The organism is Geobacter sp. DSM 9736 (assembly GCF_900187405.1).
In the GTDB taxonomy this organism is placed as follows: domain Bacteria; phylum Desulfobacterota; class Desulfuromonadia; order Geobacterales; family Geobacteraceae; genus DSM-9736.
On sequence record NZ_LT896716.1, the window covers coordinates 3771169 to 3886511 of the forward strand.

95 protein-coding genes and 1 tRNA gene (2 of these 96 only partly in view) are annotated in these 115343 nt (G+C 56.7%); 47 read left to right on the forward strand and 49 right to left on the reverse strand.

Annotation, left to right across the window (positions count from 1 at the left end):
• The 19 genes from CFB04_RS16930 to CFB04_RS17020 all read right to left on the reverse strand — a co-directional run.
• Positions 1 to 622 carry the start of a sugar transferase gene (locus CFB04_RS16930; protein ID WP_088536491.1) on the reverse strand. The gene continues 791 nt to the left of window position 1, outside the view, so only the first 622 of its 1413 coding nucleotides appear in the window; the start codon lies at positions 620 to 622; its stop codon lies off the left edge, out of view.
• A 69-nt stretch (positions 623 to 691) separates the two neighbouring features.
• Positions 692 to 1804 (reverse strand): glycosyltransferase family 4 protein, encoded by a 1113-nt coding sequence (locus CFB04_RS16935; RefSeq protein ID WP_088536492.1) that lies wholly within the window; start codon positions 1802 to 1804, stop codon positions 692 to 694.
• Positions 1805 to 1826: 22 nt separating this feature from the next.
• Positions 1827 to 3002, reverse strand: coding sequence for a glycosyltransferase family 4 protein (locus CFB04_RS16940; RefSeq protein ID WP_088536493.1), 1176 nt, complete (start codon positions 3000 to 3002; stop codon positions 1827 to 1829).
• Between the two features lie 15 nt (positions 3003 to 3017).
• Positions 3018 to 3770 carry a methyltransferase domain-containing protein gene (locus tag CFB04_RS16945; protein ID WP_088536494.1) on the reverse strand — a complete coding sequence of 251 codons (753 nt, stop codon included), beginning with the start codon at positions 3768 to 3770 and terminating at the stop codon, positions 3018 to 3020.
• Complete coding sequence (locus CFB04_RS16950) at positions 3767 to 4900, reverse strand: glycosyltransferase family 2 protein (RefSeq protein WP_088536495.1); 1134 nt, start codon at positions 4898 to 4900, stop codon at positions 3767 to 3769. The genes CFB04_RS16945 and CFB04_RS16950 overlap by 4 nt, the downstream gene beginning before the upstream one ends.
• A gap of 122 nt (positions 4901 to 5022) precedes the next feature.
• Positions 5023 to 6333 carry an O-antigen ligase gene (locus CFB04_RS16955; RefSeq protein WP_088536496.1) on the reverse strand — a complete coding sequence of 437 codons (1311 nt, stop codon included), beginning with the start codon at positions 6331 to 6333 and terminating at the stop codon, positions 5023 to 5025.
• Positions 6330 to 6992 carry a bifunctional 2-polyprenyl-6-hydroxyphenol methylase/3-demethylubiquinol 3-O-methyltransferase UbiG gene (locus CFB04_RS16960; protein ID WP_088536497.1) on the reverse strand — a complete coding sequence of 221 codons (663 nt, stop codon included), beginning with the start codon at positions 6990 to 6992 and terminating at the stop codon, positions 6330 to 6332. The genes CFB04_RS16955 and CFB04_RS16960 overlap by 4 nt, the downstream gene beginning before the upstream one ends.
• Entirely contained in the window at positions 6985 to 8535 is a 1551-nt protein-coding gene (locus CFB04_RS16965) for a flippase (RefSeq protein WP_088536498.1), read from the reverse strand. The genes CFB04_RS16960 and CFB04_RS16965 overlap by 8 nt, the downstream gene beginning before the upstream one ends.
• Before the next feature lie 21 nt (positions 8536 to 8556).
• Positions 8557 to 9744 (reverse strand): GumC family protein, encoded by a 1188-nt coding sequence (locus CFB04_RS16970; RefSeq protein WP_157698823.1) that lies wholly within the window; start codon positions 9742 to 9744, stop codon positions 8557 to 8559.
• 241 nt (positions 9745 to 9985) lie between these two features.
• The gene (locus tag CFB04_RS16975; RefSeq protein ID WP_088536500.1) at positions 9986 to 12106 is read right to left on the reverse strand and encodes an SLBB domain-containing protein; all 2121 of its coding nucleotides are present in this window, start codon (positions 12104 to 12106) and stop codon (positions 9986 to 9988) included.
• A gap of 251 nt (positions 12107 to 12357) precedes the next feature.
• Positions 12358 to 13584 carry a hypothetical protein gene (locus tag CFB04_RS16980; protein WP_172825526.1) on the reverse strand — a complete coding sequence of 409 codons (1227 nt, stop codon included), beginning with the start codon at positions 13582 to 13584 and terminating at the stop codon, positions 12358 to 12360.
• 31 nt (positions 13585 to 13615) lie between these two features.
• Positions 13616 to 16402, reverse strand: a complete 2787-nt coding sequence (locus CFB04_RS16985) for an Ig-like domain-containing protein (protein ID WP_172825527.1) — start codon at positions 16400 to 16402, stop codon at positions 13616 to 13618.
• Positions 16403 to 16480: 78 nt separating this feature from the next.
• Positions 16481 to 19279 carry an Ig-like domain-containing protein gene (locus tag CFB04_RS16990; protein ID WP_172825528.1) on the reverse strand — a complete coding sequence of 933 codons (2799 nt, stop codon included), beginning with the start codon at positions 19277 to 19279 and terminating at the stop codon, positions 16481 to 16483.
• 78 nt (positions 19280 to 19357) lie between these two features.
• Positions 19358 to 21424 carry a S8 family serine peptidase gene (locus CFB04_RS16995; RefSeq protein WP_088536504.1) on the reverse strand — a complete coding sequence of 689 codons (2067 nt, stop codon included), beginning with the start codon at positions 21422 to 21424 and terminating at the stop codon, positions 19358 to 19360.
• Between the two features lie 30 nt (positions 21425 to 21454).
• The gene (locus CFB04_RS17000; RefSeq protein ID WP_088536505.1) at positions 21455 to 21907 is read right to left on the reverse strand and encodes a hypothetical protein; all 453 of its coding nucleotides are present in this window, start codon (positions 21905 to 21907) and stop codon (positions 21455 to 21457) included.
• A 212-nt stretch (positions 21908 to 22119) separates the two neighbouring features.
• Positions 22120 to 23853: a hypothetical protein gene (locus tag CFB04_RS17005; RefSeq protein WP_088536506.1), complete on the reverse strand. Its 1734-nt coding sequence runs from the start codon at positions 23851 to 23853 to the stop codon at positions 22120 to 22122.
• Positions 23854 to 23956: 103 nt separating this feature from the next.
• Positions 23957 to 25312, reverse strand: coding sequence for a multicopper oxidase domain-containing protein (locus CFB04_RS17010; protein WP_088536507.1), 1356 nt, complete (start codon positions 25310 to 25312; stop codon positions 23957 to 23959).
• A gap of 153 nt (positions 25313 to 25465) precedes the next feature.
• Complete coding sequence (locus tag CFB04_RS17015) at positions 25466 to 26641, reverse strand: multicopper oxidase domain-containing protein (protein WP_088536508.1); 1176 nt, start codon at positions 26639 to 26641, stop codon at positions 25466 to 25468.
• Positions 26642 to 26727: 86 nt separating this feature from the next.
• Positions 26728 to 32271 (reverse strand): SdrD B-like domain-containing protein, encoded by a 5544-nt coding sequence (locus CFB04_RS17020; RefSeq protein WP_088536509.1) that lies wholly within the window; start codon positions 32269 to 32271, stop codon positions 26728 to 26730.
• 384 nt (positions 32272 to 32655) lie between these two features.
• Between CFB04_RS17020 and CFB04_RS17025 the strand changes: the two genes are divergently transcribed.
• From CFB04_RS17025 to CFB04_RS18365, 3 genes are all read left to right on the forward strand, one after another.
• Complete coding sequence (locus CFB04_RS17025) at positions 32656 to 33030, forward strand: FKBP-type peptidyl-prolyl cis-trans isomerase N-terminal domain-containing protein (protein WP_231934258.1); 375 nt, start codon at positions 32656 to 32658, stop codon at positions 33028 to 33030.
• An 80-nt stretch (positions 33031 to 33110) separates the two neighbouring features.
• Positions 33111 to 33344, forward strand: a complete 234-nt coding sequence (locus CFB04_RS17030) for a hypothetical protein (RefSeq protein ID WP_088536511.1) — start codon at positions 33111 to 33113, stop codon at positions 33342 to 33344.
• Between the two features lie 34 nt (positions 33345 to 33378).
• Positions 33379 to 37473 (forward strand): multicopper oxidase domain-containing protein, encoded by a 4095-nt coding sequence (locus CFB04_RS18365; protein WP_088536512.1) that lies wholly within the window; start codon positions 33379 to 33381, stop codon positions 37471 to 37473.
• 173 nt (positions 37474 to 37646) lie between these two features.
• On the opposite strand, the gene CFB04_RS17040 is transcribed toward CFB04_RS18365, so the two are convergent.
• On the reverse strand, positions 37647 to 38006 hold the full coding sequence (locus CFB04_RS17040) for a translation initiation factor Sui1 (protein ID WP_088536513.1): 360 nt from the start codon (positions 38004 to 38006) through the stop codon (positions 37647 to 37649).
• Between the two features lie 242 nt (positions 38007 to 38248).
• Here CFB04_RS17040 and CFB04_RS17045 point away from each other — a divergent pair, with 242 nt between their 5' ends.
• Entirely contained in the window at positions 38249 to 39874 is a 1626-nt protein-coding gene (locus CFB04_RS17045) for an NADP-dependent glyceraldehyde-3-phosphate dehydrogenase (RefSeq protein ID WP_088536514.1), read from the forward strand.
• A gap of 445 nt (positions 39875 to 40319) precedes the next feature.
• On the opposite strand, the gene CFB04_RS17050 is transcribed toward CFB04_RS17045, so the two are convergent.
• On the reverse strand, positions 40320 to 40595 hold the full coding sequence (locus CFB04_RS17050) for an acylphosphatase (RefSeq protein WP_088536899.1): 276 nt from the start codon (positions 40593 to 40595) through the stop codon (positions 40320 to 40322).
• A 118-nt stretch (positions 40596 to 40713) separates the two neighbouring features.
• Entirely contained in the window at positions 40714 to 42720 is a 2007-nt protein-coding gene (gene ligA, locus CFB04_RS17055) for an NAD-dependent DNA ligase LigA (RefSeq protein ID WP_088536515.1), read from the reverse strand.
• Positions 42721 to 43040: 320 nt separating this feature from the next.
• Here ligA and CFB04_RS17060 point away from each other — a divergent pair, with 320 nt between their 5' ends.
• The 6 genes from CFB04_RS17060 to CFB04_RS17085 all read left to right on the forward strand — a co-directional run bounded on the left by CFB04_RS17060 (position 43041) and on the right by CFB04_RS17085 (position 50415).
• The gene (locus tag CFB04_RS17060) at positions 43041 to 45074 is read left to right on the forward strand and encodes an ATP-dependent helicase (protein WP_088536516.1); all 2034 of its coding nucleotides are present in this window, start codon (positions 43041 to 43043) and stop codon (positions 45072 to 45074) included.
• Positions 45075 to 45138: 64 nt separating this feature from the next.
• Positions 45139 to 45468, forward strand: coding sequence for a nucleotidyltransferase domain-containing protein (locus tag CFB04_RS17065; RefSeq protein WP_088536517.1), 330 nt, complete (start codon positions 45139 to 45141; stop codon positions 45466 to 45468).
• Positions 45469 to 45513: 45 nt separating this feature from the next.
• Positions 45514 to 45843: a HEPN domain-containing protein gene (locus CFB04_RS17070; protein ID WP_088536518.1), complete on the forward strand. Its 330-nt coding sequence runs from the start codon at positions 45514 to 45516 to the stop codon at positions 45841 to 45843.
• Between the two features lie 579 nt (positions 45844 to 46422).
• On the forward strand, positions 46423 to 46587 hold the full coding sequence (locus tag CFB04_RS18370; RefSeq protein ID WP_231934260.1) for a hypothetical protein: 165 nt from the start codon (positions 46423 to 46425) through the stop codon (positions 46585 to 46587).
• 306 nt (positions 46588 to 46893) lie between these two features.
• Positions 46894 to 47760, forward strand: a complete 867-nt coding sequence (locus tag CFB04_RS17080; RefSeq protein ID WP_157698824.1) for a hypothetical protein — start codon at positions 46894 to 46896, stop codon at positions 47758 to 47760.
• 162 nt (positions 47761 to 47922) lie between these two features.
• Positions 47923 to 50415, forward strand: a complete 2493-nt coding sequence (locus tag CFB04_RS17085) for a DUF4062 domain-containing protein (protein ID WP_157698825.1) — start codon at positions 47923 to 47925, stop codon at positions 50413 to 50415.
• A gap of 356 nt (positions 50416 to 50771) precedes the next feature.
• Here the strand turns inward: CFB04_RS17085 and CFB04_RS17090 are convergent, their stop codons facing one another.
• Positions 50772 to 52109, reverse strand: coding sequence for a DEAD/DEAH box helicase (locus tag CFB04_RS17090; protein WP_088536521.1), 1338 nt, complete (start codon positions 52107 to 52109; stop codon positions 50772 to 50774).
• A 160-nt stretch (positions 52110 to 52269) separates the two neighbouring features.
• Here CFB04_RS17090 and trmB point away from each other — a divergent pair, with 160 nt between their 5' ends.
• The 6 genes from trmB (at position 52270) to CFB04_RS17125 (ending at position 58660) form a co-directional block, all read left to right on the forward strand.
• Entirely contained in the window at positions 52270 to 52890 is a 621-nt protein-coding gene (gene trmB / locus CFB04_RS17095; RefSeq protein WP_088536522.1) for a tRNA (guanosine(46)-N7)-methyltransferase TrmB, read from the forward strand.
• Between the two features lie 547 nt (positions 52891 to 53437).
• On the forward strand, positions 53438 to 54661 hold the full coding sequence (truD, locus tag CFB04_RS17105) for a tRNA pseudouridine(13) synthase TruD (RefSeq protein ID WP_088536524.1): 1224 nt from the start codon (positions 53438 to 53440) through the stop codon (positions 54659 to 54661).
• A 35-nt stretch (positions 54662 to 54696) separates the two neighbouring features.
• A complete protein-coding gene (locus CFB04_RS17110) occupies positions 54697 to 55020 on the forward strand; it encodes a DUF4212 domain-containing protein (RefSeq protein ID WP_088536525.1) in 324 nt (107 codons plus the stop codon).
• On the forward strand, positions 55013 to 56542 hold the full coding sequence (locus tag CFB04_RS17115) for a VC_2705 family sodium/solute symporter (RefSeq protein WP_088536526.1): 1530 nt from the start codon (positions 55013 to 55015) through the stop codon (positions 56540 to 56542). Before CFB04_RS17110 ends, CFB04_RS17115 begins: the two co-directional genes overlap by 8 nt.
• Positions 56543 to 56605: 63 nt before the next feature.
• Positions 56606 to 57817, forward strand: a complete 1212-nt coding sequence (locus tag CFB04_RS17120; RefSeq protein WP_088536527.1) for a putative nucleotidyltransferase substrate binding domain-containing protein — start codon at positions 56606 to 56608, stop codon at positions 57815 to 57817.
• A gap of 3 nt (positions 57818 to 57820) precedes the next feature.
• On the forward strand, positions 57821 to 58660 hold the full coding sequence (locus tag CFB04_RS17125; RefSeq protein ID WP_088536528.1) for a sugar phosphate isomerase/epimerase: 840 nt from the start codon (positions 57821 to 57823) through the stop codon (positions 58658 to 58660).
• Here CFB04_RS17125 and CFB04_RS17130 read toward each other — a convergent pair.
• Positions 58642 to 59097 carry a universal stress protein gene (locus CFB04_RS17130; RefSeq protein ID WP_088536529.1) on the reverse strand — a complete coding sequence of 152 codons (456 nt, stop codon included), beginning with the start codon at positions 59095 to 59097 and terminating at the stop codon, positions 58642 to 58644. The two genes, CFB04_RS17125 and CFB04_RS17130, sit on opposite strands and share 19 nt — an antisense overlap.
• Before the next feature lie 336 nt (positions 59098 to 59433).
• Between CFB04_RS17130 and CFB04_RS17135 the strand changes: the two genes are divergently transcribed.
• Positions 59434 to 60216, forward strand: coding sequence for an IclR family transcriptional regulator (locus CFB04_RS17135; protein WP_088536530.1), 783 nt, complete (start codon positions 59434 to 59436; stop codon positions 60214 to 60216).
• Positions 60217 to 60290: 74 nt separating this feature from the next.
• Here the strand turns inward: CFB04_RS17135 and coaE are convergent, their stop codons facing one another.
• The 3 genes from coaE to CFB04_RS17150 form a co-directional block, all read right to left on the reverse strand.
• The gene (gene coaE, locus CFB04_RS17140; protein WP_088536531.1) at positions 60291 to 60893 is read right to left on the reverse strand and encodes a dephospho-CoA kinase; all 603 of its coding nucleotides are present in this window, start codon (positions 60891 to 60893) and stop codon (positions 60291 to 60293) included.
• Positions 60894 to 60948: 55 nt separating this feature from the next.
• Positions 60949 to 62526, reverse strand: a complete 1578-nt coding sequence (locus CFB04_RS17145) for a FapA family protein (protein ID WP_088536532.1) — start codon at positions 62524 to 62526, stop codon at positions 60949 to 60951.
• 108 nt (positions 62527 to 62634) lie between these two features.
• Positions 62635 to 63768: an aminopeptidase gene (locus CFB04_RS17150; protein ID WP_088536533.1), complete on the reverse strand. Its 1134-nt coding sequence runs from the start codon at positions 63766 to 63768 to the stop codon at positions 62635 to 62637.
• A 226-nt stretch (positions 63769 to 63994) separates the two neighbouring features.
• On the opposite strand from CFB04_RS17150, the gene CFB04_RS17155 reads away from it, so the two are divergent.
• Complete coding sequence (locus CFB04_RS17155) at positions 63995 to 66094, forward strand: FAD-dependent oxidoreductase (protein WP_088536534.1); 2100 nt, start codon at positions 63995 to 63997, stop codon at positions 66092 to 66094.
• A 98-nt stretch (positions 66095 to 66192) separates the two neighbouring features.
• Positions 66193 to 68673 carry a molybdopterin-dependent oxidoreductase gene (locus tag CFB04_RS17160; RefSeq protein ID WP_088536535.1) on the forward strand — a complete coding sequence of 827 codons (2481 nt, stop codon included), beginning with the start codon at positions 66193 to 66195 and terminating at the stop codon, positions 68671 to 68673.
• A 59-nt stretch (positions 68674 to 68732) separates the two neighbouring features.
• Here CFB04_RS17160 and CFB04_RS17165 read toward each other — a convergent pair whose 3' ends face one another.
• On the reverse strand, positions 68733 to 69041 hold the full coding sequence (locus CFB04_RS17165) for an MTH1187 family thiamine-binding protein (protein WP_088536536.1): 309 nt from the start codon (positions 69039 to 69041) through the stop codon (positions 68733 to 68735).
• Between the two features lie 158 nt (positions 69042 to 69199).
• Between CFB04_RS17165 and CFB04_RS17170 the strand changes: the two genes are divergently transcribed.
• The 5 genes from CFB04_RS17170 to CFB04_RS17195 all read left to right on the forward strand — a co-directional run bounded on the left by CFB04_RS17170 (position 69200) and on the right by CFB04_RS17195 (position 73203).
• Positions 69200 to 69394 carry a GSU3473 family protein gene (locus CFB04_RS17170; protein WP_088536537.1) on the forward strand — a complete coding sequence of 65 codons (195 nt, stop codon included), beginning with the start codon at positions 69200 to 69202 and terminating at the stop codon, positions 69392 to 69394.
• 94 nt (positions 69395 to 69488) lie between these two features.
• Positions 69489 to 69923, forward strand: a complete 435-nt coding sequence (locus CFB04_RS17175; RefSeq protein WP_088536538.1) for a response regulator transcription factor — start codon at positions 69489 to 69491, stop codon at positions 69921 to 69923.
• A gap of 105 nt (positions 69924 to 70028) precedes the next feature.
• Positions 70029 to 70553, forward strand: coding sequence for an Hsp20/alpha crystallin family protein (locus CFB04_RS17180; protein WP_088536539.1), 525 nt, complete (start codon positions 70029 to 70031; stop codon positions 70551 to 70553).
• A gap of 1000 nt (positions 70554 to 71553) precedes the next feature.
• On the forward strand, positions 71554 to 72165 hold the full coding sequence (locus CFB04_RS17190) for a CAP domain-containing protein (protein ID WP_088536541.1): 612 nt from the start codon (positions 71554 to 71556) through the stop codon (positions 72163 to 72165).
• A gap of 93 nt (positions 72166 to 72258) precedes the next feature.
• On the forward strand, positions 72259 to 73203 hold the full coding sequence (locus tag CFB04_RS17195; protein ID WP_088536542.1) for a YihY/virulence factor BrkB family protein: 945 nt from the start codon (positions 72259 to 72261) through the stop codon (positions 73201 to 73203).
• Positions 73204 to 73212: 9 nt separating this feature from the next.
• On the opposite strand, the gene CFB04_RS17200 is transcribed toward CFB04_RS17195, so the two are convergent.
• The 3 genes from CFB04_RS17200 to CFB04_RS17210 form a co-directional block, all read right to left on the reverse strand.
• Positions 73213 to 74853 (reverse strand): aspartate:alanine exchanger family transporter, encoded by a 1641-nt coding sequence (locus tag CFB04_RS17200; RefSeq protein ID WP_088536543.1) that lies wholly within the window; start codon positions 74851 to 74853, stop codon positions 73213 to 73215.
• A gap of 144 nt (positions 74854 to 74997) precedes the next feature.
• Entirely contained in the window at positions 74998 to 75603 is a 606-nt protein-coding gene (locus tag CFB04_RS17205; RefSeq protein WP_088536544.1) for an outer membrane protein, read from the reverse strand.
• A gap of 80 nt (positions 75604 to 75683) precedes the next feature.
• Positions 75684 to 76037: a BON domain-containing protein gene (locus CFB04_RS17210; protein WP_088536545.1), complete on the reverse strand. Its 354-nt coding sequence runs from the start codon at positions 76035 to 76037 to the stop codon at positions 75684 to 75686.
• A 375-nt stretch (positions 76038 to 76412) separates the two neighbouring features.
• Between CFB04_RS17210 and CFB04_RS17970 the strand changes: the two genes are divergently transcribed.
• Positions 76413 to 76619 (forward strand): hypothetical protein, encoded by a 207-nt coding sequence (locus CFB04_RS17970; protein WP_157698826.1) that lies wholly within the window; start codon positions 76413 to 76415, stop codon positions 76617 to 76619.
• Positions 76620 to 76692: 73 nt separating this feature from the next.
• On the opposite strand, the gene CFB04_RS17215 is transcribed toward CFB04_RS17970, so the two are convergent.
• The 9 genes from CFB04_RS17215 to CFB04_RS17255 form a co-directional block, all read right to left on the reverse strand.
• Complete coding sequence (locus tag CFB04_RS17215) at positions 76693 to 78375, reverse strand: DUF6600 domain-containing protein (RefSeq protein ID WP_088536546.1); 1683 nt, start codon at positions 78373 to 78375, stop codon at positions 76693 to 76695.
• 127 nt (positions 78376 to 78502) lie between these two features.
• A complete protein-coding gene (mltG, locus tag CFB04_RS17220) occupies positions 78503 to 79519 on the reverse strand; it encodes an endolytic transglycosylase MltG (RefSeq protein WP_088536547.1) in 1017 nt (338 codons plus the stop codon).
• A gap of 3 nt (positions 79520 to 79522) precedes the next feature.
• Positions 79523 to 80110: a glycerol-3-phosphate 1-O-acyltransferase PlsY gene (gene plsY, locus CFB04_RS17225; protein WP_088536548.1), complete on the reverse strand. Its 588-nt coding sequence runs from the start codon at positions 80108 to 80110 to the stop codon at positions 79523 to 79525.
• 36 nt (positions 80111 to 80146) lie between these two features.
• The gene (locus tag CFB04_RS17230; RefSeq protein ID WP_088536549.1) at positions 80147 to 80584 is read right to left on the reverse strand and encodes a MauE/DoxX family redox-associated membrane protein; all 438 of its coding nucleotides are present in this window, start codon (positions 80582 to 80584) and stop codon (positions 80147 to 80149) included.
• The gene (locus CFB04_RS17235) at positions 80581 to 81087 is read right to left on the reverse strand and encodes a rhodanese-like domain-containing protein (protein ID WP_088536550.1); all 507 of its coding nucleotides are present in this window, start codon (positions 81085 to 81087) and stop codon (positions 80581 to 80583) included. The genes CFB04_RS17230 and CFB04_RS17235 overlap by 4 nt, the downstream gene beginning before the upstream one ends.
• Before the next feature lies 1 nt (position 81088).
• The gene (locus CFB04_RS17240; protein ID WP_088536551.1) at positions 81089 to 83473 is read right to left on the reverse strand and encodes a heavy metal translocating P-type ATPase; all 2385 of its coding nucleotides are present in this window, start codon (positions 83471 to 83473) and stop codon (positions 81089 to 81091) included.
• Positions 83470 to 84516, reverse strand: a complete 1047-nt coding sequence (locus CFB04_RS17245) for an AI-2E family transporter (protein WP_088536552.1) — start codon at positions 84514 to 84516, stop codon at positions 83470 to 83472. The genes CFB04_RS17240 and CFB04_RS17245 overlap by 4 nt, the downstream gene beginning before the upstream one ends.
• A gap of 2 nt (positions 84517 to 84518) precedes the next feature.
• Positions 84519 to 85517 carry an AI-2E family transporter gene (locus CFB04_RS17250; RefSeq protein ID WP_231934262.1) on the reverse strand — a complete coding sequence of 333 codons (999 nt, stop codon included), beginning with the start codon at positions 85515 to 85517 and terminating at the stop codon, positions 84519 to 84521.
• A gap of 38 nt (positions 85518 to 85555) precedes the next feature.
• Positions 85556 to 86059, reverse strand: a complete 504-nt coding sequence (locus tag CFB04_RS17255; RefSeq protein WP_369833142.1) for a UPF0158 family protein — start codon at positions 86057 to 86059, stop codon at positions 85556 to 85558.
• Here CFB04_RS17255 and CFB04_RS17260 point away from each other — a divergent pair.
• The gene (locus CFB04_RS17260; protein WP_088536555.1) at positions 86043 to 86765 is read left to right on the forward strand and encodes a UDP-2,3-diacylglucosamine diphosphatase; all 723 of its coding nucleotides are present in this window, start codon (positions 86043 to 86045) and stop codon (positions 86763 to 86765) included. The genes CFB04_RS17255 and CFB04_RS17260 overlap by 17 nt on opposite strands.
• A 272-nt stretch (positions 86766 to 87037) precedes the next feature.
• Here CFB04_RS17260 and CFB04_RS17270 read toward each other — a convergent pair whose 3' ends face one another.
• The 8 genes from CFB04_RS17270 to CFB04_RS17305 form a co-directional block, all read right to left on the reverse strand.
• Positions 87038 to 88354, reverse strand: coding sequence for a penicillin-binding transpeptidase domain-containing protein (locus tag CFB04_RS17270; protein ID WP_088536557.1), 1317 nt, complete (start codon positions 88352 to 88354; stop codon positions 87038 to 87040).
• A gap of 40 nt (positions 88355 to 88394) precedes the next feature.
• Positions 88395 to 89708 (reverse strand): YhjD/YihY/BrkB family envelope integrity protein, encoded by a 1314-nt coding sequence (locus CFB04_RS17275; protein WP_231934271.1) that lies wholly within the window; start codon positions 89706 to 89708, stop codon positions 88395 to 88397.
• A 152-nt stretch (positions 89709 to 89860) separates the two neighbouring features.
• Positions 89861 to 90172 (reverse strand): YtxH domain-containing protein, encoded by a 312-nt coding sequence (locus CFB04_RS17280; protein ID WP_088536559.1) that lies wholly within the window; start codon positions 90170 to 90172, stop codon positions 89861 to 89863.
• Between the two features lies 1 nt (position 90173).
• A complete protein-coding gene (locus tag CFB04_RS17285) occupies positions 90174 to 90566 on the reverse strand; it encodes a DUF948 domain-containing protein (RefSeq protein WP_088536560.1) in 393 nt (130 codons plus the stop codon).
• 50 nt (positions 90567 to 90616) lie between these two features.
• On the reverse strand, positions 90617 to 91450 hold the full coding sequence (locus CFB04_RS17290; RefSeq protein WP_088536561.1) for a molybdopterin-synthase adenylyltransferase MoeB: 834 nt from the start codon (positions 91448 to 91450) through the stop codon (positions 90617 to 90619).
• A gap of 118 nt (positions 91451 to 91568) precedes the next feature.
• Complete coding sequence (gene rpoH / locus CFB04_RS17295; RefSeq protein WP_088536562.1) at positions 91569 to 92423, reverse strand: RNA polymerase sigma factor RpoH; 855 nt, start codon at positions 92421 to 92423, stop codon at positions 91569 to 91571.
• A 110-nt stretch (positions 92424 to 92533) separates the two neighbouring features.
• Positions 92534 to 93001 (reverse strand): hypothetical protein, encoded by a 468-nt coding sequence (locus CFB04_RS17300; protein WP_088536563.1) that lies wholly within the window; start codon positions 92999 to 93001, stop codon positions 92534 to 92536.
• A gap of 114 nt (positions 93002 to 93115) precedes the next feature.
• The gene (locus tag CFB04_RS17305; RefSeq protein WP_088536900.1) at positions 93116 to 93763 is read right to left on the reverse strand and encodes a response regulator; all 648 of its coding nucleotides are present in this window, start codon (positions 93761 to 93763) and stop codon (positions 93116 to 93118) included.
• Between the two features lie 101 nt (positions 93764 to 93864).
• Here CFB04_RS17305 and CFB04_RS17310 point away from each other — a divergent pair, with 101 nt between their 5' ends.
• The 15 genes from CFB04_RS17310 to sppA all read left to right on the forward strand — a co-directional run bounded on the left by CFB04_RS17310 (position 93865) and on the right by sppA (position 106889).
• Positions 93865 to 94473, forward strand: coding sequence for a hypothetical protein (locus CFB04_RS17310; protein ID WP_157698827.1), 609 nt, complete (start codon positions 93865 to 93867; stop codon positions 94471 to 94473).
• A 114-nt stretch (positions 94474 to 94587) separates the two neighbouring features.
• Positions 94588 to 95661 carry a branched-chain amino acid aminotransferase gene (locus CFB04_RS17315; protein WP_088536565.1) on the forward strand — a complete coding sequence of 358 codons (1074 nt, stop codon included), beginning with the start codon at positions 94588 to 94590 and terminating at the stop codon, positions 95659 to 95661.
• A gap of 908 nt (positions 95662 to 96569) precedes the next feature.
• A complete protein-coding gene (clpB, locus tag CFB04_RS17330; protein WP_088536568.1) occupies positions 96570 to 99161 on the forward strand; it encodes an ATP-dependent chaperone ClpB in 2592 nt (863 codons plus the stop codon).
• Between the two features lie 135 nt (positions 99162 to 99296).
• The gene (locus CFB04_RS17335) at positions 99297 to 99833 is read left to right on the forward strand and encodes a hypothetical protein (RefSeq protein ID WP_088536569.1); all 537 of its coding nucleotides are present in this window, start codon (positions 99297 to 99299) and stop codon (positions 99831 to 99833) included.
• Between the two features lie 45 nt (positions 99834 to 99878).
• A complete protein-coding gene (locus CFB04_RS17340; protein ID WP_088536570.1) occupies positions 99879 to 100259 on the forward strand; it encodes a hypothetical protein in 381 nt (126 codons plus the stop codon).
• Between the two features lie 46 nt (positions 100260 to 100305).
• The gene (gene ispE, locus CFB04_RS17345) at positions 100306 to 101148 is read left to right on the forward strand and encodes a 4-(cytidine 5'-diphospho)-2-C-methyl-D-erythritol kinase (protein ID WP_088536571.1); all 843 of its coding nucleotides are present in this window, start codon (positions 100306 to 100308) and stop codon (positions 101146 to 101148) included.
• A gap of 54 nt (positions 101149 to 101202) precedes the next feature.
• Positions 101203 to 101277: transfer RNA gene (locus CFB04_RS17350), tRNA-Gln, on the forward strand.
• 92 nt (positions 101278 to 101369) lie between these two features.
• Complete coding sequence (locus CFB04_RS17355) at positions 101370 to 102314, forward strand: ribose-phosphate pyrophosphokinase (protein WP_088536901.1); 945 nt, start codon at positions 101370 to 101372, stop codon at positions 102312 to 102314.
• 43 nt (positions 102315 to 102357) lie between these two features.
• Complete coding sequence (locus tag CFB04_RS17360; protein WP_088536572.1) at positions 102358 to 102945, forward strand: 50S ribosomal protein L25; 588 nt, start codon at positions 102358 to 102360, stop codon at positions 102943 to 102945.
• A gap of 18 nt (positions 102946 to 102963) precedes the next feature.
• Complete coding sequence (gene pth, locus CFB04_RS17365) at positions 102964 to 103542, forward strand: aminoacyl-tRNA hydrolase (protein WP_088536573.1); 579 nt, start codon at positions 102964 to 102966, stop codon at positions 103540 to 103542.
• Between the two features lie 148 nt (positions 103543 to 103690).
• Positions 103691 to 104068: a 30S ribosomal protein S6 gene (gene rpsF, locus CFB04_RS17370; protein ID WP_088536574.1), complete on the forward strand. Its 378-nt coding sequence runs from the start codon at positions 103691 to 103693 to the stop codon at positions 104066 to 104068.
• A gap of 21 nt (positions 104069 to 104089) precedes the next feature.
• The gene (gene rpsR, locus CFB04_RS17375) at positions 104090 to 104365 is read left to right on the forward strand and encodes a 30S ribosomal protein S18 (RefSeq protein ID WP_088536575.1); all 276 of its coding nucleotides are present in this window, start codon (positions 104090 to 104092) and stop codon (positions 104363 to 104365) included.
• Positions 104366 to 104378: 13 nt separating this feature from the next.
• Positions 104379 to 105314 carry a YybS family protein gene (locus CFB04_RS17380; protein WP_088536576.1) on the forward strand — a complete coding sequence of 312 codons (936 nt, stop codon included), beginning with the start codon at positions 104379 to 104381 and terminating at the stop codon, positions 105312 to 105314.
• A 28-nt stretch (positions 105315 to 105342) separates the two neighbouring features.
• Entirely contained in the window at positions 105343 to 105789 is a 447-nt protein-coding gene (rplI, locus tag CFB04_RS17385) for a 50S ribosomal protein L9 (protein WP_088536577.1), read from the forward strand.
• Positions 105790 to 105923: 134 nt separating this feature from the next.
• On the forward strand, positions 105924 to 106889 hold the full coding sequence (gene sppA, locus CFB04_RS17390; protein WP_088536578.1) for a signal peptide peptidase SppA: 966 nt from the start codon (positions 105924 to 105926) through the stop codon (positions 106887 to 106889).
• A 49-nt stretch (positions 106890 to 106938) separates the two neighbouring features.
• Here the strand turns inward: sppA and mutM are convergent, their stop codons facing one another.
• On the reverse strand, positions 106939 to 107751 hold the full coding sequence (mutM, locus tag CFB04_RS17395; protein WP_088536579.1) for a bifunctional DNA-formamidopyrimidine glycosylase/DNA-(apurinic or apyrimidinic site) lyase: 813 nt from the start codon (positions 107749 to 107751) through the stop codon (positions 106939 to 106941).
• Between the two features lie 325 nt (positions 107752 to 108076).
• Here mutM and glyQ point away from each other — a divergent pair, with 325 nt between their 5' ends.
• The 6 genes from glyQ to CFB04_RS17425 form a co-directional block, all read left to right on the forward strand.
• Complete coding sequence (glyQ, locus tag CFB04_RS17400; protein WP_088536580.1) at positions 108077 to 108955, forward strand: glycine--tRNA ligase subunit alpha; 879 nt, start codon at positions 108077 to 108079, stop codon at positions 108953 to 108955.
• A 1-nt stretch (position 108956) separates the two neighbouring features.
• A complete protein-coding gene (gene glyS, locus CFB04_RS17405) occupies positions 108957 to 111020 on the forward strand; it encodes a glycine--tRNA ligase subunit beta (RefSeq protein WP_088536581.1) in 2064 nt (687 codons plus the stop codon).
• A 149-nt stretch (positions 111021 to 111169) separates the two neighbouring features.
• On the forward strand, positions 111170 to 113827 hold the full coding sequence (gene ppdK, locus CFB04_RS17410; RefSeq protein WP_088536582.1) for a pyruvate, phosphate dikinase: 2658 nt from the start codon (positions 111170 to 111172) through the stop codon (positions 113825 to 113827).
• Positions 113828 to 113989: 162 nt separating this feature from the next.
• The gene (locus tag CFB04_RS17415; RefSeq protein ID WP_088536902.1) at positions 113990 to 114190 is read left to right on the forward strand and encodes a cold-shock protein; all 201 of its coding nucleotides are present in this window, start codon (positions 113990 to 113992) and stop codon (positions 114188 to 114190) included.
• 63 nt (positions 114191 to 114253) lie between these two features.
• Positions 114254 to 114478: a tol-pal system YbgF family protein gene (locus CFB04_RS17420; RefSeq protein ID WP_088536583.1), complete on the forward strand. Its 225-nt coding sequence runs from the start codon at positions 114254 to 114256 to the stop codon at positions 114476 to 114478.
• A gap of 9 nt (positions 114479 to 114487) precedes the next feature.
• Positions 114488 to 115343: the 5' portion of a radical SAM protein gene (locus CFB04_RS17425; protein WP_088536584.1), read on the forward strand. The gene runs 26 nt beyond the window's last position; the window shows 856 of its 882 coding nt (coding positions 1-856); its start codon is at positions 114488 to 114490; its stop codon lies off the right edge, out of view.

Here is a 115343-nt window from a genome sequence, read left to right on the forward strand (position 1 = left end):
CCTCGTCGACAGGGTGCTTCTTGCAGATGTCGATGAGGCTGCTCAACGTGCCCAGCAAGGGGTAGCCGTGCTTTTTATCCGGGTAGGGGCCGTCCTGGGGCTGCACGAGGCCCAGTATGCAGATGCCCCAATCGTGGTGGGCCTCCATGAGCTTGATGAAATGCTGTGCCCCCTGCTGGGTCCCCACCAGGACGATGTTGCGGAAGTTGTATCCGCGGCGGCGTATGAATTTCAGGCTGATGCGGGTGGCGAGTTGCACCCCTCCGAGGATCAGGTAGGAGAAGAGTATCGTGAGGCCGAAGAGACTCCTGCTGAAGTCGCGCGGTTGCAGCAGGAAAATAAGAGAGGAGGTGATCACCGCACCTGCGGCATGCACCTTCCCCAGATCCAGGAGAAGCCGTGGCATGGTCGACATGCGCTGAGAGCTGAAAAAGCCGAAGTAGTGAAGCAGTACGAGCCAGACGGGCAGAATGACCAGCAGCACCCAGAGGTAATCGTACACGTCGAGCACCCCACTCTGCAGCGAGCGCAGCCGGTATGCGAGGAAGAACGCGCACACGAGGGAGCAGAGGTTGACGACCACATGGAGACTATTTATCAGCTTCTCTTGCTCTTTCAGCATCTTTTCTTCCCTCCAGCCATTACACACCAGATCAAAAGACGTGCGCTGATTTCGCCGCGGGAGTCTCTGCTAGCCTGCCAGCGCCATTTCGTAGCCTTCCAGAGTTCGTTCGACGGCTTTATCCCACACCAGATTGCGGGAAATGTGGTTCATCAGTCCGCTGCAGGCCGGAGCCTCATAGGCGGCCTTTATTGCGGCGCTAATGGAATCAACCGAATCGGGTTCGCAGTAGAATGCGCGGTCGCCGAAATATTCCCGCGTGTCCCCCTTGTCGGTAATGACGAGATTGCAGCCCATTGCGCCCGCTTCCAGCGAGGAAAGTCCGGTCGTCTCCATCCAGCTAGGCAGGACATGCACCCGTGCCGCCCGGTAGAACCGGGGCAGGCGGCTGTGCTCCACCTCCCCCAGGATATGGACGTTCGCTCCCGCCTCTTTCCTGACCTGCTCCACGTAATACGCATGGTTGGGGGCCGGCTTGCCGATAAGGACCAGCTGCCACGGCAGCTGCTTCATCGCCCGCACCAGGTTCAGCTGGTTCTTCAACTCCTCTATTCTCGCCACGCATAGAACGCATCCCCGGTACTTCACCATGTCGGCGGGAACCAGCGTTGCCGGCCCTGGAGCGAATAGTTCCCTGTCCACTGCGTTCGGCACGATGATATGCTTCTTGGCCGATGCTGCCGGAAAATCCTCGATCACTCGGGCTCTTTCCGAGGATGAGTTGGGGAGGAGGACGTCGGTCATGGCCAGTATCTGCCGCTGCAGCGACCGGTAGCCCCGCAGGAGAAGCGTAGCCGTCCCCTTGTTCATCTCGCCGTTCCTTACCGCGCGGGCGGCAACTTTCAGGTATTCCATCTGCCCCGGTGCAAGCACCTTCATCAGCAGACCTCCAAGTCCCCGTCGCGCCTTCTTTTCGTACTCGGCGTACGAGACGTAGATGGTGGAGAGCACCGCTTTCTTCCCCTGCCTTTTTGCGTTGAGCGCCTGGAGGTAGACCTCCTGGGGGCGGGTGAGATTGAACAGGTGTACGACGTCGTATCGGGAGACATCGGGCTCCAGCTCCGTGGAAATGTCCACCCCGACTCCCGAACGCTCAAGGTATTCCCGCGTCTTCAGGATCTGGATGGTATCCCCTCCGGGTACGGAGAAAAGCGTCTTGCGTGACTGGAACAGTACCTTCATGGCTGCACCCCGTTTAGTGGTTCTACCAGCAGGCCGCCTGCCGGATTTCGGCGGAAAGAATTTCCGCGAAGAGAACGCCGACATCCAGGGCCCAGGAATCCCAGTTCAGGCGTCTTTCGAAGAGGTCGCGGCTCGACCGGCGAAGGGCTTCGTACCGATCGCGGCTGCCGTACAGGTCCATGATCGCGTCTGCATACCTGTCTCCTCGGGCTGTGAAGGGGAGCATGACGCCATTTTTGTTATTGCAGACAAGGCTGGAAATGCCGCCGGTGTCGGTTGTGACCACCGGCACGCCGAAGCCGTTCGCTTCGCAGATGACTACGGGGGTACAGTCGTACCGGGTCGGCAGCAGGAGAAAGTCGGTTTCACGGAAGAGATCGACCAGCGCTTTCATCTGCTCCGGGTCATCTTTGCTCAGGAAGGGAATCACCCTCATCCTGTCGTGAGAGACTCCGGCCGGAGGGGTGCAGCCACAAACCGTGAGCTCGGCATCGACCCCCCGCTCGACTAGACGCGCCACCGTTTCCAGTGCGATCTCCCCCCCTTTCCTGTGCCAGTCCACCGCCAGGAAGAGCAGGCGTAACCTGTCGGATCTCCCGCGATTCTGGAGATCGTCTCGTGGCGGGATCGACTCCAGGTTGGCGCCGAATGGAACCACTCTGACCTTTTCCCGAGGGATTCCGTAATCTTCCACCGCTGACCGCGCCGCCCACTCGGAGGAGAAGAGCGCCATGCGGGAGCGGTGCAGCGCCGCCTGCTCGATCGCGTTCCCCTGCCGGGCCGACACGCCCAGGAGCCCGGAGAATTCCGGGTAATAATTGCGGAGCAGGGCGAAGGTCGCATCGGAGGCGTAGACGATGGGGATGCGGGTGTCGAGAAAGGCCAGTGCGGAGGATGCCGCCGGCGCGAAGATCAGGTCGAAGTCCTTCCCCTGGAGGCGGCTCTCGAAGAACCGGGCGCACCTTCTCGCATAGGCTTCGACGTGGGAATAGTCGTAGCGCTTCCCGATGACCCGGACGGCGCGGTTCAGAAGCTTTCCTCCCAACTGCCCGACCTTCGCGGGCCCCAGGGGGGTCACGCTCCCGCAATGTTCCCGGAGCGCGCGGTACATGGAATACGTCGTTCCCGACCATGTCTTCTTGCTCAGCGGGTCCTGGGGTGAGAGAAACGCTATCCTGAGTCGATCCATGCCGATCATGTTCTTCTCCGAACGCTATCCTGAAAATGTTGCAAGGAGGGACATTACGCCCCGCTTGACGCGGCGGGGCAATGCCGTGAGCGCGGGGTGGAAAGGCGCGGAGCTTTGCTCCTTGGCGAGGAGGTACTGCTTCGGGTGTACCAGGGAGAGCTGGTTGTTTCTCGTCAGTTCCAGCTTCCGGCGCAGGCCGGGGTACCGGTCGAGGAGGTCGCGCCGGACGAACATCAGGATGTTCTGGGCGTACCACCATTCCACCCTGTCGTTATGCCAGACCTCGCTTCTGATGCAGTCAATGACCGCATATCCCCTTTCTGCGAAGAAGGCTGTCCAGTATTCGGGCCACTGCTCGTTCACGTGATGCGTGCCCCCCTGCCCCGGAATGGCCGCGGAGAAGAGAACCACAGGTCCCAGCGCGGCGAGGGCATCCACGAACGCACCGGCCCGCTCGGAGGGGATATGCTCCGCGACTTCCAGCGACATGACCAGATCGAATTCCCTGCCGGCAGGAAGGGGCCTGCCGAGGTCGGCCGAAGTGAAACGCTCGGCCGGGATGAGCAGCATGTCCCGGTCTACCCACGGTCCGTCCACACCATGTATATCTTCTATGGAGTGATCCCGGAAAACCGACAGCCACGCTCCGGTCCCGCAGCCGACATCTATCACGCTTTTCGGTCCGACCAGGTCGATGACCAGCGGAACGATTTCCCGTGCCGACATCCGGGACCTTTCCCGCTGGTGAACGTAAAATCGACGGTTATAGCGATTCATGTAAACCTCACTGCCGCCGAGGCGGCGGTTGGTGGAATCCGGCGGGGTTTGCCGGTGGGAATGAACGATCCCAGGGCTGCTGCCGCCAGGCGGCGCGCCTGCTGCCAGTAAGCGGCTTCCGGGGAGCTTGCTGCGTTACCCCGCCTGGCAAAGACGCTGGATAAACCGATCCACCCGATTGCGAAACAGGAGCGCAGAAGGTATGCCGCCGCAACGGTGGCCAGACCCGCGGGGGAGAAGTGCTTCCGGTAATAGGTGAACTGGCTTTCCAGGTGGTAGGCCTTCATGGGGGTGGAGGTTTTGCCGACGCTGCCGCCGAAGGCATGCACCACTTCCGCCTGCGGCACATAGTAGCGGTCCCAGCCGCGAACCTTCATCCTCAGGCACCAGTCCGTCTCCTCCATGTAGAGGAAGTACCGCTCGTCGAGCATGCCTACCTCCGCCACCGCTTCCGTACGCACCATCAGGCAGGCTCCGGAAGGCCAGTCGACCTGCAGTGGCTCCCGTATCTTCCTGTCGGGTACGACGTTGGAGCGTTTCACCCCCTTCAGCCACTTTGACGGAAGTAGCCGGTACAGCGGAAAGAGGGCTGCCAGCGTGCGTGGAACAGCGGGGAAGTGCCCGTAAGACTGCTGCGGGTCGCCGCCGGGGTAGAGCAGCCTGCCGCCGCATGCGCCGGCACGGGGCGTTCGTTCCATGAATTCGATCATCGCCGGGAGAGCGTCCGGTGAGCTGATGAAGGCATCATTGTTCAGGAGGAGGATGTACTTGGCGCCCCATGCGCGTGCGTACCTGATACCGATGTTGTTTCCCCCTGCGAAACCGAGGTTCGCCCCCGTCTCGATCACTGCAAGGCTTCCCGTGCCGGCGGCGTTCAATGCTCGTTCCCCCAGGGGTGAGCCCCCCTGCTCGGCAGTCTCCCTGTCGTATGAAACGAGAGTGACTGGTGCCGTCTTCCGCCCGGGTGCAGCCCATTCCCGTATCCGCGTCACCGAATCGTTCCGTGAGCCGTTGTCGACGACGATAGTCCGGCAGCAGGGGATGGGTACCCGCAAGATCGATTCGAGGCAGGTGAGAGTATCTTCCCACCCGTTCCAGTTCACTATGACGATAGCCACTCTGGGATTCATAGGTGTACCGCACTATTTATTAAATTTTGTAAATTAGAATACCACCGGCAGGAGGGTTTGCAAGGCGATAATGAAATTTTTTTCATTACGCAGGTGTGAGGGTGCAGTGGGATTGTGGAGTTTCAGTTCGCCCGGAGAACCGATCCCTTTTCGTGCAGCAGCGACTCCGCATGCCCCAGAAGCATCCCCAGGAGAAGGGTGCCGGGGAATATCCATCCCTTGTTGAAGAGCCCCGAGATGACGAGGGTCGCCTGCAGCATGAAGAGCGTGAGCGCAATGATGAGGTAGCCGCATGCCCGTGCCTGCCGCGGTTGAAGGCGCAGGATGGCCGCACCCCGCCGGATTGAGAGGAACATGTAGGCAAGGTAGGCGGCTACGCCTGCCAAACCGGCCTTGACCAGCAGGTAGAGGTAACCGTTGTGGAGGATCGGAATGGAATCGAATTCCTCCTCCATCAGGACCATGGTGAGCCCCAGGTCGATACCGGTCCCGAAACCTTTGCCGACCAGATGCGTCCACGCACCCCCCTCCGCATACGTCTGGAGCGCCCTGTAGCTTTCGAATCCGCGCCAGTTCCGGTGTATGTCCGAGTCATCCTCGTAGTCGGCTACCCGAAGCTCGGCCAGCGAGTTCGTGATTTTTTCGGAGAAGGTCGCTTCGCTGCCGGGCTCGGCCCTCTCATCGCTCAGGGGGGAGGCCATTAGGGCTATGAGTATCGCCCCTGCGACAGCCGCTGCTTTCATCATCTGCTTCAGATACGACAGCCCGACGAGCACAAGCAGGAACGTAAGGAGAGCGATCCAGAGGGTTCTGGAAAAGGCGAGGGTGACCGAGGCGAGGCAGAGCCCACCGCAGAGCCACGATGGAATCCTGTTCTGCACTAGGCCCAGGCCGTAGCGCCAATCGGCAAGCAGAACTCCGAGTCCGAGAGCCGGGAGCAGGTAGCCTACGCCTGCCTCAGTCCGTATTTCGATTACCGAACTGCTGAGGAGCATCGGGTCGACGGCGAACCGGCAAAGATGGATGAAGGCGACGACGACGCCAGCGGCAAGAAATATGCGGAGGATGCCGGTGAGGCCCTCCATCTTCCGCGCCGCGAGAAAGGCAACCCACAGGGTCATGGCGGCGTTCCCCACGTACCAGAGGTCCTTCGCCACGTCGCGGGCCGCATTCCCCGGAGCGTCCAGCAGGCCCGCCAGCAGGAGGAGCAGGAACGGCATCATTCCCGGAAAACGATGTAGTTCTCCCTCTCCGAAGGGGTCTGCGATCAGGAGGAGGAAGAGAAGGAGCATTACGGCGGAGATGATCTCCGCAGGCAGAAAGCAGGAGCCGATCAGGAGCGACAGCAGGAGTAGCTCCGGCATCCGGGTGGGGACGACCCTGCAGCACTGCACGGGCTCCAGCGCCGGTTGCGTTCCGGTGGCCGGTGTCATCGCCGCTCCGGTTTCCGGGCGACCATCAGATACTCCCCTTCCAGGAACTCGGAGAGCGCACCGAGAGTCAGCCTGTTCAGCAGCACCCGCTTCCCTTTCCCGAGAAGCTCCAGATTCGATATCGTCCGAAGCACATCCAGGCCGTTTTGCTCGAACAGGTCGAGCATGTCCCGCTTGCAGAAGAACCGGAGGTGGGTCCTGTCCATGATCCCCGCACTGTCGTATCGGAAGTTACCCTTCAGAACGATCTTCAGGACCGTCTTTATCTCCCGCACGTTGGGAATGCTCGCGATGAGGCAACCTCCGGGCTTCAGCCAGGCCGCGAGCCTGCGGACCATCCTCCACGGGTCTACCAGGTGTTCCAGCACATCACCGCAAAGGATCACGTCGAAGTAATCCTCCCGGAAGGGGAGATCCAGCCTCTCCACATCGCCGATGATGAACTGGTCCATGTCCGGGTGGCGCTGGCAGCTCTTCTCCAGGGGAACCAGCTCCACCCCCACTATCTCGTCCGCAAGCCCAAGCGCCTTTGCCTGAAGAAGGGTTACGCCTGTCCCTGCGCCGATTTCCAGGATCTTCTTCTTGTCTCCGGGAGGGATAACCCCCAGCATGTCCATCCGGCAGTGGGTAAAGTAATCCTCTTTTTTCATGTCATACATGGGAAACCACCTCGTTTGCCCGGCATTCGGTCTCAATGTTTCCAGGTTCGTTGCCCGGGTCCTTCCCGGAGCTGAGTCGCGGAATTAGGCGGATGCAAAGCAGGGCATGGATTGAACAACAACATGCCAGGAGCACGAATTTGGGCAGGAGGCCATTAAGCATGCCTGCTCCGGCCCAGGCCGAAAGGAGGAAGAGAGCGCACCATACTGCGAGATTGGCGATGGAAGCGGCATGGACTGCATGGCCTGGAAGGATGCGCCTGCAGATCTGCAGTAGAATGATTGTGTCGGCGGCTGCACGGATCAGCCACGCCAGGGCGGCTCCCGTAATGCCCAGGTATGTCACGCTGCCCCAGAGGAGGATGAGGTAGAAGGGAAGCTCCGCCAGATGCAGTTTAGCGGTGATGTCGGGTCGCCCCCATGCCTGTATCGCCGCATATGGAGCCTGGGCCACTCCGTTCAGCAGGATGCCGAGTGCGAGCAGCTGCACCGCGGCGGTGCTTTTCGCTGCGAATTCCCCCCCGAGCCAGAAATCAAGGGCCGGCTCGGCGAAGAGCAGCAGCATGATCGCCGGGGGAGTCATGATCGCTATCAGATACGCCACCGAGCGCTGGTAAAGGTGGGCGAACCTCCGGTGATCAACGGCGGCATAACCTGCCAGGCTCGGAAAGATGACTCCCAGAAGGCTCGCCGGCAGTATCAGCTGTTTCGTCACCACATCGTAGGGTGTGGAGTAGTAGGCAACGGCACTCATGGTAAGCAGGCCGCCCACGATGAAACGGTCCAGGTAGGTCATCAGGGGTCCCACGACAGAGGAGACGGTGAGCCAGCTTCCGTAGCCGGCCAGCTGAACGAAGGAGCGAGCCTGAGGCCTGGTGGGCCGTCCCATTGCCGGCAGTGCCCACCGGCATGCAAGGAACGTCGCCATCAGGTCAAGGGCTCGCATGAGTAGCAGGGCCGCTGCAATGTGCGCGAGGCTGTGGGAGAACTTGAGGACGACGACGGGAGCTACGATGGTTCCCACACCGACGGGTATCTTGATGGCGTTCATGATGCCGAAGCGCCGGTGCGCCTCCAGGATTCCACGGGCGCCGGTGGAGGCGAGGAGAAGAGGGATCGACAGGGCGAGTATGTTGAAAGCGGCAACGGTTTCCCCCCGCAGTGGGAGGGGGATATGAAGGAGGTGTTCCACGAGGGCCGGGTTGAGGAGGGCCAGGGCACCCCCCCCCAGCAGGCCGAAGGAGGTGAGGGTGGCCAGGGAGGTCCAGGCCGTTACCCGCAACTGCTCCGTTTCCCGCTGAGCAAGCTGCTCCGCGACCAGTTTAGTGGTTGCCCGGCCTATGCCCAGGTCGAACAGCCCGAAATACCCGATAACTATCCAGATGAGGGAGAGCACGCCGAAACGTTCGGTCCCCAGCTCCCTGATCAGGTGCGGCACCGCCACTACAGCGGCCATCAGGGGCAGAATGCTGCCGAGGAGATTCAGGAGCGTGTTCCGTGCCAGCATCGGGGAGCGATATTTTTCGGCAGATTTCGATTCCATGGTGGTCCGATTGAGTCAGTTTTAGTTCGTGATGGTCTCGCGCCGCCGAAATGTCGCATACCGCTTCAGCGTCTCCAGCCGTGCGCGGGCTGCAGGATCTTTCACCATGCGCTCACGCGATTCCATGAGAAAGCTGGCCAGGATGCCGGCGAATGCGCCGGCAAGTGCCGCGGCGGCAACGGTCTTTGCTCTTTTGGGTCGGGCTCTCTTTTCGGGCTCAAGTGCCTTGTCGATTACCTGTATGGGTGCGCCCGACCTGGACTCGTCCATCTTCGCCACCTCGTACTGCTTGGCGAGAAGCTCGAATAGGGTCTCGGAGTATTTCAGGTCCCGCATCTTCCTGATGTAGCCCGTTCCCGCAGCCGGCACGTTTCCCGAGGAGAGGAGCACCGCATGGTTTCCACCCGCCTTCCCCTCCAGCCTTCCCAGTTGTTCCTTCATCCCCCTGAGCTCTTCCTCGGTCTTCTGCAGGTCGGGGTTCTGGGGCATCGAGTATGTTTTGAGCACCTTCAGCTGGACCTGCTTCGAGGCGATTTCCGCCCGCAGCTTTGCGACGGCCTCGATGATCGCCTTCGCCTGTTCCTTCATCTCGATGGCGCCGGTCTGTTCCTGAAAGCCCTTCATGGCTTCTTCCGACCTGACCATCGCCTCCTTGGCATCCTTCAGTTTCTCCTCGAAGAAGAGCCGCCGCTGGGAAGCCTCGGTGAGTGCAAGCTCCTGGTTGAGATGTTTCAGCTCCTCCACGAAAGCGTTCGCCATGCGTGCAGCCCGTTTCGGGTCCCTGTCCTCCACGCCTATGGTGATTACGCCGCTCTTGCGTTCACCGGCCACCTGCAGCGAAGCCTGGAGCCGCTTGCGGGCGTCCTCCCGGTAAGCCACCTCGTAGACCTCAACCAACTGGAACCGGTCCACAATACGGTCCAGGACGGTGCGGCTCTGAAGCAGGCCCACGTACAGGTCGTTCATGCTCTTTTTACCGAGAAGCGCGCCGGAGAGGGCTCCGCCCCCGAGCTGGCTCAGAAGCTGTGCCGATGCAGCCGAATTGTCGGTGTCGGGTGGAAGTATTCGCGTTTTCGCCACGTAAACGGGGGGCAATAGAAAGACCACCAGCGCGGCAGCGGCGGTAATGGAAAGGGCAACCCCTGCAACGAGACGTTTCCATTTGAAGACGACAATCAGGTAGTCGAGCAGAGTAGGTTTTTCGGACAAGACAATCCTCCGTTTTTTTCTGCGGTTTCGCCCAGATCTATATTTCAGGCGGTCTTTGAAAAATCTCGCGTAGCATGGGTTGCTCACACAGCCAGACCGTAGCAACGCACAGAGGTGGCGGCGCCAGATTCGCGATGATTCCGTCGTCGGCGACGAAGAAGGCCCGCAGGCGTAGCAGCGCTACGTCGAGGAGCCTGAGGAGAAGCCGGCGGCGGAAGGGCGCGAATACGGCGTCGCCTTGTCAAAAGAGCGCGATTACCACGCCTGTGGCCACCGCAATCTGAAACAGTATCTGGGTGATGTCCTTCACGTTGCGCATCCAGGCAACACGTTCGATCTTTTCCGGGACCACTATGGTGTCGCCGGAACCGACCCCGTTCCCCGGCCTGAAGAAGCTGCCGCACGCCTTGACCGCGGTGCCGTCGGCCTGCAGGATGTAGACGTTGTCTTCGTCGGCATTGGGTGCATATCCTCCGGCAAGATCTATGTAGTGCCGATAGCCCTCAGCAGGGTCGTGAACGAAGGCGCTCTGGTTGAATACCGAACCTATGACCTGTACGGTATTGGGATCTGCGGGAATGAAGATCGCGTCACCCTGTTCCAGTTCGATATCGTGGGAGGTTCCCCGGATGAGCGCCGGCTCCCTCATGTTCAGCGCGATCCTCCCCTTGGCCCTGGCAGACTTGAGCTGGTTCACAAAATGCCGCTTCTGCTCCATCTCGATCTGGACCATACGCGCCTCGTCCGGGGAGGAGGCGGTTGCGGCCTGTGCTGTCCCTGCCGAAATCAAGTCCCGCTCCAGTCGCTCGACCATTTCGTCTATCTGCTTCTGCTGAAGCTCCCGGACCTTCTCCCGGGTGAACACCGCTCCCCGCACATGGGCCCGCTCGGTGAATCCGCCGGCACGCTCCAGAACGGAGGAGAGCCGCTCCCCTTTCTTCAGTGTATAGGTCCCGGGGAACCTCACCTCGCCGCCTATGGTTACGGTGCGGTTGCCGCTCCATTCCGGGATCGGCCGCACGAAGAGCGTGTCGTCCCTCTGAAGGAGCAGGTTGCTCTCTTTCTCACCCTTGGCGGCCCGGTCCAGATCTATCACCAGAAGGTCCGTCCTTGGCCCATCCTGTGTTACCGTGACCCTCGCCAGCTCCGCCTGCTTGGAGGCGAAGTAGCGAAGTCCCCCGGCCAGTGCGATGACATCCTGGACCCTTGTCGTTTCAGGGTTCACCGCATATTCGCCCGGATATGCCACCGCGCCGGAGACGTTGATGGTGTGCGGAGCGTCCACGACGGGGAAGATACGCGCCATGTCCCCGTCCTGCAGGAGGAAATTCTTCTCCCTGCTGGTCTCGATGTCGATGAGATCCCCTTCGAACAGGGTCCTGAACTGTCGATCCTGCACCCGCTGCATCTGGACGCGCCCCTTGAAAGCGTTTCCGGTGAGGCCTCCGGCCATCCGGATCAGATCGAGGAGCCTGGTTTCCCCCTTCAGCTCGTAGATAGCGGGCGTTTTCACATTGCCTGCGATGCCGACGAGGGGGCCGATGGGCGGGATGAAGATCACGTCCTCGGGCATGAGCCTGATGTCCCGGGTTTTGTCCCCGTTCAGCAGAAAGTCGTAGAGGTCGAAGGTGACGACCGTCTGACCGTTCCGCTTCACCTGGATGTTCCGCATGGAGCCGGTCCGGGAGGGGCCGCCCCCTTCCAGGAGGCCGTTGATGATGGTGGAGAGGGAAGAGACGGTGTAGGCGCCGGGGCGCTCGGCTTTGCCGACCAGATAGATCCGCATGCTCCGGAGCGATCCCATGCTCACGTTCATCTCGAAGCCGGTGTAGTACTTGGAGAACTTTTTGTGCAGGACCTCCTTCAGTTCCCTGAAGGTGAGGCCGGTAACACCGAAAACTCCCGCCTTCGGAAGGCTGATATTGCCGTCGTTATCCACCACGACGTTCCAGCTCCCTTCGATCTTCCCCCATATCTCGATCTTGATGGCGTCGCCCGGACCGATCACATAGTCCGGCCCAACGGGTACATGCTGGCCTGGGGCGAAAGAAGAGGGTGCCTTGTCGAAGAGATCGTATCCGAACTGCTTCAGGGCGTCAGGCGCGGCTGACGGGGATTTCCTGTGGTCTTCGGCTGCCGGTTTTTCTTCTGCTCCGGGAGCTTGAACGGCGGCTGGTTTCATCTGGGGAGAAGCCGGCTGCTGGATCGAGGAGGGCAAGCGGTCCGGCCTGTGCTGAGACGCCTCCGGCTGCTGCGCCGGTCCTCCAAACGGTAGAGGCGCTTCCTGCCCGCGGACGGGTATCGAGAAGGTTGCAAGGAGGACGAGGGATACGAGGAAATACCACAAGCACTTCTGTTTCATGTGACCTCTTTCGACTACGATCCGTCCCCCCCCGGCTGACCGGGGCCTCCATCGGACGGACCAGCACTGCAGTCAATTCATTAAATGTGAAGATAAACTATCGCCAGGTGGGTTTTAACTATACTACGCTAATTATAAAAATCTAGTATAGCGCGAAAAATTTATCCAGGGAGGGGGGAAGGCTTGTAGCGGGTCAGGTTGGTGTTGGGCGGCTGCCCTGATCGAAGCAGCCGCCCGGATGTATGTGAAGATTAATTTACCAGCTTCCTAACGGGCAGATCCCCTGGTATGCCGAAACCAGGTACTACCGCGGCACTAGTCATATTCCGGGGCGTCCAGAGTATGGCGATCTCCCCATTGGTACCGGCTACCTGTCCGGAGGCGTTTATGGCTGCTGCTGTTGTGCTCCCCCCGAAAAGGGATGGAAGATACGACATCGTTCCCTCTTTCCAGATGAAAGCACGCAAGGGCGCAGTCGTACGGGGAATGAAGAGATCGCCGACGATGGTGCCACTGTTGTTCATGTCCTCAGTTGTGCTGGCTGTATAATTGTCGAGGGTGCCGAGATAGGTCGTAATACCATTCTGCCATTGATATGCATATGGACCTCCCGGATCAGCGTAGTTGCCCGCGGTCTGCCCGAGTGCGTTAAATGCCGTGGGACAATTGGCGTCACCCCCTGGTCGGTCAGCAGCGTCGTAAGTGTCGATCCACAGGCCGTTTTTCAGCACGTAGCCGTGCCTCACGCGGGGGAAGGGTTGATGGCCGCATCCTGCGACGTCTCCCTGCTCGTTGATTAAAACATCGATCCAGTATCCCCAAGCATCGGAGTTGAAGAAGTTGGGCACATAGCCCAGGTCGGTAATCCGATTGTTCTGCCAGAGGAAGATGCGGCTCCCGCCGGTGCTGGTGCTGGTGCTGATGCCTGCTATCCGGCCTGAGTTGTTGATGTCGTAGGCGCTGCTGACACTGTGTCCTGCGAGCGTGCCCAAGTCTGCCATTACTCCGTTCTTCCAGAGGAAAGCGTGTTTCACGCCGGCGGCAGTCTCACTCTCTCCGACCACTTCTCCCGAGTCGTTCAAGGCGCGGGCCGAAGCCGTGCGGCCGCCGAGTGTTCCCAGATCGGTCAATACGCCGTTGTCCCAGATATAGGAGCGCCCTTCCTGAGTACCGATTACCTGGTCGGCGTTGTTTATCGCGACGATATCGAATATTCCCATGTCGGTCATCATGCCGTTCCTCCATAAGAATGCATGCATTTCCTCGGCTGCAGTGCCGCTCTGGCCTGCCACAGTACCGGCATCGTTCATGGCGACCGCTTCACTCCACGAGCCGCCGAGAGTGCCGAGGCCGGTAACGCTGAAGAGATCTGCGGTGTAGGCGTCCGGCGCCAACAACGAGGTAAAGAGGCATATCAATAGAGATAATCTCAACCGCTCCGCCATTGGCTCCACCTCCACGGAAGTTTTGACTCCCATCACCGCATCAGGTCTTAGTAAGTATATCCAATTACCAGTCTCCCGTAACCGGCACATCGCCCGGAATTCCGAATCCGGATACAACCGCGTCCACGCCGTCATCCCATGCTCCGTTACCGTTTGTATCCAGGAACCATGTATTGCCGCGGATAACGCCGATCTTGGTGGCTCCGCTGCCGTTCCAGTCGCCGGTCACCGGCACGTCGTCCGGGTTCCCGAAGGTGTAGGCTGCATCGATGCCGTCGTCCCAGGTGCCGTTTCTGTTCATGTCCAGATACCACGTGTTCCCCCGCACTACGCCGATCCTGGTTATGCCGCTCCCGGTCCAGTCGCCGGTTATCGGTTTGTCGCCTGGAATGCCGAAGGAATATGAGGCGTCTCCTTCATCCCATCCCCCATTGCCGTTCATGTCCAGATGCCACGCGCCGTTCCTGAAGACGCCGATCTTTGTGGCCGATCCGCCGTTCCATTTTCCGGTGACGGGGATGTCGGTGGGGATACCGAAGGAGTAGGCGGCATCGATGCCGTCGTCCCATGCGCCGTTGCCGTTGATGTCCAGGTACCACGCGCCGCTGCGGAAGACGCCGATTTGGGTGCCGGCGCCGGTCCAGCTTCCTACGACGGGGATGTCGCCCGGGATCCCGAACGAGGCGGTTGCGTCGGCTTCAGATTCCCACGCTCCACTGCCGTTTTTGTCGAGGAACCACTGGCCCTCTCTGAAAACGCCCACTTGTGCAGCTTGCTGGGGCCGCTGCGGTGTCCACAGCACTGCCCTCTCTCCGTCGGTGCCCGCTATCTGCCCGGAAGCGTTGATGTCTACTGCCTGACAATACCCCCCGAAAAGTGAGGGCAGATAAGAGATGGCGCCCTCTTTCCAGATGAATGCACGAGACTCTGGAACAATCCAAAGTTGTTGCTGAACCGACGTGGGGTCAACATGCCCACCGTAGCCCAACCACAATGCTCCGATGATTTCTCCGGCATTGTTCATACCCGTAACCGCGCCCACTGTATTGGGGGCGATGGTGCCGAGATAAGTCGTCGTTCCGTTATCCCACAGGAAGGGATACGTATTCGTATTATCAGTGTAGTTGCCTCCTACCTGCCCCAGATTATTGAAAGCTGTGAGGCAATTACCCCTTCCATATATTGTGTTCGAGTGGGTGTTGACCCACTGACCGTCTTTCAGGACATAAGTATGCTTCTCATACGCCCCGTAGGGCAATTCGCCGCATGCGGCGATATCCCCGTTCTCGTTTATGAATGCGCTGGTCCACCTGCCCCCCACCGGCGAAGAAATGTCGGGCACTTTCCCCAGGTCTGACATAATGTCATTCGTCCAAAGGAATATGCGGCGCGAATTGGATATACCTATGATCTGACCCGAGTTATTGATGCCGTAAGCTCCGCTGACTGTATCTCCATCGAGTGCCCCAAGGTCAGTCATGACCCCTTTGGACCAGAGAAAGGCATGTATGAGGCCCGTCTCCGTGTCACTCTCGCCGACCACCGCACCGGAATCGTTGATGGCACGAGCGGTGGCTGTTAGCCCGCCCAGTGTGCCGAGATCGGTCAGCGTCCCCTTTTCCCAAAAGTAGGAGCGGCCCCCCCTTGTTCCGATGACCTGTCCGACCTCGTTGACCGCCACTACGTCGAAGGCCCCCATGTCGGTCATGACGCCATTTTTCCAGAAGAAGGCGTGATTCTCATTTGTGGCTGTTTTGCTCTGGCCAACTACAACTCCATTATCGTTGTTGGCAACCGCCAAACTCGTGTCCCCACCGAGGGTCCCAAGTTCTGTGACGGAATAGGCGAGACTTACATGGTCGAAGAGGGCCGTGGAGAGGGCGGCATCATCGTGGCTGGTCACCGCGAGTCCTATGTAGACGGTGCTCGCCATGGCAAGGGTGTCGCTTCCCACCAGGACCCAGTTGACCCCGTCTGCCGAAGCATAGCCGCTGATGCTGTTTCCGCTTCGTACGAGCCTTACCCAGTGGGGCGCCTCGACGTACGGTCCGGAAGTGTAGATAGAGGGGGCGCCGGCGGCAAGGCGCCGCTGAAAGATCGCTGTCGAATAACCGGGCTTGATCTCCATCATTGCATTGGCTGAATCGGCCGCCAGGGTCTCGCGTATCATGACACCTGCCTTGGCGTACTCGTGTGTCGTATTCTGTAGCGATGCCACACGCGCGGTGATCTGGCCATCTCCCGTGAGCGTCTGGTAGACGTAACGGAATTCATCCGCGGTTTCCCAGATATCGGCACCCGATCCTTTTATGGTATAGGTGCCTCCGGCGAAAGCGGCGCTCCCCGGCATGCCGACGGAGCCGATGTCGCCTGATTGCCACGGGGGAGGCAGCAAGTTGAAGGTGATGGGGCTGGAGGTGGCGGCCCTGCCGGCCGAGTCGGTGGCTCTGGCGGTGAGCGTGTAGCTTCCTTCGGTAATGTATGGTTGGAAGGTATAGGTGAGGGTGCTGGATGTGCTGGTGGTGAGGAGCGTAGTGCCGTGGTACAGCTCCACCCTGGTAATGGCGGTTCCCGGTTCCGTTGTTGCGGTTGCTGTGACTATCGGAGCGGCGGGAGCGGTGAAAGTCGCGCCATCGATGGGCCTGGTGATGGTTACCATTAGAGGCCCTGAGGGTTCTGCATGGACGGCAGGAGTGCCGAGGAGCAGGTTCAGTAGCAGCAGGATCACCAGCACGGTTACGTGTCGGAGCCTCGACTTGCCGACTCCTGACCCGGACCAGGGGAAGGGCCCTCTGCCGTGAGGATGTTTCTTTACCTTCGGTTCACCACATGTTCCAGCAACTGGGTTCATCTCTCCACCTCCTGAAGGTTTTGACGTGCCCATCCTGTTTCACATCATGGTGCGCTCTCTTCTTTTAATCAGGCTGCCTCACCACGCTCCTGTCACCGGTACATCACCGTGAATGCCGAAGCCGGTGACAACCGCATCCGCCCCTTCATCCCAGAAGCCATTCCCGTTCATGTCGAGGAACCAGGTGCCGCCGCGGATAACGCCGATCTTGGTGGTTCCGCCGCCGTTCCAGTCGCCGGTCACCGGCACGTCATCCGGGTTGCCGAAGGAGTAGGCTGCATCGATGCCGTCGTCCCAGGTGCCGTTTCCATTCATGTCCAGATACCACGTGTTCCCCCGCACTACGCCGATCCTGGTTGTGCCGGTCCCGGTCCAGTCGCCGGTTATCGGTTTGTCGCCTGGAATGCCGAAGGAATATGAGGCGTCTCCTTCATCCCATCCCCCATTGCCGTTCATGTCCAGATGCCACGCGCCGTTCCTGAAGACGCCGATCTTTGTGGCCGATCCGCCGTTCCATTTTCCGGTGACGGGGATGTCGGTGGGGATACCGAAGGAGTAGGCGGCATCGATGCCGTCGTCCCATGCGCCGTTGCCGTTGATGTCCAGGTACCACGCGCCGCTGCGGAAGACGCCGATTTGGGTGCTAGCGCCGGTCCAGTTACCGGTGACGGGAATGTCGGAGGGGTTTCCGAACGAGGCGGTGGCATCGGATTCGGATTCCCACGTTCCACTGCGGTTCTTGTCGAGGAACCACTCGCCCTCCCTGAAAACGCCCACGTGGGCAGCTTGCTGGGGCCGCTGCGGTGTCCACAGCACTGCCCTCTCTCCGTCGGTTCCCGCTATCTGTCCGGAAGCGTTGATGTCTATTGCATGATAATACCCCCCGAAAAGTGAGGGCAGATAAGAGATGGCGCCCTCTTTCCAGATGAATGCCCGAGACGTTAGAGAAATCCAAGGTTGTTGCCGAATCGACGTGGGGTCAACATGTCCACCGTAGCCCAACGACAATGCTCCGATAATTTCTCCGGCATTGTTCATACCCGTAACCGCGCCCACCGTATTGGGGGCGATGGTGCCCAGATAGGTCGTCGTTCCGTTGTCCCACAGGAAGGGATAGGTATTCGTAACATCAGTGTAGTTGCCTCCTACCTGCCCCAGATTATTGAAGGCTGTGAGGCAATTACCCCTTCCACTTATTGTATCGCTATGGGTGTCGACCCACTGCCCCCCCCTCAGGACATAAGTACGCTCATGGTAAGGAAACGGCCATTTGCCGCACCCGGCGACATCCCCTCTCTCATTTATGAACACGCTGGTCCAATAGGGGTAAGGTAATGATTGGTGTGGAACGCGTCCCAAATCGGTCATCAAACCGTTAGCCCAGAGAAAAGAGCGATGTCCGTAGAGTGTATTGCTGTACGTTGTTGATGTACCTACGACCTGACCGGAATTGTTTATGTCGTAAGCTCCGCTGGCTGTATCTCCATCGAGTGTCTCAAGGTCAGTCATGACCCCTTTCGTCCAGAGAAAGGCATGTATCAGGCCCGTCTCCGTTTCACTCTCACCGACCACCGCCCCGGAGTCGTTGATGGCACGAGCGGTAGCCGTGGGACCGCCCAGGGTGCCGAGATCGGACAGCGCCCCCTTTTCCCAGAAGTAGGAGCGGCCCCCCCTTGTTCCGATCACCTGCCCCGCCTCGTTGACCGCCACCACGTCGAAGGCCCCCATGTCGGTCATGACTCCGTCCTTCCAGAAGAAGGCATGATTCTCACCCGTGGCTGTGTCGCTCTGCCCTACCACGATCCCTGCGTCGTTGAGGGCGACGGCTGAACTCTTGTTGCCGCCGAGGGTGCCCAGTTCGGTGACGGCATAGGCGAGACTTACGTGGTCGAAGAGTGCCGTGGAGAGGGCGGTGTTGTCGTGGCTGGTCACCGCAAGGCCGATGTAGACGGTGCTCGCCATGGTAAGGGTGTCGCTTCCCACCAGGACCCAGTTGACCCCGTCTGCCGATGCATAGCCGCTGATGGTGTTTCCGCTTCGTACGAGCCTGACCCAGTGGGGCGCCTCGACGTATGGTCCGGAGGTGTAGATAGAGGGGGCGCCGGCGGCAAGCCGCCGCTGAAAGATCGCTGTCGAATAACCTGGCTTGATCTCCATCATAGCGTTGGCTGAATCGGCCGCCAGGGTCTCGCGTATCATGACCCCAGCCTTGGCGTACTCATGTGTCGTATTCTGCAGCGATGCCACTCGTGCGGTAATCTGGCCGTCTCCCGTGAGCGTCTGGTAGACGTAGCGAAATTCATCGGCGGTTCCCCAGATATCCGCTCCCGACCCTTTGACGGTATGGGTGCCGCCGGCGAAAGCGGCGCTCCCCGGCATGCCGACGGAGCCGATGTCGCCCGACTGCCACGGGGGAGGCAGGATGTTAAAGGTGACGGGACTGGAGGTAGCGACCCTTCCGGCCGAATCGGTGGCTTTGGCCGTGAGGGTGTAGCTTTCACTGATGTATGGCTCAAAGGTATAATTAAGTGTGCTGGATGTGCTGATGGTGACGAGCTTCGTGCCGTGGTAAAGCTCCACCCTGGTTATGGCGGTTCCCGGTTCCGTTGTTGCGGTTGCGGTGACTATCGGAGCGGCGGGAGCGGTGAAAGTCGCGCCATCGATGGGCCTGGTGATGGTTACCGTTAGAGGCCCTGATGGTTCTGCATGGACGGGAGGAGTGCCGAGGAGCAGGTTCAGTAGCAGCAGGATCACCAGCACGGTCACGTGGCGGAGCCACGACTTGCCGACTCCTGACCCCGACCAGGGGAAGGGCCCTCTGCCGTGAGGATGCTTCTTTACCTTCGGTTCACCACATGTTCCAGCAACTGGGTTCATCTCTCCACCTCCTGAAGGTTTTGACGTGCCCATCCTGTTTCACATCATGGTGCGCTCTCTTCTTTTAATCAGGCTGCCTCACCACGCTCCTGTCACCGGTACATCACCGTGAATGCCGAAGCCGGTGACAACCGCACCCGCCCCTTCATCCCAGAAGCCATTCCCGTTCATGTCGAGGAACCAGGTGCCGCCGCGGATAACGCCGATCTTGGTGGTTCCGCCGCCGTTCCAGTCGCCGGTCACCGGCACGTCATCCGGGTTGCCGAAGGTGTAGGCTGCATCGATGCCGTCGTCCCAGCTGCCGTTTCCATTCATGTCCAGAAACCAGGTGTTGCCACGCACGACGCCGATTCTGGTCGTGCCGGTCCCGGTCCAGTCGCCGGTTACGGGCTTGTCGCCGGGGATGCCGAAATAACGGGAGGCATCCTGAATGTCCCACGTGCCGTTGCCGTTCATGTCCAGGTACCACGCGCCGTTCCTGAAGACACCGATCTTTGTGGCCGATCCGCCGTTCCATTTTCCGGTGACGGGGATGTCGGTGGGGATACCGAAGGAGTAGGCGTCGTCGATGCCGTCCTCCCACGCGCCGTTGCCGTTCATGTCGAGGTACCAGGCGCCGCTTCGGAAGACGCCGATCTGTGTGCCGGCGCCGGTCCAGCTTCCGGCGACGGGAATGTCTCCAGGGTTTCCGAACGAGAAGGATGAGTCAGCTCCGGCGTCCCATGTACGGGTTCCGTTCAGGTCAAGATGCCATCGACCTCCCCGGAAAACCCCGATCCGGTCGTTGGCGCGCAATCGGTTGTAGGCGGCGGGGACGTTCAGGCTACCGTATCCGTAGGCATTGTCGGGGCCGAAGACGCCGACATCGCCGGCGGAATCTCGAAAAGCGGCTTCTATCACTGATGCGTCGAGATCGGGAAACGCCTGAATGAGGAGAGCCATGGCTCCTGCGGCATGTGGGGCGGCGAAGGATGTGCCGGAAACGGTGGCGTAGGCTCCGGGTATGCCGAAGTCAAGGTCTGTGGTGAGGATGTCCACTCCCGGTGCGACGACCACCGGCGAAATGCCGCCGCCGCATGCAGACGGGCCCCGGCTGCTGAAGCTCGCGACCGTGCCGGTGCTGTCGACGGCTCCGACCGAGAAGGCGGAGGAATAATCGGCGGGGCTGACGATGGTTGATGGAAATGGTCCGTCATTGCCCGCGGCGAAGGTCATGGCGATTCCGGCTGCCTTCAGGATTTCTATGTCCGGATGAAACTCCGTAATGCAGCCGTAGGTGTTTTCGATCCCCCAGGAGTTGTTGACCACATCGGGAGCATCGTCGGTGTCTGGGTTGCCGTCCGGGTCGAGCAGCCATTGGAAACCGCGATGCACGGAGCTGTAGGAGGCGGCGCCGGCGTCGTTGAAGATCTTGACAGCTATCCACCTGGCGCCGGGAGCGACGCCGATGGAGCTTCCTCCCGCGTCTCCCCCCACCATGATCCCCATGGTCTTTGTCCCATGGCCGTCCCGATCGGCGGGGGAGTCGTGCTCCTGGTTCGGGTCGAACCAGCTGTTGGTGCCGCCGCGCCATCTGTCCCGCAAGTCCGGATGTGATGCATCCACCCCCGAATCCATGTTGGCAACTACGACACCCTCGCCGGTATAGCCGAGATTCCACAGTTCGGGCGCTCCGACCGCCGCGATGTTCCATTCGGGAGATGCGGGATTGCTGTAGACCGTCTTCGGCATGGGGATCGAGGCATCGAGGATTATGCTTTCCACCTGGGGGAGCTGTGCGAGTTCCTGAATTAACTGGGCATTCGCGGTGAGTGCGACTCCGTTGACGAGCCAGAGTGGGCGGACCTTTCTTATCTTCTTCTTGTCCAGGAAGTTCCGTATCTCTCGCTGAGATGCGTCCGCAACCCTCCTGAGAGCTCTGATGATCTTCGACCGGCGTGTACGCTTGTCTCGGTCACGGATGCTGTCTACCCGGGCCTTCCCCGTTGCCCTGACGATGATGGGAAATTCATGCTGCGATCCGGTTTCCATGACCTCCACGACCCGGGGGTCCAGATTGCCCGCTCCGGCAGGGCCGACTCCCGCCATGCAGAAGAGAATGACGAGGGGAAAGAATATTGGGTAGCGCTTTATCCTTCTCTTCACAACATTCTCCCCCCGGAAGTGTTGCGGCGGCTACTGCACGGTGATGTTCTCCGCCCTGAAGTCGCCGATGACCACCGAGACCTTGTTCCCCTTCTTCACGTAGCCTCCGGGGTTGGCGAACATGACGAAATAGTTGCGTTCTGGTTGGGGAGGGCGGGTGCTTCGCAGGGCGCCGACCTTCGGGGGCTCCGGAACGGCGAAGACGGCGCCGGTGGCCTCATCCACGAGGTAGGGTTTAAGCTTCCTGTCGAAGAGGGGCTTCGCTTTCTCCGGGTCGAGCACCCGGTAGCGGAAGTCGAGCATGTAGCCCCCCGCCGACTGCTTGAGGCTCAGCACTTTTACTCCCCACTTTTCCTCGATGGATGATTCCTGCCGTGAGAGATCCGAGGAGGGAGGGGGGGCGGGTCGCGTCGTGGCGCAGCCCGTTGCCGAAGCGATGCATAATGCGAAGATGGAAATGGAAACGAACGATCTGTAAAACATTCTTCAACCTCTCCTTGTCATGGCGGCAGAGGCGCGCGCTGAGCACGCGCCTCTGCCGGTTCGTTCAGGTCCAGGCGTTGAAAAGCCAGGTTGTTCAAAAACAGTCAGATCGTCGCACCCGCAGGAGCGACCGCGGAGGCATAGCAGCGCTACGCCGCACAAGGGAGCGACGAGACGGGGCGAGATGGCCGTTTTTCAATAACCTGTCCCAGCTACCAGCGGCCGGCTACAGGAACGTCCGTCGGTATGCCGAATTCGGGAAACACGCCGTCGATCCCATCGTCCCAGGCGCCATTGCCGTTCAGGTCGAGAAACCAGGTGCTGCCGCGCACGACCCCGATCCTGGTGACGCCGGTGCCGGTCCAGTCGCCAGTGACGGGTTTGTCTGACGGAATGCCAAAGGAATAGACGCCATCGACTCCCTCATCCCAATAACCATTGCCGTTCAGGTCGAGAAACCAGGTATTCCCGCGGATTACGCCGATGTAGGTAGTTCCGCTGCCGGTCCAGTCGCCGGTAACCGGTTTATCGCCCGGATTACCGAACTGGGTGATAAAATCCGTTCCATCCTCCCAGATTCCGTTGCCGTTCGTATCGAGAAGCCATTGTCCGGAGCGAAACACCCCTATCCTTGCCGTTCCTGCTCCGGTCCAGTCCCCGGCGACGGGAATGTCTCCTGTAGTCCCGAACGTATAGGCTGCATCGATTCCGGGGTCCCATTGCCTGTTACCGTTCACGTCAAGAAACCATTGATTTCCTCCCCGAACGATGCCGACTTTTTTGGTTCCGCTGCCGTTCCAGTCCCCGATGACTGGCTGGTCTCCTGTCAGACCGAACCAGAAACCGGTATCGCCTGCATCCCAAGCCCCGTTGCCGTTCACGTCAATGAACCACTCGCCGTTGCGGAATACGCCTATGGACTCGGCCGATTCCGGGGGCACAACGAGAGAGGCGATCAACCCGCCGGGATAACTTGCCCCGTTTGTCAATGAGAGCTTGCGGTCATACAGCGGATAGGTTCCGTAACGGGAGGATGTCATGAGAGCATCGCTGGTTTTTGCCGGAGGGAGAAGCACCGAATAACCTTTTCGGACATGGCCGTACGGACTGCCGTCCTCGGCGATTACCGACAGGTTAAGCCCCTGTACGAGCGGCACGTGTGTCTTGAGGCCAGCGTTCAGGAATCGCAACAGGGTCGTCTGACCTGGAATCCCAGCCGGTATCGGCGCATTCCCCGGATACGGCTGACCGTTTATCAAAAAATATTTCGGTTCATAGTCGATAGTACTGGTAATGCCCGCTGGTGGCTCCGTGCCGTATGTGCCGGCGGCTACGTGTCCGTGAAGCACCGGATCGATTTCGCTGAATACCAGGAGTGCTTCGGCATCAAAGGCACTGGCCGGCCCGTAGGCTTGGCCGGCCGCGGCGTTTTTGATGACAGCGCCGTACAGTCCCATCTGAACCTGGACGGCCGGATGTGTGCCACTTTGGTAGAGGTAGGTGCCGGGCCTGAGACTGGGCCATGAATAGGTGTTGGTCGTACTGTTATCGGGTGGTGTCTCTGTAGTAAAGGACTTCACCCGTTGACGGCCTTCCCCGTCGGTAAACTTTACGGGAGCCATCGTGGCTCTTTGCCCGGGAATCACTATGGAAACAGGCTCGACCAAAGGCCCGGTCAATGCGTTCCTCAGATGAACCGTGAGGGCGGCATCGGTCGGCGGCACGGACAGCACCGGCCCCGGAGACGTTGGAGCGCCGCAACTGCTGTAGGTGCCGTCGGTGCACTGGGCGAAGCCCCACATGGTAACAACCGAGCTGTCCGGCATGGTCTTGGTGAATGTCTGCGCCCGTAACCAGTACTCGGCGCCAATTGAAATCCCGCTTGATCCCAGCAAGGCGGCCACTCCCAAAAGGAAAGCCGGGACGGTCTTTTTCAGAGTGTTCATTGTCATTCCTCCTCACATTGGCACTTTGTCGCCCACTTTCAGGGACGGCGACGAATGGCTGTTTTCCAATGATTTGAAACCAAGGTTGTTTTTTCAACAACCGCTAGTGCCCCATTAACATTACCCCTGGAGCCTCCACCACCATCATCGTCATCAGCCCGCCGGGAAAGATGTCGTTGTTGGTAATTTCCTTTTCCGCATGGGAATGCAACATGAAGAAAAAGCCGCCGTTCGGATTGAACCCACCCTGCCCCGGAGGGAGAGCGCCAAGCGCGCCGAGGAACGGGCTGCCGCCCCAGTGCTGGCCGAAGGTCAGTTCCTTTACATCCGGAAGTTCCACAGGGAAAGGTTTTCCATGATCGGGGCAGTACTCATGGGTGGCATCGTCGAAATTGTCGCCGTCCGTATCGTTGCATGTGGCGTCATGGCAGTGCATCGCCATCGCCATGCCGTCGGCCATGCCGTCGTTATCGGCATCCGTACAGTTGGTGTTGATCGGGCCATAGACGTCCCACCCCAGCTTCTCGCCCGTCCAGGTGAAGATTGCATCGGCAGTCTGTCCGGGTACCACGGTAGTGGTGAAAGCCCACTCGGCAAGATCAGCTCCTGCACCTGTCGAGAGAAGCCGCCCGTCTCTTGCGATGACCCTGTGGTGATTACCGTGGGTATGAAGGGGATGCAGGTCCCGTCCCGCTCCGATCATCCGCATCAGAGCCTTCTCGCCGGGGTGCGTCATCGGCATGCAGTTGTACGGCTGATGAGGCAGCAGCGGGTCGTAAGCCATGCTCATCGTATCCGGCGACGTACGGCCGTTGATGAACCAGTACACTGGAAAAAAAGTCGAGGTGTCGACCTCGGCCATTCTCCCGGCGGCAACCATTTCGTGGATCCGGGGATCCATTTCGGTAAGGAGGAACAAGTATTCCTGGTCATAAGCGCTGCTCGGGTCGTTGTAGGCAATCCTGTTCATGTGCTCGTCGAACCCGGTGGGCCGCACGATCAACGCGCCGACCAGCCCCATCTCGATCTGAAGGTCCGAATTGGTTCCACTGTAATAGGTATAGGTTCCTGCTTCGGAAGCGGTAAACCGATACGTCACCTTTCCCCCTCCGGCGGCAGCCTCACGGGTAAGGACGCCGGGAACGCCACCCGATGCCACTACGCCGCTTTGACCGGGGAAGACGGCGGAGACGGGAACGGACAGGGTGTTGGTCAGAGTGACCGTTACCGTATCACCCTGATTCACAATCAAGGTCGGTCCGGGATATTGCATGAGGCCATCGCCGTTGGCGTAGCCCCACATCAGATAATTGCCCCCTTCGCCGGTGCTGATGTAGCCGGACTTGGCGGTAAGATTGAATGTGGGCCCGGTTATCCCGTCGACGGTGGCCAGTGCGGGAAAGCAGGCGCACAGAACCACCAGGGCGGATAGCAGTAATATGTGCATAATTTTTTTCATAGTTACCCCCTAAAAAGTGCTCTGCCAAAAGGTTGTTCAAAAACATTCAGATCGTCGCACCCGCAGGAGTGCACGCGGAGGCGTAGCAGCGCTACGCCGCACAAGCAAACGACGAAGACGGCGGCGAGATCGACCGTTTTTTCAACAACCGCCTTAGAGAAGTTCGATTTCCGTCATCATTCCGCCATAATCCTCCTCATTGTTGCTCAGATTATGGATGTCGGTGGCGTACAGGAAGTATGTCCCCGGTGCGATCCCTGCTGTATCGAGAATGACGTCGCAAGCCTGACCTCCGCCAAGGGTGACGGAATTGGTCGTGTAGGAAAGATTCTCGCCGGCCGTGCTGCGCAAAATACGCGCGTCTTTACCGACGACCTTCATCGGAATACCAAGAACGGACAAGGTATAGAAATCAACCGTCGCCAGGCTGGAGAGGCGCAGCAGTATCTTCTGGCCCCGCACCGCGGTTATTTTCGACGAAACCCTCTGCGAAACCTTGCCGCCGTTTTCCGCAGGCGCAGGCAGCGGGGCCGGGTTTACCGTGTCAGGGTACCCACGGCCGTTCAGCATGGGATAATTGTCTTTCATCATGGCGAACGGAAGCGGCTGAACGGCGATGTGCTTGTCATGGAAATTGGAATCGAAACCATGGATCTGGATGGGAAAGTCTACGTCGTAGCAGGTTGAGCCGTCTCCGTCGTTATAGGCATACTTACGTGAGGCGCACCCGCCGACCAATGTGCCGTCCTGCAGCGGCGTAACGTACAGGTTGCCCAGCATACCCATCTGCATGTGCTCGGTTGCTTCCACGTGACAGTGATACAGGTAGGTGCCCGGTTCAGGGGCGCGGTAATAGTAGGTCAGGCTGGACCCCATATTGATGGCTATGGAGCCCATCGGTTCGCCGTCGAATACGGGAGCCGCGTTGGCAAAACCGTGCCAGTGGACCGTATGTGGATCGAACAGGTCCGGACGCATCATCATCCCCACATTGGTAAGCGTCAGGTAGACAATGTTCCCCTCCCGGACCTTGATTGTAGGCGCGGGAAATTCCCCAGCCAGCATGCCATGCATCATGACCATGTCTTCCGGCAATCCGGTAACGTTCGAGAAACCGAACATGTACTGTGGATGTCCGTCCGCCATGGTTATGAAACCGTCCCCCGCCGCCAGATGGATGCAATCCGTATTGGGAGGCCGTACCTCGGACCCGGTCCACTGGGCGTCTCCGTTGGTATCCCCCGGGCACTGGACTTTGACCGATGCATGGGACACGGAGTAGAGCAGCATGGATATGAAAAGAAATATGTTGATGACCTTGAATCGCATAAGGCACCTCTTTCGTTATAGTAAGGACCGCTATGCCAGGATGACGCAGGCGACCGACTGACCGGCCGCTTGCGCCTGATTAATCACTACCACTTGCCCGTAACGGGAAGGTCTCCCGGGATACCGAATCCGGATATCGTCTGGTCGGTTCCGTCCCACCCGCCGTTGCCGTTCATGTCCAGGAACCAGGTGCCGCCGCCACGGACGACGCCAATCTTGCTTATGCCGTTTCCGGTCCAGTCGCCGGTAACCGGCACGTCACCCGGAATACCGAATGAATATGCCGCATCGATGCTGTTATCCCAGACGCCGTTGCCGTTCATGTCGAGGAACCATGTGTTGCCGCGGACAACGCCGATCTTCGTCGTACCGTTGCCGGTCCAGTCTCCGGTGATCGGCTTGTCGCTCGGAATGCCAAAAGAGTAAACAGCATCTACACCCTGGTCCCAGGCTCCGTTGCCGTTCATGTCGAGGAACCAGGTATTGCCGCGGACAACGCCGATCTTCGTCGTGCCGCCGCCGTTCCAATCGCCGGTCACCGGCCTGTCGCCGGCAACGCCGAAGGAGAAGGTGCTGTCGGTACCTGCATCGAGGAAGCCGTTATTGTTGCTGTCCAGGTACCAGGTGCCGTTCCTGAAGACTCCGGCCTTGAAGGTCCCGCTGCCGGTCCAGTCCCCGGAAACGGGCTGGTCGCCCGGCATGCCGAAGACAAAGGTTCTGTCGCCGGCGTCCCAGGTACCGTTCTTGTTCTGATCGAGGAACCATTCTGCGTTACGGACCGCACCGATTCCCGTAACCGGGCCGGCAGGTACCGTAGCCGTGTACATCTCGTCGGCACCTATGTCGGGTCCCGCTCCATTCGGGCGATTTTCTCCGTCGTAATCCGTTGCCGGCGCCGCTGCGGCGCTAGCCGCGTCAACGGCGGAGGATGCAGCCCTGATATGGTAGTCTCCCGCCGTCTCGGTCAGTGGCGTGAAACGGACCGTGATGGCATTGCCCCCTTCGTCGATGACGGCGGCAATAACTATCTGGTTGAAATAACTGTTGACGAATGCCGGGTTGCCGGCGGTGTTACCGTTACCCGTGTAGTTTGCGCCATCGCCAGGGGTGAGGCTGGTAAGCAGGCAGTTGCTCGGATTCAAAAAAGTCGGGACACCCGTAACGCTGAGGTCCCACACCGGCATGGCCGGGTTCGGCAGCAGGCCGCCGACGCCATTGTTGGTGGTGTAGAAGGAGCGGTTGTTACGCACGATGTTGTTAACCAGCACGGGATCCGAGAATGTCTGGCCGCTGGCCGCAGCGATACCGGTCGCCCCGGTGCTGTGGGCATTGGAGACTATTCCCGCCCCTTGCGGGGTCGAGGTCGTAGCTCCCGCCCCGAATGCGTTTGCCGCCGTCGCCGTGCTGTCGTTGTCGGCGATCGTGTTGTTGACGATCCGTACCCTTGCCGCATCCTGCAGGCCAATGCCGCCTGCTGCGAATCCGGCCACATTGTTGACGATCATGTTGTTTTCGATGATAAGCTGATACCAGGCTGCCGGGTTGCCGGGCGCTGCGAGTACATCCTGCCCGTTCACCGCAAAGGCTCTGATGCCGCCCCCTGTACCGACGCCCGCCAGGTTGCCCTGGATCAGGTTTGAACGAATGGCGACGTTGCCGGCCCCGGCCGACGCTGCGCCCGGAACCTGCTCACCGCCGACAAATATGCCGGCGCCTTCGCCAAATGCCGCGCCACCGAAGGCGACCTCGTTGAACGTGATCCTGTTGTCGGCGATGAGGCCGTTGTTGCTGAGACCCGTGTGGGCAACGCCGCCGCCGTTGAAGCGCGAAAAGTTGCCGCTGATGAGGTTGTCCGTTACGGCATACCCGGTTGAACCGGAATAGATGGCAATACCGCCGCCACCCTGAACGCCGCCGTTCTTGGTTATTTCGTTGTTGCGAATGGTGATGTTCGGGTTGTTCGAAACTCGCTGGGGCATGCCGATGGCGATGCCGCCGCCGAAATTCCCCTGGTTGCCCGTCAACCTGTTATTGCTGATGGTCAGCCCGGTTACGTTGTCATCCACGTAGATGCCGCCACCCATAATGGCGCCGAAAACCTTGAAGCCGTCGATAAGAGTGGGATTGCTGAAGCCGGGAGCGGTCCCCAACACCATTATTCCCGGAGCTTCATTGGCCAGGAAGGGGTCGGTCCCCAGGATGCTCAGGATCTTGTCATGCCATGCGCTGAGCTTGTTGGCCGGAGATGGATTTGCGTAAATGATGGTCGAACCGGCTCCGCTCCCCTGAAGCTTGACGTTTTTGTACAGAATGACGTTCTCGCTGTACGTGCCGGGAGGTACGATGATCAGATCGCCGCTTGCAGCCGTATCCACCGTGTTCTGGATTGCATTGGGCGAACCCGGGACGACTTGTCTCACGCCGGTACAGCTGGCCACAACATGAAGTGTCACCCCTATCTCAGTGGCATTCCCGTTATCACCACGGACAACGATGAGCGTTCCGGTCGCAAGGCCTGCGGGGACCGTGGCGCTGATGGAGGCATCACTCCAGGCGGTAACCGGAAGCGGCACACCGTTCAGGGTCACCGAGCCCTGTACCGAGCCGAAACCGTAATCCCTGGTAACCGTTGCTGGACTGCCCGGAATGTTCGGATCGAAGTCGGGATTCGGCACTGCAGTCAATCCCAACGACGTGATGGTGATGTTGCGCGTGCTGCCGCAGACTACTGGGCCGGTGAGAGATCCGGTCACACTGGCTATGACGGGAACCAGCGTGGCAGGCTCGACATCTGGTCCTGCCTGCGGGAAACCGGTAAAGGAAGCAACCGGGACGAGAGGCGTATCCAGGTACGTAGTCTTCCCTGACCAGTAATCGAAGGTCCACGGAGTGACGCTGTAGCGGGGATCGTAGAACGGGTCGATGGTGCCGTCCGGCATGATCGGGTGATTGAGTACGGCGGTGATCATGTTAGGAGACATGCCGGCGGGAATTGCCGCGTTCGCCGTGAATGTCGAGGGTAGCAGCGCGTTGTAGGAACCCCACTCGTCCGTATAGACACGCGCCACTTCGTTACCCTGCCAATCCTGCATAGATACGGGAAGCCACGCAGGAGACGTTTTCTCGCCGAAAACCGGGCTGCCGGCATTGAATTCTGCCGCCAGGTCATTATTGCAGAAACCGACCACACGGGCAGCTTTGGGCACCTCGGTAAACATGAAGAAATCGGCAGCAGTATTCTGTGTCGGCTGAACGGTTACCTGCTTCATGGAGCAGAGCGGTGTCACCGACCCGGCAAGGGGAGGATCGATCGCAACCTGCTGGTCGAACAGGGTAAGCCAGTTGGGAACGACATGGTCAAACCCGGTATTTTCAATCGTGCCGACGCAGACGGCCGGGAGTAACAGCTGGCTCGGCCGGAACTCGTCGCCAAAATCAACGTTCTTGTCTTCCTCTTTTACGGTCTCGTATCCGGACGGTGTGACCGCTTCCACAATATACGTCCCCGGGTCAAGTGCACCGCCTGCCGGTGATCCGAAAGCGTAACCGCCATCGAACACACCAGGACGCACCTGGTTCCAGGTTCCATAGTTGTCGTAGCAGGGCTGCACGCCCGCTATCGGCGGCAGATCCTGAACGCAACCGGTCGGTTTGTTGTCGTCCCAGCTGTCGGTGGTAGCCAGTTCGATGGCGTCTCCCAGACTGAAATTGGTGCCGTCACCGCTGCGAACTACGTCTTCAGGGCCTTTCGGGGCGGTATTGTCGGACCAGCCGAAAGGATAGTTGTCCACATCACATAGCTGCACTCCTGCTACGCCGTTCAGGTCATCTATGATCCCATTGGCATCGGTGTCCCTGTAGAGACAGACCTGGACCCTGGGGATGCCGGGGCACCAGGGCTCACCTGCTGCCATCCGGGGGTCATTTTCGGCACGGGTCACATCATAGAACACGATGCCGCTGATACCGCCGTTCTCGTTCAGCTGGTAGTTGACCTTGCCCCAATCGATGACATTGGTCTGGTTGAGAAACAGGTGCATCGCCTGGGTCAGAACCGGTCCCGTTTCCGTGCGCGACAGATCGTTGCCCGTATTCGGGTTTACCATAACCTGGGGCTGAGGATTCAGGGCTCCGAAAGACGGAACTATCCAGCCGCTTGCAGGAGGAATCTGCCCGCCGTAATCAACCGCAGCAGTCATGCCGGTCGGCTTGAACCGCAGATAATCGACCTCGGCAACAAGCCATTTGAAAAAGGGAAAAACCTCTTCGAGGGAATATTCACCTCCCGGAACCGTCGTCGTAGCCTGGTACACCGAGCCGTCCCTGAACCGGAGGTTAACTGCCTGATTCGCTATTCCCTGCTCTCCTTCATCACGGAACCCGTTCTGATTCACATCGAAAAATACTGATCCCTTCAAAGTTCCGAACCACCGGAACGACATCACGTTGCCGAGGTCGATCGTGCCAGCGCCAGCCGGAACGGTGACGGTGTTGAAGCCGAACAGGGCATCGAGAGGCCGGTCCCACGTCACGAGCTGGTAAGTTCCCGGAGGAACGTTCTCGATGGTGAAATTGCTCTCTCCGTCACAGGGCACGGCTATCAACCCTTTGTTGACGGCAGCGAGATTGTTTAGACCGACCCAGCAACCCGATACCGGCGGCCCCTCGAAAAACCCCTGATTCGTCGGAGGGCGACCGAAGTGATTGAAAATGTTGCGCCCCTTGATCGTCGCCCCTCCCGGGCCTTGTCCGGCCCATGGGAGCTCCTCCGGCTTTACGAATCCGATGAACACGTGATTGAAGCCGGTGCCGAACCCCTCGATGAAAAGGGGTGGTTCATTCGCCTTAACCCATGCGTCGATGCCTGGGGTCCCTTCGATGGTGGAGGTCTGGGTCCACCCCGCAGCGTCCCCCGGTGGCACAGCCCTGATGCCGTACTTGCCGGGAACAAGATTTTTGATGAAGGCCTGACCATTGGCATCGGTGAGAATGACGCCGGTTCCCATTACATCCACACTGGAGCAATCGCTGGCGCTATAGGTTGTCCCGAGGGGATTGCCGCACGCATCCTGGGACATCTGCCCGCCAAGGTCGAAAATCTTGATTGAAGCGCCTGCAATCCCTTCTTCTCCCGCATCGGGGGTGTTGTTGATCGGGTTATGGTCCTTGAATATGAAGATGGAGACCTGGGCGGTCGGCAGAGGGTTCTGGTGGACTTTGACCGTAACTGCCGAGGCACCTGCTCCAACCATTGTCCCGCTTATGCTGAAGCCGGCGTCAGGGAGGACAGAGAGGAAGTAGCGCTTATTTGAGTCAGGCACGGTTATGCTTGTGCTTCCTCCGGCTGCATTCCCCTTGGCGACGACTGGAGCATGGCTGTTATGGATGTCGAGGCCGATGCTGTCTCCCACCCGTACGCCCGGAGGCGACTGGTTAGTGTTATCCTCTTCCAGCAGCCATCTGAAGCCGCTTACGGGGAGATTGCAGTTGTTGGCGGAGTCGCAACCGACCACATTCACCGTGAAGGCGTAGAGGTCGGTCTGTAGAGCGAGCCCCGCCAACAGCGTTACGCAGGTTGCAAAGAACCGGCGAAATCTGCTTCGAGAAGCCCTGCAGGTGTTTCTTCTCATGTTCTCCTCCTTCCTGAAATGACGAACCTGTGCTGCCGGTCATTCACCACTCGCTTTGCGGTAAATAATTAGTTTTTGCCAATTATAGACATGGTTGAGCCGGTGTCAAAGACACGAAATTCTTTTTTTTTCTAATTATAAAGAAGCTGCTTCCTGCGCGCATTTCCAGTGATACATTCATCATTTTCTGGAGAATTTCGGAGACCGCTCTCTCCCAGTCGGAATCAGCAATGTCTGCAACTGCAGTCCAGCCAACATTTTTTACTGTTTTCCCAAAAATAAATTTTGTACTGGAATTGACAGCAAGGTCCGTACTGCTAGAATTCATTAATTAAATTTTACGGGTTTGGTCAATATTGCATGAGCAGACGAGGGGGAGCTTTAATGATGATGTTCGGCAGGGTGAAAACGTTTTCAGCACTGTTCATGGCGATAGTGTTTCAGGCCGCTTCCGGTTCGGCTGAAGAGGCTGGTCCCCTGAAGACTGAACGGGATCGGGTGAATTATGCAATCGGGGTCAATTTCGTGGGAAACATGAAGCGGCAGGGAGTCACCATCGACATCGACCTGGTGATGCTCGGCATGAGGGACGCTGCCGCGGGGGGAAAACTCCTGCTGTCGGATGAAATGATACGCAAAGGGGTCGAGCAGTACCATGCGGCAGTGAGGCAGAAACGTACGCAGGTGGTTACAAGGGAAGCGGAGGATAACAGGGGGAAGAGGGGGGACATGGCGAGCGGGGAAAGACCGGCTCGGTAGGGCTGACCAGACGCCGGCCTTCGATTTGGAATTCCGGGCGATCAGGTGATCGTCAAGGACATACAAGAGAGGAGGAGGGTATGAAAAGGATGGGTGTAGTGGCGGCAGGGGGGATTCTGTCCATTTTTCTGGCTGCAACGGTGTATGCCGCTCCGAAAATTTCACACGGCAGCTCGCAGGCCGGTCAGGAGTCTGCTGGAAAAAGGGCCATGGCCGCCAAGCGTGAGCGGGAGAAGAAGGTCCAGGAAGTAAAGAAACGGGCGTTTGCCGCGAGACAGCAGGCACTGGGCGTGAGCAGCGGAGCCGGGAACTGAAGAAGACTTGAGTCAAATATTCCAAGGAGGAACTATGTACGGGCGAAATCTGTTGAAGAAGATGTTCCTGCTGACGACCGCCGTCCTTTCCTGTGGAACCGGCGCCGCCTTGGCAGCGACTCCGGTGCCGAATCCGGGAGGCACGCCTGATTACTTCGCCACACCGAACTGGGCGAACAGCCCTCCCCTCAGAAAATTCGTGGATACCCTTCCGGGGCTCGGGGTGGCAAATGCAAACAACCTGGGTCAGTACATGCCGGTTGCGATCCCTGACAGGAGCACGTATCCGGGGTCGGATTATTACGAGATCGAGATCGGCGAATACAATGAGAAGATGCATTCCGACCTCCCGCCGACCAGGCTTCGGGGATACCGTCAGACAAACACCAACAATGCATCAGTCAGGCAGTTCCGGTATCTGGGCCCCCTGATCATCGCCCGCAAGGACCGGCCGGTGCGCATCAAGTTCACCAACAGTCTTCCGACCGGTTCGGGTGGAGATCTCTTCGTCCCGACAGATACAACCGTTATGGGTTCGGGTGGGTTCGTGATCGATTATGATCCCGCGACGAAGCTCCCCATCCCCGAGATTTCAGGGATGTTCTCACAGAACCGCGCCACTCTACATCTCCATGGGGGGCACTCTCCCTGGATCAGCGATGGTACGCCGCATCAGTGGATTACTCCGAAGGGGGAAGATACCCCTTATCCGAAAGGGGTCAGTGTCGGATATGTGCCCGATATGTGGTTCGATGCGAACGGGAATACGATAACCTCATGCGCCGGGCAGACTACCTGTGCCGTTCCGGGAGCGACCAACAATCCGGGCCCGGGAGCGCAAACCTACTACTGGAGCAATCAGCAGAGTTCGCGGCTCATGTTCTACCACGATCATTCCTGGGGAATCACGCGCCTCAACGTCTATGTGGGTGAGGCTGCGGGTTTTCTGCTTACTGACGACACCGAGCAGAGCCTGCTCTCAGCCGGGCTCATTCCAGCAGACCAGATTCCGCTCATCATCCAGGACAAGACCTATGTGGACGAGACAACCCTTCCGGAGACCGATCCCACGTGGAATTGGGGTACCCAGCCGGGCTATGCCGTTACCGGCGATCTCTGGTGGCCCCATGTCTACATGCCTGCCCAGAACCCCTTCAATCCCAACATGAGCGGGATGAATGACTTCGGCCGGTGGCATTACGGCCCCTGGTTCTTTCCACCGACCCCTATTTGCGGGTCGAATCCCAATGCCGTAGTTCCCTATTGCATCACTCATGGGCCGGTGCCGAATCCCCTCTACGACCCAAATTGCGACCCGGCAACCGCCTCCAACGGGTTCTGCCAGCCCCCCGAGATGCCTGGTACCCCCAATCCCTCCTGGGGAGCTGAAGCATTTCTGGATACGATGATAGTCAATGGGACCGCGTATCCCTCAGTCACCGTCAGTCCGAAGGCATACCGCCTGCGGGTACTGAACGCCGCCCACGACCGGTTCCTCAATCTTCAGATATACAAGGCGAGCCCGATTGTAAGCAGCGTCACGCTTACCAACGGGGGGAGCGGCTACACCTCGGCTCCGACGGTCAGCATCACCGGTGGTGGCGGCAGGGGTGCTACCGCGGTGGCAACAGTGGACCTGACTCCCGGCAGCCCCACATTCGGTCGGGTCACCGGTATCGATGTCACCAGCGTAGGAAGCGGCTATACCTCGAACCCGACGGTCAGCATCACCGGTGGCGGCGGCAGCGGTGCTTCTGCCACGGCAGCCATTTATACCGCACCGACGGAAGTAGGAATGGTTCCGGCTGCTCCAACTTCGGGGTTCCCAGAGCTCTGGCCGACCGACGGCAGGGAAGGGGGAGTGCCCGATCCTGCCACGAGGGGCCCCGCCATGATCCAGATCGGGACGGAAGGCGGCTTCCTGCCCAAGCCCGTACTTCTCCCCAACCAGCCGGTCCAGTGGAATACAGATCCTACGATGTTCAACGTCGGCAACGTGCTCCAGCAGTCGGAGGGGGGCGGCACGCTCTTCCTCGGTCCGGCGGAGCGGGCGGACATCATAGTAGACTTCTCACAGTACGCCGGCCAGACTCTAATTCTCTACAATGACGCACCTACGGCGTTTCCCGCCCTAGACCCGCACTACGACTACTATACGGGCGCCCCCGACCGCCGCGACATCGGCGGGTATGGTCCGATTCCTCCCGGGGTAGGTCCTAACATCCGGACCGTCATGCAGATAAGGGTAAGCGGAAGCGGGGGAGCCGCCCCGGTCGACGGCTACAGCCCGGCTACACTGGCCGCGCTGAACAGCGCATTTGCCTCGACATCCACCAGCCCCGGTGTATTCGCATCCGGACAGGATCCGATCATCGTCGGCCAGACCGCCTACAACTCCACTTACAACACCACGTTCCCTTCCACCTGGCCCAACTGGGGTATCTCGCGGATCTCGGATACTGCCCTGAGCTTCAGGCAGCCCGATGGAACCCTCGTGAGCAATTTCCCGATGCTGACCAAGGCAATTCACGACGAAATGGGGGCGACCTTCGACGACTTCGGAAGGATGAGTGCCAAGCTTGGGCTCGAAGTACCATTCGTGAACGCGGCAAATCAGAACTTCATCCTCCAGAACTATGTCGATCCCCCCACTGAACTCGTCAAACCGGGCGAGTTCCAGATCTGGAAGATTACGCACAACGGCGTTGATACTCACCCCATCCACTTCCATCTCTTCGAGGTCCAACTGCTCAACCGCGTCGGATGGGATGGATTCATGAGATTGCCCGACCCGAACGAACTGGGGTGGAAGGAGACGATCAGGATTGCACCGCTGGAAGATACCATTGTCGCACTCCGGCCCAAGCCGGCGGAAGTCCCCTTCAAGCTGCCCAACAGCATTCGTCCGCTGAATCCTTCGGCTCCTCTCGGCTCAATGATGGGCTTCTCCCAGATCAACATCACCGATGGAGGCGCCCTGACCCCACCGGCCACTAACCAGATGACCAACTTCGGGTGGGAGTTCGTCTGGCACTGCCATATTCTGAGCCATGAAGAGAACGACATGATGCGGTCGCTTGCGCTGGCGATAGCTCCCGATGCGCCTTCGAACCTTGCCGCCATCATGTCCGGAGATCCGCTGCGGTCAAATCTGAGGTGGACGGACAATTCCAAGAATGAAACCCACTGGACAGTTCAGAGAGCACCTTCAACAGTCGGCCCCTGGACCACTATCGCCGTCGTGCCGTCTGCTACGGGAGCGACGACGGGGGGCATTGCGGCATACGCCGATACCACGATAGCCCCGGCTACCGGCTATTACTACCGGGTTATCGCCTCCAACATCGTCGGAAGCACCATCACCAGCTACTCCACTACCACTGCCGATTCGGCACCCAGCAACATCGCAGCCGCCGGACCACCGATCTCCGGTATCGGCGTCTTCCGCAGCGGCACCTGGCATCTCGACCTGAACAAGAACGGTTCCTGGGATGCGACCGACAGAACCTTCCTGTTCGGTGCCGCGGGTGACAGGCCTGTCACCGGAGATTGGAGCGGTGACGGTGCGTTCAAGGCCGGCTTCTTCCGTGCGGGCATCTGGACCCTGGATGCGAACAACAGCGGGATCTTCGATCAGGGAGACAGGACGTTCAGCTTCGGGATTGCAGGGGACAAGCCCGTAACAGGGGACTGGAACGGCACCGGAACGACGAAAGTCGGTACCGTACGCGGCAATACGTGGTTCCTCGACATGAACGGCAACGGTACGTGGGATGCCGGCGATGCCACATATTCTTTCGGTATACCGACAGACATTCCGGTGACCGGAGACTGGACCGGCAGCGGTACGACAAAAATCGGTGCCGTACGGGGCAATACGTGGTTCCTCGACATGAACGGCAACGGTACGTGGGATGCCGGTGATGCTACTTACTCTTTCGGCATACCGACAGATATTCCCGTGACCGGAGACTGGACCGGCACCGGACGGACCAGAATCGGCGTCGTTCGCGGCGGCTCCACCTGGTACCTGGATATTAACGGCAACGGTGCCTGGGATAACAGCACCGATGCGGTGGTATCGGGTTTCGGTATCTCCGGAGATATTCCGGTGACCGGGGTCTGGTAGCGTTGCATTGCCGCGCCTCCAAGAGCGCGGCTTGATTTGATGTGCGGCGAATGTATCGCCGCTGATGGGAGGTAATGAGGCAATTGCGAGCGGGGAGGGGCAAGGTTCCTCCCCGCTTCTTCTTTGAAGCACGACCATACTGGTGGAGTGAATTTAAAAAAGAAGATGTCGACTTATCCGCCGGCCGCCTTCACCCGAAATCCCCTTTTTTCGAGATCCGCCAGAAGAGTGTCCCGATGGTCCCCCTGGATTTCGATCACCCCGTCCTTGACTGTACCCCCCGTGCCGCAGCGGCGCTTGAGCTCGGTGCAGAGGGATCGCAGGTCGTCAGCGCTACCGGGAACTCCCGAGATGACTATGACCGTCTTTCCTCCGCGGCCGCTCTTCTCCCGCCGCACCCGCACGATGCCGTCCCCCCCCTCGGTGACTGATTTCTTACGACAGATGCACGAAGCAGTGGGCTTGCCGCAGCCAGTGCAGATCCTCCCATGTTCGGATGAGTAGACCAAACGTGAGTCGTCCTTTTTTGCCATGACATCGTTCCTTTGCTTGTGATTCTGTGCCGGTGCGGCTGGCGGCGACATGCCTTTCGGCCGCATTGACAGCCCGTTGCGGAGTGTTATCATTTATCTGCGCTAATGCCGGCCCTTAAGTCGGAATGCAGAAGGGGCTGGAACGTGCGTCGCATCGTGAAAACGGCCCTGCGCCAGCCGCGGGGCTTCTTTTCGCGGTGCGAGCCCCCGCCCTTCCTCATATTCATCCTGTGGAGAACACCATGTCGAGAGCATCGTCGATTCATGAAATCTTCCCCGCCGAGGCGGACATTCCCGCAGAAGCCAGGCTTTCTTCGCCGGTGTCACTTACCGAGTACCTCATCAACGGCGAGCTCCTTGTCTGGAACGGGCAGCTGGAGGAGGTGTACTCGCCGGTCTGCGTGAAGCGAGCGAGCGGACCTTCGCGGCAGCTGATCGGCGCGTTCCCCCTGATGACGGAGAAGAAGGCGCTGGAGGCTCTGGATGCGGCGGTGGCGGCCTACGACAGCGGCAGGGGACGGTGGCCGACGATGGCGGTGAAGGACCGGATCGCCTGCGTCCAGACATTCGCCTACGAGATGAAGAAGCAGCGGCAGGAGGTGGTGCGGCTCCTCATGTGGGAGATCGGCAAGCCCCTGCGGGAAGCGGAGAAGGAGTTCGACCGGACGGTAGCCTACATTGAAGATACCATCGATGCGGTGAAGGATCTCGACCGGGTTTCCTCCCGCTTCGTGATCGAGCAGGGGATCATCGGCCAGATCCGCCGTGCGCCGCTGGGCGTGGCACTATGCATGGGGCCGTTCAACTATCCCCTCAACGAGATGTTCACCACCCTCATTCCCGCGCTCATCATGGGTAACACCGTGCTCATGAAACCGCCGCGCCACGGCGTGCTTCTGTTTCAGCCGCTCCTGCCGGCATTCCGGGAGGCCTTCCCGCCGGGAGTCATCAATACCGTGTTCGGAGCCGGGAGGACCGTCGCCCCCCCGCTCATGGAGTCGGGGAGGATCGACGTCGTCGCGTTCATCGGGAGCAGCAGGGCCATCGGCCCCCTGCAGAAGGCCCACCCGAAACTGCACCGGCTGAGGTCGGTACTGGGGCTTGAAGCGAAAAATCCCGCCATTGTCCTTCCCGATGCCGATCTGAAGCTCGCGGTGGAAGAGTGCGTAACCGGGACCCTCTCCTTTAACGGCCAGCGCTGCACCGCGCTCAAGATACTCTTCGTGCACCGGAAGGTGGTGGAGGAGTTCCTCGGCCTCTTCGTCAGGGCGCTGGACACACTGCCCTGCGGGATGCCGTGGGAGCCGGGGGTGGTCGTCACGCCGCTTCCGGAAGCGGGGAAGCCCGAGTACCTGTCCCGGCTCGTGGAGGATGCAAGGCGCCACGGCGCGAAGGTCATGAACGAAGGGGGAGGGAGCGTCAACGCCACCTTCTTCTACCCCGCCCTAGTCTATCCAGTGAACGATCAGATGAAGCTTTGGACCGAGGAGCAGTTCGGGCCGGTGATCCCGGTGGTCCCCTTTGATGACGTGGAGATGCCCATCCGCTACATCGTGGAGTCGGACTACGGGCAGCAGGTTAGCATCTTCGGGAGGGACCCGGACAGCCTCGCCCACCTCATCGACCCCCTGGTGAACCAGGTGAGCAGAGTCAACATCAACAGCCAGTGCCAGCGGGGCCCCGACATCTTCCCATTTACCGGCCGGAAGGATTCGGCCGTGGGCACCCTCTCCGTCACCGATGCACTGCGGGCATTCTCGATCCGGACGCTTGTGGCGGCCAAGGAGACCGAGCTCAACAAGGAGCTGATTACGGCCATTGTCAGGGAGAGGCAGTCGAACTTCCTGTCCACCGACTTTATATTGTAACGGTCGCTGAAAAACGGCCATCTCGTCGCCGTCCTCGAAAGCCCCTTTGTGCGGCGTAGCGCAGCTACGCCTCCGCGGGGGCTTTCTGCGGGTGCGACGATCTGACCATTTTTGAGCAACCTCAGGTCTTTCCGGAGACTCAGACAGTTCATAAGAACCTGTCTTCCGCCGCCGGCTCCTCCTCCTGCTCCTCGACCTAGCGCTGTTTATGCCCCAGAGGGTACTACGCCTGTGGGCCATCGTCGTCGCCGACGACGGAATCATCGCGAATCTGACGCCGCTGAATCCGGACTTTAGGCCTCAAGCGTATTAAGTTCAACTCAGGTTGTTCAAAAGCAGTCAGATCGTCGCACCCGCAGGAGCGACCGCGGAGGCGTAGCGGCGCTACGCCGCACAAGGAAGCGACGAGGACGGGGGCGAGATGACTGCTTTTCAACAACCTCCTCTAGTGCCGCACCTCGAAGCCGACGAGTTCGCCAGTATACCTCTCATCCTCCACCTGCACTTCGTCCACCCGGGCTGCCGGTGGGCCGGTGCGGCACCAGTCGATGAGTGACCTTACCGCTTCCTCCTCACCTTCGAAGCACCCCTGTACGCTCCCGTCCGGGAGGTTTTTCACCCACCCCTGAACGCCGAGCCGGTCGGCGGTGTACCGGGTGTAGTAGCGGAAGCTCACTCCCTGGACCTGTCCCCGAATAGTAATCATGGTGCGGATCTTCATTTTTTCACCCCCCACGAAATAATTTGCCACAGAGGCCCGGAGACGCAGAGGAAGGGGAAAGAAACGTATCATTCAGTCTTGCATGACATGTCACTGCATTCTCTGCGGTAGCTACCCTCTACTTCAGCATCTCCAAAAATTCCTCCTCCGTCAGCACCTTCACCCCCAGCTCCCGCGCCTTCTCCAGCTTGCTCCCCGCCTCCTCGCCGGCAACCACGAAGTCGGTCTTGCGGGAGACGGAACCGGCCGCGTGCCCCCCTTCTCCTTCCACAAGCTTTTTAGCCTCTTCGCGGGTGAAGCGGGTCAGGGCGCCGGTAAAGACGAAGGTCTTTCCGGTGAAGCGGCCGCCGACCCGTTTCTCCTCTACCGAAGGGGATACGCCGGCTGCGAAGAGGCGCCGGATTACCTCAAGGTTCTGCTCGTTGTCGAAGAAGGTCCTGATGCTGGTTGCCACCTGGGGACCGATCTCGCGGACAGACAGGAGTTCTTCTTCCGTTGCCCGCTCCAGGTGTTCGATGCTGCCGAAGGACCCCGCGAGAAGCTTTGCCGTGTGCTCTCCTACGTGCCGGATGCCGAGAGCGTAGATGAATCGGGCGAGTTCACGCTTCTTGCTGCTCTCGATGGCGTTGAGAAGATTCTCCGCCAGTTTGTCCCCCATCCGCTCGAAGAGCATGAATTGGTCTTTCACGAGGTAGTAGAGGTCCGCTACATTCTTTACGAGGCCCAGGCGCAGGAGCTGTTCGATGTATTTTATCCCCAAACCTTCGATGTCCATGGCGCGGCGTGAGGCGAAATGGATGATGGTCTCGCGGATCTGGGCGGGGCAGGAGAGCCCCAGGCAGCGCACAGCCACTTCCTCTGGTATTCGTACAATCTCGGAGCCGCATTCGGGGCAGGTAGAGGGAACAGGAAGCGGACGCTCAGCCCCCGTCCGCTTCTCGGGGAGGACTTTCACCACTGCCGGAATCACGTCCCCGGCCCGCTCGATGAGCACCGTGTCGCCGATCCGGATATCCTTCCGTTCCATCTCGTCCCAGTTGTGGAGGGTGGCTCGTGAAACAGTGACCCCTGAGACCTCCACCGGCCGCAGCAGCGCCGTGGGGGTAAGGACCCCAGTCCGGCCCACCTGCGTTATGATATCCTCTACGACGGTCACCGCCTGGCGCGGGGGGAATTTCCACGCTATTGCCCATTTCGGAGAGCGGCTTTTCACCCCCAGTTCCCGCTGGAGATGGAGGGAATCCACCTTTACTACGACACCGTCGATCTCGTACGGCAGAGAATCCCGGTCTTTGCCGATTCCCTCGTAATAGGCGAGGATGCCGGCAACACCATTAACCTTCTCAGCCCGCGGGTTCACCGGCAGCCCCCACTGCGGGAGTGTTGCGAGGAACTCGCTCTGTGAGGTGAAGCCTGCTCCGGCAACCTCTCCCGGGCCGTAGCAGAAGATGGAGAGGGGGCGCCTGGCCGTTATGCGAGGGTCGAGCTGCCGCAGCGACCCGGCAGCAGCGTTGCGGGGGTTTGCGAACTGGGCTTCTCCCGCTTCCTGCCGCTCCAGGTTGAGTTTCCGGAATGCGTCGAGAGGGAGATAGACCTCGCCCCTTATCTCGAGCAGCCGGGGGGGCGCCTCGGTGTGCAGGCGAAGGGGGATGCTCCGGATGGTTCTCAGGTTCTGGGTGATCTCTTCCCCGGTGAAGCCATCCCCCCTGGTGGAGCCTACGGTGAAGTCGCCGTTTTCAAAGACGAGTTCCACGGCGACTCCGTCCATCTTCGGTTCGCAGACGTAAGTGATTTCGGCGGAGAGAGCCATTCCCAGCTCACGCTTCACCCGTCCGTCGAAGTCGGCGATATCCTGATCAGTCAGCGCGTTCTCCAGAGAGAGCATCGGAATGCGGTGGGTCACCTGGGCGAACTTCTCCAGCGGCTTCGCGCCCACCCGCTGTGTCGGCGAGTCGGGGGTCACTAGTTCCGGAAACCGGTTTTCCAGCTCAAGCAGCTCCCGCATGAGGAGATCGTATTCGGCATCGGTGATCTGCGGGGCATCGAGGACGTAGTACAGGTGGTTGTGCCGGTTTATGTCGTTGCGCAATGCCTGAATGCGGGCTTCTGCGGCGGGCTTTTCCATGGGGGCTCCTTCGAATGATTATGAGCTTATAACATAGCGATTTGGCCTTTGCAATTGCTCCCCCTTGGCACAAAACTCGCCTTCTTGATTTACCGGTTCCCCTCTGCTATCCATGAACGGCCGGGCATTCGCCCGGCTGTTCAGGCAGCTGATAAACTACTGCGGGGCCGATCTGCTTTGTTGCCACTCGCTACGGAAGCTCAACGTAGCGCTGCTACGCCTCGCTCCCTCGCTCGCTTGCGCCTCGCATCCCGGCCTCCTCGCTACGTTTCTCAGCAGCCTGACCCTCATCCGATACTCCAGAAACAGACAAGGTTCATATGCTAGATTTACGCACGCTCAATCCGCAGCAGCTGGCTGCGGTTAAACATACCGAAGGCCCCCTCCTCGTCCTGGCAGGCGCGGGGTCCGGTAAGACGAAGGTAATTACCTGCCGCATCGGCCATCTTCTTGAGAAGGGGGTTCCGGCCGACCGGATTCTGGCGGTTACATTCACTAACAAAGCCGCCAAGGAGATGCAGGAGAGGGTCCGGGAGCTCGTGGGGAAGGCGCGCTGCGAGGGTATGATCATTGCCACCTTCCATTCCCTCTGCGTCCGCATCCTCCGCCGTGAAATCGGCCTTCTCGGCTACAAGAAGAACTTCTCCATCTACTCCACTTCCGATCAGCTTGGGCTCGTCCGTCAGGCGATGCGGGATGCGGGGGTGGACGCCAAGAAGATCGACGGCGAGACGATCCTCTGGAAAATCTCGGCCGCGAAGAATGCTCTCGTGCCGCCGGAGCGCTACCAGCCGGGAACGGGGGAGGAGCGGGGGGATGCCGTCGCCGCGGTTTACTCCCGCTACCAGTCCGCTCTCAAGGCATGCAACGCGGTGGACTTCGACGACATCATCATGCTCACGGTGGAGATCCTCCGCCGCTTCCCCGAGGCGCTCAGCCGCTGGCAGGAGCACTTCCAGTACATCATGGTGGACGAATACCAGGACACGAACCCATCCCAGTACCTCCTCATCCACCTCCTGGCGGAGAAGCACCGCAACCTCTGCGTGGTGGGGGACGACGACCAGTCGATCTACGGCTGGCGCGGAGCGGATGTGGAGAAGATCCTCGCCTTCGAGCACGACTACACCGGATGCCGGGTGGTGAAGCTCGAACAGAACTACCGCTCCCTTGGGAACATCCTGGAAGCTGCCAACAGCGTTATCCGCAACAACGGGAAACGGAAGGAGAAGAGCCTCTGGACGTCGAGCGGATCGGGGAGGCTCATCGACCTGATCGTCACCCACGACGAGGAGGAAGAGGCCTCGACGGTCGTGGAGCGGATACAGGCCGAAGCCTTCAAGCACAACATGGAGTACGGCGACTTCGCCATCCTCTACCGGACCAACGCCCAGAGCAGGGCCTTCGAAGAGCAGTTACGGTTCGAGTCGATCCCCTACATTCTCATCGGGGGGATGCAGTTCTTCGAGCGAAAGGAAGTGAAGGACACCATCTCCTACCTGAAGGTGCTCGACAACCCCCAGGACGAGCAGTCGCTCCTTCGCATCGTCAACTTCCCCCGGCGCGGCATCGGCGACTCCACCATCGTGAAGATCAACCAATGGTCGGCCCGGCAGGAGTGCACCCTTTTCGAGGCCCTGGGCCGGGCGGCGGAAGTTGAAGATCTCGGGGAGCAGGCGCGGGAGAAGGTCCTTGGATTACACCGGTTCCTAACTGAGCAGGCGGCGCTCTTTTCCGACGGCGAAAATCTGGCTGAGAAGGCCCGCGATCTCTTGAAAAAGGTTGGGATCGAGGAGGAACTCTACCGGACGGTGGAAGACCGGAACACGGCGCGGCGAAAGGTTGAAAACGTCGAGCAGGTGGTAAATTCGTTCGCCGCTTACGAGGAGAGGAGCACGCGCCCGACTCTCTCCGGGTTTCTCGAGAAGGTTTCCCTAATGGACGAGGACCGCTTCTCAGGAAAGGACAAGAAGGAGCCGGAGCGGAACGCGGTGACCCTCATGTCGCTCCACTCCAGCAAGGGGCTTGAGTTCCCCTGCGTCTTCCTCGTGGGGCTCGAAGAGGAGATACTCCCCCACAAGAGGTCCATCGAGGTGGACTTCACCATCGATGAAGAGCGGCGCCTCTGCTACGTCGGCATCACCCGCGCCCGAAAGCACCTCGTGATTACCCGCTGCCTCCACCGCAAGAAGTACGGGAAGCTGGAGGAGCGGACCCCGAGCCGCTTTCTCGACGAGATCCCCGAGCACCTCCTGGCATGCAGCAAGGGCGCAGCCGCAGCTGCCGCAACGGAGGAGGAGGCGGACAAGATGGCAAACGACTTCTTCGCCAAGATGCGCGGGATGCTTGGATAGAAGATTGGATTGTACTGAGACATCTGCTATAGTTGCCTCGATTTTTCAGGAAGTTGGGAGAGAGATGGGCGACGTGGACAAGAAAATCATAGAGGATCTGAAACGCCGCCTCCCCCCGGAGGTTTTGGGGCACATCCGGCAGATGATCATGTTCGGCTCCCGTGCCCGTGGAGACGCCGCGGAGGATTCGGACCTGGATCTGCTGGCCGTCGTAGACGAAAAAACTCCTGAACTGGAGCAGGCTCTCGACGATGCCGCGTACAGTGTCATGTGGGACTTTGACTTCAGGCCGACCATTTCTCTCAAGGTAATTCCGGAAAGACGTTTCCAGCGGGGCATCGCGGCAGGGTTCTCGTTCTACCGGAACGTGGTGCGGGAAGGGATCAGGGTATGACCGAGGAAGTGAGGTTGTTTCTTGAGAAGGCGGACCATGCTCTGAATGTTGCGGCTGAACTCCTTGTACGACGATATTCTCCCGATGCCGCCAGCAAAGTCTATTACAGCCATGTTTTATGCCGCCAAGGCGCTGCTCGCCTCAGAAGGAATTGATGTGGTCAAGCATTCAGCAGTGGAATCCGCCCTCGGCTTTCACTTTGCCAAAACGGGGAAGCTTGACCCCCGGTACCACCGGATGTTCATCAATGCCCGCAAGATACGGGAGATTGCTGATTACGATATCGACGAGGAGATCGTGGAGCCGGATGCAGCTTTGAAGCTGGAAGAAGGCCGGGAGTTTGTGGCAGCTGTGAAGCGGCTCCTGGTCGGTTGAACTTGAAACCTCCGTGACTTCAATCCAATCGCGGAGTTCCCTGAAGCCCGACATCTCTCCATTCTTTTATGAAGTCTCCTATATCCCCCTGACACGGCTTGTGCAGGGGGATATTTTTTAATCCAAGACAGGGCTCACTCGTGAACATGGTCAATAGTCAGAGATAGCTGGAACAGATCGATCCTGTGTGCGTCGGGTTTATCTGTCTTTCTTTCAGCTCATCAAGCTGAAGCCGGGGGCGCATACGCGATGATGGTCTTTACATTGTTGGGAGAGGGAATTATAGTGCGTCTTAATTGGAGGGCGTCTAGTTTCGGGGCCGTGCCAAGAAGGTGGGAGCAATCAGGTGAGATGTGAATAGTATTTTCCGTATTGCGAGGGCATGATTAAGTCGCGATTGAACCTTAAGGCGGGCCAGAAGGGAACGAAGAAGCTCATGGAATTGTACGGGGATCGTCTGCTCTATGTCCGGTACCGGTATGACGAGAGCCGTGGCGTCAGGATGAAACCGTTGAGCTTGTCGTCGAGGAGAAGGCGTGGCAACCTGCAGGGCCGCCACGGGACGAGGAGGTCGTGCCGGTGGCTGTGGGGTATAGGGAGAAGGACCTGCGGGAGCTGGTAAAGGCGGCGGGGGGAAGATGGAGCGCCGAACAGAGGCTCTGGTTTGTCCCCTATAGCCGGATTCGCGGCACTGAGCTGGAAGGAAGAGTTCCTCCCGATGTCTTTAAAATCAAGAGGAAGTAGCAAGTTTTTTTTGGAAAAAGCATCCTGTACAAGATGCAATAATGCCATTGTAGGCATCCTATTTAAGCTGCCGAAAAGCATCCTATATTAGATCTCAGTATCTTAAATAGGATGCTTTAACTGGTCAATAAGTAGTTGAACAAGAAAACACAGGAAGGACGACGTATGAAATCTTGTGCAATATACTACCCTTACATCGAGGTGCCACGAAACAGTTGGTTTACGAGGGTTTTGCTATACTGGGATGAAGTGGGTGCGATTGTGCCGTCGGAATATATTTACGACCCGCAGCAGCTCGGAACATACATGCGTGAACTGGTTAAGGAACAGCTTGTCACGCAACTTGTCCCCGGAATGTACCTGTATAATTTACGGAATTTCGCCACTTCTTTCATTCAACATCTCGACAAAGTTTACCGACGACATCCCTTTCAGTACAGGATTCCCTGGGTGAAGGTCCACATGGAAAAATTAAGAGAAGTTGGTGACATGCTAGTTGAAAGGGATTTAGCGAGAGAAAATCCTGATGATTCAGGTGTGTGGTACGAGGTTGAACCTAGAACAGCAAATCTCTTTATGGCGTACCTAGCCGCAGTTTTAGGACAATTGGTCAGCGGAGATCGCTATTATCCGATCACAGAAAACGAGAGACTGCTTAATCCTTTCATTCCCCACGGTACGTTTAAGAAAGAAGCCAACGTCGCTCGTAAAGTCATTCTGGAGGGAGTACTGCCATCGCCAACGAGCGCAATTCAGCCTGGGCGGCTAGCTGAATTTAAGGCTAAGTATGGTCGTGAACTTAAAGCATTTCGACGAGAAATAGAAAAACAAGTCTCGGAAATCGCAACGATAGAAAATGAAGATGCTCGTATTTACCGACTCGATCACACTAAAGGTGATTTGCAAGAGATGGTAGAAGAGATTTCCTCCAGAATGACAGAAGAAAAGAAATGGCCAACTGTTACCTTCGGTGATTTTTGTGCAATAGCTGGATCGGCGGTGAGTGGCTATAAAGCTATCCTAGATAAAGATCTGGCTTTCGGTCTTGTGGCTGCTGGGTTTGGGCTTGCTCCGGCCGTATTCAATGCGTTTAAAGGATCAAGTGTAACATTGGAAGATAAACCTTTGGCCTATGCTGCAATCGCTAGGCGGCAATTTGCAACGAAGTCTTGAGAGTAAGTGAGTCGCGCCCCGACGAATATGTTCAACCAGCGCCACGACTGGACAAGCGCCGGTCAGGCTTGTGACGTTGATGAGAAGAGAAAAAAAGGAAAAAAGGACATATGCTAATTGTTGATGAGTTTTCATTCAATTTTCAAGTTTCGGTACTCAGTCATGTTTAGCACTCGTAAGATCATCCGAGCATTTCTGGCCTCTCCTGGCGACCTCCAAGAAGAGAGAAAAGCCATTCGAGAAGTTGTTGACGAATTCAACGAGTCTTGGGCGAATGAGCTTGGTTATCAAGTCGAACTGGTTGGTTGGGAAGAGACAGTTGCGGGATTCGGTCGCCCGCAGCATCTAATAAATCAAGATCTCGATCGGTGCGATTTATTTCTTGGAATGATCTGGAAAAGGTGGGGTACCCAGCCAGACCACGGCGGCGCATTCTCCTCTGGGTTCCATGAGGAATTCGAACGATCGGTGGCAAGGCGCGAGAAGACCGGGAGTCCAGAAATATCGCTCTTTTTCAAGCAGATCCCAGACGAGTTCATGGTGGATCCAGGTCCTGACCTGAAGAAAGTAGTGGATTTTAGAGAAAAGATCATCGCTGGAAAGAAGATTCTATTCCAGAACTTTTTGACGGTACGTGATATGGAAATACTTGCCAGGAAATGCGTCACCACGTATGTGAATCGCATCAGGGCCGAACATGAATCATCCGAGCCAGACGAGCTGCGTGCGAAAAGTCCTTTGTCAGATACTGGGGAGGTAAGGGAGGGTTACAAAGGGCGCGAATCGTCGCCGCTGTCTGTTGAAGGCTTTGAATTTCTTGAGGGACTTGTTGAAAGGTTAAAGCAGCCAGATTCTTTGGATTCGCTCAGTGCAAATGATATTGCGCGGTTTAGATTGCTGGCAAACTCAGTATCAAAACCGGGCAACGAGGTGATGAATCTAGGAGTCCATGATATTAATATCCTCTTTGCTGCACAAATCGAAGGAACGAAATTGGGTGAGAGAGAGACACGCTGCTTGGCTCGTTTGGGCTTTGAACATCTTGCTAACGAGAATGTACCCATGTGGTGCTGGTATTCTGCCCTAGCGGATTCAACGCTCAATCCCGCCATCGTCTCATCGTTTGTAGGAGCCAACGAGAACGAGCAGGTTGGAGCAATCACAGTTTTGAGCGTATTAGAACTTGATCTTTCGACGGATGACGACACGGTCAAAAGAGATTGGATTATAGATGCCTGGTTCTCAGATAATGCATCGGCCAAAGTGCGGACAGCAGGGTTAGGATATCTTGCCAAATGCGGCACTGCGGGTGATCTGGTAATCGCGAAAAAGGAATACGATCGTAGCGACTATGGTACATCTCGTAACGCACTTGAGTGCATGGTTGCGATACTGCTTCGAACTGGGCAGACGAAGGCGGCTCAAAAGCTGGTCCTTGAATCACAGTTCGAAGCACTCAATGACAATCTGCTGAGGTCTGTGCTAGTGGATTTCGATGGAGTAGAAACTTCAGCTCTACTTCTTGGTCTTGAACATCGCAGCCCAAAGGTTCGACTGAGCGTAATGGAGGCGCTGCATGGCCGGGGTGCGCTGGATATTAGTATGGCGGAGCGACTATCTGGGGATAGTGATGCTCTGGTGCGCAGGAAGGCAGTCGCGGTACTTTTGAATCTTGGCAAGCCTCTAACTGTGGAGGGAGTTAAGAAGATCCTCGTCCAGACACAAAAGCAACCTAGGCCTGGTCTTTTAGGGTTAGGCATTGTGACAGACACAGACAAGAGGGGAGAGAAGCTTTTCCAGCAATATCAGTTGGATGTATTGAAGAGACATTCTGAGGCGGAGTTGGAGAAGATTGTCGGCGCGTGCCTAATGTATGATGACGCTGCGTACTTCGCTCTTGCTGAGAGGTATTTCAGAAACCGTGCCGCTGAGCTTCGTCGCGACGTGGACGACAAGTTCAGTACATATTTCGAAAAGCAAATGCAACGGACGGAGTCTGCTTTTGGTGATAGTTCCGCCAGTAAGGATCTTGTCAAGAAGACGAGAGACTTGGAAGATTTTTTACGTAAAGAGCTCACAAGGCGAGGGTTGAATGTTCTGTGTGCGGCCCAAAAGCCAGAGGATTTGCAGAGGATTAGAGCTAACCTCCGAGACGGCTATGCAGGAACGTCAAAGCTTGATGCAGAGTATTTGGGGAAGCATGGGGAGTGGACTGATATACCCATGCTTGCAAACGCCGAGGGGCCAAAGATCGGTACAACACTGTTAACGATGTCGAGTGATGAGGAGTTTCAACTTGAAGTCGCGAGGGCCATAACTTCAATCGGGAAGGGACACTCGATCTCAGATCTTCTTTCTCTTGAGATGCCAGCGGCTATTTTGAAGAAAACCATTGGACTATGTTCTGAATCACGGTTCTCGCAAATATCGCGAGATGCCTTGCTCTCCCTGTTCAACAACGAGTCAGATGGGGTCCGTAAAGCCGCGGCTGTAATGGCTGTCCGGGCGTTCCCGGCTAAGCGAATCAAGTCAATTCTTCGTGAATACGTCGGCAGCGAAAAGTATCGTTACTACAACATCATCCATTGGCTGGACCTTGGGGCGTCGATGCGTCGGGATGACGCCAGAAAGGTTGCGCGGTCGGCCTGCAGCTAGCGAATCACTAGAGGAAAGATAAAGGGTCTATCCATTTTCCATTTATGAAGAAATGGGATTTACAACCACGTAAAGAGGAAGGCGTATGGGGAAGGCGTATGGGGTCAGACCTACACAATTGACAAGGAACCAGTCTTAGATACCACACTGTGTGAATATCACTGCGCGGGTGGGCTAAGGGGACATAGTTAATAAGTTGAGTAGGGTAGAGTAAGGGCCGGGTCGGTAGTGACCAGGTCCCGACATCAGATCTGGCATCCTGTATCGCGTAATCTGAGTAGTTTTAGTGTTAAATGTGAAAAGGGAGCCTCTCGGCTCCCTCGGCTCCCTTTTTCATGTAACGGGGTTTGAAGCACCTACTCCTGCTTCTGCCCCCCATCCCCCTGCTTCTCCCCATTCCCCGCCGGCTTCCTCTTCCGCGGCCGCCGCCGCTTCTTCTTAACCTCACCCGCCGCTTCTCCCGGCTTTGCGTGGGGGCGGTCGTGGGTCTTGCCGTGGGTTTTCGCTTCGGGCTTCGGTTTAGGCTTCGGCCTTGCCGTCCGTTTGTAGTCGTGGACGAACATGTCGTCTTCAGCCCATTCGGTGGGGACCTTCTGTTTGCTGAATTCTTCAATTGCCTCGATGAAGAACGCGCCGTCCTCGTCAGCCAGGGAAATCGCCTTCCCTTCCGCGCCCGCCCGTGCTGTGCGGCCGATGCGGTGGACGTAGTCCTCCGGGTCCTGGGGGAGGTCGTAGTTGATGACGTGGGAGACCCCCTCGATGTGTAGGCCGCGGGATGCAACATCGGTGGCGATGAGGATCGGGAGCTTTCCTTCCTTGAACTGTTCCAGAATCCGCAGCCGCTTCTTCTGCTCGACGTCACCCGAGATGATCCGGCAGGGGAAGTCGTTGGCGTTGAGCCGGTCGTGGAGGAACTCCCCTTCACGCTTCGTGTTGACGAATATCATCGTCCGCTCCATTCCTTCCTTCCGGAGCAGCCCCAGCAGCAGGGGAAACTTTTCCTTCCTCGCCACATGGTAGAGAACCTGGTCGACCCGCTCGGCGGTCATCTTTTCAGGCGTTACCGAGACTTTTTCCGGCAGGTTCATGAACTCGTAGGCGAGCTCCATCACGCGCGTGTTCAGGGTTGCCGAAAACATCAGGTTCTGCCGTGCGTCGAAGGGGGGGAGGCGCCGCAGGATGAAGCGCAGGTCGGCGATGAATCCCATGTCGAACATCCGGTCCGCCTCGTCGATGACGAGCACTTCGATGTGCTTGAGGGTGTAGACCTTCTGCTTCAGGTAGTCGATGAGCCGCCCTGGAGTGCCGATGACCACGTCGGCCCCTTCCTTGAGGGCGTTTTTCTGCTTCATGTAGTCGACGCCGCCGTAGATCGCCTGGATGGTCAATCCGGCGTGCTTCCCCAGGAGCTGCGCGTCCTGCTCGATCTGCACGACAAGTTCCCGTGTCGGGGCGAGGATGAGCGCTCGCGGGCGTTTCGCTGGGTCCTGCTTTTCTTCCTTGAGAAGCTTTGCAAAGAGAGCTATCAGGAAAGCGGCTGTCTTCCCCGTGCCCGTCTGGGCCTGCCCCGCCACGTCGCGCCCCGCAAGAGCCAACGGCAGGGTCTGCTCCTGGATGGGTGTACAGTCGGTGAAAGCGGCATCGGTGATCCCGCGCATAACAGGTTCAGGCAGGGGGAACTCGGTAAACTTCATCTTTAAAATCCTTATCTTATGAATTTCAGCCCTACGGCTATACCATACCTGTTCCCAAATGGCAATCCCAGGCCCCCCGAATGGCTTCCACCGTAGATTTGCCTTCTCTCGTGCGGTCGGGCTGTGATATGGTTACGCCCAAAAAAACCGGACCTTTCACGTGCAATCATTCATTCACATAGATTCACCATACTACCTCAAGACGGAAAACATTGATTCTCCTGCCGACTGGCGGGAGATATTCGGAAACGATAACCCGCTGGCGCTGGAGATAGGCTGCGGGATCGGCGATTTCATCGTGAAGACGGCCCAGGATCGCCCCGATATCAATTTTATCGCCATCGACTACTACAACAAGGGGTGCTTCAAGACCTGCCGCCGTATCGAGCGGCACGGGGTAACGAACGTGCGGGTCGTGCGGGTAGAGGCGCGCGAGTTCATTGCCGAAAAGCTCACAAGGGGGTCGCTGGCGGCGGTCTACATCAACTGCCCCGATCCGTGGCCCAAGAAGCGGCATCGGAAGCGCCGCCTCGTCAACCGGCAGTTCGTAGAGCTTCTGCGGGAGTACCTTGCTCCCGGAGGGGAGTTCAACTTCGCCACCGACTTTGCCGACTACGGGATAGATGTTGCGGGGATGCTGCCGGGGGTGGAGGGGATGGAGAACCGGCTGGCGCCGGACCTGTACCGGCATGAAGTTGATGGGTATCACCTTTCGAAGTACATGCTCAAGTTCCTTGCGGAGGGTCATAAGATATACTTCATGCAATATAGGAAAGCTTGATCTCTGGTTAGGTCAGAACCGTAGCTCCTCAATGTTTCGTTTCCAGGGGCGTTGCCCCTGACCCCACTTACTTTCTTTATGCGGATAAAGAAAGTAAGCAAAGAAAGCCGCCCCTGACGCCTTGGCCGCTTTCAGCGGCTTCCCTCGCTCCGTCGGCAGCTCGCGCGGCGGCACAATTCGCGGCGCTCAGGGTGCTGCCTTTTCCGCGAGCTGCCTTACTCACTCGGCTGCGGCGAAGGGGGTTAAAGACGAAAAAGCTTTTAGGCCGCGCGCCGCGGCCTCCTCATTACATTCCGCCGAGTGAGGAAGGCGGGCGGGAAGGGGGAGGCTGCCCAGGAGCGAAGCGACTTTGCAGCATCCCCCGCCCGGCAGACGAAGGAGGGCATCCCGAAGGGACGGAATGTTTAGGGCGGATCTTTCTTTGCGTACTTTCTTTGGAGCCGAGCCAAAGAAAGTACGTGGGGTACGGGGCAAAGCCCCGAAGAGGACATGCGGCGCAAGGGCAGGCAAGTCGAAGTCGAGCCAGCGAAGGTTAAGAACAGCACACATGCGTGATTACATTACCTCCCATATCCCCGGCACCGGCGGCGCTATCAAGGAGATCCCCGAGGATTTCGTCGTGACCGAGGTCCCTTCCTACCTTCCGTGCGGGGAGGGGGAGCATGTCTATGTCGAGATCGAGAAGCGGGGGCTTACGACATTCGAGGCAATCCGTCGCCTGGGTGCCGCCATGCAGGTTTCGGAGCGGGAGATCGGGTATGCCGGGTTGAAGGATGCCCGCGGCGTTACCCGGCAGACAATTTCGGTGCCGCGGGTGGCTCCGCAGCGCTTGCTGGAGCTTGAACTTTCCGGGATGAAGGTGCTGTCGGCCAGGCCGCACCGAAACAAGCTCAAACCCGGGCACCTTGTCGGAAACCACTTTGCCCTCCGCGTTCGAGGCGTTTCGGAAGGTGCTCTCGATAATGCAACACGGGTTCTGGAAATACTGAAAACGCGCGGCGTCCCCAACTACTTCGGTGTTCAGCGCTACGGCAGCCAGGGGAATTCCCATGTCGTCGGTCGTGCTCTTCTGCTGGGGGACTGGAAGGGGGCGGTGGACGCACTCATCGGAGAGCCGGAGGCTGTAAGGGACGAGCGCTGGAGAAGCGCCGTCGAGGCGTACCGTCGTGGAGATCTGGATGAGAGCCTGCGGCTTTTCCCTGGACACTGCCGCACTGAACGGGACCTCGTCCGGCGCCTCCTGGAGCGTCCGGAGCGTTTCGACCGGGCCATCAAGGCTCTCAACCCGCGGCTGAAGAGTCTGTTCCTCTCCGCATGGCAATCTTCGCTTTTCGACCGGCTTCTGGACCGGCGGCTCGACCGTTACGATCAGGTGTTGACGGGTGATCTGGCTTTTCGTCACGACAACGGCGCCTGTTTCCTCGTCGAGGATGAGGCGGTTGAGGCGCCGCGGGCACTGCGGCTGGAGATATCTCCCAGCGGCCCCATGTTTGGCTCGCGCATGTCGCACCCCTCCGGCTTTCCGCGTGAGCTGGAAGATGGTCTCCTGAAGGAGGAAGGGTTCGGTGACGATGCCTTTCTCAGAGAGGGGGGGAGCCATCTCCAGGGGGAACGGCGTCCGCTGCGCGTGCCCCTCGGGGAGCCGCAGGTGGAGGCGGAAGAGGACTCCATCCTGCTCCGTTTTTTTCTACCTCGTGGTGCTTACGCCACGTCGGTGCTTCGGGAGGTCATGAAGCCGGTGGAGGACTCGACAATTGCAGCAGCGGGATAATCATTTTATAGTCATCTGAATGAGGGAGAGACCCCATGACGGAGAAACCCTTTCGCGAGATAAATATACTACGGCCAAAGCAGGGGTACATGCAGGAAGAAGTGAAGATAATCTTCCTCATTCTGATCGCCTGGGCCATGATGACCTTCGGGTTCAAGCTCCTGTTGAGCCTGGTGGCGGAGACGCCGGCGGGCGAGAGCCTTCTCACAAGGCTCACCTTCTTCAACCTCCCGTTCAACTTCTGGTTTACCGGTCAGTTTCTCCCCCTCTGGTTCATCATCCTCTGCATAATCTTCAACCTCTACATAGACCGCCTCAGCGAGCGCCACAGCCGCAGGAGAGACAGATCCCATGATTGAGAATACAGTCAATCCATGGCCCATCATCATCGTTGCCGGGGTGCTGGGTTCCTTCATTATAGCCGGGCTTGCCTCCAAGTCCCGCGACACCTTCGACTACGGCGTCTCCGGCCGGTATACCGGCCGGATGGGGGGGGGAGCCGCAATCGCCAGCAACTGGATGAGCGCGGCAAGCTTTCTGGGGCTTGCCGGGATGCTGTACCTGAAGGGGTACTTCGCCCTCGCATTCGTGATCGGGTGGACGGGGGGATACGTGCTGCTGCTTGTGCTGATGGCGGGGCAGATCAGGCGCTTCGGCAAATATACCGCTCCGGATTTCGTGGGTGACAGGTATGCATCCGGAATAGCCAGGCTTCTGGCGGCTGTCATATCGGTCATGATCTCGGTGATCTATTCGGTAGCCCAGTTCAAAGGAATCGGCATGGTCTTCGCCTGGCTCTTCGGCCTCGATTACAGCCGTGGCCTTTTGCTCGGGGCTGTGGTGGCCATATCGTATGTGGTTCTCTGCGGCATGCTCGGAGTCGCCAGAAACCAGCAGCTGCATTACACTGTCATGATCATCTCCTTCATCCTGCCTCTCATGTTCCTCAACTACAAGCTCGGCTATTTCTGGCTGCTTCCCCAGTTCGGCTACGGAGCAGCCATCGAGGAGCTGGTGCGGGATTTCAACATCAACCTTGCCGCCCCTTTCGCCTCAGGCTCTATTTTCGACTGGTCGGCCCTCTGCTTCACCCTCATGGTCGGCACTGCCGGCCTTCCCCACGTGCTCTCCCGCTTCTACACACAACCCAACATCCGCGATGCCCGCTGGAGCGTCGTGTGGGGCCTCTTCTTCATCGCTCTCATCTACTGGTCTGCCCCCGCCTATGCTGTTCTTGCGAAGCTGCTGGAAGCAAAGGGGGGATTCATGCCTTCTCCCGAAGTGGCCGCAAAGATGGCCGACATCATCGTCGTTCGTACAGCTGTTATAGCAAATCTGCCGATATGGCTCATCGGCATTCTGGCGGCGGGAGCGGTCAGTGCCGCTTTTTCCACCGTCGCAGGTCTTCTCATCACTGGTGCTGCTTCATTCTCCCATGATATCTACTACCGCCTCATAAACCCAAACGTCTCAGAGGCCAAGAAAATGGCGATCGCCAAGGTGTCGGTTCTGGTCCTGGCAACTGTGGTTTATCTTCTGGCGGCAAAACCCTGGGGTCTTATCGCGGAGATAACTGCTATTGCGTTTGCCCTGGCCGGAAACACGATCTTTCCCGTGTTCCTGCTCGGCATATGGTGGAGCAGGACCAATCGCTACGGAGTGATCGCCGGCATGCTGCTCGGCATACTCATCACCTTCTCGGCGCCCCTTTTCGGTGGGGTGTTTCCTGTCATTGCCGAGCTCTTTCCGGTCACCTCGTCTGCTCTGTGCGGCGTGCCCATCGTACTGACGGTGATAATCATCGTGTCTCTTCTTACTCCACCACCCCCAGCAGAGATTCGCCGTTTCCTCGTTGAAGAGGTTCACGGCCACATGGATTGAGGTATGTGGAGGAGACGGATGTGTTGCGGATACCCCTGTGGTTCGGGGGAACGGAGGTAGTTCATGGCTCTTTTCCTTGGGGGATCGGGAGAGGATATTCTATCCTGGCGAGCCGTAGCCGATCTGGTTAAGGACCTTGATGAAGTGCTGGCCAGGGAGCGGGCGGGAATGCTCGGAGGGGAAGAGGTTCCCCTGCTTGTGGAGCTGAGGCGCCGGTTGGCCGATGAACTTTCCTTCGAGAAAGAGTTTGCCTCAGATCTGAGTAAAGCTCTTGCTGCAGTAGACGAAGCGGAAGATCTGCTCTCCCAGTTGGAGGGGTTCGCGCTTTTCGCACGTTCCCATTTCGAGCGCCGCAGGTCTGTTGTGGCTTTTCACGAGATATGCTCGGCCCTGCAGCGCCGCATCATTTGCAGGGTCCTCCGGCAGGCGGAGGAGTGGGTGGCGCAACATGGATTCGGCTCCCCACCGGGCCGCTACTGCTGGTTCGCAGTGGGTTCCGCTGGACGCGGGGAGGGAACTCTCTACAGCGGCTGTGACAGCCTGCTTGTCTATGACGGGAATCAGGGGGAGCGCAATTCCTTTTTTTCCGTTTTTGCACGTAAGGCAGAAGACCTCCTCGGGCAGTTGGGCCTCCAGAGCAGAATGACGCCGTCCGACTTCTCATGGCAGGGGAGCATGGGGGAGTGGCGCACACGGGTCAGCGAGGGGATGGCGGGAGGGGGGAGAGGAGACGAACTGGCGGTATTCCTCGAACTGGCGGATCTCCACCCGCTGTGCGGGGACGCGGGGCTTGCCGAGGAGATGCTCACCCTGGTGAGGGGCATGCTTTCCTTCCACCTGGGTTCGCTGCGGCACGTTGCGCGCATTTTGTCCGAAATGCCCACAGGTCTCGACTTCTTCGGGAGGCTGAGGGTTGAAAAGTCGGGGGATCATCGCGGGCTGTTCAACGTGGAGCAGTATGCGGTGGTCCCTTTGGTGAGCAACGTGAGAGTGCTGGCCATCAGGTGCGGCGTGACAGCTACCAGCACGGTGGATCGGATCAAAGGGATAATGGAGAATGGCCCGGTATCCGTAGAGCTTGCCGAGCGCCTGCTGTTCGGCTTCCATGAACTGAACGCCCACCTCATCTCGCTGGAAAACCTGCATGGCGCCCATACCGTTTTCCTCGATCCCGAGCAGTTGTCAGAGTCCGAAGAACGTGCCCTGCGCGGCAGCCTTGACGCGCTGGTAAACCTGCAGAGGGTCGTCTACCAGACCTTCACGGAGCATGGATAGCGAATGCGGTTTTCCCTCTCCACAGGAACGCTATTTACCTTCCCCTTGAAGAAAGCTTGCGCTATTGCCGCAGAGGCAGGCTTTGACGGAGTGGAGCTGATAATCAATGACGAGTTCCAGAAAGTCAGTTGTCGCCAGTTGATAGAGGAAGTCTGCAGTATACTTCCTGTCCTTTCAATTCATGCCCCCTTTATGCCACTGGACGGCTGGGGAAGCCCCGCCGACTCACTCAAGAGATGTGTTGAGCTTGCCGGTATATGCAACGTTCCCCTCGTCAATTTCCACCCTCCTTCATGGATGGGGCTCGAAATAAGGTTCATGCGGTGGTTTTACAGGATCTTCGATTTTCAGAAGGAGGTGGGGCAGGGGCAGGTTGCGGTTACCGTCGAGAACATGCCGTGGACGGGACGCTTCAAGATCAACCAGTATGTACTGTCTCAGACGGAGAAGATGATTGAATTTCTGGGGGAGCGCAATCTGTTTCTCACTTTCGATTGCACCCACATGGGTACCGGGAAAACGAACTTCATCAATGACTTCTATCTCTTTTACAATTCCGGCCGGATCAGGAACATCCATTTCTCCGACTTCGGCTATGGCCGGGAGCACCTGCTACCTGGCCGTGGGGTACTCCCGCTTACCCGTTTCCTTAATCATCTGCGCAATACGGGCTACGACGAGACGCTGACGCTAGAACTCTCTCCCCATGAATTTCCCAATGACGAACTGATCATCGTCGAGACGCTGCGGGACATCCTCTACTATCTTCGCCAGGAAACAGACAGGACAGGACTGGATTCAGCTCCGGTTCAAGCGCAGTCCTCCTACCCCCTTACGATGTAGACGGAGCAGCGGGCGTATGCCGCGACTTTGCTGGAAACACTCCCCATCAGCTTCCTCTTCAGGAATCCCTTTCCCGAGCTCCCAATCACGATAACGTCGACTTTTTCCTTGTCGGCGAACTTCATCAACTCGTCAGCAGGGTCCCCATAAACGATCTTGGTTTCAAGCGGGACTTCAGCTTCGCGAGCGTTTTTCTCGATGACGAAGAATATGCGGTCACGAAGTTCCTGCCATTCATCCGACTCCGTCACAACGGGTGCGGGCACGAAATCGGTGTACGTGTTGCGAGGGGCGTTCGGGAGGACCAGCATCGCATATATCTTGCTCCTGTAAGGACCTGGGGTGGCAGCAGCCATCCGGACAGCCTCCTCGGCGGCTTTGTCGGAGAGGGGGGAGCCGTCGATGGCGACGAGAATCTGCTTACGAAGGTTGAGCATTGATTTAGGTCCTCCCGCTGCTGTCCCTACCGCCTCGATAGCACCACTGATTCCGCATGGGTGCGCAAGGTAGTTAGTTTTACTTGACTCGCATAAAACATTATTCTATAATTTCACTGCATGGAAATGCTTGAGGTTTTGACGAATTGCCGCCATGATATCTTGAATTCTTCGAGTGGTCAACTCTCGAAAGTTGAGCAAGTAAAACGGAATGGGGCTGCATCCCCGGCTGAGCTTCCTTGGCTGCCTCCGGTGTACCGGAAAAAATTCTTGACTTCAGCCCTTATCCAATATATGAGAAACCGTTTGTAACTTACTAAAGACAGGTGTCAGCCAATGGCGAAAAAAGAGAAATCCGAGTATATAATTCAGGCGGTGGATCATGCTCTCGACCTCCTTGAGCAGTTTCATGATGATGTGGACGAGTTAGGTGTTACGGAGCTGAGCAAACGCCTCAAGCTTCATAAAAACAATGTTTTTAGGCTACTTGCCACACTGGAGTCTCGAAATTATATAGAGCAGAACAAGGTTACTGAAAACTATCGGCTTGGGCTCAAGACGCTGGAACTCGGGCAGACCTTCATAAAGCAGATGGGGCTGCTTCGCCAGTCGCGCCCCGTTCTCGAATCGCTGGTGAAAGAATGCAATGAGACGACCTATGTAGCTATTCTCAAGGATTTCCACATCGTTTATCTGGATGTTGTTGAAACGGCTTTGACGGTACGTGTGGTTCCACGTGTTGGGGCAAGGCTGCCAGCCTACTGCACCGCGGCAGGGAAGATACAGCTCGCTTTCATGACGGAAGAGGAGTTGGAGCATTACCTGCCCGTAAAGGAGCTCAAACAGTTCACTCCCAGCACCATTACAGACCGTGACGAACTCAAGCGGCATCTGAAGCAGGTTAGTGAGCAGGGGTACGCCGTGGACAACGAAGAGCTGGATGTGGGAGTGAAGTGCGTCGGTGCGCCGATCCGGGATTATACCCGCCGTATTGTCGGCGCCGTCAGCATTTCGGGGCCGAGCATGCGGTTCTCTGATGAGCGGATGGATAAAGAGCTGATCCCCCTGGTAAAGAGGGCTGCCGAGGAAATCTCCCTCAAGCTCGGCTACCACAAGTAAAACGTAAAGCTACGGTAGAGGCAAAGGCGGAGACGGGATCCAGCTTTTGCCTCTATCTTTTTCCCCGCATTAATTTATTTCTCCATCGCCACTTCCCGCTCCCAGAGTCTACGGACCTGCAGTTCGGTTTCCTCACGTGTTCCGGAGTTGTCTATAACTGCCTTCCCATAAGTGCGTTTTTCTTCCATCGGCATCTGTGCGCCTACTCTAAGCAGAGCTTCTTCCCTGGTAATTCCGTCCCTCGCCATCAGTCTGGTTATCTGCGTTTCCCGGTCCACGAATACTACCCATATCTCGTCGACCCGTGAAGCGGCACCAGCTTCTATCAGAAGTGGGGCCATGTAGATCACCAGTGGGACGGGGACCTCCCGCAGTTCGGCCAGTTTTTCTTCAGCAAGCTGCCGGATGGCGGGGTGTGTTATCTTTTCCAGCCGGGAGCGCGCTGCGGCGTCAGCAAATACTACGCAGCCTAGCGCCTTGCGGTCGATCGTTCCGTCAGCGCAGAGGACGGTGGGGCCGAACTCGGCTACGATTGCGTCGTAGGCTGGCCGGCCCGGCATCACCGCTTCCCGCGAGAGCTGGTCGGCATCGATGACGACAGCCCCGAGCTGCTCGAATATGCGTGCAACAGTGCTCTTCCCCGAGGCGATGCCTCCGGTAAGGCCGATGATGCGCATGAAAGAACCTCCAATGCGGCGTAATTCGGAAATGAACAGGGGAGGGAAATGGTGTTCAGAACACTATGGTACCATTGTCCAGGGAAAAAGTTACCCCTTGAAGGTCATCATCGACCACTAGTGCCTGGTCGCCGATTACCACCTGTACTCCATAGTAGATGGTCTCTTGGACTTTTATGCGTGCGAAATCTATTACTTCCAACCGTTTCTGGAGACGCTTCTTTTGTCCCGTAAGCTCCAGAACCTCCGCCTGCAGGTGCGACAGTTGCTGTTGCTTGGCTTTTTCCGCGTCTTCTCCGAACCGGGCCGGATTTTCCCTCATGTAGCTGAGTGATTTTGTCGCTTCTTCGGTCTGTTTCTGTTTTTCTTCGAGCTGATGCGTAACTGTTACCAGCTTGGCTCGCGCCGTGGGATCCAGGCCGACTTCGACTTTGGTGGGAACTCCAGCGTGGGATCCGATTACCACCGCGTTGACGAGGGTTGAGGCGCGACAGGTGCCGCCGATGAGCCGCCCCTTGGCCGTTCCCTCTTCTCCGACCATGATCTGGCCTCCGGCCGTTAGGTCGCTCTGCATGGAGAGCTCCCGCAGATGAACGTCGGAACCTGCCGAGAAATGGGATTTTTCAGCAAAAAGCGCCGTTATCGATCCTTTTGCCTGGAGGCTCGAAAATATGACGCCTCCGTTGATTTCGATGTTCCCGCCCGCCTCGATGACTGCTGATTCGACCGTACCGCCAATGGAGATATCCCCTGCCGCTTTGACGACCATGCCGGAGGCGACATCCCCATCCACTACGACGCTTCCTTCAAAGGAGATGTTGCCGGAAGAAAGATCGACGTTCTTTACCTTGAACACCGGCTCAACGACAACGCCGTTTGTCACCAGTACCGGTTGACCGGCTATCGCCGCGAGAAGCAGGTCGTTGTCATCGGGCGAAATCATGGTGCCGGGCAGGTTGGCGGCAAACTGGACATCCCTCCCTGGTGTAGGCGGAACGACCTCTCCCCTGACGTTTTTACCCGGCTCTCCTTCTGCAGGAGGGACCCTGCGCATCAGAGGGTCACCGGCCTTCACACTGACGATCCCCCCGACCTCCCGATAATCAACGATGCTCTTGTCATCATCTTCAAACTGCGGACCGCGCTCCTTCATCTCGGGAATCAGGCTCAGGAGTTGGCCGTCGGCTCCCGGGGTCGGTGGTGTTCCGGTAGCGATTACTTTGTTCAGAGCCCTGCAACACGTTGCTGCCGCTTCGATTGTGTCCTCGAGAATGCCGGACTGGACTCCCTGCTCTTTCAGCCCCTGATGGATCTCTTCATTGGTGACGGCTTTCCCGCCGTATGGAGGGGTAAGGGTCAGTTGCGCTGTCATCCCGTCCGGCGAAACGGTAATCGTATAGGTCCCGTCCCGTTTTTCCCCGATATCCATCGTGAAGGTGGAACTGGCGCTGTTGAACCTTTGGGCGAGTTCCGAGCATACATTGTTTTGGAGAAAGTATTCGGAAAAACCGCTGGCGGCCAGGGCGCGTTTTACATATCCCTCGTCAATCGGTTGCCGCGGTTCTGCAGCCGGATTACACACGGCCTGAAGTTTGCGGCCGTCGGCGCTGAGTTTGAATTCAAGCTTTTCCATTGATTCCTCCGGAGCTACCACGTGTAGAGGTGGAGCCAAGCTTCCATGCAGCCGGAAAAAAGGTCTGGTAGCTTTATCGGAGAATTTTCCGAGTTATTTAGCGGTATTTCACGAGATCAGCAGCTTTCCCCGGTCAAGGAGTCTCTTCCGCTTTTCGCCGGGAAGGATTACGGTGAGAGTTGGCTCATAGAATACGAAGTCTTCATGAAATGGCGTATTGACGGTGCCGCCGAAGCCCGAGTTGTCGCCGAGGGCAATATGGACGGTCCCTAGAATTTTTTCCGCCTCCAGGACATTATCGGGTCTCGTGGCCCTGTCATTGGTGCCGATGCCGAGTTCGGCAATGTTCCTGTTGTTTACGTTTTCGGCGAACTTTTTTTCGAGAGTGTGGCGGTAGGGGTCATCGCCGTAGATATTCACTACGTTTCCCTGTCGCACGTCGAGACGTAGCGGTGAGTTCAGCTTTCTCGTGGGCGCGTATTCGATGACCATAACTCCTTCGCTGGTACCTTCAAGGGGTGCGAGGTAGACTTCCCCTGCGGGCAGATTCCCGAAGCTTCCCGGATCGGTGAGGAGACCGTCGTCTCCTTTGGCAGTCCGCCCCTGTGTTCCAAAGCGAATGCGGGTACCGTTCGGTGTCTCCAGAAGGATCTCTGATCCTGCATTCACTTCCGCAGCAAGCCGGTTTGTACGGTCTGAGAGGATGTGCCAGTCCACCTGCATCGATGTAAAGAACATCTCAGGGTCGAAGTGGGGCAGGCTCGCAAAGCGCCCTCCTGCTTCGTTGACCAGCGAGCGGAACCTGGTGTGGCTGGTAGAATTGTTGGAAAGTGCAATGACGATGTCTGCCACGCTCTCTTTGAAAGAAAGTACGATTTTCTTTGCCCGGTCCAGATCGGAGGTGTCTGCTTCTTTGTTGAGTAACCGATATAGAAGTGCATCTTGAAGAAGCGCGTCTACTGCAGCATTACCTAAGGTAGCGCGCCAGAGAGGTTCAGGAGGTTCCGCACCGGATGCTGCGGTTGCCGGAAAGGTGACGAATGTGGTATTGCCATAAGCGGCCTCGGCAAAATTGCTCGTTTGGCCTGCAACCGTCAAGAGTCGAAGGCGCCGGTCATGCTCTTCGGGTGAAACCTGTTCATCGGGTCTGAGGATGTCGCCGAACACCACAATCCGTTCCCTGGGCTTTATTCCCATGTTGACCTCAAAGAGGGAGTGTAGCGCCTGTTCGAGAGATTTCATTCCGGCATCCTTTGGTAAAGTATTTTCTAATTAATCTAACAGAGGCCTTTCCTTTCCGCAACCGTCGAATAATCCCAATTATTTATTTTTTCGCTTGATTTATCGAAAGCGATTGTGGTAATAAACTTGCATACTGTATACAATCGCTCGCTAACGTTTTGTTTAATAAATGCAAGTACTTAGTGAGAGATATAGGGTAAATTAAAGGCTTTTTTCGGAGGCTGAAGTGGCACAGGTGGTTTTTTCCAGCTGGGGTAGGAATATTGTCGACAACCGGAAGGGGGGCGGGCAGGATGCCCAATTCCGACTGCCTACCACTTATGATGGCGACCGCCCTCTTGCTGCATTCATAGGGTGGGACGGCATCATTCTTTATGACGAGAAGGTTGATGTTCCGCAGATGGTCGCCGAGTATATGAAGCGTGTGCAGACGATGTACTGCTGCGGCAAGTGCACACCGGGTAAAAAGGGTACCCGCGTTCTCATGGACGTTCTTGCCGACATCATCGGCGGCAGGGGAAATGAAAGGTTGTTCGATACCATAGCCGACCTTTTCGAGCTGCTGAAGGGTTGCAAGTGCACCCTGTGCCAGAGTTCCACTGTCCCGGTTATGGACGCCATCACTCATTTTCGCGACGACTTTCTAACCTATATGAACGGTTCGCGACCGGCGAGTGCTGGAACTCACCGCTTCGTCGAAAAGCTGACGGCTCCCTGTACCGACAAATGCCCTGCACACATCGACATACCCTCCTACATTGAGGCGATAAAGGAGTATGAATTCGGATTCTCTCTCGCGGCAGTTCGTGCAGCAATGCCGCTTCCTTCCGTCTGCGGCCGGGTTTGCCCTCATCCCTGCGAGACTGCCTGTCGCCGAAAGAACGTGGATGAGTCAATCAATATCATGGTCCTGAAGCGGTCGGCTTCCGACTACGAATGGCAGCATGAGAATTCACCTCCGATGATTCCCGGGGCGCCAAATGAAGCGGGTGAGGTGTCTGAAGATTTCGACTTTGCGTATTACCGAAAGCATCTGCCGGCACAGCCCAAGCCGCGGAAAAATAAGACTGTGGCTATTGTCGGCGCAGGACCAGCAGGTCTTGCCGCAGCCTATTACCTGGCGCTGGAAGGCTACCCCTGCACGATTTATGAAGCTCTTCCGGAGGGCTTCGGCGGTGGCATGATCGCCGTGGGCATTCCTCCCTACCGCCAGCCGCGCCATCTTCTTCAGCGTGATATCGATATAATCGCGGCGCTGGGCGTCACCATCATCTATAACACCCGCGTTGGCAAGGATATCTCACTGGCAGAGCTCAAGGAAAAGTACGATGCGGTTTTCCTGGCGCCTGGAGCCCATCGGTCTAAGCCGATGGGAGTCGAAGGAGAGGATAAAGGATACAAAGGCTTCCTCAAAGGGGGTATCGACTTCCTTCGCGAAGCATACATGGGGAAGGATACCGGGATGGGCAAGAAAGTCGTCGTCGTCGGCGGCGGCAACACTGCCATTGACTGCGTCCGCGTTGCCCTCCGGGAAGGGGCGGAGGAGTCGACGCTGCTCTATCGCCGGTCTCGGAAGGAGATGCCTGCCGATGTCTGGGAGGTGGATGGCGCCGATGAGGAAGGCGTAAAGTTTGAGTTCCAGGTTCTTCCGACAAGGATCATCGTTAACGAGAGTGAGCAGGTGACCGGCGTTGAATGCGTGCGGATGGCACTTGGAGAGCCTGATGCCTCCGGCCGCCGCCGCCCCGAGCCGGTCCCCGGGAGCGAATTCGTCGTAGAGTGTGATACGGTAATTCCGGCAATTGGTCAGGATCCCGATCTTTCCTTCATCCCTTCCGATCTCGGCATCGACATCACAAAGTGGAATACCGTAGTGACAAAGTACGTGCCTTACAAAGATGCTGCCGGTAAGGATCTGAAAGATGGTATGGGCAATTTTCAGACCCGTACACTTATTACCGACCATGAAGGAATCTTCGCCGGCGGTGACGCCGAAATCGGCCCGCTTACCGTCGTGGCCTGTGTCGGCAGCGGTCATCGTGCAGCAAAAGTTATCCAGCGTTGGCTCGAAGAGGGAAAAGCCTATCTGGTCGACGACGAGTATATGGAAGACATTCTCAATTATATGGGAGTGTACGACAAGAACGAGAAGGTGCAGTGGCTCGACTCAGCCCATCGGGAGCATCAGGCGGAGATCCACGGCAAGGAGCGGGCAAGCTACAAGAACTACTGCGAGGTCGAACTCGGCTTCACCAACAGCCAGGCGGTCCGCGAGGCCGAACGGTGTCTGCGCTGTTATCGCGTTGCAATGGTTGCAGTTGCCTGATCTACAGGCAATACATTCGGATCAGCCTGAACGCAAGGGGCAAGGGGGGCAGTCTCCTGCCCTTACCTTTTGTTTGAATATGATGAGGTGAAAATATTATGGTCAGTCTCACAATCGACGGCAAAACGGCAACGGTAGCCGAAGGAACCACAATCCTCGACGCGGCCGCAACTGTCGGCATCACAATTCCCACACTGTGTTGGCTCCAAAAAGTTTCGCCGACCGGTGCGTGCCGCATATGCGCGGTGGAGATCGAGGGGATCGATCGTCCGGTTACAGCATGCAATACCCCGGTAAAGGAAGGGATAAACGTCACAACAGTATCGGAGAACCTCGATGCAGTTCGCCGCAAGGTCACCGAACTGCTGCTAGTGAACCATCCCCTCGACTGCCCGGTGTGTGACGCCGCTGGAGAGTGCGATCTGCAGGACACGTGCTACAACATGGAAGTAACAAAGCAAGAGTATTACACGGTTCTGGAACGCCGGACAATTCGATATGACTGGCCACTCATCGAGAGCGACCCTAACCGATGCATTCTCTGCGAAAAATGCGTGAAGGTTGACCATGAAATCGTCGGGGCCGACGCGATCGCAGTCACCAACTGCGGTGATGCCACCATCATCGAGACCGATGACGGTAAGGCACTCAAATGCGAATTCTGCGGAAATTGCGTAGCCGTATGCCCCACCGGCACTCTCATCAGCAAGCCTTTCAAATTCAAGGGGCGTCCGTGGACTTACAACAAGGTAAGGAGTATCTGCGGGTTCTGTCCTGCGGGATGCCAGATCGAATATCACGTCAAAGACGGTCGGATAGATCGTGTTACCAGTGACGATGCAACCACCTTCAACAGCGGCAACCTCTGCATCAACGGGCGTTTCGGCTACAGCTACATCAATTCTACCGAGCGGCTGACTGCACCGCTCCTCAAGGCTCATGACAGGCAACTGGCGACCGATTGGGAGAAGGCGATGTCGTTTGCTGCGCGCAAACTACAGGAGATAGTGAAGGATAGCGGTCCTCAAGCCGTTGCCGGTATCGGGTCTCCCCGTCTTACAAACGAAGAGAGCTTTCTGTTCCAGAAGTTTATGACGACGGCTATCGGCACCGGTAACCTGGCTTCCGAGGTGTGTCAGGGTTATGGAGCCGCGGTTCGTGTACTTCAGGAGAAGCTTGGAATCAGCGGCGCCAGCGCCACCATAGACAAAATCGACGATGCAGAGGCTATCCTGGTCATCGGCACCGACCTCAACGCGGAAGCCACCGGGGTGGAGTACAGAGTCATCAAGGCTGCAACGAAGAATGATGCAAAGCTTATTCTGGCGAACATGCGCCCTGTGAAGCTGAAGAAGTTCGCCAACAAGCATCTCCAGTACCAGCCCGGCGGAGAACTTCCTCTTATCGGAGGTCTCATTAAAGCGGTTGTGGAACAAGGGGGCGAGGTCAACGGTCTTGACGCAGTCAAGCAAAGTGTTGCTTCCTCTTCGCTGTCTGAGCTTGCAGCCGCTGCGGGTGTTTTGGAAACCGATTTGAGAGAAGCCGCCCAGCTTGTCTCCGGTAAGAAAAGCGTCGCCATCATTTTCGGCTCTGACATTACCAAGAGTGCCGGTGCCGCCGAAAAGGTTGCAGCATTGGCGAATCTCGCCCTTGTGACCGGCGCTGTAGGTAAGGAAGCCGGGGGAGTATTCCCCATCGATGAAAAGAACAACGCTCAGGGTGTTCTTGATATGTCGGCCGCCTTGGGAGGTGGAAGTGGGAAAAGCATCGAGCAGCTAATAGAAGGGATAGAGCAGGGGGTTATAAAAGCTCTGTATGTCGTAGCTAGCGATCTGCTTGTTTCATTTCCCGACAGCGGCAAGATCAGAAAAGCTCTGGAAAAGCTGGATCTTCTCATTGTTCAGGATATTTTCCCCAGCGAGACGGTCAAGCTTGCAGATGTCGTCTTTGCAGGTTCTGCGGCCGCAGAAAAGGAAGGGACTTTTACAACCATTGACAACAGGGTTCAGTCCCTCTCCAAGGCAGTTCGCCCCCCCGGCGATGCGCGATCCGATATTGAAATCCTCGCAGACCTGTACCGGAGGGTTTCCGGCACAGAACAATCGTCTGCTGCTTCGGATATCCTCTCGGAAATCAGTACCACCGTTCCGGGATACGCCACAGCTTGCGAAAGTGACGGCTGTTTCATCAAGAGTTCAAATTCCGGCGTTACGGCGTACTGTGGCCCGCTTGCATCCCTTTCCGACCGCCCGGTGGCGACTGCGCAGTACCCGTTGACCCTGCTTGCGGGATCCATTCTCTACCATAACGGCACTACATCCACGTGGTCCGAGAATAATCTGGCAGTTGCCCCTCAAGGTTATGTCGAGCTCTCCGCTACCGATGCTTCAGCTCTCGGTATCGGGGAAGGTAGCGCAGTGAAGGTTTCCTCTGCTGTAGGAAGCATAACCGCGCCGGCACGCGTTAACGGTCTGCTTCAGCCGGGGCTTGTATTCGCGCCCATCCATTTCAGGGACGTGAATGTGAATGCTTTGCTGGAAAATGGTAACATGACGGCAGTCAAGGTGGAGAAGGCCTGATCTGCCGAAGACTGCAATTGTTGCACGGAGCCCCGGGGTATACCGGGGCTTTTTCTATTTTATTGCTCTCCCTCCAGCTTCCGCTCCACCGCACGTACTTTTCCCGCCATAGTGTGTTGTTTATCCCGCCGGTCATCGATTTTGATCAAGGTTGAAACCCGGATTGCTCCCGCTGCAAAGGTAGCTTCCTGCATCTCCCTGATGAGCCCGAAGATCTGATCGAGCTCCCCTTCGAGTATGGTTCCCATAGGAGTAAGCTGGTGAGGAATTCCTGACTTCCGGACTATTTTCAGGCATCCAGCCACATACTGTGATACGCCTGTTGTGTCGGTGCCGAGAGGAGTGATACTAACTTCTACGATAGCCATGCCAACCTCCATTTCTTGTACGGATTCTCAATCGTGTTGCGTGTTCAAATCGGAAGATCCGGAAGAATCGAATACATATCGATCAATATATATCATCTTTGTGATGCGTTGATTGGAAAATCGTGTATACTTTAGCGGTCCACTTTGGGGAGGGCTGCATGCTGATCCGTGTCCTTTATGATGATGGCTCCTTCGGAATGGTCGACGGTATTGAACTTGACCGCCTGATCTTTAATGGCGGCGTAACTGCATTCCGACGCTCACAGGGATGGGTCAGGGTAGGGCACGATCCTGTAAGGCAGGGACGCCATGACCGGCGCAGGCGAGACGTAATCATCAATACATACGTGTAACAGGTAGCATGTATTAAAAATACGAAAGCACTTATCCATTTACAGGCTTCAGTCGGGTTGCTGTTCCCCAGCAACTTGTTGCAGGAGTTTTCAGATGCATCGTGATGTTAAGGCAAAACTCGAAATTTCCCTCCTTTACGCGGAGGATGAAGCAGTAACACGGGCAGTGTTCTGCGAAGTTCTGTCTACAAAGGTAAGAACCGTTTACCAAGCGGCCAACGGCAAAGAAGGTCTCGAAATCTTCCGGCAGTTCCGACCCGATGTCGTCATGGTAGATATAAACATGCCGGGAATGAACGGACTGGGGATGGCTGCGGCGATCAAGGCCATTGCCCCTGCGACTCCGATCATCATAGTCAGCGGCGACATCAAACGCGACGCTCTTTTGCAGATGGAGCAGATGCAACTTCATTGCATTAGGAAGCCTATCAGGATACTTCCCCTCCTCGATCTTCTTGCGAAGCTGACCACAAATCGTTGTGGGGCTGACGTTGCCCTGCAGCGCCACAACCAAGTAAAACCTGCCTAATTTCCAAAACTTTCCGCGCCACACATCCTTGGTTTGAAATTCATTTTCAATGTTGATATAATTCATTCAAAGGTGAATTTGGTGACAGAAAGGAGGGTATGCCGGATGAGAACTCACTGCGAACGGGATGGCAGAGGCCCTAAGGGGGCTGCAAAGGTATCGGTAACAGGAATCATTCATCCAAAGCCGAACAGCAGCCTTACGACAGCTTTCGAAGAAATGGAGAAGCTGGTAGAGGAAACCCTTCATATGCCTGTTTTGGGCTGGCACCGCATGCCGTTGCAGAGGTTCTTCGAGGACGGTCCGGGAGAGTACGTCCCTGATCTTGACGTATATGATGAGGGGTCTGAAATAGTCGTGAAAGTCGATCTCCCTGGAATGAAGCGAGAGGAAATAGATGTTCAGCTTATCGATGGCACTCTGGTTATTTCGGGGGAAAAGAAGGGGGAGGACCGGTGCGTGCGAAGGGAGTACCTGCGTATGGAGAGGCGAAACGGGAATTTTCGACGTTCTCTTCGGCTGCCTGACTCGATTGATGGACAGCACGTTTCGGCATCTCTTAAAGATGGTGTATTGGAGGTACGTGTTCCCAAAGTTTACGCTACCGTTCTACGGGTCGACATAAGATAGTCGTGCCACTGCAGCACACTTAGGAGAGGTCCTTGCGGTCTCTCCTTTTTGTAATCATGCTGTTCAGGGGGGCCAGCTAGGGCGCAGGAACGGCATGCCACCAGAAGATCCCTATTATCGCAAGAATGATGATGACTATTAATAAGGCGATGGTCCAACCAGTCTGTCGTTCCATGACGTCCTCCTGAACTCACCATAAAAATATTTAATTGTATGATACCTGCTGATCCCTGGTTGTCAATCTGCTCCGACTGCTCCTGATTTCCATGGTGTGGGTTGACAGCCGTTTCAGTCCCTGAATACTTTAAGGTAGGCAGTATTGCCAAGTGGGAGGTGATATGGTCTTAAGAGCGTTGGGCATGTCATTTATGGTCTGCCTGATGTCGGTTGCTTCTGCTATTGGGGTGACCGATTCGCCGCAGTCCCGGGAGCCATCGGAGCGTCAAGGAGAGGAGAGTACGCGCGAGAGAGAGGAGGCATGCGAGTGCTGCATGAAGTGCATGGCGGCATCACGCGCTGTGCGCGGAAAAGAGGAGGGACCTCCCCTTAAGGACGGATGCCGTGATTGTTGTCGCAAGTGCGGCACGACAGACCTACCGTCTCAGAAGAGTATGCCGCCGGAGATAATCAAATAGGAGTGTTACCGCAATATTTTCTGATTATTCTTTCGCCGGGAAAGGATCGTCCAGTTTTTGGGCCATTTCTTCTGGTCCGATTCGAGGGCTAGGGCTTCTTCTTCGGTGAGTACTATCTTAAACCGCTTCCGATTCATGCTCGATACTCCCTTCATCGTCTGGACTTGGCTATATAAGCAGTACATCGACAAAATCTCCTGCGCGCTTTAGAAATATTCAGATGGACTCATCCCTGGCTTTTAGTACAAGCACCGGTATCTCTCTATCTGCCGCCGCTATTCCGGCAATGCGGGGAGGGGGGACGGGGGGAAAGAGCGCATGGTTGAACGGTAGCTTCAACACCGACTTCAAGAGAGGGGGGCGGCATGCCGCTACACAGGTATATTCAGGCTTTTGCACTCTTTTTAATCTCCGCCGCGAATCCGGCATATGCCGACCTGGCGACTGAGGTTTTCAAGGAACTGAATCTTGCCCGTACCGCCCCAGTCGAATATGCACAATTCATCGAAAAGTTCCGACGCAGTTTCCACGGAAAACGATACAAGTTGAACGGCGGGACATATGTTGCGACTGAGGAGGGAACCGCAGCTGTTGACGAGGCGTCCCGGTTTCTGAAACGCCAAGATCCCCTTCCTGCTCTGTTCTGGTCCGACGGGCTAGCCAGGGCAGCGGCAGACCTGGTACGGGAGCAGTCCGGGAGTGGCAGCACAGGGCATGGAAGCAGGGGAGGTTTTCGCAGTCGCATTGAACGGCATGGGGACTGGACCGGGTATATAGGTGAAAATGTGGGCTACGGCCCGGACACGGCCCGGCTGATGGTCATGCAGCTCATAATAGACGATGGAGTCCCCGCCCGCGGACACCGACGCAACATCTTTAAGAGGGAATTCCGTGCCGCAGGTGTTGCCTGTGGTACGCACCCACAGTTCCGCACGATGTGCGCCATGGACTTCGCCACCGGATTCAGTAGCCGTTGACAAACCGCTGCTGCACCATACACTAAAAATAATGCCTGATGGCGTTATGCCCATCCAACCTGTGCTGCGGACGAACCGAACTAAGGGGGCGCGATGTTCTCATTCCGGAGGTATTTCAATTTAGGCGACTTATCCTACAAAGAGATGGGGAAGAGGGTTGTAGCGAAGATTTCGGAAGACAGCTGTACAATCTATGCCGGAGCGATAGCCTACTACCTCCTGTTCGCCATGTTTCCGTTTTTCCTTTTTCTGACTACGCTCATTGGATACCTTCCCTTTCCGGGGCTACTCGAATCCATTCTCGACTTGATGAAGCGGGTGCTTCCCCAGGAGGCGTTCACTCTCCTTCAGGATAATATAAAGGCACTGTTCGGAAACAAGAAGGGGGGGCTGCTGTCACTCGGTTTTCTTCTGGCTCTCTGGTCATCATCAAGTGCCATCACCTCGATAATGGACATCATGAACCGTCTCTACCGGGTGAAAGAAGGGCGACCCTTCTGGAAAGTCCGCCTCTTCGCAATCATGCTCGTCACGGTTCTGTCGCTTCTTTTCATACTGGCAATAGTGCTTCTTATCTTCGGACCCACAATCGGCGCACTCATCGCCAGGCTGGCGGTTCTGGGAGAAACCTTCCGGCTTGCCTGGAATATCCTCATATGGCCGGTGATTCTCTTCATGCTCGTTCTCGCACTTGCACTGACCTACTATATTACCCCTGACGTAAAGCAGAATTGGAAATGGATCAGCCCGGGGGCGGTCATCGCCATACCGATCTGGCTGCTTGCTTCCTTCGCTTTCTCATACTACGTCAACAACTTCGGGTCCTATAACAAAACCTATGGGAGTATCGGGGCGGTCATAGTTCTCCTCCTCTGGCTATTCATCACCGGGTTCATCATGCTTGTGGGTGCAGAGATAAACTCGGTGGTGGAGCATTCGTCTGAGGACGGCAAGGAGCCCGGAGAGAAAACGGAAGACGAGCGCGAACGGAACCCTGAAAAAGTCGAGCAGCAAAGTCGCCCGGCCGACAAGAAATGATAGTTGCAGTCACTCCAGCAGGAGCAGCAGCATCTGAACATACAGGATCTTGGTGATGGTAGCGATGGGATACACCGAAGCGAAGCCGATATTCGGGTAATCGTTTTTTGTCTGTTCCAGAGCATACCCTACTACCGCAGTCTGGGTTTGCAGTCCAGCAAGAATCCCCACCATTATGTTCATCGGAATATTGAGAAGCCGGTAGCCCACCCAGAGCGCCAGAAATGCTGTAAAACAGGTTATGACCGCTCCTGTAGCGAAAACGACGAGTCCGCCTCCCTGAACCATGGTTGAGACGAAGCTGTAACCGGCACGGGTGCCGATGCCGGCCAAAAAGAGAACGAGTCCGATCTGGCGGAGTGTCAGATTGGCGCTGTAAGGGAGGTTCCACACCATCTTTCCCGTCCTGCCGAGAGTGCCCAGAAATAGCGCCATGACTAGAGGACCACCTGCAAACCCCAGCTTGAAGGTGATCCCCCCGGGAAGTGGAATCGGAATGCTTCCGAGGAGAAGGCCGAGGGCGAGTCCGAGGCTGAAGGTGAGGATATCGATTTCGCTCACGGCACGGTAGGAGTCCCCGAGGTATTTTGTTACTCCCTGCATATGCTCGCGATAAGCCAGTACCCGCACCCGGTCTCCAAGTTCGAGGACAAGGTCGCCGTTGGGCAAAAAGTCGTCATCGCCGCGCCGGACCCTTGTGATGACCGCCCCAAATTTCTTTCGAAGGTTGAGGTCCTTGAGCCGCCTCCCTGCGACCTGGGGGTTCGATACGAAAATTCTCCGGAAATCGAATTCGCTACGGTCCAGGTCGAGTTCCTCTTCGCTCTTTTCGCCGAAGTAATCGGCAACCCGCCGTATTTCCCCTGCCGTCCCCACTACTGTCAGCAGGTCCCCTACCTTCGGTTTCTCCTCCGGAAAGGCCATGATTACCTGGTCGCCCCGCTTGAGGCGACCGAACATCACCAGCCATCCCTCTTCGCGACGGAGATCCTCGAGGTTTCTGGTGCAGCATCCCGGTCGGGTGACCCTGATAGTAAAATTCTTGAGCGGCTCGGTGGCCGCACCGAAAGAATGGAGCTGCTTTGCCTCCGCTGCATAGTCGATCCGCCAGAGCCGCTGTGCCACATTTATTGCCAGCACCATTCCAATGATTCCAACCGGATAGGTGATTGAGTAGCCGAGAACAGGTTCCGCCAGGAGCTGTTCGAGGTGTTCGCCTGCGAAGTGGTGCTTTATTGTGTCCAGGGCTCCGGCGAGGCCAGGAGTGTTGGTGAGGCTTCCGGCGAACATCCCGGCGGTGATACTTGGCTTGATGTGGAGGAGCTTTGCGGCCAGCGCGGTCAATCCGGCTGAAGTCGAGATGACCCCAAGAACCAGGAGGTTGTAGCGCAACCCCTGCCGCTTGAAGGAGGAGGTGAAGGTCAGCCCTCCGCTCAGGCCTATGGTGTAAATGAAAAGGCCCATTCCAAGCATGTAGATAATCTCCGGGAGCTTCATCTCCGGGTCCAGGGCACCGAAGGCAAGCCCGACGAAGAGTACTGCGGAAACACCCAGTCTGCTACCGGCAATTTTGATGCCTCCGAGAGGGTAGCCGATGGCGGCAACAAGGAAAAGGAGGAGGAGCGGGTTGTCGAGAAGAAGTTGTATCATGAGCACCTTCTGCAGGCGGCGGAGGTGCTGGGAGCGCACTTCCCGGAAAAAGAGAGGGATATGAAGGGCGCATCCGGCGTCCTACATATCCCTGTCCTCATCGTCACAGATTCGGCTTTTGCCCTAGTGGAGGGGTTTCACTCCTCAGAACCGGAAACCAAGGTCTCCTGTAGCTGAATAACCGTCAAGCCTGATATCCCGTCCTCCGAATTCCGGCTCTGCCCAGAGATAGCGTGCTTCGGCACCGACGAAGAACCGTTCGGTTACGTCGAAGTTGATCCCGGCTCCGGCATGGAGGCCGTAGGTAAATTTAGTTGAGCTTGTGGCGTCGCTGGTGGTGACGTCGGCGTCGAAGTCGGTGAGATAAGCGCCGATGCCGCCAAGAATGTACGGTTCAACGGGACCGAGTTGAGCAAGCAGTTTCCCTGTAAGTACCACCGGCACCACGCGCAGCTTTACCGTTCCCGCCTGATTGGCGGCTGTTCCCTTGTTCTCGAAATAGCCGGCGCCGAGCTCGAGAGCAAAGACAGGAAGAAAGTAGTGGCCGATAGCAACTTCGCCGCTGAACCTGGTTTCGTTGTTGACATCCAGTCCATCCCCGCCTGCCCCACTGATGGTGAACCTGTTGCTGGGGTCGTAGGCACCGGCTTTGATCATCAAATAGTTTGCCGGTTTCTCTGCAAGCGCAGCAGCGGGCGCGAGGGCCAAGAGCATAGCGATAACGATCAATACGAGTGCATTGGGTTTCATGGTGCCTCCTTTTATTATGGGAGATATGTCGGCCGCTGGCGGCGGCACCACTACGCGATACGCCTTGGTGCGGAGCCGTCTCACTTACTCTTGGGTGCGTCGCTTTCTTCTATTTTCATCTCATTTACAACACTCTTCACACCCTTGACTTCTTCGGTCAGTTTGGATGCAAGCTCTTTTTCTGCCTGTGAACGTGCTTTTCCGGTTAGCGTCACTACCCCGTCAGTGGTCTCCACGCTCGTGTTAAGAGCACTGGTAGCCTTGTTGCCGAGAAGCTTCATCTTGACCTTGGTAGTAATGGAGGCATCATCCATCTTCTCGCCAACTGTTTCGTCGCTGCTCCGGGTGCCAGTATCGGCTGCCTGCAGGTATACGCCCGGGCCAAGGAGAGCCGCAGCAGTCACAAGAAATGCAAATACATTGCGCGTTCTCATTTCCTATCCTCCTTTCAAATGTTGCGCCGCAAAGGCATGTCATCATTATTGATTATCAAGCTGTAATTAGATTACGCTAAAAATATAAAACAGATTTTCACGAAGTCAACCGGTGTAGCTGCTGGCTCGGGGGGTAAATGGCGGCATGTGGTATGGCGGTTTTCCAGACTCTGTCGAAATCAGGAAAAGCTGCTACAATTTTACGGTGTCGGTGTGGCGGGACGGGACTCCCGTCAAGGTTCTGAAGGAGGACCCGTGAGATGGCGAAGTTTCACCCCCTCCGGGTGAGCGTGCTGCACAAGAAGAGGGGGCGGAGGTCAGACCAGAAGTTGGCGAAGCTGCAGGATACCGATCATATTTCCCCGGAGGCTCGTCATGATACGCTATCCCAGTATTCGTGAGGGCGATTGTGTTCGTCCTGAAGACAGGCTGTTTATCTGCGAGGAGTGCCAGCGGGCGGAATGGTTGTGCGACCGGTTCGCTTCGATCATATACTGCCACCGCGAGGGGCACGGCAGGATGCGGGAGGCAAACACCATCGAGTACGCTTTCGCCAAGCAGGCACTGAAGACGTTTATCTGAGTAACTGCGGACCAGGACAAAAAATGCCCGCACTCTGGTGCGGGCATTCTCAGTTATTCCTGCTTTGTCCGGCTCAATCCCTCCGCTGCTCGCCCCTTCTTCCCCCGTCGAATCGTTCACCGCTTCGCGTCCCGTGCCGGAACCTGTCCGGTTGTCCCTGATGTTCCTTGGCAGTTCCCGATGCATTCCCTGATTTCGTCTGCGGTGTTTCCTTCGGCCGTTGCTGCTGGTGCTCTCGATGAGCCGGTGAGGCCCGTCTATCGGTTTTGACGGGGCGTGGCCCGCTCCCTTTTCCCGCCGTGGGGGAAGGGTGCTTCGGAGGAATGGGAGATCGTTGCGGCCCGGGCATCTGAATTGAGCGGTGTTCCCTGCGTTTGTCCGGCCCCGGGATTCCGCGCCCTTCACTTGTCGTTCGGATTCCGTCGCTTCCACCTGGGCGACGGGTGCGCTGCTTCCATTCCGGTGCCGGAGTTGCAGCTACGGAGGGGGGAGGCAGCTTCGTCGGAGGAATCCGTTTTATTGCCGGCATTCTGACGGTCCGGCTGTTTGTGGGCGGTTCAGGGCGGCTTATGGTCGCGCCGGAAGAGGTGGAGACGATGTCTCCTCGCGTCCTGACGTAGTTCATTCTTCCAGTTGCGAATGCCTCACGGGGCACGACTGTAAGCGCGCCGCCTGCGGCTCGCTGGTTCCGGTATGAGAATCTGCCGGTAACGCTGATGTGGTTGATGTTAGTGACATTGGTAATGGTAACGCTCGAACGGCCATAGTAGCCGCGCCCGTAATAGATTTCCCCTGGGGCCAGCGGAACCCATGCCACATGCTGAGGAGTGGTGATCCAGCCCACATATGCGGGAGCCCAATAAACATCGCCACGGGCAGGAGGGACCCAGCACCAGCCTCTTCCGGAAATAGCCACCCACCTCCCGTAGTGGTAGGGAGCCCACCCCCAGCTTTCGTAAGAGATCCAGACATAATCGTCGCCGCGCCAGATCCATCTTCCTACCCGATAGGGAGTCCAATTCTCCCCCGCGATGATTGTCGGCCTCCAAACGCGGCCATAGTCGGAAACTTCGATCCATTCTCCCGATGATCCCAGCTCATTCTCATACAGCCAGAGCTCCTCGGGAAGTCGAGCGCTTCGAGTGCGGGGCTTTATCTGCCGGTCGCGCTTCTGGTTCCACTTCTGCCATGCGTCCGGAGGGGCGAGGGGAAGCAGTTTGCTCTCCTCATCCCCTATGCTCAGCATCTCTCCGCTGTGGAGCTCGGTACTGCCTTCGCTGTCTTCCACGTAAGCCGTACCTTTAAGGACTGCAATAGTCTCGTGACCCTCAGAAGGGAGATCAAGCCGGATAAGCGTATGATTTTCGATCGTGACGGTGCTTTCGGTGAGTTCGAACTGGCAGGCTATTCCTGGGGCGCTGCCGGAGTTTACGTAAGCATGACCCATCGTAAGATGGAATTGGAGAAGATCGTCCCCTGCCTCCACCAGATCCAGCAGGGTTTCGCTGCCGAGACGAACGTAGGTACCGTTCCGGAGCTGGATTTCGACTTTGCTCCCGTCAGGGCTCCAGACGCTGTCCCCCTCCTCGAGAGGGGTATTGACCGCTGCGGGGACCCAATCGTTGTCGTCGGCCATCCGGATCTGGACATCTCCCTGCACCAACATGATTCGCGCAGTTCCCCGGAGTTCGCTGGCGGAAGCGGGGGCGGGAAGAAGAAAAGCAATGGTCAGCACTAGAAACGGAAACACTCTCATGACGACTCCATTTCTGTCCGGTTCCGGAGGGGCAGGATGTTCCTTTAGAACTGCAAGAGCGTGCTGATCCTGTTTGTCGGCTCAGACTCGTATTACTTGATTGTATCAGGAAACTTGCTCGGTGGGATCATCGCCCGTTTCCACCCTTCAGGTACCTGCGGACAGCCTGGTTGTGCTGCTCGAGTGTGGAGGTGAAAGCGTGGGTGCCATCCTTCTTGGCAACGAAGTAGAGGTATTCGGTTCGTGCGGGGGCCAGAACGGCTTCCACGGCTTCCCGGCTCGGATTGCCGATGGGCCCCGGAGGAAGGCCTTTTATAAGATAGGTGTTATAGGGGGTGCGGCGCATGATGTCATTTTTCGAGACGTTGCCTGCGAAGGCGCGTATTCCGTACACTGCTGTCGGGTCGCTCTGAAGAGGCATTCCCCTTTTCAGCCTGTTCAGAAATACCGACGCGATGAGCGGGCGCTCCGCTGGAGAAACCGCTTCCTTGTCCACCATAGAAGCGAGGGTGAGAATCCGGTGCCGGTCAAGCCCCGTAGAACTCGCGCGCGCTGCGAACTTTTCTTCGTAGATCCTGTCGGACTGCTCTACCATCATCCGAATTAGTCCGGCTTCATCAGTCTTCGTGGATACGTTGTAGGTGCAGGGATAGAGGTAGCCTTCGACGCTTGATGCGGCTATGCCAAGGTCCTGCAGTAGCGTTTTGCTTCTGCATAGCTCCAGAAAGACCTTCTTCCGGAAGGTGCCCTGCGATTCGAGGAGTTCGCCGACCTGGAAGATGGAGTATCCTTCAGGCACGGTGACTTTGCGGGTATAGACTTCTCCCGCCACCATCTTGCGCAGGATTTCTCCAGGAAGCAGCCCGTCATTGAACTGATAGTACCCGGCTTTGACCTTTGCTTCTGCTCCCTTCATTCTGGAGTAAAGGACAAACATTCCTGCGCTGGAGACGATCCTTTTTTCTTCCAGTTCCCGAGCAATCCGGGTCAAGGAAGAGCCCTGCTCAAAGTCGAAAAGCTGGACATTTTTCCCGTCTCCTGCAGAGCTGAAGGCAAAAATGCCGAATCGCAGACAGGGGATGAGAAGAAGAAGGATGACAGCCAGTAGGAGGAAAGTGGTGCGGGAGCTGAACCGGACTTTCATGCTTCAGGCCTTGAACCTGTTCTCGGTGCCCAGCTTCAGCCTCACGATGTTTTCCCGGTGCTTCTGGACCACAAGAGAGGCTATGAGGGCCGTCATGGCGATCATAAGGGTATTGCCATCCATGAGAGCCACGAGCAGAGGCATGGCAATTGCCGCGCATATCGATGCAAGAGAAACGTACCGCCACTGCCACAGGACGAAGGCGAAGACCCCTACCGCGAGGAGTACGGCTAGGGGAGACGTGCCGAGAAAAACTCCGAGAGCGGTGGCGACTCCTTTTCCCCCTTTGAATCCGAGAAAAACGGTGTAGACGTGACCAATGAAAGCGGCCGCGCCGACGGCGGCGATCCAGAGGTCGGGGAAGCCCAGGTGCTTTGCAAGGAGCACAGGAATAAGACCTTTGAGGCAATCCGCGATGAGCGTCGCGATTCCCATCTTACGTCCCATGGTCCGGTAAACGTTGGTGGCGCCTATGTTGCCGCTGCCCGTGTTCCTGATGTCGACCCCGCCGAAGGCTTTTGCCAGGAGCAGTCCGCTAGGGATAGAGCCGAGGAGATAGGCGAGGGGGAGAAGAAGCAGTTCTTTCGTCATGGTAAGTCTATGTTCGCTTTCAATTTAATAGGGATACTACCGGAAACGGTTGGACGACCGCTCCGGCTGATACATCGTGAAAAGTGCCAAGGCAAGGAGCAGGAGATCACGCATTATGGCGGTCCAGGCAGACGTTTTCGGCCCCCCTTGCCTGAAGCAGCCGCAGTCGATGTCGAGTCCGCGGACGATGGTAGATGCAAGGAGCAGGATGAAGACGATGTTGAGCAGGGCTACGGTCGCTGCGGCTCCCCTGGCACGGTACCCGGTCACGAGCAGCAGGCCGCAGAGCAGTTCCAGCCAAGGGAGAATTGCAGCAGCAAGGTAATTGCCGAAGTAGGGAAGAACTTGATAGGCGGCGATGTTACCGGCGAATGCAACCGGATCTATGATCTTTATGATTCCTGCGTAGATGAAAATGCCCCCAAGGAGAAGGCGCACTAGGATGTGAATGATATTCGTGGTGCGCTTAGTCATGGTGCGTTTCCTTCCACGGGGTAGCCAGCGTCCCGCCACTCCGGATATCCTCCCTCGAAGACGAAGACCGAGCCGTAGCCGGCGGCAATCAGCTTTCTACCCAGCTCCATGCTGTCGTGGCAGCCGTAGCCGTTGCAGTAGATGATGATCAGCGACTCAGGGGGGACCTTTTCCTTTAACCGGGCGATGGCCGTGTCGGCTTCCCCCAGCGGGAGCGACAGGGCTCCTCTGATTCGTCCGTTCGTGAATGTCTCCCTGTCGCGCGCATCGACTATCACCGCTTCATTCCTGTCGAAGAAATCTTTGACCTGCATGAGCCCTACCGGTAGCGGCACTGCGGCAGCGGGGGCACTGGTGGGTGCTTCCGCAGGGGCTGGCGCGGCGAGTTTTCCTGTCCATGCCTGACGAAGCAGCTTCTGATTCCAGATGCTGCCGATGAGGGTGGCCACGAGGAGGAGAAGCGCTATCTCGACCACAGTTTTTTTTATCGAAGATGAGTTCATATCAGAGTTTCCGGCCTACCCTTTTCAGGAGCAGAGAATTGCATACCACGGACACGGAGGAGAATGCCATGGCTAGACCTGCGAATTCCGGTTTCAACGTGATTCCAAGGGGGAAGAGCGCACCGGCGGCGACCGGAATACCCAGGATATTGTAGAAGAGTGCCCAGAAGAGGTTCTGCTTCACCTTTGAGAGGGTCGCTTTTCCAAGCCGGATTGCCCGTACGACATCCATCAGGTCGTCCCGTACGAGGACGAGGTCCCCCGTTTCCTTTGCTACGTCGGCTCCCCCGCCCATGGCAATCCCCAAGTCCGCCTGTGCGAGAGCCGGAGCGTCATTGATTCCGTCTCCCACCATGCCGACATAGAGGCCCCGCTGCTGGTATTCCTTCACTACCTTCTGTTTCCGGTCGGGAAGAACGTCTGCCTCGAACCCGTCGACCCCTGCCTGGAGGGCTACCGTTGCCGCCACTTCCTTGTGGTCGCCGGTGATCATGAAGACCGCTATTCCCGCACGTTTCAGTTCCTCTACTGCAGCGGTTGAGTGCGGCTTCAGTCGGTCGGCGAAACAGGCTGCCCCGACGAGTTCTCCGTTGCGTGCCACGTACGTCACCGACTTCCCTTCGGCAGCCCATACTACTACAAGATCTGTCAACGGTTCAACGCTAATCCGGTTCTCCGACATGAGCCGGGAGTTGCCGGCGAGTATCCGGTTCTCTCCGGCTGTGCATATGATGCCGAAACCGGGTTTTTCCTCGTAATCGGAAACACCTTCCGGAGCGAATCCCTCCTTTGCTGCGGCTTGTATTGCCGCTTGGGCCAGCGGATGGTTCGAATGCGATTCAGCGGTTGCCAGTAGTGCTAGAAGCTCCCCACGGCTGGTGCCGGGGAGTGGGGTGATGTCGGTGAGGGAAGGACGGCCTTCCGTTAAGGTACCGGTTTTATCCAGGAGTACCGCCTGGAGCCGTGCGATGTTTTCCAGGACCGAGCCTCTCTTGATGAGAATACCCCTATGAAGGCCGATGCCGCTTCCAACCATTATGGCAGTAGGGGTGGCAAGTCCCATGGCGCACGGACAGGCTATCACTACTACGGCGATGGACAGCTTGAACGCGAAAATAAAGGCGCTGCCGATCCCGAAGTACCAGACCCCGAAGGTGAGGAGGGCCAGACCGACGACGACCGGGACGAACACTCCGGAGACGCGGTCGGCGAAACGCTGAATAGGGGCCTTGTCAGCCTGGGCCTGCTGAACCATCGACACGATCTGGGAGAGTACAGTATCCGCCCCAACACGGATGGCGCGGAGGTGGAGTACGCCGGTCCTGTTTATGGTGGCGCCGGTGACGGTGCTGCCGGTCTCCTTCTCTACGGGAAGCGCTTCCCCGGTAACCAGCGACTCGTCCACCGTAGATCTTCCCTCTTCTACGACTCCGTCCACAGGAATAGTCTCTCCCGGTCTTACCACAAGGAGGTCCCCTACCTGGACGAGGGAGGCCGGCACTTCACGTTCTTCTCCGTCTATGACAAGCCTGGCCTTGTCCGCCTGGAGACGGAGCAGTTTCTTTAGAGCGTCCCCTGCTTTGCCGCGGGCTCGTGCTTCAAGATATTTCCCGAGGCGAATAAAAGCGATCAACATGGCGGAGGTTTCGAAAAATACCTCGGCCGACTGACCGAATATCCCGAAAAAAGCGAACAGCGAATAGAAATACGCTGCAGAGGTGCCAAGAGCCACAAGAACGTCCATGTTGGCGCTTCGGTTCTTGAGGGCATACCAGGAGCCGCGGTAGAAGGTGAGTCCGGCCGAGAATTGAACGGCGGTGGCAAGTATGAGATTGATCCATCCGACCCACCGGACGTGATGGAGCGACATGGTGAGCATGAGCGGGAGCGACGCGGCCAAGCTGAATATGAACCAGTTCCTCTGAATCGTGAGACCTGCCGCTTCCTCCTTCGCCGTATCGGTTTCGGCTGCCTCGTATCCAGCTTCCTTTACCAGCGCGAAAAGCTTCTGCGTGTCGATCTGCTGGGGGTTGTACGCCACATAGGCTTCCTCCCGGGCGAGGTTTACCACTGCACGCTCTACCGCGGGATGCGAAAGGAGCTTCTTTTCCAGAGTAGCGACACATGAGGCGCAATGGAGCCCTCTTACGGCGAACCGAACTTCACCTGAGCCGGCAGCCGGGGCAGCCGAGTAACCGAGATCATGGACATACTCAAGGATTCTCTCCGATGAAAGGAGTGTCTCGTCATACTCCACGACGAGTTGCTCCAAGGCAAAATTCACCGAGGCCGAGGCGATACCCGGCTTCTCCCGCAGCGCTTTCTCAATGCGGGAAGCGCAGTTCACGCACGACATCCCGCGTATGCCGAAGACTTCTTTTTTCATGATGCTCCCGCCCGGATCTCATGCAGTTCCTGGCCGCAGATCTTAAGTACCGCCGTTAGCGGTACCGCCAGGACAATTCCCCAAAAACCCATCAGTTCGCCCAAGGCCATCACTGAGAATATTACAGCCAGTGGATTGAGCTGCAACGCGCCACGCATGATGAAAGGCTTGATGATGTTGGCTTCCACCACCACATTTATCAGGAAGTAGATGGCACACACCTTGGGAATTATTAGAACATCGCCGCTTTTCGCGTAACCTATGAAGGCGGGAGGGACCATCGCTATTATGGCTCCGACGAAGGGCATGAGGGTGGCGAAGCCGGCAAAGATGCCGTTCAGGATGGGAAATTCCACGTCGAGCAGGTAGAGGGCCGCGGCGCAGAGGATAGCTACTAGAAAGCAGTCGACCAGCATGCCCCAGATGAACTTCTCCAGGCTCCTGTTGATTTTCCGTCCGAGGTGGATGAGGTCTGGGCGCATAGTCGCGGGGATAATGCCCAAGATCGATTCCTTCAGCTCCTCCTTGTAGTAGAGGAGGAAAAATACGAGGACAGGGGCAAGTAGAAGGTCGAAAAATGCAAAGACTATTTCCTTGAGCCGCTCATAACCCGATCCTGAGATCTCGGATACCACTCTGTCGAGGCCTTCATCGATCCGTGCGATGACCCACGACAGTTCTTCTGGGTTGAATAAGGGAGAGAGTTGGCTCTTCCACGTCTCCAGGGAAGTTTGAATCCTGTGCGTGTACAGCGGCATCACGGTTACCAGCGTACTCGCCTGGTGTGCTATGTACGGAATGAGAACAAACGAAAGGATGAAGGCTGTCAGTGCCACGATCCCGTAAAGGAAAGTAATTGAAAGGAATCGGGAAAAGCCCCGCCTGTCAAGGTACTTCAGCAGGGGATTGAGCAGGTAGGCCAGGGCCAGTGAAGTGGCAACAGCGGAAAAGGTATGCTGGATCAAATAGGCGGAGGCAATGATGGTGGCCAAGAATGCCGTCACTACATAATAAACGTTCAGCCTGCTCCGCTCACTATCCATGCTCAAGCCCCGTTAACAGATGCCTGATGCTGGTAATGTTCGAGAACAATCTTGATGGCGGCGGCAATGGGGATCGCGAGAAGTATTCCCCAAAATCCCATGACTTCCCCGAAGGCCATTACGAAAATGATTGTGATGAGTGGGTTGAGGTCGAGGGCTTTTTTGAAGACAAGGGGTTTGATCACGTACCCTTCTATGAAATAGATCAGGGAGAAGGCTGCAATTACCTGGAGAAGCACCAGGCCGCTCTGGAATTTGACGTAGGCGAAGAAGAGGGCGGGGATGGTTGCTATTATCACTCCGATGAAGGGAAGAATGGAGGCAAGCCCTGCAAAGATGCCGTTGAAAATGGCGTAATCTATGTCGAGGAAGAAAAGCGCCGCTGCCGAGAGCACTGCAACGATGGCGGAAACGATGAGTTGACCCCGGATGTAGCCGCCGACGCTGTCGTTGATCTCCCGGCCCAGACCGAGAAATTCTTTCCTCTGGCCGGGGGGGAGCCATAAGGTGATGCTCCTTTTTATCTCCTCCTTGTAGTAGAGCATGAAGAATACGAGGATCGGCGCCAGGGCCATATTTAGCAGGTTGAAGGCCATTGTGCCCGCTGCAGCGTAAATTCTTCCCCCGAATTTAGCAACTAGATGATCGGTAAAGCTCGTGGCATTTTCGAATAGCCAGCCCAACTGAGCTTCATATCGTTGCTCCGCCTTCCATGCGAGAGCCAGTGCCTTCCCCTTCTGCAGATAACCAGGGAGCCCATTCAAAAGTCCGTACCAACTGGTGGTCAGGAGGGGGACGAAAACGGCTACGAAAAAAGCCGAAAAAATTGTGAGGGCGGTATAGAGAAGGGCAATGCCGTAACTTCTTTTTATACCGTGTTTCTCCAGGGTCACGAGGAGGGGGTCGAGCAGGTAGGCGAGTACGAATGAGAGGAGGAAGCAGGAAACGGTGTGCCGGACAGCATAGCCAACCGCTACAGCAAGTCCGGCAACGACTAGCATTCCTACCATCTTAGGGGACTGTCGCTGATTCATCATCGTCAAAACGATTCATTGGCCGGAAATATGTCGTGCTCTTCTAGCCAGTTCCTGATTCGCTCGGCAAGCAGCTCTTCTTTCAGAACGAGAAACCGGTCCAGTTCCTCGGGATAAAATGAGAGGATGTCGTCGAGTCGTCCGTGACTCTTTCCCGACAGGGACATGTCGAGCATCCGCTTAAGCCGCTCATTGCCCACTCCCTTGGTAAAATCCTGAAGAAGAAGGCGTTCCTGGTCGTAATCAAAGCCGGGTATTCTTAGGTACTGTTCCGGGTGCCCATCTATCTCGTTCCAGAACGATTCGTCATGGTAATCGACCGGGACGAAGAAGATTTCGCCTGTATATCGGTCGAGCAGGTACACGACATCTTCATCGGTATTGGCGAACGCTTCCAGCAGGTCGTCCCATACTATTTCCATGTCCCGCATCATGTTCATTGACGGGTTCTCCACCTTTACCTCATTTCGATTTTCCGCTATAGTGCCGCGCATGCGCCACGTTTTCATAGCCGATGCCCATCTGCGCCACCCCAATGACGAGAACTACCGCAGGCTCCTCGCCTTTCTTGAGACCCTCTCCGGCACCACCGACACCCTGTTCATTCTCGGTGATCTTTTCGAGTTCTGGATCGGCTACAGGAAGCTGGCTTTTCCCCATTTCCTACCGGTGCTGGGGCAGTTGCGGCAACTGAGGGAAAACGGCGTAAAAATCGTGTATTGCGAAGGGAACCACGACTTTCACATGGGCCCGTATTTCAAAGAGACCCTCGATGCGCGGATTTCTTCGGGAGTTATGGAAGTTGAGCTGGACGGGAGGCGAGTTCATCTGTGTCATGGAGACCAGATCAACCGGGCCGATTACGGATACCGGATGCTTCGCGCCCTTCTGCACAGCCCCCTGACGAAGCTGTTGACCTATGTGGTGCCTCCTTCCGTTGCGTCGGCGCTGGCTGAGTGGATGGGAGGGCAGAGCCGGAAAAAGCATGCCCGGAGGCGCACCAGATGGGACTATCATTCAATTCTTCGCCGCTATGCCGAAAGCCTGTTTGCCTCAGGCTGTGATGTCGTGGTAACAGGCCATTTTCATCAGCCGCTGGTCGAGCCTTGGGAGTGCGATTCCAGGCGTATCATTGTCTCCCTGGGTGACTGGATTACCCACTTTTCCTATGGCGAGTGGGTAGACGGTGAAATCACTCTCAAGAGCTTTCCGTAGATTCAGCGCTTTCTCTTCCCAGTCCAAAAACAGCGAGATATAGCTCAACGCGTTTTTCAATGGTCGGCGCGGATATAAGGCTGCAAAGCTCGTCTGGGCTGTACCCGCGGCATACTGCCGGACGCGTGTCGTAGATTGCGCAGAGCCCTTCACGGGTGAGATGGATACAGGGAACTCCAAGCGGCTTCGCCAGAGCACTGATGTCCGGGGCGGTGCAGCAGGTTCCACACTTTCTGCACTCCATGACGGCTGCTCTCCTTTGCCGCGGATGATCAGCGGAAGAATGCTTCGAGCGCCTGCTCTCCCAGGTTGGAAGCCTTTATGTGCCACTTGTCCTGATTCACGATCAGCGCGGCAAGGGCAATTTGAGGATTGTCAGCCGGAGCATAGGCTACGAACCAGCTGTAGTGGCCGGCAGGCGAGGTGCCATTTATGGAGCCGGTTTTAGCCGCAATGGGGATGGAAGCGAGTTTCGGGCGGCCTCTACGGTCATGGAACGCCCTGCGCGACGTCCCGCTGCTGACGGTGGTGCCGAGCATCCTGGAAAGCTCCCGGGCAGTTTCGGGGGATACGATCCGGCGTACTGCCTGGGGCTTCTCCACGTAAAGCGGTTCTCCATTTGCGTTGCGTACCTCCCGGGCGAGCACCGGTTGCATCATCAACCCTCCGTTGGCGATTGCAGCTATCATCGATGCCGCATGGAGAGGTGAAATCTGAACATCCTTGCACAGCCCAGCCCCCATCAGTTTCAGCTGGTCATTGTCCTGGGGAACGATCGAGCGGCTGGGAAGCGCCGGGGTGGGGAAGAGCGCCTGATTGAAACCGAAACGCTCGGCGCATGAAACGATGGATTCTTTCCCCACGACGTCGCTTGCAAGACGACCGAAGACCGGGTTTACCGACTTTCCCATCGCTATCGCAAGAGGCATTTCCAGATGGTTCCGTCCCGGTTTCACATCCCATATTTTGGGGTTCTCGGACGTGAGGCGTCCACGAAATGCAAATACAGTATCGGATGTTACCTTGTTCTGTTCAATGGCAGCTGTTGCTGTGACTATCTTGAAGAGCGAGGCCATTGGATAAAGCCCGTATACCGACTGCGCCTCCCACGCGGGGTCAACCGACGAATGCCCCGTCATGGCGATCACTTTTCCTGTCTTCGGTTCCATCGCCACAAAAGCTCCATAGGGTACCTTGTACCGCCGCAGCGTCTCGGTCACCCGCTCTTGCAGCTCCTGGTCGATGTCATAAAGTATCGTGCCCCCACCGGGGAGCGTGGCGAGCAGTTGGCCCCCATCGAACCTAGAAGAGGGGAGCGCCTCTGCACCCAGCCGAAACAGTTCTTTGCTGTCGATCGCTTTGGCCGGTGCTGCAGTGGCGGTCTTGCTCAGGCTTGAGATAGTGTTGAGAAGACCCGAGGCTACAGGATAGCCAGCCAGAAGAACTGCTACAATCGGGAGGATTATCCGTAAGCGAGCCTTTTTCGGTTTTGATTCGATCAGGTTCTTGAATCCTGCAACTGAGGAGTTACGCTGGGGGGAACGGTGGAATAAACCTTTTTTATCTATGATATGCTTAATATCGCGCATGGCCTCTCTGCACGTCTTTTTGTGCCTCACTATAAGCCAATCACCCGTCCTTGTCAACGTCGACGCTGGTTCTTGCAGAGGCGCTTCTTTCGGCTTCTCCACGCGTCTCAGGCGCAGCTGGAGAACGAACCATCTCAGCCAGCGTCATCCCATGAAGGGAATCTGCGACTGCGTTGTCGATACGGGTAAGAAGATCACGCAGCTGCCGGACCTCCATTCCCACATGTAGTGTCTCGGTTTTTCCGCTCCGGTCGCGAAGGGTGGTGAGTATTTCTGCTACGGCAATAGTCGCAGGGTCTCGAGCCGGGAGGTAGCTGGAAGGGTGCCCTTTTACGGGAGCCAGATAACGGGCTTCGACCAACTGCGCGAGTAGATCCCGAACCGTTCGAACCGGCGCATCCAGGTGTTCTGCAAGGCGTTCGGTGGTCCAGGTTTGTTGTCCTGAATAAAAAGCTGTGGTCACGGTTTGGAGGATTGAGAGCGCCAGCAACTCTTTCAGTGACTGACTGGTCGTCGGGCTGTGGATCTCACGTCGAAATGTCCTTATGTTCTGATGCGCGCACACAACCTCGACGCCGAACAGAACGATGAGCCAGCTAGTATAGATCCAGAACATGAAGATCGGGACCAGCGCAAGAGTACCGTAAATGGCGTTGTATTTCGCCACCCCGAATTGGAATGTTATATAGGCCCACTGCATACCTTGCCAGAGGGTGCCTGCGAGGATGCCCCCGATGATGGCGGATTTCAGGCGGACGTTGGTATTGGGGATGAATGTGTAGACGAAGATGAGGGCGACCCATACGCTCACGTAAGGTATAAGCTGGAAGCCGAACAGGAGCACCTCTCCGATGTAGCTGGTGCTGAGCAGCCACTGTACAAGCTCCTGGCTCTTCAGGGTTGTTGTAATGCTCGTGGCTGCCAGCAGGAGGAGCGGTGCGCTTACGACAACACTCAGGTAGTCTGCAAACCTGCGATAGAGCGACCGGGTTTCCCGCACCCCCCAGATGACGTTGAACGCTTCTTCGATGCTGCTTAGAAGAGAGACTACCGTAATTATGAGCGTTACCAGACCGATGGCTCCCAACGACGTCATGTTGGTGTTGTTTATGTAGGTAACCACCTTGTCAAGAATTTCGTCATAACCGCCGGTGACCTGAGCCAGAATAAGGGGCTCGACCTTGTTGTGAACTCCCAAACCCTTGAGCACTGCAAACGTCAGCGCAAAGAAAGGTACCAGCGAAAGGATGCTGGTGAAGGAGAGGGCTGAGGCTCGCAGCAGGCACTGGTCATCCCAGAAGTTTCTGATGACCATGGCCAAAATCTGCAGATACTTGACAGCTTTCCGCTTCATTCCGCCATATGTCTCCGGCTCTTGCCACATTCCCGTGGTTAAGAACCGGCTGACCTTTTCGAACAGCGACTCACCTGATTTCATGAATGAAGCCCTTCGTGGGAATAAAAAAAGCCCACCGCGCGGTGGGCTTTCTCAAGGAACGAACCTGCTCAGGTTTCCATTGTTTCTTTTTCCCGCTCCATTGCTTCCTTCCCGGCTTCAAGAGCAGATGAAAGGACCGACTTCTTCTCTTTGAGCAGCTCTTTTCCCTCATCAAGAGTAGTCTTGATTTTATCCTGTGCTTCGGTCACGTACGTCTTGATTTTGTCGACAGCGTCGTCTGTCATGTCCGAAATGCGATCTCTCAGCTCTTTCCCTGTCTTTGGCGCATAGAGTAGAGCCAGTCCTGTGCCGACGGCCGCACCTGCCAGAAACGCCATCAGTATCGTCCCCGTGTCAACGCTGTTCTTTTCGTCGGTCATGTTAATTCCCCCTTTTCTTGAAAAAACGATTGAGAACGAACTTGCCAGCCACTTTTGCACCGGTCATCCAAAGGGATGATTTTGATACGGCACCGGTCACACTCTTTACGACAGTATTTATGGTCTGGAGGCTTCGGCCCGTATCGCCTGCGGCTTCCATAAATGATTTGACGTTTTCGACCTTTCCGGCTGCTTCTTCGGTGAGAATCTTCAGATTCCCCAACGTTTCGTGAAGTTCGAAAATTACGGGTTTTACTTCCGTTTCCAACTGCTCCATGAAGCTGCGTGCCTTGATCGCGGTCTTACGGACTTCAATGGAAGTCCTTATTAGAACTATGGCCAGCACCACCAGGACAAGGGCCGCTACTGCGACGGAAACATTGATGATTATCATAAGAAAAGCGGCTCCCCCGAGGGTACTTTTGGAGCAAAGTATAAGATAAATTAAAAAAAATGCAACGTAATGTTGTTTTTCTCATTGGGGGCTGAGGCAAGAGGATCGGGTTCATCCCGAAGATTGATTATACTTGGATCGGTTCCGCATACTGGGCAGTGCTGATCGCGTTTGATGGGAATCTCACGGAACTTCATTCTTAAGGCATTGAAAGTGAGCAGTCGGTCGGTAAGGGGATCGCCGATGCCGGCTAGGTACTTGATGGCCTCCGAGGCCTGGATTGTCCCGATTACTCCCGGCAATACTCCCAGGACGCCGTCCCGCGAGCATGCCGTCGCGACTTCCGCAGGAGGGGGGGCGGGAAAAATACAGCGGTAACAAGCGGATTTTCGTGGATGGACGGTCATGGTCTGGCCATCGAACCTGAGTATACCGCCGTGGGAGTAGGGCTTCTCCGCGAGTATGCAGGCATCGTTTATGAGAAATTTCGCCGCAAAATTATCTGTAGCGTCGATGACCACATCGTACCCGGCAATGATTTCCCGGATGTTTCCGGCATTAACCCGCAAACGATGAGGGGTTACAGTAACGTCGGGGTTAAGGTCCCGAATTCTTCTTTCTGCCGAGGATACTTTAGGTTTCCCCACATCTGATGTGGAGTGGATGATTTGCCGCTGCAGGTTTGAAAGCTCGACGTCGTCAGGGTCCGCTATCCCGATAGTGCCGACTCCGGCGGCTGCGAGATACAGTGCAGCAGGAGAGCCGAGGCCGCCGGCACCTATTACGAGAACCCTGCTTCCCAGAAGACGTTCCTGACCTTCTTCTCCAATGCACTCTAGCATAAGGTGGCGAGAGTACCGGTCGCGCTGCTTCTCTGATAGCATCTTTAAGTCCTGGTTACGGGGAAGAGATAGGGGCTAGGCAGTAAGCCGCCTCGTTTGATCGATGGGATACCGGAAGAGTTTGGGAGCGGAGGGTCTTCTGCTCCACTCCCGGAGACCGTCAGGCAGGAAGGGCTCGCTGGACAAATGGAGCTAGAGCTGTCTTCATTTTCTTCAGGGCCCCCTCTTCGATCTGTCGAACCCTTTCCCGTGAGATCGAAAAGTGATCTGCTATTTCCTGAAGGGTTCTGGGATTGTCGGAACTAACCCGGTTTTCGATGATGTAGCGCTCCTTTTCATTCAGGCGATCTAGTGCCTGTCCGATTTCTCTTTGCAGGAGCGCGGCTTCCTGGAGATCAGCAAGCTGCTCTTCCTGGTTCATGCCATCATCAACTAGGTTCTCGATCAGCGAGAGGCCTTCGCCGTCGGCCACTTCAGCATTAAGGGAAAATTCGCCTCTCAGCCGCTGGTCCATTTCGCGGACTTCTGATGCCTTCACGTCGAGCGCGCTTGCTGTAGTTTCGGCATCATCCTCGCCGAACATGTTCATAACGGCATCTTTGGCCTGCCCAAGCTTGAAAAATAGCTTGCGCTGAGCTTGTGTCGTCCCGATCTTGAGCAGGCTCCACGCTGATATGATGTGGTTCTGGATGTAGGCACGTATCCACCATACCGCGTACGATATCAGCCTGAACCCCTTGTAGGGGTTGAATTTCTTGACCGCCATCATCAGACCCACATTCCCTTCCTGGATCAGATCGAGCATTTTCATCCCGTATGCCCTGTACTCCGCTGCTATTTTTACTACGAAACGGAGATTCGATGTGATCAGTCTGTGGGCCGCTTCCAGGTCTTTCTCTTCATAATATCTTATGGCCAGTCCTCGCTCCTCCTCTGCTGACAGCACGGGAAACCTGCGTATTTCAGCGAGGTAGAGGCTCAAACTATCGGCTACAACAGGCAGAGACATACTCATTTCGATCTTTCCTCCTCGGCCTTCAGGTGAGCTGCGTTAGCACTCATCGTCATTGACTGCTAATACTTTAACAAGTCTGTCATGTGATTTCAAGGGGGTATGAGAGGTTGTTACTTTTTTTGAAACATGAGAACGGTCAGTTCAGGCCGTTCAGGGGCATAGGCGAAAGTTATGCGGGTTGTGCCGTCTTGCCAGAGATAGGAAATTAGATGGGGGGCTGATGAGCGGTCGATCAGGCCGGAGCCGTACTGTTTAATGCATTGTTTCAGAATTGTTTCGACTCCGACGTTCTTGACGTAAGCCCCACTGAAGGTAACCGAGACGGCATTAAGTCCAGCCTTTTCAAAACCGAAAGTGCGCTGACGCATCATCTGGTTTGGATTAGCCTGGATGTAGACGAATTGGTCACCTATCTTACCTAGTGTGCCGTTGCGGTATGCCTGGGAGATTGCGTGGACGTCGGTGCCCCACCTGACGCCGGCGTATCCGGGGAAAAGTCGTGCTGAAAAAGCGGGCGATATTTCGAAGGTAGTCAACGCGAGCAGCAAAAACAAAAATGAGAGGAAGCTTTTTATCACTGCCGTTGCCCCTGTATGAAACTGATTAAGCACGAAAAGAATAGAGGATTGATAAAAAGGATGTCAAGGTTTACCCGATGAAGGCCGGCTCATGGTGCTGCTGAAATTCTACCTCTACAGTTGTCTCAGGTCGATCATTTCTTCCCCGAGCAGGTATTCGGTCCGTGCTGCTTGGGAGGCTGTTGCAAACCTACCGACGATCTGCCGAATCTTCTCAAGTTCATCCCGAATCTGCGATAGATAGGCGCTTGCAGTTGCGTGGGCGGCAACTTCTTTTCCAGCCAGATGTAAGAGGCCGAAAATGGTGGTCATGGGATTGTTCAGTTCATGGCTTAGTGCAATCGCCATTTCGCGCAGTAGTTTCAGCCGTTCCAGTTCCACCGCCATCCGCTTTTCACGTCGGGATGCGAGATGAAGGTTGATACGTGCCAGAAGCTCGCCGGGGTAGAAGGGTTTGACAACGTAGTCGTCCGCTCCCGCCTCGAATCCCCTCACCTTCTCCCGTCCCGTGTCGAGAGATGTAAGGAAAATGACTGGTATACCGCGGGTCTCTTCATGTTCCTTCAGCATTCGGCAAACCTCATACCCGTCCACATCGGGCAGATTGATGTCAAGGAGAATAAGGTCTACAGGTTCTGCCAGTGCTGCGGTCAAGCCGGATAGCCCTTCCGCTTCCACCGTCAGGCGGTAGCACCCACCGAGGATGTCTCGCAACTGGGCTTGGGCCACCTGGCTGTCTTCTATCAGTAGGATATGTTCCATCGGTTCATCCGGAGCGAAAATTTTTCCGGCCATTTTTAGTCCCTTTGGCTCTCATGTCAAGGGAGATTGACGGAGGCGCAAGACTGGATGCTGCATAAGGCATGCAGATGTGGTATACACACTACATGGCTTCTTCAACAACATATGATGTTGTCTCTCCTGCGCGTCTTAGGGCTGCAGGATGGCTCTCCATGGGCGCTTCCTTCCTCACGCTCCCCTGGTTCCTCTTTACGTATTTGGCCGAAGGACGAGGAGATGCCTCCATAAAAGGCGCTGAAGCCTTGATGCTGGTGGGTCGGCTGGCGCTCTTGATCTACGTTCTTCTCGTTTTTCAGCAACTGCTCAACAAACATTATGCTTTTACGGGTGCCAACAAGACCATATCCCTCTTTATACAGGCGTCCACCATCCAGGTCGCTGCCCGATTACTAGCTCTCGCCGTGCCCGAGCTTGCTGACGCAGTCGCTCTTTTCGGTTTGATCATGCTCGTGATTATCGGAGTGATTCATCTGATGTTCGGCATCTGGCTTCTCTATCTCCCGGCGAGCCTGGGCGGTATGCACCGTCCGTTCTGCTATCTCAACATCGCCACCGGCCTTGCCTTTGCCTCAATCGTACTGCTGCCGGTCGGAATGCTCACGAGCACGATTGCAGACCTGATGCTCGGTACTATATTACTTCAGACTGCACGGCTGCCCCGGCTCACCTGAGCTGCCTCTTCAACGTCCCCCGGATATTTTCAAAATTCTTGCCCCTCTCTCTGAATCATGGTAGATGTTGACGATATTTTCCCGCACCCGCGCGGCACAAGGAGGTTGTAGCAGATGGACATCACGGTGCTCCCCCTCCCGGAGGAGAAGAAAAAATCAAAGTACGACGATGAGTCGAAGCTCGGCTTTGGCAGAATTTTCACTGACCGGATGCTGGTTGCCGAATGGAAGGCAGGCCAGGGATGGGTCGATGCCAGAATCCAGCCCTACGCGCCATTCATGCTTGATCCGGCGTGCCTCGTCCTGCATTATGCGCAGGAGATCTTCGAAGGGTTGAAGGCTTACCGGTGGAAGGATGATAAGATCGCCCTTTTCCGGCCTGAGATGAATGCACGCCGCTTCAACCTCTCAGCGGAGCGGATGTGCATGCCGGAGGTGCCGGAAGAGCTGTTTCTTAAAGGAATCGAACAGCTGGTGAGCCTTGAGCGGGAGTGGGTGCCTTCTAGCGAGGGGACATCCCTTTATATTCGGCCCACTCTCATCGCAGTAGAACCGGTACTTGGGGTTAAACCCTCGGATCACTATTTCTTCTATGTCATCATGTCTCCGGTAGGTGCCTACTACCCTGCGGGATTCAATCCGATAAAGATCCTGGTGGAGGATCATTATGTTCGCGCCGTACCCGGTGGGACCGGCGAAGCCAAGACTGGCGGCAACTACGCCAGTTCCCTCAAGGCGGCGCTGGAAGCCAAGAAAAAAGGGTTCGACCAGGTGCTGTGGCTTGATGGTGTATCGAAGCAGTTCGTTGAAGAGGTAGGTGCGATGAACATGCTGTTCGCTTATGGGAATCGCGTGGTCACATCTCCCCTGACGGGTTCCATTCTGAACGGAGTAACAAGAGATTCAGTCCTGAAGCTGGCGGGTACGCTTGGTTTTACGGTGGAGGAGCGGCAGCTGGACATTAATGAGCTGCTGAACGATATCAGCTCCGGCCGCATCACCGAAGCTTTCGGCAGCGGTACTGCTGCAGTCATAACCCCTGTGGGAGCGCTAAATTTCAAGGAGAAGACTTATACGGTGGCGGACGGAGGAGTCGGTTCCATCACCCGTAAGCTCTACGATACGCTCACGGGGATTCAGTACGGCAAGGTCGCCGATACATTTGGCTGGATCCGGAAGATCTCCTGATCGATTAAAGGGCCCCATCTTGGGGCCTTCTTCATTCATAAGTACTTTACATGATCATCAAGCCGAAGCTTAACAAGCTGTGCGTTTCCTGCCGGCGTAAATGCAAGCAACCAGCCACTGTACTGATTGCTTCATGTCCCCGTTACTACCAGGGGCCCAAGATAAAGGAATGTACCTGGAAACAGCTGGAGTTGCCACTGAAGTAGAGGGGGCAGGCTGTGGTACCGTTATGGACATAAGCTGCGCCGGCAGTGGTTGCTGCCTTGCCGCATATGCTGAACGGGCAATGAATTGGTGGCGGAAGGCCTCGCAAACATGCGAAGGAGCTTGGCCACAGGAGTGCCGCAGCTGTGGTAAATGCATAAGGGAGTACTTGTCAAGCTAACCATTGCTGACCGTGCCTGGGTCATTGGCGCTCCCACAAACCCTTCTGGCGAGGCTTTGCAGCTTGCGTCTGGCGTATTGCAGCTTGAGGAGCCTGCGCAACCGCCGTCCGTTCCCCGGCCGGTTCCTGCCGTTGGTACAAAGCCTGCTCAACATTGATTCCGCCGCTCCTCAACTCCCTAAAAGCGGCCTTTCCAATTGTGCCTACTTCAGCACATCCTGCTGCTGTTATCAAAAGCACCGCCAACCCCCAAAGCCTCATCATCGTTTTACCCTCCATTTTATCGTATTGCGAATTACCATTTTCGTGCCATCTGCTGGGGCTGTAATTTCGCACCTTTACCGCTGGGAGGCTTCATAGGTTTGGCCGAAAAATGAACAGTGATCCGTGTTCCGGACTCTGGGCAAGCAACGTGGGTGACGCGGTAGGCTTTATTTCTGGAACAACACGGTCTCTTCCTTGACACTTAAAGGGGCCGTGCCTATGTTCTCTTATAGGATGAGGTAACAAAAAGGAGCCGCATATGATCAGAGCTGACAAGATGACAATAAAGGCACAGGAGGCGTTGGCAGGGGCCCAGGAGGCTGCCGGACGTCTCGGCAATGGTGCCATTGAGGCGGAGCACCTGCTTCTGTCGCTGCTCGAACAAGAGGGGGGGCTGGTACCGGCGCTGCTTCAGAAAATCGGGGCCAACACCGCATACGTTCAGAACAAGGTCGACGCCTCACTTAAGAGGCTTCCGCAGGCGAGCGGGGCGACGATGCAGGTTTATCTTTCCCCTGGTTTGAACCGCCTGCTCGACCAGGCACAGAAAGAGGCCGACACACTCAGGGACAGTTTCGTTTCAACCGAGCACCTACTGATGGCAATGTCCTCTGACAAAGGTAGCGAAGCTGGACGCATTCTCGCCGACAACGGCGTGACGAGAGACGCGATTCTTTCCGCACTCAAGGACATTCGAGGTGACGAGAAAGTAACAGATCAAAATCCTGAGGAAAAATACCAGGCGCTGGCAAAGTACGCCCGTGATCTTACCGAACTGGCGAGACGTGGCAAGCTCGACCCGGTAATCGGACGTGACGATGAGATACGTCGAGTGATCCAGGTACTTTCACGGCGCACCAAGAACAATCCCGTCCTCATCGGTGAGCCGGGGGTAGGGAAAACTGCTATTGTGGAAGGGCTTGCCCAGCGCATTGTTTCTGGTGATGTACCGGAAACTCTCAAGAACAAGCGGTTGGCTGCGCTGGATATGGGGGCGCTCATAGCCGGGGCCAAATACCGCGGAGAATTCGAGGACAGGCTTAAGGCAGTAATCAAGGAGGTGGTGAAATCGGAAGGGGGCGTCATTCTATTCATAGACGAGCTTCATACCCTCGTCGGCGCAGGTGCCGCCGAAGGGGCAATGGACGCCTCCAACATGCTGAAACCTGCCCTTGCCCGGGGAGAGCTGCATTGCATCGGTGCTACGACTCTCAACGAGTATCGAAAGTATATAGAGAAGGATGCTGCCCTGGAGCGGCGTTTCCAGCAGGTGTATACTGGGGAGCCTTCGGTGGAGGACACGATTGCCATCTTGCGCGGCCTCAAGGAGAAGTACGAGACCTATCATGGAACGCGCATTCAAGACAGTGCCATCATTGCGGCTGCAACGTTATCCGACCGCTATATTACCGACCGCTTCCTGCCGGACAAGGCTATCGACCTGATTGACGAAGCCGCCTCAAGATTGAGAATCGAGATCGATTCGATGCCGACTGAGGTGGATGAGGTAGAGCGAAAAATCATCCAACTGGAGATCGAAAAGCAGGCGCTCCTGCGTGAGCAGGATCCTCACGCTCGGGAGCGGCTCAATAAGCTGGCGGATGAGCTTGAGTCACTGAAGACCCAGTCGGTAGCTTTGAAAGCCCATTGGCAGCAGGAGAAGGAGATCATCGCGCAGTTGCGGGACCTTAAGCAGCGCCTCGAAGACAAGAAGGAGGAGGCGAAGCGGGCCGAGCGGGAAGGTAATCTGGGGCGTACCGCTGAAATCCGATATGGCGAGATTCCTTCCATAGAAAACGAGATGGAGGAAAAGAACCTTCGCCTTGCCGAGGCACAAAAGGAGGGCAAGATGCTCCCCGAGGAGGTAGATGGGGAGATGATCGCCGAGATTGTGGCCAAGTGGACCGGAATTCCCGTGAGCCGGATGATGGAGGGTGAAGCCGAGAAGCTACTGAAGATGGAGGAGCGGCTAAAAAGCCGCGTGGTCGGGCAGGACGAGGCTCTCGGTCTGGTTGCCAATGCCGTAAGACGGGCAAGGGCAGGTTTGTCCGAACCGAATCGTCCAATCGGTTCTTTCATATTTCTCGGACCTACCGGGGTCGGCAAGACAGAGACCGCCAAAGCGCTTGCACAATTCCTTTTTGACGACGACCAGTCAGTCGTGCGAATTGACATGAGCGAGTATCAGGAGAAGCATACAGTTGCGCGGCTCATAGGCGCTCCGCCGGGTTACGTGGGGTACGAGGAAGGGGGGCAGCTCACCGAAGCCGTCAGGCGACGTCCGTACAGCATCATTCTCTTCGACGAGATTGAGAAGGCGCACCCTGAGGTTTTCAACGTGCTCCTGCAGGTGCTTGACGATGGCAGGCTCACCGACGGCCAGGGGAGGACTGTCGATTTTCGGAATACAGTAATTATCATGACGAGCAATCTCGGTTCGCAGGCCATTCAGCAGTACGGTTCAGATTACGGGCGGATGCGGAATATCGTGACGGATACGCTCAAGGAGAATTTCAAGCCGGAGTTCCTCAACCGCATCGACGAGGTCGTGATTTATCACGCTCTTCCCCTCGAACAGATCAAGAGGATCGTTGATATCCAGGTCCATGGGCTTCAGCAGCGGCTTGCGGAGCGCCACATCAGCCTGGAGATAACCGAAAAGGCCCGAGCTCTTCTTGCCCGGGAGGGATATGATCCGGCTTATGGAGCGCGGCCTCTAAAGCGGACACTCCAGCGAAAGGTGCAGGATCCGCTTGCCCTAATGCTCCTGGAGGGGAAGTTTGCCGAGAAGGATACTGTTCTCGTCGATGTCGACATGCAGGGTGAAACGCTGGTGATCATGAAGAAATAAGCTTGGCAGCCATTAGCTTTCGTGGTAGAGAAGGGTTCGTTTTGGGAGGCATCTTTTCTGGTAATTGCAGCAGGTATGGAACCTGCCACCCGCTGTGGACTGCATTTTCGTCCGGGTGCCCCCAGCCGGATATCTATGGACTTCTCTCTTCAGGCAGCGCGGCATGCTGCCGGTTTGGCGCTGGCGGTAGTTCTCGCTCTTGCTTACCGCAGGGCAGGGCGTGGCGGGCCGTTCTGGCTTGTCCTTAGCAGGCTTCCCGGAACACTGCTCCATGAAGGAGCACATTTTGCGGTCGGGTTTTTGACCGGTGGTCGTCCTACCGGTTTTACGGTTCTTCCAAAGTCTCGTTCGTACCGGAATGGTAACGGGGAGATCCGGAGAGAATGGGTGCTAGGGTCTGTTACCTTGTCCAGGCCGGGCGCTATTTCCTCGCTACCGACAGCCCTGGCGCCCCTGCTTCTCTTGTTCGTCGCGTGGTACGTTTTTCGCCACTGGTTCGAGTGGTTCCCATCGGATCTGTATCATACCCTGACACTGTACGGAATCATGTTCTGCTTCTGCTGTGGGGCCATTCCGTCCGCTCAGGACGTTAGGGCAGGCTGCTACAGTCTTGCCGGCCTGCTACTGTATGTGGCGCTTGCTGCTGCAGCAGCCTTTTTTCTATGCCCGTAAATTCCCCTTCCGGGATCTATTAAAAGAAGAAAAGGAGTCATGCCCATGGCCGACAAGCCGGAAGTTACCTTCAAATACGTTTTTTCTTACAACTACAACCCCGTCTATGTGAACGGTGCCCACGGCGGTGTCTCTCCCCGCGGAGAGATCGTAGTCAACTTCTATCTGGAGCGCCCGGCGCTTCCTAACTCGATTACTCATGAGATCAACCCCAACGGCACCATCGGCAGCGAGACCGCCCAGGAACCGGAAGATCTTAAGAACAGCCTGGTACGTTTCGTGAGTGATGGGGTAATTCTCAACTATGAGAGTGCTAGGAACATTCACCACTGGCTGGGGGAACGGATCAAGGAACTGGAAGCGATAGAGCGGGCAAAGGCGAACCTTCAGTTCGGTCAGGAGCCTTCCGGTGGCGTAACCCATTGATGCTGCTAACCTGGTGTCGTTGTACTTGTACTACCGTGAGGACGAGATGAGGAGTATCGAACTTACCGCTCCGGCGAAAATCAATTTCCGCCTCGACGTGCTACGGCGACGCCCGGATGGTTACCATGACCTGCGCATGATCATGCAGCGCATAGACCTGTGTGACCGCCTGTCGATCGCTCTCACCGATGAGCCGGGCATTCGTGTTACCTGCGGGCGTGAGGGGGTTCCCGATGGCCCCGGCAACATAGCCTGGCGTGCAGCTTCTGTGCTTCTGGAACTGTCGGGAAAGCCAGGGGGGGTGGGAATTGACATTGTGAAGAATATCCCCGTCGCAGCCGGCCTCGGTGGAGGCAGCAGCGACTGTGCCACAGTTCTGGCTGGGCTGAACGATCTTTTGGAGCTGGGGCTTTCTTCAGAAATGCTCATGGAGATAGGGGTCGGGCTTGGGGCGGATGTTCCATTTTTCCTTTATGGGCAGACGGCCATTGCTGAAGGAATAGGTGAGCGTCTTTCTCCTGTAACCGTGCCGGCCGGTATATGGCTCGTGCTCGTAAACCCGAACGTGCCAGTCTCTACGGCCTGGGTCTACCAAAATTTGCAATTGACAAAGAGGGATGAGGAGCCTATACTTCCCTGCTTCTACGGCAGCATAAACGACATCTGTACTGTTCTCGGGAACGACTTGGAGTCGGTAACGATTCCCCGCTACCCGGTCATAGCAGAGATAAAAAAGCGGCTGCTGGGAGCCGGGGCCCGCGCAGCTCTCATGTCGGGAAGTGGTCCTACTGTGTTCGGCATTTTTGATGATGAGGCTGCTGCCCGCGCGGCATCCGGCATCTTGGCCGAGAATGGCCAGTGGTTTGTAGTTCCGACGAGGACGCTATAACTGTAGTTCTAGAGGTATTTTCGGTTTTAACGAAGGAGCAGGTCGGTTGTGCATTGGGGCGTCGCCAAGCGGTAAGGCACCGGATTTTGATTCCGGCACTCCCAGGTTCGAATCCTGGCGCCCCAGCCAGTATCAATAATGCAGGGAAAGGTAGAGATGCGGCCGGAGGGCCGGTCTCAGTGAGATTCTATCTTTCGATTGCTTCGGGGAAATTGAGGTTTATGGAAAACAAGATCAGGGTCTTCAGCGGCAATTCCAACACATCTCTGACCGAGAAAATCTGCTCAAGTCTCAAGGTTCCGGTGGGCGCGGCGAAGGTAAAGACCTTTTCCGACGGTGAAATAATGGTGGAAATAGGCGAAAACGTCAGGGGACGTGATATTTACGTCGTCCAGTCTACCTGCTGCCCAACCAACAACAACCTGATGGAGCTCCTCATCATGGTGGACGCCCTGAAGAGAGCCTCCGCGGCGACCATCACGGCAGTCATCCCCTATTACGGCTATGCCCGTCAGGACAGGAAGGTTGCCCCCAGAACACCGATTTCCTCCAAGCTTGTCGCTGATCTCATCACAACTGCCGGCACCGACCGCGTCGTGACTGTCGACCTCCATGCCGGCCAGATACAGGGCTTTTTCAACATCCCCGTCGATAACCTTTATGCTGCACCGGTCATTCTAGAATACCTCCGCAGGCGGTTTACAGACCAGCCGATCGTGATGGTCTCTCCTGATGCCGGAGGAACCGAGCGCGCTCGCGCGTATGCAAAACGCCTTGGCTGCAGCCTTGCAATCATAGACAAGCGAAGGACCGGCCCCAACGTCGCCGAAGTGATGCACCTCATAGGGGACGTGAAGGGCAAGATTGCGATTATTCTTGATGACATGATAGACACCGCAGGCACACTTACTCAGGCAGCAAACGCGCTCAAGGAGCATGGTGCCAGCGCGATTTATGCCTGCGCGACACATGGGGTGCTTTCCGGTCCTGCTATCGACCGTATCGAGGCTTCTGCCATCGAAGAGGTGGTCATCACCGATACCATTCCCCTTGGGGCGAAGGTTGATCCCGCCGGGAAGATCAAGGTGCTGTCGGTTGCTGAGTTGCTGGCGGAGGCGATCCGCCGGATCCACCAGGACGAATCGGTTAGTTCGCTCTTCGTGTGACAGTCCGTCGCGCCAAATAAATTCAAACGACATCGGAGGATGTATGGATCAGCAGAGAGTGGTGAACATCGAAATACGGGAGCAGACCGGCAAGGGTGTCAGCAGGCAGCTTCGCAGTAAAGGGCTCGTGCCGGCGGTTGTTTACGGCAAAGGCATAGACCCTGTGCCCGTTTCTCTTAATCCGAAGGAGCTCGTCGCTGCCATAGCCGCCGGGGGGGGGCAGAACACCCTTCTTACCCTCAAAGGTGGGGGAAGCCTCGACGGCAACATGGCCATCATTGCAGACATGTTCCTCGATCCGCTCAAGAACACACTCCGTCATGTGGACCTGCATCGGGTAAATCTTGCCGAGAAGGTGCGCGTGGAGGTTAAGATCAATCTGATGGGTACTGCAGCCGGGGTGAAGGAGGGAGGTCTTCTGGACTTCACCATGCATGCTGTGGAGATTGAATGTCTCCCGACGCAGATCCCGGAGCATATCGATGTCGACATCACCGATCTCGCCCTTGGCCACTCCGTTCATGTGGGAGACCTGCAGCTTGCTTCAGGGGTAAAGCTCCTTACCGACCCGCGGGCATCGGTGGTGAGTGTTCTGGGGAAAGCCAAGGAAGAAGCGCCGTCGGCTGAATAGCCCCCAGCGCTGTGGACGATGGCTGCAAAACTTATCGTTGGGCTGGGTAATCCCGGCACAAAGTACCTATGGACCCGCCACAACGCGGGTTTCATGGTTTTGGACCGACTGGCACAGGAAGCGGGTATACAAGTCACCCGCAAGAGCTTTTCCGGAATGTTTGGTGAGGGGGACTACCGCGGGAACCGGCTCCTGCTTCTGAAACCCCAGACATTCATGAACCTTTCCGGGCGCTCGGTGCAAGAGGCCATGCAATTCTACAAGTTGTCCCCTTCCGATCTTCTCGTAATCCATGACGAGCTTGATATCCCTTTCGGCAAGATCAAGCTCAAGGAGGGGGGAGGGCATGGCGGCCACAACGGATTGCGGTCTCTGCAGCAGCATCTTGGCGGGAGGCAATTCGCACGTGTCCGTGTGGGCATAGGCAGGCCGGAGGATGGAGATGCGGCGGATTACGTCCTTAGTCCTTTCCGAAAGGAAGAGCTTTCCTCTCTCCCTCGGCTGCTGGATGGAGTCGTAGAGCTTCTCGAGATGGTCCTTGCAGAGGGGTTGCCGAAAGCGATGAGCCTGTTTAATAACCGTGATCTCCTTGTCTAATGCAAATACCGCTTTGTGCGTCATAATTCTCTTGTAAAGCATCTAGGCCTTGTAGTAAAAATATCAGTTTCCGTGAGCAGCCATCCGGCTGTTCAAGCTCCTTGCTCCGGGTCGGACCGGGGCTAATAACCGTGAGGAGGAAGTATCTATGAACAGGATGTACGAGACGATATTCATCGTCCAGCCTGATCTCGCCGACGAGGACCTCAAATCTCTCGCCGCCAAGGTTCAGGACGTAGTTGCCAGCTTCAAAGGAGATCTGAAGAAGCTGGAAGACTGGGGTATGCGCAAGCTCGCTTATCCGATCAACAAGGTCAGCCGCGGCCGGTACTATTACCTGCGCTTTGATGGCAGTGCCGCGCTCATTGCGGAACTGGAGAGGCGCTTGAGACTGGACGACAAGGTTATCCGTTACCAGAGCGTCAAGCTGGAAACCGAAACCGTGGCACCTGCAGCCGTTCCGGCCCCTGCTGAGCAGGAGCGTCCGGCAGAGCCGGCCGAAGCCCCGGCCGCCGAAACAGAATAAGACAACGGAGGTTGATCATAGATGAGCGACGAAAGAGCACCCCAAAGAAGTTCAGGCCCTCGGAAGAAGCGGCCGTTCCAGCGCAGGAAGGTTTGCCGGTTCTGCGCTGACAAGCAGGTTACCATCGATTACAAGGACCCCCGGACCCTGCGCTATTTCATAAGCGAGCGAGGCAAGATCATTCCCCGTCGTATCTCCGGAAACTGCTCCAAGCACCAGCGTGAGATAACGGAAGCCATCAAACGGGCCCGCAACATCGCCCTGCTGCCAATAGCAAGCGGACACGTCCTGCCCTAGCAGGTGTCCGTGCATGAGCTTTACCGGCAAAGAATATGTATTGGATGTAGGTAAGGGGAGCGTTGCAACATTAACGCTCTTCCTTGCCTTCGTCAGTCTCCCTATGGTGGGAATGTTGCCTGGCGCCTTTTCTCCCCTACCTGCAATCTTCTATACACTGAAAAGCGGCAGGCTGACCGGTATTGCAATAGTTTCCGTCACCACTGCAGTTCTCGCTGTGATGGGAGATGTGGCGTCGACGGCGCTGTATCTGCTTCAGAGCGGCTCGCTCGCCCTGCTTCTCTCGTTTTTTCTCTCAGCGGGGAAGGGTGCGGGGAGGTCGCTGGCCTATGCAGTGGCCATCAACCTGATGCTCGTAGTCGCATTTGCTGCGGGATACGGTGCCCTCCGTGGCTTAGATCTGGATTTGCAGGTGCAGAAAGGTGTCCAGGCGAGTATCGCGCAGACTGCATCATTCTACGAGAAGGCAGGGGTCAAGGGGGAAGAGCTCCAAACGTTGCGGCAGGGGATGGCCCAGGCGGGGGATGTGATCGGCAAGGTCTATCCTGCGCTGCTGATCATAAGCGTTGCCGTCATCGCCGGGATGAATATGCTGGTGCTCAGCCGGTTCTCGTCCCGGTTAAACGACCTGCGTGGGATCGGGCCATTCCGGGAGTTCCGAAACCCTGAGCCGCTCGTATGGGTGCTCATAGGTTCCGGCTTTGCACTGCTGCTCGATAACCCCCTTGTCGACAGGATCGCCCTGAATCTACTGATCGTGATCCTGTTCATGTATTTTCTACAGGGGCTGGCAATTACCTCTCACCTTTTTCACCGGTTCCGCGTATCCCTGTTTCTCAGGGTGATCTTTTACCTGTTGCTGACGGTACAACCCTATTTTGCAGTAGGGGTGGCCGTCGTCGGCATTTTCGACATATGGGGAAATTTCAGGACCCCAAAAACCACATAAACCTGTAACTCAGGCTAGGAGGAACGACATGAAGGTTATACTCAAAGAAAACATCGACACCCTGGGCCGTATCGGCGATATCGTGAAGGTTGCACCGGGCTATGCACGGAACTACCTTCTTCCGAAGGGGTTTGCCGCGGAGGCGAACCTGAAGAACACGAAGGCTCTGGAGCATGCGAAACGTCAGATGGAATACAAAAAGAACAAAGTCCTCGAGCAGGCAAGGCTGATTGCCGCTAAGGTCGAAGGCGCCAATCTGGTTCTTTCTCATGCAGCGGGAGAGGAAGGCAAGCTTTTTGGTTCTGTCACCAACATGGAACTAGCGGAAAAGCTTCAGGCGCTGGGGATTGATATCGACAGAAAAAAGATCACCCTGGCTGAGCCGATCAAGCAGGTTGGGGAGTACTCGGTTCCGGTAAAGGTTCACCCGGAAGTCACAGCTGCTCTTAAAGTAACTGTTTCCAAGGCTGAATAAGCAGTACACTTCTGTTTCACCGATAAAAAAGCAGCCGGTCTTATGCCGGCTGCTTTTTTTGTTGTTGCGCGCGGCGTTGTAGGGGCGCTGTTTATTGTTATTCTTTAGCATGATGATTGGATAGGAGGTGCCAGATGAAGATGTGCGTGCTTATTCTGCTGACTGCACTGCTGACGACGCTGACGGGTGGCTGTGCCTTCGTTAATGTAGAGATGCTCCGCTCAGCCTCTCCCCTTCAGGAGCGGACAGTGGAGGGGGACGGAAAGGCGAAGATCCTCGTGCTCGAAATAACAGGGGTTATTTCTGAGAAGGATCAGTCGGGTGGGCAACTTTTCGAGCCGAAACCCTCCCTTGTCTCGCATATTAAGGAATCGTTGCAGAAAGCTGAGAAGGACAAGGATGTGAAAGGGGTGATCCTCCGGATCAATTCTCCGGGAGGCACTGTCACGGCGAGCGACATCATATACCACGAACTGAACAATTTCAGAGCCAGGACCAAGATGCCCGTGCATGCCTGCATAATAGGTCTCGGGGCTTCCGGCGGTTATTATGTGGCAACTGCCGCAGATGAGATTACTATTCATCCCACAGCGGTGACCGGCAGCATCGGCGTTATGGTAATGAAGTTCAACGTCGAGGGACTGCTGTCTAAGGTGGGGGTCGGAGAAGAGACGATCAAGTCTGCCGACAAAAAGGATTTTTTCTCACCCTTTCGCCCTACGACCGCTGAAGAACTGCAGATAATGCAGACCATCATCGACAAGATGTACGGCAGGTTTATGGATGTCATAGAAGCCCGAAAGGGGAATCAGCTCGACAGGCAGCAGATTCGTGTTCTGGCCGACGGACGTGTCTATACCGCAGATCAGGCACTGGAGGGAAAGCTTGTAGACCGAATAGGCTATCTCGACGAAGTGATCGAAAGTATGAAGGCGTCGCTCGGGGTGAAGGAAGCCAAAGTGATCAGTTATTATCGTCGTGGCGGCTATAAAGAGACTATCTACTCAGGTGGCGGGATTCCTCAGTTCAACCTGATCAATATAAACGCAGGCCTGGACCTCCTCACGTCAACCGACTTTCTCTATCTCTGGAAGCCGTAGACCCTACAAAAAAGACGGAGGGAACCTGCGGGCATATAGCTCTCCTTCACTATTTCTGACACACCTCACAGTAGAAGGTTGATCGCTCCCCTTGTCGGATGCGTTTAATGGAGGTACCGCAGCGCCGGCATGGCTGACCGCTTCTCCCATAGACGTTGAACGATACAGCCACTGCCGGATCTACTTCATCGCCTGCCCCTGCAGAAAGCGCCTGCTCTTCTGTGGTCAGGGCCTGCTGCAGTGTTTCACGAATCGACGCTACGATTACGCGGCATTCTGCCTCCGTAAGTCTGCCCGACGCCCGGGTGGGGGCGATCCGTGCCAGAAACAGCGCTTCGCTCGCATACATGTTGCCGATTCCTGAAACGTTATGGCTGTCCATGAGGAACGGTTTTATCGCAATGCTTCGGCCACGGGTCATCCGGTGAAGGGAATGTCCGTCGAACCCATCGCCCAGAGGCTCCGGTCCCAGTTGCGCTAGCAGCGGATGATGCATCGGGTCATCCTGCGTCCAGGCCACCCGACCGAAGTGACGTGTGTCATGGAAACGAAGGATGGTCTCATCCTCCATCAGGATGTCGAAATGGTCGTTGGTGCGGGGGGGAGCTACCGGGGAACGAAGCAGCAGACTGCCGGATATCCCGAGGTGGAAAATGACCGTTCCACTGCTGCATCGCATGAGCAGGTATTTCCCCCGCCGGTCTACTGAAATCACTCTTTGGCCGGGAAGCCGTTCCTGAAGGTCTCGCGGCGACAGACGGCGAAGTCCGGGGCTGTATATTTCCACGCTTTTGACTGTTTTCCCTGCTATCGCCACTTCTACTCTGTGACGGATTGTCTCGACTTCAGGCAGTTCCGGCATTCCTGCTCCATGGTTGCATTTTATCTTCAACTATAGCCTAGACGGCAGCATCGTCAAATCTGCAGCGGCCTTGCGTGGGTCTTCGACCTCCGTTCAAAAATGGTGGCCGTAGGTGCGGAGTCTGGATGTTCTGGTATAATGAGCTATCGCTAATGCAGGGTCTGGCGATAGCACGCAGGGGCCCTTTGGAGAGGTCACTTATAATCCTTGACACATTAAACCATTCACGGTAATGTTGTCGGCCTAACTATCCGGATACAATGAAATATTTTCAGCTTCCTGAAAATTTTTTTGCTGTGAATCAATATTATGGAGGAGGTTCCCCGTGACGTTCCAGGACCTGATCCTCTCCTTGCAAGGTTATTGGGCAAGACAGGGGTGCGTGATACAGCAGCCGTACGATATGGAGAAGGGCGCAGGGACATTCAATCCGGCAACCTTTCTGCGTGTTCTGGGGCCGGAGCCGTGGAATGTAGCGTACGTAGAGCCTTCGCGGCGGCCGACCGACGGACGTTACGGCGAGAACCCCAACCGCTTGCAGCACTACTACCAGTTCCAGGTCATCATGAAGCCGAATCCGATCAACATCCTGGACCTCTACCTGGACTCTCTGAGAGCTTTCGGGATCGACCCGAACCAGCACGATATCCGTTTCGTCGAGGATGATTGGGAGTCACCGACGCTGGGGGCGTGGGGGCTCGGGTGGGAAGTATGGCTCGACGGGATGGAGATCACCCAGTTCACATACTTCCAGCAGGCGGGAGGTATAGATCTGAAGCCGGTGTCGGGGGAAATCACCTACGGCTGCGAACGAATCGCCATGTATCTGCAGGGAGTAGACAATGTATATGACCTTGAATGGGTGAAGGGGGTCAAGTACGGGGATATTCATCACATTACCGAAGTGGAATTCTCGCGGTACAACTTCGAAGAGGCAAATGTGCCGCTCCTTCTGGAATCCTTCACCAACTACGAAAAGGAATGCATTCGCCTCGTGGAAAAGGATCTCGTTTTCCCCGCCTATGATTTCGTCATGAAGTGCTCCCACACCTTCAATCTCCTTGATGCCCGGGGCGCAATCTCCGTCACGGAACGGGCATCATACATCGGCAGGGTACGTAATGTGGCGCGTCTCTGCGCCGAAGCCTACGTACGCCAGCGGGAACGGCTAGGCTACCCGATGCTGAAAGGAGGGGGCAGGTAAGATGACGAAAGAACTTTTTCTAGAGGTAGGGACTGAAGAAATTCCGGCGGGCTTTCTTCCTAAAGCGATGGCAGACATGGAGTCGCTTGTCCGGAGAGAACTCGAAAACGCTCATATATCATTCACCGGCATCAACAATCTTGCCACTCCCCGGCGTCTCGCCATGTGCGTCACAGGGCTACCGGCAGTGCAGCCGGATACAGAAACAACAGCCATGGGGCCGGCGAAGAACATAGCTTTCGATTCTTCAGGAACTCCTACCAAGGCAGCCGAAGGTTTCGCCAGGGGACAAGGAGTTGCAGTTGCCGACCTTCAGGTGGTTTCTACGGACAAAGGGGAGTATATAGCCGCTGTGAGGAAAGAGAGCGGGCGTCCTGTCGCAGAGCTCCTCGGCGATATCCTGCCGCGTCTCGTCTCCTCGATTCCTTTCAAGAAATCCATGCGGTGGGGCGATCAGGAAGTCCGTTTCGCCCGTCCGATTCATTGGATCGTCGCTCTTTTTGACGGGATCGTCGTGCCTTTCTCGTTCGGCAGTGTCCAGAGCGGGAACGTTTCCCGAGGGCACCGGTTCATGGCCAATCAGCCATTTCCGGTTCGTGACTTTGCTCATTACCTGGAGGAGTGCGAGCGTCATTTCGTCATTCCAGAGCCTGAGCGCCGCAAGGAGATCATTCGCAGGGAGATCCACAGGCTCGCAAAGAGCGCCGGGGGACACCTTCTTCCCGATGAAGGGCTCCTCGAAGAGGTGAGCTACCTATGCGAATATCCCAGTGCCGTCCATGGGACCTTTTCCGCGGAATTTCTGAAAGTGCCTAAGGAGGTTCTCATAACCTCCATGCGGAGCCATCAGCGGTACTTCTCCCTTGTCGATGATAGCGGTAAACTCCTCCCGGGGTTCATCACCATCAACAATACCCTTACCGAAGATCCTTCCGTTGTTGTAAGAGGCAACGAGCGGGTTCTCCGCGCACGGCTTTCGGATGCACGCTTCTTTTTTGAAGAAGACCAGAAGGTAAGGCTCGAGGATCGTGTAGAATCTCTTAAAAATGTCGTCTATCAAGCGAAGCTGGGAACGTCGTTTGAAAAGATGGAGCGGTTTCGGGCTCTCGCGGAAGGGCTTGCGGGGCAACTTAGGCCGGAGCTTAAGGACAAGGTGTCCCGAGCCGCTTTTCTCTGCAAGGCCGATCTCGTTTCCGGAATGGTTGGAGAATTTCCGGAGGTCCAGGGGATCATGGGCAGGGAGTATGCGCTTCTCCAAGGTGAAGACCGTCAGGTTGCCGCGGCCATCGCCGAACACTATCTACCGACTCAGGCAGGGGGAGAGCTCCCGGCAAGTGATCTCGGTGCACTCGTTTCGATTGCGGACAAACTAGACACCATCTGTGGCTGCTTCGGTGTCGGCCTCATTCCCACCGGTTCCGCCGACCCGTACGCGCTGCGCCGGTCTGCCCTCGGGATCATCAATATCATTCTCGACCGGAAGTATCCTTTGTCGCTGGCCGGGTTGATAAATTCCGCTCTGGAGAAACTGGAGAAGAAGCTCACAAGGGGAAGGGAGGACGTGTTCAGGGATGTTCGACAGTTCTTCGAGGACCGCTTCGTGAATCTCCTCAGTGGCCAGAACTCTGCTGATGCCGTCGATGCCGCCGTCGCTGCGGGTTGCGACGACCTTGTTGACTGTGCCGCCCGGATTGAGGCTCTTTCCGGCTTCAGAAGCAGGGAAGATTTCGAGCCGCTGGCCGTTGCCTTCAAACGGGTCTGCAACATCGTGAAAGAACCTGTCTCTGTACCTGTGAACGAAGACCTTTTTCAGGACGAGGCCGAGCGGAACCTGCTTGCATCCTTCAAGGCCGCAGAAGCTGCGGTGGCGCAAGCGGTGGGGCAGCGGGATTACCTGGCCGCTCTCACCGAAATAGCGACCCTGAAAGGGGCGGTCGATCAGTTCTTCGAACAGGTCATGGTCATGGCCGAGGACGAACAGGTTCGAACGAACCGGTTGGCCCTCCTCCAGGAGATAAAGGGCCTCTTCAGAGACATCGCAGACTTTGCGAAACTAGCCGCTTAGCCGAAAGGCAAGCGGCTTTTTTATTCTTTTATTCCCGCTTAATTTGCATTGATTGCGGCTAAATTATTTTTAATTCAGCTGAAGCTTTTTTGAACATCAATAAAATACGGTTGCGACGTCCGCGACCGGGATCAACAAGGAGGAGTGCAATGGCAGCGAAGTATGTCTATTTCTTCGGCGCAGGTCAGGCCGAAGGACGCGCGGAGATGAAAAATCTCCTCGGCGGCAAGGGGGCCAATCTGGCTGAGATGACGAGCATAAACCTACCCGTTCCCCCCGGTTTTACCATCACGACGGAGGTGTGCACGGAGTTCTACAAGAACAGCAGGAACTATCCGGCGGGGCTCAAAGATGAAGTGCAGGCCAACCTGCGCAGGGTGGAAGAGCTGATGGGTAAGAAGTTCGGTGACCCCCAGAACCCGCTTCTCGTTTCCGTCCGCTCGGGGGCCCGTGCATCCATGCCCGGGATGATGGATACGATTCTTAATCTTGGGCTCAACGACACGACGGTGCAGGGCATAATCGCCCAGAGCAGGGACGAACGTTTCGCGTATGATGCCTACCGCCGCTTCGTGCAGATGTACTCAGACGTCGTAATGGGGATGAACAAGGATCTCCTTGAGCACATTCTTGAGCGGAAGAAGGAGGAGCGGGGTGTTAAACTGGATACCGACCTCACGGCCGCGGACTGGAAGGATCTGGTAGCAAAATTCAAGTCGAAGGTAAAGGAGACGGTCGGTGAGGAATTTCCCGAGGACCCGCAGGCACAGCTCTGGGGTGCCATCGGAGCTGTCTTCGGGTCGTGGATGAATCCCCGTGCCATTACCTACCGCCGCCTCAACAACATACCGGCTGAATGGGGTACCGCGGTTAACGTTCAATCCATGGTCTTCGGCAACATGGGCGATGACTGCGCCACCGGCGTCGCCTTCACCCGAGACCCCTCCACCGGGGAAAACTACTTCTACGGCGAATATCTGGTGAACGCCCAGGGGGAGGATGTCGTCGCCGGAATCCGGACTCCTCAGCCCATCAACAAGGTGAACGGCGAGAGCGAACTGCCTTCCATGGAAGAGGTGATGCCTGAGTGTTATCAGCAACTTGTTGGTATACGGGGCATTCTGGAGAAGCACTATAAGGATATGCAGGATATAGAGTTCACCATAGAAAAAGGTAAGCTCTACATGCTCCAGACGAGGAATGGCAAACGAACCGCCAAGGCGGCCATCAAAATCGCAGTAGATATGGTAAAGGAGGGACTGATAGACGAGAAGACCGGCGTGCTCAGGGTATCCCCCTCACAACTGGACCAGCTGCTTCATCCATCTCTTGACCCGAAGGCGAAGAAGACCGTTCTATGCAAGGGGCTTCCCGCTTCTCCCGGTGCGGTTTCAGGTGAAGTTGTCTTTACCGCAGACGAGGCCGAAGCCGAGGCCAAGATAGGGAAAAAAGTCATTCTGGTGCGTGTGGAGACTTCTCCTGAAGATATTCACGGAATGCATGCAGCGCAAGGTATTCTTACCTCCCGAGGAGGAATGACGTCCCATGCGGCAGTCGTTGCCCGAGGGATGGGGAAATGCTGCGTTGCAGGGTGCGGCGGCATAAACGTTGATTACGGCACCGAGCAGTTCCTGAGTGGGAATGTGACGGTGAAGAAGGGGGACATAATTACACTCGACGGTTCGACCGGAGAGGTAATGCTCGGCGCAGTGCCCACAGTGCCCCCCCAGCTCACGGGGGACTTCGGCATTCTCATGGAGTGGGTGGACAGGTACCGGAGGCTTAAAGTACGCACCAATGCCGATACACCCCATGACTCAAAAGTTGCACGGGAGTTCGGCGCCGAAGGGATCGGCCTGTGCCGTACAGAACATATGTTCTTCGAGGCGGACCGTATTGCCGCAGTCCGGGAGATGATCCTCGCGGAGGACCTTGAAGGGCGGGAAAGAGCTCTCGCGAAAATAATCCCAATGCAGAAAGGGGATTTCATCGGCATTTTCAGGGAGATGAAGGGGCTGCCGGTTACTATCCGTCTCCTCGACCCACCGCTGCACGAATTCCTTCCCCAGGAGGAGAAGGATATCGAAGCCTTGGCCAAAAGCATGAAGGTTTCTCCCCAAGCCCTGCGAAACAAGATCGAGTTTCTCCACGAGTTCAACCCGATGCTTGGTCACCGCGGCTGCCGGCTCGGTCTCACCTATCCGGAAATCTACGATATGCAGGTCAGAGCGATTATGGAGGCGGCCTGCGAACTAACGAAAAATGAGGGCTACTCCATCGTCCCGGAGATAATGATTCCACTGGTTGCAGTGGTGGAGGAGCTGAAGCGGTTGCGGGAGAATGCAATCCGTGTGTGCGAGGAGGTAATGGCTGGCTACGGGGTGAAAATCGACTACCTTATCGGTACAATGATCGAACTTCCCAGGGCAGCCCTCACGGCAGACGAGATCGCCCGGGAAGCTGATTTCTTCTCCTTCGGCACAAACGACCTGACCCAGACGACCTTCGGCCTGTCCAGGGACGATGCGGGGAAATTCCTCCCATTCTACGTGGAGAGCAACCTTCTACCGGAAGATCCCTTCGTCTCACTCGATCAGGCCGGGGTGGGCCAGCTTGTGAAGATCGCGTGCGAGAAGGGACGAACCACGCGCAACGGCATAAAACTGGGCATCTGCGGAGAGCATGGCGGAGACCCTTCTTCGGTCATCTTCTGTCACGATATAGGGCTGGACTATGTTTCATGCTCTCCCTTCAGGGTTCCCATTGCCCGTCTGGCGGCTGCCCATGCCGTGCTTATCGCCAAGTAACGCAGTAGCAGAAGAGAAATTGGGGGAAGCCGGCAAGGCTTCCCCTTAAGTTTTTTTAAATATACAGTTGACATAAAGCAGCCAATGATGTTAATAGGGGACGTAACCGGCGGGCTTGCAAGCTCCCACATCGAACAGCAGCTATACAGGAGGAAGCAGCAGATGGCAGATGGCGTGGTCAAATGGTTCAATGACAGCAAGGGGTTCGGGTTCATCGAGCAGGAGAACGGCGAAGACGTGTTCGTTCACTTCTCTTCTATCCAGGGGGATGGGTTTAAGACCCTTGCCGAGGGACAGGCGGTGACCTTCGATGTGGTGCAGGGAGCAAAAGGTCCGCAGGCTGCTAACGTAGTCAAGCGCTGAACTTCAGATGTCCAAGACCAGAAGCCCCGGCATGCCTGGGGTTTTTTTATTCCTGGAGGAGTTATGAATAAATATGTGTCGATCCTGCTGGTGGTGCTTCCGCTCCTGATTTCGGCCTGCAGTGGTGAAAAGGGAAAGGACCTCTACGAAACCGCTCAGTTCGAGGAGAAGCAGAACAACAAGCCACACGCGATACAGCTCTATGAGGAACTGGTTGCCAAATATCCGGACACGGAACTGGCCAAGAAGGCGCAGGAGCGCCTGTCCGTCCTGAAACAGGACCGATAGCCGCGTAGCATGCCACGATACGTAGAACCGCTCTTCCGTCCGCCTAGCGAAGCGCGGAGTCTGATCTTTCAGATCACACTGGGATGTTCCCGCAACCGCTGTACCTTCTGCGGCATGTACAAGGGAAAACTCTTTCGGTTGAAGCCGCTCGAGGAGGTGCTTTCTGAGATAGCGGCAGTCCCGGCCGGGTATCGGACATCCGTGGAGCGGGTCTTTCTTGCGGACGGTGATGCCCTAGTTTATCCTTTTGCAGGACTAGTCGCCATTCTGGACTGCCTGGGTGACACCTTCCCCCGGCTGACGCGCGTGGGCGCCTACGCTTCTCCCGCGGCCCTGGAGGAAAAATCGGCTGCGGAGCTACAGAATCTCCGGGAAAAGAAGCTGCGGATTCTTTATCTAGGCCTGGAGTCGGGGGATGATGATACATTGGCATCGATCGACAAGGGAGCCACCAGCGAGGGGATTGCTGAACAGGCGCTCAAGGCCAGGGGAGCAGGAATCAAGATTTCGGTTACGGCTATACTCGGCTTGGCCGGACGAGAGGGAAGCCTGCGCCATGCCCGTGCGACAGCGGAATGGGTTAATCGGGTAAACCCCGAGTATTTCTCGCTCCTTACACTGTTCTACCGACATAATAATGATTTCATTCGCACCCTCCGGCAATGTTCCCGGGGGGAGCTCCTGCGCGAGGCGCGTGAGTTGGTCAGTGTCCTGAATCCATCACGCACGATCCTCCGTTCCAACCATGTCTCCAATTTCCTCAACCTTGCAGGCAGCTATCCGAAAGACCGCGAACGGCTGATAGCAGATGTTGATTCAGCCATCGAGCGGGCGAAGCTCTTTCCAGGTTATCTCGATGAGGTTC

What these genes read in the sequence shown, in the direction of transcription:
- CFB04_RS17165 (WP_088536536.1), bottom strand. Translation starts at nt 69,041, where the DNA reads ATGGCTATCGTAGAAGTTAGTATCACTCCTCTCGGCACCGACACAACA.
- CFB04_RS17175 (WP_088536538.1), top strand. Translation starts at nt 69,489, where the DNA reads ATGCATCGTGATGTTAAGGCAAAACTCGAAATTTCCCTCCTTTACGCG.
- CFB04_RS17050 (WP_088536899.1), bottom strand. Translation starts at nt 40,595, where the DNA reads ATGAAGATCCGCACCATGATTACTATTCGGGGACAGGTCCAGGGAGTG.
- CFB04_RS17190 (WP_088536541.1), top strand. Translation starts at nt 71,554, where the DNA reads ATGCCGCTACACAGGTATATTCAGGCTTTTGCACTCTTTTTAATCTCC.
- CFB04_RS17110 (WP_088536525.1), top strand. Translation starts at nt 54,697, where the DNA reads ATGACGGAGAAACCCTTTCGCGAGATAAATATACTACGGCCAAAGCAG.
- CFB04_RS17315 (WP_088536565.1), top strand. Translation starts at nt 94,588, where the DNA reads ATGGACATCACGGTGCTCCCCCTCCCGGAGGAGAAGAAAAAATCAAAG.
- CFB04_RS17210 (WP_088536545.1), bottom strand. Translation starts at nt 76,037, where the DNA reads ATGAGAACGCGCAATGTATTTGCATTTCTTGTGACTGCTGCGGCTCTC.
- mltG (WP_088536547.1), bottom strand. Translation starts at nt 79,519, where the DNA reads ATGAAAGTCCGGTTCAGCTCCCGCACCACTTTCCTCCTACTGGCTGTC.
- CFB04_RS17045 (WP_088536514.1), top strand. Translation starts at nt 38,249, where the DNA reads ATGTCGAGAGCATCGTCGATTCATGAAATCTTCCCCGCCGAGGCGGAC.
- coaE (WP_088536531.1), bottom strand. Translation starts at nt 60,893, where the DNA reads ATGCGCATCATCGGCCTTACCGGAGGCATCGCCTCGGGGAAGAGCACT.
- CFB04_RS17310 (WP_157698827.1), top strand. Translation starts at nt 93,865, where the DNA reads ATGCAGATGTGGTATACACACTACATGGCTTCTTCAACAACATATGAT.
- rplI (WP_088536577.1), top strand. Translation starts at nt 105,343, where the DNA reads ATGAAGGTTATACTCAAAGAAAACATCGACACCCTGGGCCGTATCGGC.
- CFB04_RS17115 (WP_088536526.1), top strand. Translation starts at nt 55,013, where the DNA reads ATGATTGAGAATACAGTCAATCCATGGCCCATCATCATCGTTGCCGGG.
- ppdK (WP_088536582.1), top strand. Translation starts at nt 111,170, where the DNA reads ATGGCAGCGAAGTATGTCTATTTCTTCGGCGCAGGTCAGGCCGAAGGA.
- CFB04_RS17270 (WP_088536557.1), bottom strand. Translation starts at nt 88,354, where the DNA reads ATGCGCGATATTAAGCATATCATAGATAAAAAAGGTTTATTCCACCGT.
- CFB04_RS17015 (WP_088536508.1), bottom strand. Translation starts at nt 26,641, where the DNA reads ATGCGATTCAAGGTCATCAACATATTTCTTTTCATATCCATGCTGCTC.
- rpoH (WP_088536562.1), bottom strand. Translation starts at nt 92,423, where the DNA reads ATGAGTATGTCTCTGCCTGTTGTAGCCGATAGTTTGAGCCTCTACCTC.
- CFB04_RS16960 (WP_088536497.1), bottom strand. Translation starts at nt 6,992, where the DNA reads ATGTATGACATGAAAAAAGAGGATTACTTTACCCACTGCCGGATGGAC.
- CFB04_RS17000 (WP_088536505.1), bottom strand. Translation starts at nt 21,907, where the DNA reads ATGTTTTACAGATCGTTCGTTTCCATTTCCATCTTCGCATTATGCATC.
- CFB04_RS17360 (WP_088536572.1), top strand. Translation starts at nt 102,358, where the DNA reads ATGGATCAGCAGAGAGTGGTGAACATCGAAATACGGGAGCAGACCGGC.
- CFB04_RS17420 (WP_088536583.1), top strand. Translation starts at nt 114,254, where the DNA reads ATGAATAAATATGTGTCGATCCTGCTGGTGGTGCTTCCGCTCCTGATT.
- truD (WP_088536524.1), top strand. Translation starts at nt 53,438, where the DNA reads ATGCGTGATTACATTACCTCCCATATCCCCGGCACCGGCGGCGCTATC.
- ligA (WP_088536515.1), bottom strand. Translation starts at nt 42,720, where the DNA reads ATGGAAAAGCCCGCCGCAGAAGCCCGCATTCAGGCATTGCGCAACGAC.
- CFB04_RS17080 (WP_157698824.1), top strand. Translation starts at nt 46,894, where the DNA reads ATGCGTGAACTGGTTAAGGAACAGCTTGTCACGCAACTTGTCCCCGGA.
- CFB04_RS16935 (WP_088536492.1), bottom strand. Translation starts at nt 1,804, where the DNA reads ATGAAGGTACTGTTCCAGTCACGCAAGACGCTTTTCTCCGTACCCGGA.
- CFB04_RS17180 (WP_088536539.1), top strand. Translation starts at nt 70,029, where the DNA reads ATGAGAACTCACTGCGAACGGGATGGCAGAGGCCCTAAGGGGGCTGCA.
- CFB04_RS17170 (WP_088536537.1), top strand. Translation starts at nt 69,200, where the DNA reads ATGCTGATCCGTGTCCTTTATGATGATGGCTCCTTCGGAATGGTCGAC.
- CFB04_RS17970 (WP_157698826.1), top strand. Translation starts at nt 76,413, where the DNA reads ATGATACGCTATCCCAGTATTCGTGAGGGCGATTGTGTTCGTCCTGAA.
- CFB04_RS17380 (WP_088536576.1), top strand. Translation starts at nt 104,379, where the DNA reads ATGAGCTTTACCGGCAAAGAATATGTATTGGATGTAGGTAAGGGGAGC.
- mutM (WP_088536579.1), bottom strand. Translation starts at nt 107,751, where the DNA reads ATGCCGGAACTGCCTGAAGTCGAGACAATCCGTCACAGAGTAGAAGTG.
- CFB04_RS17160 (WP_088536535.1), top strand. Translation starts at nt 66,193, where the DNA reads ATGGTCAGTCTCACAATCGACGGCAAAACGGCAACGGTAGCCGAAGGA.
- CFB04_RS17040 (WP_088536513.1), bottom strand. Translation starts at nt 38,006, where the DNA reads ATGGCAAAAAAGGACGACTCACGTTTGGTCTACTCATCCGAACATGGG.
- CFB04_RS17335 (WP_088536569.1), top strand. Translation starts at nt 99,297, where the DNA reads ATGGACTTCTCTCTTCAGGCAGCGCGGCATGCTGCCGGTTTGGCGCTG.
- CFB04_RS17245 (WP_088536552.1), bottom strand. Translation starts at nt 84,516, where the DNA reads ATGGATAGTGAGCGGAGCAGGCTGAACGTTTATTATGTAGTGACGGCA.
- CFB04_RS16940 (WP_088536493.1), bottom strand. Translation starts at nt 3,002, where the DNA reads ATGATCGGCATGGATCGACTCAGGATAGCGTTTCTCTCACCCCAGGAC.
- CFB04_RS16945 (WP_088536494.1), bottom strand. Translation starts at nt 3,770, where the DNA reads ATGAATCGCTATAACCGTCGATTTTACGTTCACCAGCGGGAAAGGTCC.
- CFB04_RS17085 (WP_157698825.1), top strand. Translation starts at nt 47,923, where the DNA reads ATGTTTAGCACTCGTAAGATCATCCGAGCATTTCTGGCCTCTCCTGGC.
- CFB04_RS17255 (WP_369833142.1), bottom strand. Translation starts at nt 86,059, where the DNA reads ATGAAAACGTGGCGCATGCGCGGCACTATAGCGGAAAATCGAAATGAG.
- CFB04_RS17285 (WP_088536560.1), bottom strand. Translation starts at nt 90,566, where the DNA reads ATGATAATCATCAATGTTTCCGTCGCAGTAGCGGCCCTTGTCCTGGTG.
- CFB04_RS17030 (WP_088536511.1), top strand. Translation starts at nt 33,111, where the DNA reads ATGAAAAGGATGGGTGTAGTGGCGGCAGGGGGGATTCTGTCCATTTTT.
- glyS (WP_088536581.1), top strand. Translation starts at nt 108,957, where the DNA reads ATGACGAAAGAACTTTTTCTAGAGGTAGGGACTGAAGAAATTCCGGCG.
- CFB04_RS17150 (WP_088536533.1), bottom strand. Translation starts at nt 63,768, where the DNA reads ATGAAATCTCTCGAACAGGCGCTACACTCCCTCTTTGAGGTCAACATG.
- CFB04_RS17090 (WP_088536521.1), bottom strand. Translation starts at nt 52,109, where the DNA reads ATGAAGTTTACCGAGTTCCCCCTGCCTGAACCTGTTATGCGCGGGATC.
- CFB04_RS17355 (WP_088536901.1), top strand. Translation starts at nt 101,370, where the DNA reads ATGGAAAACAAGATCAGGGTCTTCAGCGGCAATTCCAACACATCTCTG.
- CFB04_RS17235 (WP_088536550.1), bottom strand. Translation starts at nt 81,087, where the DNA reads ATGAACTCATCTTCGATAAAAAAAACTGTGGTCGAGATAGCGCTTCTC.
- CFB04_RS17005 (WP_088536506.1), bottom strand. Translation starts at nt 23,853, where the DNA reads ATGAACACTCTGAAAAAGACCGTCCCGGCTTTCCTTTTGGGAGTGGCC.
- CFB04_RS17260 (WP_088536555.1), top strand. Translation starts at nt 86,043, where the DNA reads ATGCGCCACGTTTTCATAGCCGATGCCCATCTGCGCCACCCCAATGAC.
- CFB04_RS17130 (WP_088536529.1), bottom strand. Translation starts at nt 59,097, where the DNA reads ATGCTCAACCTTCGTAAGCAGATTCTCGTCGCCATCGACGGCTCCCCC.
- CFB04_RS17250 (WP_231934262.1), bottom strand. Translation starts at nt 85,517, where the DNA reads ATGCTAGTCGTTGCCGGACTTGCTGTAGCGGTTGGCTATGCTGTCCGG.
- plsY (WP_088536548.1), bottom strand. Translation starts at nt 80,110, where the DNA reads ATGACGAAAGAACTGCTTCTTCTCCCCCTCGCCTATCTCCTCGGCTCT.
- CFB04_RS17195 (WP_088536542.1), top strand. Translation starts at nt 72,259, where the DNA reads ATGTTCTCATTCCGGAGGTATTTCAATTTAGGCGACTTATCCTACAAA.
- ispE (WP_088536571.1), top strand. Translation starts at nt 100,306, where the DNA reads ATGAGGAGTATCGAACTTACCGCTCCGGCGAAAATCAATTTCCGCCTC.
- CFB04_RS17415 (WP_088536902.1), top strand. Translation starts at nt 113,990, where the DNA reads ATGGCAGATGGCGTGGTCAAATGGTTCAATGACAGCAAGGGGTTCGGG.
- CFB04_RS17020 (WP_088536509.1), bottom strand. Translation starts at nt 32,271, where the DNA reads ATGAGAAGAAACACCTGCAGGGCTTCTCGAAGCAGATTTCGCCGGTTC.
- CFB04_RS17120 (WP_088536527.1), top strand. Translation starts at nt 56,606, where the DNA reads ATGGCTCTTTTCCTTGGGGGATCGGGAGAGGATATTCTATCCTGGCGA.
- CFB04_RS17230 (WP_088536549.1), bottom strand. Translation starts at nt 80,584, where the DNA reads ATGACTAAGCGCACCACGAATATCATTCACATCCTAGTGCGCCTTCTC.
- rpsR (WP_088536575.1), top strand. Translation starts at nt 104,090, where the DNA reads ATGAGCGACGAAAGAGCACCCCAAAGAAGTTCAGGCCCTCGGAAGAAG.
- CFB04_RS17305 (WP_088536900.1), bottom strand. Translation starts at nt 93,763, where the DNA reads ATGGAACATATCCTACTGATAGAAGACAGCCAGGTGGCCCAAGCCCAG.
- CFB04_RS17340 (WP_088536570.1), top strand. Translation starts at nt 99,879, where the DNA reads ATGGCCGACAAGCCGGAAGTTACCTTCAAATACGTTTTTTCTTACAAC.
- pth (WP_088536573.1), top strand. Translation starts at nt 102,964, where the DNA reads ATGGCTGCAAAACTTATCGTTGGGCTGGGTAATCCCGGCACAAAGTAC.
- CFB04_RS17280 (WP_088536559.1), bottom strand. Translation starts at nt 90,172, where the DNA reads ATGACCGACGAAAAGAACAGCGTTGACACGGGGACGATACTGATGGCG.
- sppA (WP_088536578.1), top strand. Translation starts at nt 105,924, where the DNA reads ATGAAGATGTGCGTGCTTATTCTGCTGACTGCACTGCTGACGACGCTG.
- CFB04_RS17060 (WP_088536516.1), top strand. Translation starts at nt 43,041, where the DNA reads ATGCTAGATTTACGCACGCTCAATCCGCAGCAGCTGGCTGCGGTTAAA.
- rpsF (WP_088536574.1), top strand. Translation starts at nt 103,691, where the DNA reads ATGAACAGGATGTACGAGACGATATTCATCGTCCAGCCTGATCTCGCC.
- CFB04_RS16965 (WP_088536498.1), bottom strand. Translation starts at nt 8,535, where the DNA reads ATGGAATCGAAATCTGCCGAAAAATATCGCTCCCCGATGCTGGCACGG.
- CFB04_RS16980 (WP_172825526.1), bottom strand. Translation starts at nt 13,584, where the DNA reads ATGGGAGTCAAAACTTCCGTGGAGGTGGAGCCAATGGCGGAGCGGTTG.
- CFB04_RS17290 (WP_088536561.1), bottom strand. Translation starts at nt 91,450, where the DNA reads ATGCTATCAGAGAAGCAGCGCGACCGGTACTCTCGCCACCTTATGCTA.
- CFB04_RS17240 (WP_088536551.1), bottom strand. Translation starts at nt 83,473, where the DNA reads ATGAAAAAAGAAGTCTTCGGCATACGCGGGATGTCGTGCGTGAACTGC.
- CFB04_RS17010 (WP_088536507.1), bottom strand. Translation starts at nt 25,312, where the DNA reads ATGAAAAAAATTATGCACATATTACTGCTATCCGCCCTGGTGGTTCTG.
- CFB04_RS16985 (WP_172825527.1), bottom strand. Translation starts at nt 16,402, where the DNA reads ATGAACCCAGTTGCTGGAACATGTGGTGAACCGAAGGTAAAGAAACAT.
- CFB04_RS16955 (WP_088536496.1), bottom strand. Translation starts at nt 6,333, where the DNA reads ATGACACCGGCCACCGGAACGCAACCGGCGCTGGAGCCCGTGCAGTGC.
- CFB04_RS17145 (WP_088536532.1), bottom strand. Translation starts at nt 62,526, where the DNA reads ATGGAAAAGCTTGAATTCAAACTCAGCGCCGACGGCCGCAAACTTCAG.
- CFB04_RS17025 (WP_231934258.1), top strand. Translation starts at nt 32,656, where the DNA reads ATGATGATGTTCGGCAGGGTGAAAACGTTTTCAGCACTGTTCATGGCG.
- clpB (WP_088536568.1), top strand. Translation starts at nt 96,570, where the DNA reads ATGATCAGAGCTGACAAGATGACAATAAAGGCACAGGAGGCGTTGGCA.
- CFB04_RS17215 (WP_088536546.1), bottom strand. Translation starts at nt 78,375, where the DNA reads ATGAGAGTGTTTCCGTTTCTAGTGCTGACCATTGCTTTTCTTCTTCCC.
- CFB04_RS17135 (WP_088536530.1), top strand. Translation starts at nt 59,434, where the DNA reads ATGGCGAAAAAAGAGAAATCCGAGTATATAATTCAGGCGGTGGATCAT.
- CFB04_RS18365 (WP_088536512.1), top strand. Translation starts at nt 33,379, where the DNA reads ATGTACGGGCGAAATCTGTTGAAGAAGATGTTCCTGCTGACGACCGCC.
- CFB04_RS16950 (WP_088536495.1), bottom strand. Translation starts at nt 4,900, where the DNA reads ATGAATCCCAGAGTGGCTATCGTCATAGTGAACTGGAACGGGTGGGAA.
- CFB04_RS17125 (WP_088536528.1), top strand. Translation starts at nt 57,821, where the DNA reads ATGCGGTTTTCCCTCTCCACAGGAACGCTATTTACCTTCCCCTTGAAG.
- CFB04_RS17200 (WP_088536543.1), bottom strand. Translation starts at nt 74,853, where the DNA reads ATGATACAACTTCTTCTCGACAACCCGCTCCTCCTCCTTTTCCTTGTT.
- CFB04_RS17205 (WP_088536544.1), bottom strand. Translation starts at nt 75,603, where the DNA reads ATGAAACCCAATGCACTCGTATTGATCGTTATCGCTATGCTCTTGGCC.
- CFB04_RS17065 (WP_088536517.1), top strand. Translation starts at nt 45,139, where the DNA reads ATGGGCGACGTGGACAAGAAAATCATAGAGGATCTGAAACGCCGCCTC.
- CFB04_RS16975 (WP_088536500.1), bottom strand. Translation starts at nt 12,106, where the DNA reads ATGAAACAGAAGTGCTTGTGGTATTTCCTCGTATCCCTCGTCCTCCTT.
- CFB04_RS17275 (WP_231934271.1), bottom strand. Translation starts at nt 89,708, where the DNA reads ATGAAGCGGAAAGCTGTCAAGTATCTGCAGATTTTGGCCATGGTCATC.
- CFB04_RS17070 (WP_088536518.1), top strand. Translation starts at nt 45,514, where the DNA reads ATGTTGCGGCTGAACTCCTTGTACGACGATATTCTCCCGATGCCGCCA.
- CFB04_RS16990 (WP_172825528.1), bottom strand. Translation starts at nt 19,279, where the DNA reads ATGAACCCAGTTGCTGGAACATGTGGTGAACCGAAGGTAAAGAAGCAT.